This window comes from Enterobacter sp. 200527-13 (assembly GCF_027924865.1).
In the GTDB taxonomy this organism is placed as follows: domain Bacteria; phylum Pseudomonadota; class Gammaproteobacteria; order Enterobacterales; family Enterobacteriaceae; genus Enterobacter; species Enterobacter ludwigii.
In genome coordinates this window covers 977597-1091751 of sequence record NZ_BSCM01000001.1, presented here as the reverse complement: position 1 = coordinate 1091751, position 114155 = coordinate 977597, and the positions used below count along the sequence as shown (strand labels likewise).

Annotated in this window: 116 protein-coding genes (2 of these 116 running past the window's edge); 46 read left to right on the top strand and 70 right to left on the bottom strand. The window is 54.4% G+C overall.

From position 1 onward, the window contains the following. The 3 genes from QMG44_RS05155 to QMG44_RS05145 all read left to right on the top strand — a co-directional run. On the top strand, positions 1 to 704 hold the 3' portion of the coding sequence (locus QMG44_RS05155; RefSeq protein ID WP_086532659.1) for a thiamine ABC transporter permease. The gene continues 826 nt to the left of window position 1, outside the view; 704 of the gene's 1530 nt are visible here — the last part of the coding sequence; the start codon falls outside the window, past its left edge; the stop codon is at positions 702 to 704. Beyond that, positions 704 to 1324: an ATP-binding cassette domain-containing protein gene (locus tag QMG44_RS05150; protein WP_047744471.1), complete on the top strand. Its 621-nt coding sequence runs from the start codon at positions 704 to 706 to the stop codon at positions 1322 to 1324. Before QMG44_RS05155 ends, QMG44_RS05150 begins: the two co-directional genes overlap by 1 nt. Positions 1325 to 1397: 73 nt before the next feature. Continuing rightward, on the top strand, positions 1398 to 2705 hold the full coding sequence (locus QMG44_RS05145; RefSeq protein ID WP_032681220.1) for a rhodanese-like domain-containing protein: 1308 nt from the start codon (positions 1398 to 1400) through the stop codon (positions 2703 to 2705). On the opposite strand, the gene QMG44_RS05140 is transcribed toward QMG44_RS05145, so the two are convergent. Together QMG44_RS05140 and QMG44_RS05135 are read right to left on the bottom strand one after the other, a co-directional pair. Then, positions 2702 to 3319: a CDP-alcohol phosphatidyltransferase family protein gene (locus QMG44_RS05140; RefSeq protein WP_032677958.1), complete on the bottom strand. Its 618-nt coding sequence runs from the start codon at positions 3317 to 3319 to the stop codon at positions 2702 to 2704. The two genes, QMG44_RS05145 and QMG44_RS05140, sit on opposite strands and share 4 nt — an antisense overlap. Then, positions 3312 to 3881, bottom strand: a complete 570-nt coding sequence (locus QMG44_RS05135) for a carboxymuconolactone decarboxylase family protein (RefSeq protein WP_044868261.1) — start codon at positions 3879 to 3881, stop codon at positions 3312 to 3314. The genes QMG44_RS05140 and QMG44_RS05135 overlap by 8 nt, the downstream gene beginning before the upstream one ends. 75 nt (positions 3882 to 3956) lie before the next feature. Between QMG44_RS05135 and QMG44_RS05130 the strand changes: the two genes are divergently transcribed. Next, the gene (locus QMG44_RS05130) at positions 3957 to 4373 is read left to right on the top strand and encodes a pyrimidine (deoxy)nucleoside triphosphate diphosphatase (protein ID WP_025204417.1); all 417 of its coding nucleotides are present in this window, start codon (positions 3957 to 3959) and stop codon (positions 4371 to 4373) included. On the opposite strand, the gene QMG44_RS05125 is transcribed toward QMG44_RS05130, so the two are convergent. After that, positions 4333 to 4605 carry a YnjH family protein gene (locus tag QMG44_RS05125; protein WP_032677956.1) on the bottom strand — a complete coding sequence of 91 codons (273 nt, stop codon included), beginning with the start codon at positions 4603 to 4605 and terminating at the stop codon, positions 4333 to 4335. The genes QMG44_RS05130 and QMG44_RS05125 overlap by 41 nt on opposite strands. A 228-nt stretch (positions 4606 to 4833) precedes the next feature. Here QMG44_RS05125 and gdhA point away from each other — a divergent pair, with 228 nt between their 5' ends. Then, complete coding sequence (gene gdhA / locus QMG44_RS05120; protein ID WP_020884434.1) at positions 4834 to 6177, top strand: NADP-specific glutamate dehydrogenase; 1344 nt, start codon at positions 4834 to 4836, stop codon at positions 6175 to 6177. 49 nt (positions 6178 to 6226) lie between these two features. Here the strand turns inward: gdhA and QMG44_RS05115 are convergent, their stop codons facing one another. The 3 genes from QMG44_RS05115 to QMG44_RS05105 all read right to left on the bottom strand — a co-directional run bounded on the left by QMG44_RS05115 (position 6227) and on the right by QMG44_RS05105 (position 9850). Further along, positions 6227 to 8134, bottom strand: coding sequence for a DNA topoisomerase III (locus QMG44_RS05115; protein ID WP_086532660.1), 1908 nt, complete (start codon positions 8132 to 8134; stop codon positions 6227 to 6229). Between the two features lie 4 nt (positions 8135 to 8138). Then, positions 8139 to 9182, bottom strand: coding sequence for a selenide, water dikinase SelD (gene selD / locus QMG44_RS05110; protein ID WP_020884436.1), 1044 nt, complete (start codon positions 9180 to 9182; stop codon positions 8139 to 8141). A gap of 116 nt (positions 9183 to 9298) precedes the next feature. Continuing rightward, complete coding sequence (locus tag QMG44_RS05105; RefSeq protein ID WP_014169648.1) at positions 9299 to 9850, bottom strand: NAD(P)H nitroreductase; 552 nt, start codon at positions 9848 to 9850, stop codon at positions 9299 to 9301. 167 nt (positions 9851 to 10017) lie between these two features. On the opposite strand from QMG44_RS05105, the gene sppA reads away from it, so the two are divergent. The 4 genes from sppA to QMG44_RS05085 all read left to right on the top strand — a co-directional run bounded on the left by sppA (position 10018) and on the right by QMG44_RS05085 (position 15035). Then, positions 10018 to 11874 carry a signal peptide peptidase SppA gene (gene sppA, locus QMG44_RS05100; protein ID WP_281853000.1) on the top strand — a complete coding sequence of 619 codons (1857 nt, stop codon included), beginning with the start codon at positions 10018 to 10020 and terminating at the stop codon, positions 11872 to 11874. 63 nt (positions 11875 to 11937) lie between these two features. Then, a complete protein-coding gene (gene ansA / locus QMG44_RS05095) occupies positions 11938 to 12954 on the top strand; it encodes an asparaginase (RefSeq protein ID WP_020884438.1) in 1017 nt (338 codons plus the stop codon). 9 nt (positions 12955 to 12963) lie between these two features. Next, complete coding sequence (gene pncA, locus QMG44_RS05090) at positions 12964 to 13605, top strand: bifunctional nicotinamidase/pyrazinamidase (protein WP_020884439.1); 642 nt, start codon at positions 12964 to 12966, stop codon at positions 13603 to 13605. Between the two features lie 170 nt (positions 13606 to 13775). Further along, positions 13776 to 15035: a glycoside hydrolase family 18 protein gene (locus tag QMG44_RS05085; protein WP_086532661.1), complete on the top strand. Its 1260-nt coding sequence runs from the start codon at positions 13776 to 13778 to the stop codon at positions 15033 to 15035. 55 nt (positions 15036 to 15090) lie between these two features. Here the strand turns inward: QMG44_RS05085 and QMG44_RS05080 are convergent, their stop codons facing one another. Together QMG44_RS05080 and msrB are read right to left on the bottom strand one after the other, a co-directional pair. Then, complete coding sequence (locus QMG44_RS05080) at positions 15091 to 15354, bottom strand: YeaC family protein (RefSeq protein WP_153852331.1); 264 nt, start codon at positions 15352 to 15354, stop codon at positions 15091 to 15093. 56 nt (positions 15355 to 15410) lie between these two features. Then, positions 15411 to 15824: a peptide-methionine (R)-S-oxide reductase MsrB gene (gene msrB, locus QMG44_RS05075; protein ID WP_086532662.1), complete on the bottom strand. Its 414-nt coding sequence runs from the start codon at positions 15822 to 15824 to the stop codon at positions 15411 to 15413. A 341-nt stretch (positions 15825 to 16165) separates the two neighbouring features. On the opposite strand from msrB, the gene gapA reads away from it, so the two are divergent. Both gapA and QMG44_RS05065 read left to right on the top strand, forming a co-directional pair. Continuing rightward, positions 16166 to 17161, top strand: a complete 996-nt coding sequence (gapA, locus tag QMG44_RS05070) for a glyceraldehyde-3-phosphate dehydrogenase (RefSeq protein WP_020884442.1) — start codon at positions 16166 to 16168, stop codon at positions 17159 to 17161. A 74-nt stretch (positions 17162 to 17235) separates the two neighbouring features. Further along, a complete protein-coding gene (locus QMG44_RS05065; protein WP_086532663.1) occupies positions 17236 to 18120 on the top strand; it encodes a D-hexose-6-phosphate mutarotase in 885 nt (294 codons plus the stop codon). A gap of 47 nt (positions 18121 to 18167) precedes the next feature. Here the strand turns inward: QMG44_RS05065 and QMG44_RS05060 are convergent, their stop codons facing one another. Beyond that, the gene (locus QMG44_RS05060) at positions 18168 to 19022 is read right to left on the bottom strand and encodes an aldo/keto reductase (RefSeq protein WP_086532664.1); all 855 of its coding nucleotides are present in this window, start codon (positions 19020 to 19022) and stop codon (positions 18168 to 18170) included. A 90-nt stretch (positions 19023 to 19112) separates the two neighbouring features. Then, positions 19113 to 19862, bottom strand: coding sequence for a MipA/OmpV family protein (locus tag QMG44_RS05055; protein ID WP_014169638.1), 750 nt, complete (start codon positions 19860 to 19862; stop codon positions 19113 to 19115). 432 nt (positions 19863 to 20294) lie between these two features. On the opposite strand from QMG44_RS05055, the gene yeaG reads away from it, so the two are divergent. The 3 genes from yeaG (at position 20295) to QMG44_RS05040 (ending at position 24227) form a co-directional block, all read left to right on the top strand. Then, positions 20295 to 22229, top strand: coding sequence for a protein kinase YeaG (yeaG, locus tag QMG44_RS05050; protein WP_014169637.1), 1935 nt, complete (start codon positions 20295 to 20297; stop codon positions 22227 to 22229). Positions 22230 to 22328: 99 nt separating this feature from the next. Then, complete coding sequence (locus QMG44_RS05045; RefSeq protein WP_014883442.1) at positions 22329 to 23612, top strand: YeaH/YhbH family protein; 1284 nt, start codon at positions 22329 to 22331, stop codon at positions 23610 to 23612. 114 nt (positions 23613 to 23726) lie between these two features. Beyond that, positions 23727 to 24227 carry a YbaK/prolyl-tRNA synthetase associated domain-containing protein gene (locus QMG44_RS05040; protein ID WP_014169635.1) on the top strand — a complete coding sequence of 167 codons (501 nt, stop codon included), beginning with the start codon at positions 23727 to 23729 and terminating at the stop codon, positions 24225 to 24227. A 20-nt stretch (positions 24228 to 24247) separates the two neighbouring features. Here the strand turns inward: QMG44_RS05040 and yoaI are convergent, their stop codons facing one another. Continuing rightward, positions 24248 to 24352: a small membrane protein YoaI gene (gene yoaI / locus QMG44_RS05035; RefSeq protein ID WP_014169634.1), complete on the bottom strand. Its 105-nt coding sequence runs from the start codon at positions 24350 to 24352 to the stop codon at positions 24248 to 24250. 145 nt (positions 24353 to 24497) lie between these two features. Between yoaI and QMG44_RS05030 the strand changes: the two genes are divergently transcribed. Next, on the top strand, positions 24498 to 24944 hold the full coding sequence (locus QMG44_RS05030) for a DUF441 domain-containing protein (RefSeq protein WP_014169633.1): 447 nt from the start codon (positions 24498 to 24500) through the stop codon (positions 24942 to 24944). On the opposite strand, the gene QMG44_RS05025 is transcribed toward QMG44_RS05030, so the two are convergent. After that, positions 24928 to 25719 carry a helix-turn-helix transcriptional regulator gene (locus QMG44_RS05025; RefSeq protein WP_086532665.1) on the bottom strand — a complete coding sequence of 264 codons (792 nt, stop codon included), beginning with the start codon at positions 25717 to 25719 and terminating at the stop codon, positions 24928 to 24930. The two genes, QMG44_RS05030 and QMG44_RS05025, sit on opposite strands and share 17 nt — an antisense overlap. 99 nt (positions 25720 to 25818) lie before the next feature. Here QMG44_RS05025 and QMG44_RS05020 point away from each other — a divergent pair, with 99 nt between their 5' ends. Further along, positions 25819 to 27006 (top strand): CynX/NimT family MFS transporter, encoded by a 1188-nt coding sequence (locus QMG44_RS05020; RefSeq protein WP_086532666.1) that lies wholly within the window; start codon positions 25819 to 25821, stop codon positions 27004 to 27006. A gap of 30 nt (positions 27007 to 27036) precedes the next feature. Here the strand turns inward: QMG44_RS05020 and QMG44_RS05015 are convergent, their stop codons facing one another. Beyond that, the gene (locus QMG44_RS05015) at positions 27037 to 27744 is read right to left on the bottom strand and encodes a CTP synthase (protein WP_086532667.1); all 708 of its coding nucleotides are present in this window, start codon (positions 27742 to 27744) and stop codon (positions 27037 to 27039) included. A 151-nt stretch (positions 27745 to 27895) separates the two neighbouring features. On the opposite strand from QMG44_RS05015, the gene QMG44_RS05010 reads away from it, so the two are divergent. After that, the gene (locus QMG44_RS05010; RefSeq protein ID WP_086532668.1) at positions 27896 to 28240 is read left to right on the top strand and encodes a DUF488 domain-containing protein; all 345 of its coding nucleotides are present in this window, start codon (positions 27896 to 27898) and stop codon (positions 28238 to 28240) included. On the opposite strand, the gene QMG44_RS05005 is transcribed toward QMG44_RS05010, so the two are convergent. Beyond that, the gene (locus QMG44_RS05005) at positions 28241 to 28546 is read right to left on the bottom strand and encodes a hypothetical protein (protein WP_014169628.1); all 306 of its coding nucleotides are present in this window, start codon (positions 28544 to 28546) and stop codon (positions 28241 to 28243) included. A gap of 80 nt (positions 28547 to 28626) precedes the next feature. Beyond that, positions 28627 to 28881, bottom strand: coding sequence for a DUF333 domain-containing protein (locus QMG44_RS05000; RefSeq protein ID WP_086532669.1), 255 nt, complete (start codon positions 28879 to 28881; stop codon positions 28627 to 28629). Between the two features lie 304 nt (positions 28882 to 29185). On the opposite strand from QMG44_RS05000, the gene QMG44_RS04995 reads away from it, so the two are divergent. From QMG44_RS04995 to yoaJ, 3 genes are read left to right on the top strand one after another with little or no spacing between them, the layout of a single operon-like run. Then, complete coding sequence (locus tag QMG44_RS04995; protein ID WP_020884448.1) at positions 29186 to 30214, top strand: sensor domain-containing diguanylate cyclase; 1029 nt, start codon at positions 29186 to 29188, stop codon at positions 30212 to 30214. Positions 30215 to 30259: 45 nt separating this feature from the next. Beyond that, complete coding sequence (locus QMG44_RS04990; protein ID WP_014883431.1) at positions 30260 to 30358, top strand: YoaK family small membrane protein; 99 nt, start codon at positions 30260 to 30262, stop codon at positions 30356 to 30358. Beyond that, positions 30359 to 30433 (top strand): protein YoaJ, encoded by a 75-nt coding sequence (gene yoaJ, locus QMG44_RS24270; RefSeq protein WP_071605476.1) that lies wholly within the window; start codon positions 30359 to 30361, stop codon positions 30431 to 30433. A 54-nt stretch (positions 30434 to 30487) separates the two neighbouring features. On the opposite strand, the gene QMG44_RS04985 is transcribed toward yoaJ, so the two are convergent. The 3 genes from QMG44_RS04985 to QMG44_RS04975 all read right to left on the bottom strand — a co-directional run bounded on the left by QMG44_RS04985 (position 30488) and on the right by QMG44_RS04975 (position 34187). Beyond that, the gene (locus QMG44_RS04985) at positions 30488 to 30736 is read right to left on the bottom strand and encodes a GlsB/YeaQ/YmgE family stress response membrane protein (protein ID WP_006174788.1); all 249 of its coding nucleotides are present in this window, start codon (positions 30734 to 30736) and stop codon (positions 30488 to 30490) included. Positions 30737 to 31012: 276 nt separating this feature from the next. After that, positions 31013 to 32485 carry a sensor domain-containing diguanylate cyclase gene (locus tag QMG44_RS04980; protein ID WP_032679672.1) on the bottom strand — a complete coding sequence of 491 codons (1473 nt, stop codon included), beginning with the start codon at positions 32483 to 32485 and terminating at the stop codon, positions 31013 to 31015. Positions 32486 to 32666: 181 nt separating this feature from the next. After that, positions 32667 to 34187, bottom strand: coding sequence for a cyclic diguanylate phosphodiesterase (locus tag QMG44_RS04975; protein WP_086532670.1), 1521 nt, complete (start codon positions 34185 to 34187; stop codon positions 32667 to 32669). Positions 34188 to 34424: 237 nt separating this feature from the next. On the opposite strand from QMG44_RS04975, the gene QMG44_RS04970 reads away from it, so the two are divergent. Further along, complete coding sequence (locus QMG44_RS04970; protein ID WP_086532671.1) at positions 34425 to 35936, top strand: cyclic diguanylate phosphodiesterase; 1512 nt, start codon at positions 34425 to 34427, stop codon at positions 35934 to 35936. Here QMG44_RS04970 and QMG44_RS04965 read toward each other — a convergent pair. The 5 genes from QMG44_RS04965 to icd all read right to left on the bottom strand — a co-directional run bounded on the left by QMG44_RS04965 (position 35933) and on the right by icd (position 40631). Continuing rightward, positions 35933 to 36628, bottom strand: a complete 696-nt coding sequence (locus QMG44_RS04965; protein WP_086532672.1) for a hypothetical protein — start codon at positions 36626 to 36628, stop codon at positions 35933 to 35935. The genes QMG44_RS04970 and QMG44_RS04965 overlap by 4 nt on opposite strands. Before the next feature lie 243 nt (positions 36629 to 36871). After that, complete coding sequence (locus QMG44_RS04960) at positions 36872 to 37117, bottom strand: DUF2543 family protein (RefSeq protein ID WP_086532673.1); 246 nt, start codon at positions 37115 to 37117, stop codon at positions 36872 to 36874. Between the two features lie 76 nt (positions 37118 to 37193). Then, entirely contained in the window at positions 37194 to 37544 is a 351-nt protein-coding gene (locus QMG44_RS04955) for a DUF1304 domain-containing protein (RefSeq protein ID WP_020884453.1), read from the bottom strand. A gap of 199 nt (positions 37545 to 37743) precedes the next feature. Beyond that, a complete protein-coding gene (locus tag QMG44_RS04950) occupies positions 37744 to 38790 on the bottom strand; it encodes a glycosyl hydrolase (RefSeq protein ID WP_086532674.1) in 1047 nt (348 codons plus the stop codon). 590 nt (positions 38791 to 39380) lie between these two features. Beyond that, a complete protein-coding gene (gene icd, locus QMG44_RS04945) occupies positions 39381 to 40631 on the bottom strand; it encodes an NADP-dependent isocitrate dehydrogenase (protein WP_086532675.1) in 1251 nt (416 codons plus the stop codon). A 117-nt stretch (positions 40632 to 40748) separates the two neighbouring features. Here icd and rluE point away from each other — a divergent pair, with 117 nt between their 5' ends. The 8 genes from rluE (at position 40749) to QMG44_RS04905 (ending at position 48556) form a co-directional block, all read left to right on the top strand. Continuing rightward, complete coding sequence (rluE, locus tag QMG44_RS04940; protein ID WP_032681233.1) at positions 40749 to 41402, top strand: 23S rRNA pseudouridine(2457) synthase RluE; 654 nt, start codon at positions 40749 to 40751, stop codon at positions 41400 to 41402. Between the two features lie 9 nt (positions 41403 to 41411). Continuing rightward, positions 41412 to 41885 carry an NUDIX hydrolase gene (locus tag QMG44_RS04935; RefSeq protein ID WP_020884456.1) on the top strand — a complete coding sequence of 158 codons (474 nt, stop codon included), beginning with the start codon at positions 41412 to 41414 and terminating at the stop codon, positions 41883 to 41885. A gap of 40 nt (positions 41886 to 41925) precedes the next feature. Continuing rightward, positions 41926 to 43038, top strand: a complete 1113-nt coding sequence (mnmA, locus tag QMG44_RS04930; protein ID WP_032670452.1) for a tRNA 2-thiouridine(34) synthase MnmA — start codon at positions 41926 to 41928, stop codon at positions 43036 to 43038. Positions 43039 to 43065: 27 nt separating this feature from the next. Then, on the top strand, positions 43066 to 43695 hold the full coding sequence (gene hflD, locus QMG44_RS04925) for a high frequency lysogenization protein HflD (protein WP_086532676.1): 630 nt from the start codon (positions 43066 to 43068) through the stop codon (positions 43693 to 43695). Between the two features lie 19 nt (positions 43696 to 43714). Further along, on the top strand, positions 43715 to 45085 hold the full coding sequence (gene purB / locus QMG44_RS04920) for an adenylosuccinate lyase (RefSeq protein ID WP_032681234.1): 1371 nt from the start codon (positions 43715 to 43717) through the stop codon (positions 45083 to 45085). A gap of 122 nt (positions 45086 to 45207) precedes the next feature. Further along, positions 45208 to 45879 (top strand): two-component system response regulator PhoP, encoded by a 672-nt coding sequence (phoP, locus tag QMG44_RS04915; RefSeq protein ID WP_032670531.1) that lies wholly within the window; start codon positions 45208 to 45210, stop codon positions 45877 to 45879. Next, positions 45880 to 47343 (top strand): two-component system sensor histidine kinase PhoQ, encoded by a 1464-nt coding sequence (phoQ, locus tag QMG44_RS04910; RefSeq protein ID WP_086532677.1) that lies wholly within the window; start codon positions 45880 to 45882, stop codon positions 47341 to 47343. Between the two features lie 91 nt (positions 47344 to 47434). After that, the gene (locus QMG44_RS04905) at positions 47435 to 48556 is read left to right on the top strand and encodes a cupin domain-containing protein (RefSeq protein ID WP_086532678.1); all 1122 of its coding nucleotides are present in this window, start codon (positions 47435 to 47437) and stop codon (positions 48554 to 48556) included. A gap of 58 nt (positions 48557 to 48614) precedes the next feature. Here the strand turns inward: QMG44_RS04905 and pepT are convergent, their stop codons facing one another. Then, positions 48615 to 49838, bottom strand: coding sequence for a peptidase T (gene pepT / locus QMG44_RS04900; protein ID WP_086532679.1), 1224 nt, complete (start codon positions 49836 to 49838; stop codon positions 48615 to 48617). Between the two features lie 233 nt (positions 49839 to 50071). On the opposite strand from pepT, the gene potA reads away from it, so the two are divergent. The 4 genes from potA to potD are packed head-to-tail and all read left to right on the top strand — an operon-like array spanning position 50072 to position 53883. After that, positions 50072 to 51223 (top strand): spermidine/putrescine ABC transporter ATP-binding protein PotA, encoded by a 1152-nt coding sequence (gene potA / locus QMG44_RS04895; protein ID WP_182268660.1) that lies wholly within the window; start codon positions 50072 to 50074, stop codon positions 51221 to 51223. Then, positions 51207 to 52064, top strand: a complete 858-nt coding sequence (gene potB / locus QMG44_RS04890; protein ID WP_086532681.1) for a spermidine/putrescine ABC transporter permease PotB — start codon at positions 51207 to 51209, stop codon at positions 52062 to 52064. Before potA ends, potB begins: the two co-directional genes overlap by 17 nt. Further along, entirely contained in the window at positions 52061 to 52852 is a 792-nt protein-coding gene (potC, locus tag QMG44_RS04885; protein WP_281852999.1) for a spermidine/putrescine ABC transporter permease PotC, read from the top strand. Before potB ends, potC begins: the two co-directional genes overlap by 4 nt. After that, on the top strand, positions 52849 to 53883 hold the full coding sequence (potD, locus tag QMG44_RS04880) for a spermidine/putrescine ABC transporter substrate-binding protein PotD (protein WP_014169602.1): 1035 nt from the start codon (positions 52849 to 52851) through the stop codon (positions 53881 to 53883). The genes potC and potD overlap by 4 nt, the downstream gene beginning before the upstream one ends. A 47-nt stretch (positions 53884 to 53930) precedes the next feature. On the opposite strand, the gene QMG44_RS04875 is transcribed toward potD, so the two are convergent. Further along, positions 53931 to 55160, bottom strand: coding sequence for an EAL and HDOD domain-containing protein (locus tag QMG44_RS04875; protein WP_281852998.1), 1230 nt, complete (start codon positions 55158 to 55160; stop codon positions 53931 to 53933). Between the two features lie 237 nt (positions 55161 to 55397). On the opposite strand from QMG44_RS04875, the gene QMG44_RS04870 reads away from it, so the two are divergent. Continuing rightward, positions 55398 to 57329 (top strand): methyl-accepting chemotaxis protein, encoded by a 1932-nt coding sequence (locus QMG44_RS04870; protein WP_086532684.1) that lies wholly within the window; start codon positions 55398 to 55400, stop codon positions 57327 to 57329. A 46-nt stretch (positions 57330 to 57375) separates the two neighbouring features. Here the strand turns inward: QMG44_RS04870 and cobB are convergent, their stop codons facing one another. Genes cobB through lolC form a run of 5 tightly spaced genes read right to left on the bottom strand, consistent with a single transcriptional unit; the run spans position 57376 to position 62315 of the window. Continuing rightward, complete coding sequence (cobB, locus tag QMG44_RS04865; protein ID WP_014169599.1) at positions 57376 to 58197, bottom strand: Sir2 family NAD+-dependent deacetylase; 822 nt, start codon at positions 58195 to 58197, stop codon at positions 57376 to 57378. Positions 58198 to 58211: 14 nt separating this feature from the next. Next, on the bottom strand, positions 58212 to 59123 hold the full coding sequence (gene nagK, locus QMG44_RS04860) for an N-acetylglucosamine kinase (RefSeq protein ID WP_025204444.1): 912 nt from the start codon (positions 59121 to 59123) through the stop codon (positions 58212 to 58214). Positions 59124 to 59177: 54 nt separating this feature from the next. After that, positions 59178 to 60422, bottom strand: a complete 1245-nt coding sequence (lolE, locus tag QMG44_RS04855) for a lipoprotein-releasing ABC transporter permease subunit LolE (RefSeq protein ID WP_014169597.1) — start codon at positions 60420 to 60422, stop codon at positions 59178 to 59180. Beyond that, positions 60422 to 61123 carry a lipoprotein-releasing ABC transporter ATP-binding protein LolD gene (gene lolD, locus QMG44_RS04850; protein ID WP_025204445.1) on the bottom strand — a complete coding sequence of 234 codons (702 nt, stop codon included), beginning with the start codon at positions 61121 to 61123 and terminating at the stop codon, positions 60422 to 60424. Before lolD ends, lolE begins: the two co-directional genes overlap by 1 nt. Then, positions 61116 to 62315, bottom strand: a complete 1200-nt coding sequence (lolC, locus tag QMG44_RS04845; RefSeq protein ID WP_086532685.1) for a lipoprotein-releasing ABC transporter permease subunit LolC — start codon at positions 62313 to 62315, stop codon at positions 61116 to 61118. The genes lolD and lolC overlap by 8 nt, the downstream gene beginning before the upstream one ends. Positions 62316 to 62571: 256 nt before the next feature. Here lolC and QMG44_RS04840 point away from each other — a divergent pair, with 256 nt between their 5' ends. From QMG44_RS04840 to QMG44_RS04830, 3 genes are all read left to right on the top strand, one after another. Continuing rightward, positions 62572 to 63645, top strand: coding sequence for an acyltransferase family protein (locus QMG44_RS04840; protein WP_032677891.1), 1074 nt, complete (start codon positions 62572 to 62574; stop codon positions 63643 to 63645). A gap of 148 nt (positions 63646 to 63793) precedes the next feature. Continuing rightward, complete coding sequence (gene mfd / locus QMG44_RS04835) at positions 63794 to 67240, top strand: transcription-repair coupling factor (RefSeq protein WP_025204447.1); 3447 nt, start codon at positions 63794 to 63796, stop codon at positions 67238 to 67240. 150 nt (positions 67241 to 67390) lie between these two features. Then, on the top strand, positions 67391 to 68356 hold the full coding sequence (locus tag QMG44_RS04830; RefSeq protein ID WP_044858705.1) for a L,D-transpeptidase family protein: 966 nt from the start codon (positions 67391 to 67393) through the stop codon (positions 68354 to 68356). Between the two features lie 79 nt (positions 68357 to 68435). On the opposite strand, the gene bhsA is transcribed toward QMG44_RS04830, so the two are convergent. Beyond that, the gene (bhsA, locus tag QMG44_RS04825) at positions 68436 to 68693 is read right to left on the bottom strand and encodes a multiple stress resistance protein BhsA (RefSeq protein WP_013097102.1); all 258 of its coding nucleotides are present in this window, start codon (positions 68691 to 68693) and stop codon (positions 68436 to 68438) included. Between the two features lie 244 nt (positions 68694 to 68937). Here bhsA and comR point away from each other — a divergent pair, with 244 nt between their 5' ends. Beyond that, entirely contained in the window at positions 68938 to 69573 is a 636-nt protein-coding gene (gene comR, locus QMG44_RS04820) for a TetR family copper-responsive transcriptional repressor ComR (protein ID WP_014169591.1), read from the top strand. Positions 69574 to 69633: 60 nt separating this feature from the next. Here the strand turns inward: comR and QMG44_RS04815 are convergent, their stop codons facing one another. The 8 genes from QMG44_RS04815 to hinT form a co-directional block, all read right to left on the bottom strand. After that, positions 69634 to 70173 carry a glycine zipper 2TM domain-containing protein gene (locus QMG44_RS04815; RefSeq protein ID WP_008500779.1) on the bottom strand — a complete coding sequence of 180 codons (540 nt, stop codon included), beginning with the start codon at positions 70171 to 70173 and terminating at the stop codon, positions 69634 to 69636. Positions 70174 to 70365: 192 nt separating this feature from the next. Next, positions 70366 to 71670 (bottom strand): NAD(P)/FAD-dependent oxidoreductase, encoded by a 1305-nt coding sequence (locus tag QMG44_RS04810; RefSeq protein WP_025204449.1) that lies wholly within the window; start codon positions 71668 to 71670, stop codon positions 70366 to 70368. A gap of 236 nt (positions 71671 to 71906) precedes the next feature. Continuing rightward, positions 71907 to 72449: an alpha/beta hydrolase YcfP gene (gene ycfP, locus QMG44_RS04805; RefSeq protein ID WP_013097106.1), complete on the bottom strand. Its 543-nt coding sequence runs from the start codon at positions 72447 to 72449 to the stop codon at positions 71907 to 71909. Between the two features lie 34 nt (positions 72450 to 72483). Further along, positions 72484 to 73509, bottom strand: a complete 1026-nt coding sequence (nagZ, locus tag QMG44_RS04800; protein WP_020884661.1) for a beta-N-acetylhexosaminidase — start codon at positions 73507 to 73509, stop codon at positions 72484 to 72486. An 11-nt stretch (positions 73510 to 73520) separates the two neighbouring features. Continuing rightward, entirely contained in the window at positions 73521 to 74345 is an 825-nt protein-coding gene (thiK, locus tag QMG44_RS04795; RefSeq protein ID WP_032677888.1) for a thiamine kinase, read from the bottom strand. Continuing rightward, a complete protein-coding gene (gene lpoB / locus QMG44_RS04790; protein WP_032677887.1) occupies positions 74326 to 74973 on the bottom strand; it encodes a penicillin-binding protein activator LpoB in 648 nt (215 codons plus the stop codon). Before lpoB ends, thiK begins: the two co-directional genes overlap by 20 nt. Before the next feature lie 10 nt (positions 74974 to 74983). Next, positions 74984 to 75358, bottom strand: a complete 375-nt coding sequence (locus QMG44_RS04785; protein ID WP_014169585.1) for a YcfL family protein — start codon at positions 75356 to 75358, stop codon at positions 74984 to 74986. A 1-nt stretch (position 75359) separates the two neighbouring features. Further along, positions 75360 to 75719: a purine nucleoside phosphoramidase gene (gene hinT, locus QMG44_RS04780; protein WP_006809243.1), complete on the bottom strand. Its 360-nt coding sequence runs from the start codon at positions 75717 to 75719 to the stop codon at positions 75360 to 75362. 350 nt (positions 75720 to 76069) lie between these two features. Between hinT and fhuE the strand changes: the two genes are divergently transcribed. Continuing rightward, on the top strand, positions 76070 to 78259 hold the full coding sequence (gene fhuE / locus QMG44_RS04775; protein WP_086532686.1) for a ferric-rhodotorulic acid/ferric-coprogen receptor FhuE: 2190 nt from the start codon (positions 76070 to 76072) through the stop codon (positions 78257 to 78259). Positions 78260 to 78316: 57 nt separating this feature from the next. Here fhuE and ptsG read toward each other — a convergent pair whose 3' ends face one another. The 14 genes from ptsG to yceD form a co-directional block, all read right to left on the bottom strand. Next, a complete protein-coding gene (gene ptsG / locus QMG44_RS04770) occupies positions 78317 to 79750 on the bottom strand; it encodes a PTS glucose transporter subunit IIBC (protein ID WP_014169582.1) in 1434 nt (477 codons plus the stop codon). Positions 79751 to 80047: 297 nt separating this feature from the next. Then, positions 80048 to 80842, bottom strand: a complete 795-nt coding sequence (locus QMG44_RS04765) for a metal-dependent hydrolase (protein ID WP_086532687.1) — start codon at positions 80840 to 80842, stop codon at positions 80048 to 80050. Positions 80843 to 80852: 10 nt separating this feature from the next. Then, complete coding sequence (gene holB / locus QMG44_RS04760; protein WP_086532688.1) at positions 80853 to 81857, bottom strand: DNA polymerase III subunit delta'; 1005 nt, start codon at positions 81855 to 81857, stop codon at positions 80853 to 80855. Next, on the bottom strand, positions 81854 to 82495 hold the full coding sequence (gene tmk / locus QMG44_RS04755; protein ID WP_014169579.1) for a dTMP kinase: 642 nt from the start codon (positions 82493 to 82495) through the stop codon (positions 81854 to 81856). The genes holB and tmk overlap by 4 nt, the downstream gene beginning before the upstream one ends. After that, the gene (gene yceG, locus QMG44_RS04750; RefSeq protein WP_014169578.1) at positions 82485 to 83507 is read right to left on the bottom strand and encodes a cell division protein YceG; all 1023 of its coding nucleotides are present in this window, start codon (positions 83505 to 83507) and stop codon (positions 82485 to 82487) included. The genes tmk and yceG overlap by 11 nt, the downstream gene beginning before the upstream one ends. Before the next feature lie 2 nt (positions 83508 to 83509). Then, on the bottom strand, positions 83510 to 84319 hold the full coding sequence (gene pabC / locus QMG44_RS04745) for an aminodeoxychorismate lyase (RefSeq protein WP_047744338.1): 810 nt from the start codon (positions 84317 to 84319) through the stop codon (positions 83510 to 83512). A gap of 121 nt (positions 84320 to 84440) precedes the next feature. Beyond that, the gene (fabF, locus tag QMG44_RS04740) at positions 84441 to 85682 is read right to left on the bottom strand and encodes a beta-ketoacyl-ACP synthase II (protein WP_014169576.1); all 1242 of its coding nucleotides are present in this window, start codon (positions 85680 to 85682) and stop codon (positions 84441 to 84443) included. An 89-nt stretch (positions 85683 to 85771) separates the two neighbouring features. Further along, positions 85772 to 86008 (bottom strand): acyl carrier protein, encoded by a 237-nt coding sequence (acpP, locus tag QMG44_RS04735; RefSeq protein WP_003857954.1) that lies wholly within the window; start codon positions 86006 to 86008, stop codon positions 85772 to 85774. A 154-nt stretch (positions 86009 to 86162) separates the two neighbouring features. Continuing rightward, complete coding sequence (gene fabG / locus QMG44_RS04730) at positions 86163 to 86897, bottom strand: 3-oxoacyl-ACP reductase FabG (protein WP_014169575.1); 735 nt, start codon at positions 86895 to 86897, stop codon at positions 86163 to 86165. Positions 86898 to 86909: 12 nt separating this feature from the next. Continuing rightward, positions 86910 to 87839 carry an ACP S-malonyltransferase gene (fabD, locus tag QMG44_RS04725; protein WP_014169574.1) on the bottom strand — a complete coding sequence of 310 codons (930 nt, stop codon included), beginning with the start codon at positions 87837 to 87839 and terminating at the stop codon, positions 86910 to 86912. Between the two features lie 15 nt (positions 87840 to 87854). Then, complete coding sequence (locus QMG44_RS04720) at positions 87855 to 88808, bottom strand: beta-ketoacyl-ACP synthase III (protein WP_014169572.1); 954 nt, start codon at positions 88806 to 88808, stop codon at positions 87855 to 87857. 6 nt (positions 88809 to 88814) lie between these two features. Beyond that, positions 88815 to 89849, bottom strand: coding sequence for a phosphate acyltransferase PlsX (plsX, locus tag QMG44_RS04715; protein WP_014169571.1), 1035 nt, complete (start codon positions 89847 to 89849; stop codon positions 88815 to 88817). An 80-nt stretch (positions 89850 to 89929) separates the two neighbouring features. Then, the gene (rpmF, locus tag QMG44_RS04710) at positions 89930 to 90103 is read right to left on the bottom strand and encodes a 50S ribosomal protein L32 (RefSeq protein WP_003857964.1); all 174 of its coding nucleotides are present in this window, start codon (positions 90101 to 90103) and stop codon (positions 89930 to 89932) included. A 16-nt stretch (positions 90104 to 90119) separates the two neighbouring features. Next, entirely contained in the window at positions 90120 to 90641 is a 522-nt protein-coding gene (yceD, locus tag QMG44_RS04705; protein WP_014169570.1) for a 23S rRNA accumulation protein YceD, read from the bottom strand. A 140-nt stretch (positions 90642 to 90781) separates the two neighbouring features. Here yceD and QMG44_RS04700 point away from each other — a divergent pair, with 140 nt between their 5' ends. Beyond that, complete coding sequence (locus QMG44_RS04700; RefSeq protein ID WP_032677877.1) at positions 90782 to 91366, top strand: nucleoside triphosphate pyrophosphatase; 585 nt, start codon at positions 90782 to 90784, stop codon at positions 91364 to 91366. Between the two features lie 62 nt (positions 91367 to 91428). On the opposite strand, the gene rluC is transcribed toward QMG44_RS04700, so the two are convergent. After that, positions 91429 to 92376 (bottom strand): 23S rRNA pseudouridine(955/2504/2580) synthase RluC, encoded by a 948-nt coding sequence (rluC, locus tag QMG44_RS04695; protein ID WP_086532689.1) that lies wholly within the window; start codon positions 92374 to 92376, stop codon positions 91429 to 91431. A gap of 572 nt (positions 92377 to 92948) precedes the next feature. Here rluC and rne point away from each other — a divergent pair. Beyond that, positions 92949 to 96059, top strand: coding sequence for a ribonuclease E (gene rne, locus QMG44_RS04690; protein ID WP_086532690.1), 3111 nt, complete (start codon positions 92949 to 92951; stop codon positions 96057 to 96059). 40 nt (positions 96060 to 96099) lie between these two features. Here rne and QMG44_RS04685 read toward each other — a convergent pair whose 3' ends face one another. Beyond that, positions 96100 to 97035, bottom strand: a complete 936-nt coding sequence (locus QMG44_RS04685; RefSeq protein ID WP_207622573.1) for a LysR family transcriptional regulator — start codon at positions 97033 to 97035, stop codon at positions 96100 to 96102. 109 nt (positions 97036 to 97144) lie between these two features. On the opposite strand from QMG44_RS04685, the gene QMG44_RS04680 reads away from it, so the two are divergent. Continuing rightward, positions 97145 to 98359, top strand: a complete 1215-nt coding sequence (locus QMG44_RS04680; RefSeq protein ID WP_086532692.1) for an MFS transporter — start codon at positions 97145 to 97147, stop codon at positions 98357 to 98359. A 74-nt stretch (positions 98360 to 98433) separates the two neighbouring features. On the opposite strand, the gene flgL is transcribed toward QMG44_RS04680, so the two are convergent. The 11 genes from flgL to flgB form a co-directional block, all read right to left on the bottom strand. Continuing rightward, positions 98434 to 99387 carry a flagellar hook-associated protein FlgL gene (flgL, locus tag QMG44_RS04675; RefSeq protein WP_014169564.1) on the bottom strand — a complete coding sequence of 318 codons (954 nt, stop codon included), beginning with the start codon at positions 99385 to 99387 and terminating at the stop codon, positions 98434 to 98436. A gap of 14 nt (positions 99388 to 99401) precedes the next feature. Next, positions 99402 to 101042: a flagellar hook-associated protein FlgK gene (gene flgK / locus QMG44_RS04670; RefSeq protein ID WP_049022670.1), complete on the bottom strand. Its 1641-nt coding sequence runs from the start codon at positions 101040 to 101042 to the stop codon at positions 99402 to 99404. Positions 101043 to 101117: 75 nt separating this feature from the next. Then, positions 101118 to 102071, bottom strand: a complete 954-nt coding sequence (flgJ, locus tag QMG44_RS04665; RefSeq protein ID WP_086532693.1) for a flagellar assembly peptidoglycan hydrolase FlgJ — start codon at positions 102069 to 102071, stop codon at positions 101118 to 101120. Further along, on the bottom strand, positions 102071 to 103168 hold the full coding sequence (locus tag QMG44_RS04660; protein WP_014169561.1) for a flagellar basal body P-ring protein FlgI: 1098 nt from the start codon (positions 103166 to 103168) through the stop codon (positions 102071 to 102073). The genes flgJ and QMG44_RS04660 overlap by 1 nt, the downstream gene beginning before the upstream one ends. A 12-nt stretch (positions 103169 to 103180) precedes the next feature. Beyond that, complete coding sequence (gene flgH / locus QMG44_RS04655) at positions 103181 to 103879, bottom strand: flagellar basal body L-ring protein FlgH (RefSeq protein WP_023311139.1); 699 nt, start codon at positions 103877 to 103879, stop codon at positions 103181 to 103183. Between the two features lie 57 nt (positions 103880 to 103936). Further along, complete coding sequence (gene flgG, locus QMG44_RS04650) at positions 103937 to 104719, bottom strand: flagellar basal-body rod protein FlgG (RefSeq protein ID WP_008500810.1); 783 nt, start codon at positions 104717 to 104719, stop codon at positions 103937 to 103939. Between the two features lie 11 nt (positions 104720 to 104730). After that, entirely contained in the window at positions 104731 to 105486 is a 756-nt protein-coding gene (locus QMG44_RS04645; RefSeq protein WP_014169559.1) for a flagellar basal body rod protein FlgF, read from the bottom strand. Positions 105487 to 105506: 20 nt separating this feature from the next. Further along, entirely contained in the window at positions 105507 to 106715 is a 1209-nt protein-coding gene (gene flgE / locus QMG44_RS04640) for a flagellar hook protein FlgE (RefSeq protein WP_014169558.1), read from the bottom strand. A gap of 26 nt (positions 106716 to 106741) precedes the next feature. Beyond that, a complete protein-coding gene (gene flgD, locus QMG44_RS04635; RefSeq protein ID WP_020884678.1) occupies positions 106742 to 107452 on the bottom strand; it encodes a flagellar hook assembly protein FlgD in 711 nt (236 codons plus the stop codon). A gap of 11 nt (positions 107453 to 107463) precedes the next feature. After that, positions 107464 to 107868, bottom strand: coding sequence for a flagellar basal body rod protein FlgC (flgC, locus tag QMG44_RS04630; protein ID WP_013097138.1), 405 nt, complete (start codon positions 107866 to 107868; stop codon positions 107464 to 107466). Between the two features lie 3 nt (positions 107869 to 107871). Further along, positions 107872 to 108288, bottom strand: coding sequence for a flagellar basal body rod protein FlgB (flgB, locus tag QMG44_RS04625; RefSeq protein ID WP_014169556.1), 417 nt, complete (start codon positions 108286 to 108288; stop codon positions 107872 to 107874). A gap of 157 nt (positions 108289 to 108445) precedes the next feature. On the opposite strand from flgB, the gene flgA reads away from it, so the two are divergent. The 3 genes from flgA to flgN all read left to right on the top strand — a co-directional run bounded on the left by flgA (position 108446) and on the right by flgN (position 109922). Next, positions 108446 to 109105 (top strand): flagellar basal body P-ring formation chaperone FlgA, encoded by a 660-nt coding sequence (gene flgA, locus QMG44_RS04620; protein WP_047955360.1) that lies wholly within the window; start codon positions 108446 to 108448, stop codon positions 109103 to 109105. Between the two features lie 93 nt (positions 109106 to 109198). Continuing rightward, entirely contained in the window at positions 109199 to 109492 is a 294-nt protein-coding gene (gene flgM, locus QMG44_RS04615; protein ID WP_014169554.1) for a flagellar biosynthesis anti-sigma factor FlgM, read from the top strand. Between the two features lie 4 nt (positions 109493 to 109496). Next, a complete protein-coding gene (gene flgN / locus QMG44_RS04610; RefSeq protein WP_014169553.1) occupies positions 109497 to 109922 on the top strand; it encodes a flagella biosynthesis chaperone FlgN in 426 nt (141 codons plus the stop codon). Between the two features lie 59 nt (positions 109923 to 109981). Here the strand turns inward: flgN and murJ are convergent, their stop codons facing one another. The 4 genes from murJ to rimJ all read right to left on the bottom strand — a co-directional run bounded on the left by murJ (position 109982) and on the right by rimJ (position 113879). Further along, entirely contained in the window at positions 109982 to 111517 is a 1536-nt protein-coding gene (murJ, locus tag QMG44_RS04605) for a murein biosynthesis integral membrane protein MurJ (RefSeq protein ID WP_020884681.1), read from the bottom strand. Positions 111518 to 111708: 191 nt separating this feature from the next. Then, entirely contained in the window at positions 111709 to 112632 is a 924-nt protein-coding gene (locus QMG44_RS04600) for a Gfo/Idh/MocA family protein (RefSeq protein ID WP_025204464.1), read from the bottom strand. A 2-nt stretch (positions 112633 to 112634) separates the two neighbouring features. Next, positions 112635 to 113285 (bottom strand): YceH family protein, encoded by a 651-nt coding sequence (locus tag QMG44_RS04595; RefSeq protein WP_020884684.1) that lies wholly within the window; start codon positions 113283 to 113285, stop codon positions 112635 to 112637. Positions 113286 to 113294: 9 nt separating this feature from the next. Next, positions 113295 to 113879 carry a ribosomal protein S5-alanine N-acetyltransferase gene (gene rimJ / locus QMG44_RS04590; RefSeq protein WP_013097146.1) on the bottom strand — a complete coding sequence of 195 codons (585 nt, stop codon included), beginning with the start codon at positions 113877 to 113879 and terminating at the stop codon, positions 113295 to 113297. Positions 113880 to 114115: 236 nt separating this feature from the next. Here rimJ and mdtH point away from each other — a divergent pair, with 236 nt between their 5' ends. Continuing rightward, positions 114116 to 114155: the beginning of a multidrug efflux MFS transporter MdtH gene (mdtH, locus tag QMG44_RS04585; protein WP_014169547.1), read on the top strand. Its footprint extends 1169 nt past the window's final position; only the first 40 of its 1209 coding nucleotides appear in the window; the start codon lies at positions 114116 to 114118; its stop codon lies off the right edge, out of view.

The window sequence follows — 114155 nt, the reverse complement described above, 5'->3', positions numbered from 1 at the left end:
TGTCGCTTATCGCCCCACCAGCGCGTCTGCTTAGCGGATTTCTGCCCGCCTGCGGGGTGCTTTGCGCGGTCGTGCTGCTCATGCTGGCGCAGCGGGACGACATCGGTGCGGTTGGCGCCAGCCTCTCCTTTGGCCTGCTCGCCAGCCTGATTTCGCTGGGGGTAATTGTTCTCTGGCTTGAGTGGGGACCGCAGCGAGGCACGCTGTGGGTGTGGTTGCCGCTGGCGCTGCCGGCGCTGCCCCTCGTTACCGGACAATATGTTATCGCGTTGCGACTGGGTCTCGACGGACACTATGCCGCCGTGCTGTGGAGCCATCTGCTGTGGGTTTTACCGTGGATGTTGTTGGTCCTCCAGCCGGCCTGGCAGAGGATCGATCCCCGGCTGATCCTTACCGCCAGAACGCTCGGCTGGCGGCGGGGAAAAATCTTCTGCTGGCTGAAATGCCCCTTGCTGGTACGCCCGGCGCTGCTGGCTTTCGCGACCGGGTTTTCCGTCAGCATGGCGCAATACATGCCAACCCTCTGGCTGGGCGCAGGCCGTTTTGCGACGCTGACCACTGAAACCGTGGCGCTCAGCAGTGGAGGCAGCATTCCGCTTCTGGCTAACCGGGCGCTGGGGTTGCTGTTGGTCACGGGGAGCGTGTTTGGCCTTGCCGCCCTGCTATCCCGGCTCGCAAGCCGTTACCGACGAGGATTACGTTAATGCTGCAGGTCAGCAATCTCACCATTGAACCGCTTTTCCGCGAGGTCAATTTTTGTGTGCCACGCGGCGAAATAGTCACGCTGATGGGCCCTTCCGGCAGCGGAAAATCAACCCTTTTTGCCTGGATGGTGGGCGCACTGTCAGACGACTTTCAGGCTCAGGGCGAACTGTGGCTTGATGAACGTCGCTGCGACGGACTGCCCGTGGAGGCCCGCGGGTTGGGGATCCTCTTTCAGGATGCCCTGCTGTTTGACCATTTCAGCGTCGGACAAAATTTGCTGCTGGCATTACCTGAACGGATTGTCGGACGAGCACGGCGGGAAGCGGTCGAGCAGGCGCTCGGTTCTGCCGGGCTTGCCGGGCATTACGCCAGCGATCCGGCGACCCTTTCCGGCGGCGAACGTGCCCGGGTCAGTCTGCTGCGTGCCCTGCTTGCAGAGCCGCAGGCGTTACTGCTGGATGAACCGTTCAGCCGTCTCGATAATGCGTTACGCGCCTCGTTTCGGGCATGGGTATTTGACACTACCCGCGCACGCAATATTCCGGTGGTTCTGGTCACGCATGACGACGAAGACGTGCCCCCGGGCGGCGAAGTGATTGAGATTTCTCGCTGGCAATAATGTGCTAACGCAATGTTTTACCTTCCAGGAGAGACGACAATGCCCCCCTCTTTTACTGACGTCAGGTTATTCGATGAAACGTGTTTCTCAACTGACTGCGCTGGCCATGCTGTGCGGCCTCGCTTCATTTTCCTCTCTGGCTGCTGATATGCCGCACGCCATGACGCTGTCTCAACTTCAGGCACAACACGGTGCGGTGATCGACACCCGCGCCAGCGCGTTTTACAACGGCTGGCCGCAAACGCTGAGCGCGCCCTCCGGGCATGAGCCCGCCGCACTTAACCTTTCCGCCTCCTGGCTTGGCGCGATGAGCGATGACCAGATTGCCGTCTGGGCCAGACAGCACCAGCTTACGCCGGCCATGACGATCGCGCTCTACGGCCGCGACGCCGATAATCAGGCGGTCAAAGCGCGGCTGGAAAAAGCCGGTTACCACCAGATTTCCGTGCTCAACGATGCCCTGCAGGTACCTGAGCGTCTGCAGCGTTTGCCGCACTTTGAACAACTCGTCTACCCGGAGTGGATCCACCAGCTTCAGCAGGGTAAACCCGTCACTGCCGCGCCGACGGGCGACTGGAAAGTCATTGAAGCCGCATGGGGCGCGCCGAAGTTTTATCTGCTGAACCATATTCCCGGTGCCGGCTACATTGATACCAACGAAGTGGAAAGCGAACCGCTGTGGAATAAAGTTTCTGACGACACGCTAAAAGCGATGCTGGCGAAGCACGGGATCCGTCACGATACGACCGTCATTCTGTATGGCCGTGACGTATATGCCGCCGCCCGCGTGGCGCAGATCATGCTGTATGCGGGCGTGAAGGACGTCCGCATTCTTGATGGTGGCTGGAAAGCCTGGTCTGACGCGGGTCTGCCGGTTGAACGGGGAATGCCCAAAGACGTGAAGCCCGCCCCCGATTTTGGTGCACCGATCCCCGGCCAGCCGCAGTTGATGGTGGATATGGCGCAAGCACGCGGGATGCTGCATCGCCAGGACGCGTCGCTGGTCAGCATTCGTTCCTGGCCGGAGTTCATCGGCGAAACCAGCGGCTACAGCTACATTAAGCCAAAAGGTGAGATTGCCGGTGCCCGCTGGGGGCATGCCGGTAGCGACGCCACCCATATGGAAGATTTCCATAATCCGGATGGCACCATGCGCAGCGCTGACGACATCGCCGCCATGTGGAAAACCTGGAACATCCTGCCGGAACAGCACGTCGCGTTTTACTGCGGCACCGGCTGGCGTGCGTCCGAGACGTTTATGTACGCACGGGCGATGGGCTGGAAAAATGTCGCCGTCTATGACGGCGGCTGGTACGAGTGGAGCAGTCATCCACAGAACCCCGTCTCCAGCGGAAAACGTGGGCCAGAAAGTTCACGCTAACGGGTAAGTGACTTCAGCGTCACATACCCGCTCCAGATGCGCGTTGTGGTGGTCAGCCAGCACAACGCGCCAAATATCCACGCCAGCACGCTGAAGTGCGCTGGAAAGAGGCAGCACAGCACAAACAGCGCGATCGTCTCCGTCCCCTCCGTTAACCCACCAATATAGTAAAACGACTTATGCGCGTAGCCGGGGTTGTCGATGTTGTGTTTCGCTGCCAGCGCGGCAAATGCCAGAAAACTGCTCCCGGTACCGATAAAGGCAAACAACAGCCAGCCAGCGGCAAGCGCATTCTCTGCGGGGGCCGCCAGCGCGAATCCGAAGGGAACCAGCGCGTAAAACAGAAAATCGAGGGCGATATCAAGAAATCCTCCCGCATCCGTCAGCCCGCGCCGGCGCGCCAGCGCACCGTCCAGACCATCCAGCAGGCGATTCAGCACGATGGCGACGAGCGCCGCCGGATACCAGCCGAGGGCCAGAAACGGTAAGGCCAGAACGCCTATGGCAAACCCGGTCAGGGTTAATCCGTCAGGCGTGATCCCCGGCTTATCCAGTACTGACACCAGTCGGTTGAGCGTGGGTTTAATCCGCGGGTGCAGATGACGATCAAGCATGGGGATCCTCTTTAAACGTGGCACATAACCCCTGCGCCGGGATGTCCAGCGCGGCATTAAAGCGTGCAGAGAGATTCTGAAACGCAATCAGCGCCGTCATTTCGGCGATCGCGTCCTCGCTGAAATGGCGTTTGATCTCACTTTTGATTTCGTCATTCACACGGGGCGGCGTCGCGGTGACAGCCTCGGCATAGGCCAGCGCTGCACGCTCCTCTTCGCTAAAAAGAGCGGAATCACGCCACGCGTTGACGGCCTGAACCTTATCCAATGCGCCCGAGCGCTCCGCCAGGCGCAAACTGTTGGCATCGATACAAAAAGCACAGTGACAAAGCTGCGATACCCGGGTCATTAACAGCGAACGGAGCACCGGCGACAGGCGCGCGTGACGACGTTCGAGAAAACCGACGAACAATGCCACCAGCCAGAAAAGACGTGGCATCCTTCCCCACCAGCGTGTGGGGTTAAGCACGGCACCAAAGTGTTTTTTCTGCATGGCGGCAATCGGTTTTATGCTGACCGGAAGGGTGGCGATGGGATCTACCCAGGTGGACGTCTCTTTCACCTGATTCTCCTGATGGCTGGACTCTTAGAAAGGGCACGATAATATGGTGTTTTTCGCTAACAAGTATTGACGACCATGCTAAAAACAGTCGATGTCGTTGCGGCAATCATCGAAAAAGACAACAAAATTTTACTGGCCCAGCGCCCGGCTCATGCCGACCAGCCGGGCATGTGGGAATTCGCAGGCGGAAAAGTAGAAGCCGGTGAGACGCAGCCCGAGGCGCTTGTCCGCGAGCTGCACGAAGAGCTCGGCATCCACGCGCAGCCAGGTGAGTATGTGGCAAGCCATCAGCGTGAGGTGTCACAGCGGTTAATCAACCTTCACGCCTGGCACGTTCCGGCGTTCAGCGGCGCGCTGACGGCGCATTACCACAGTGCGCTGGTGTGGTGTACGCCCGAAGACGCATTTGGTTTCAACTTAGCGCCTGCGGACATCCCGCTGCTGGAGGCGTTTATTGTTTTACGCGACGCCAGACCAGCGGATTCGTGCTAATGGTGCGTTCATCACGCTGGCACTGCAACAGAATGCCGTCCGCTTTTACCACTGCCCCTTCCGAATAGTTCTGATCCTGATAGATGCAGCACTGGTTACACGGCTGCGCTCGCTGGCCGCTGGAGCTGAACACCTCCGGCGGCACATTCACGTCCACATCCGGGCGAATGCGGTCTGCCTGCGCGCCTGCGGTAAACATCAAACATAACGCGGTTATCACGTAACGGTTCATAGACTTATCTTCCTGTTGTGCCCTGATAAAGACTATAACGGTAAACCGGCGCAGAACCTTTAATTTATCTCGTCATCGCTTTTGGTTATGACGAAGCCCCGCTGATTAATTTCCTTTTCGGCATGCATTTCTGCTTGCTTCACAAAGCGGTACGGATGGTATAGTCAAAAAAACAACACAATTCGTATAAGCAATATACATAAAATAATATAAGGGGTTCTTATATCTATGGATCAGACACGCTCTCTGGAAACTTTCCTCTCTTATGTTCAACAGCGCGACCCGCATCAAAGTGAGTTTGCGCAGGCCGTACGTGAAGTCATGACCACGTTGTGGCCGTTCCTTGAAGAAAACCCGCGCTATCGCCAGATGTCACTGCTTGAGCGCCTCGTGGAGCCGGAGCGCGTGATCCAGTTTCGCGTGACCTGGGTAGATGACCGTAATCAGGTCCAGGTTAACCGCGCGTGGCGCGTGCAGTTTAATTCCGCCATCGGCCCGTTTAAGGGTGGGATGCGTTTCCACCCTTCCGTGAATCTGTCGATTTTAAAATTCCTCGGCTTTGAGCAGACGTTTAAAAATGCCCTTACAACTCTGCCCATGGGCGGCGGGAAAGGCGGCAGTGATTTCGATCCGAAAGGCAAAAGCGAAGGCGAAGTGATGCGTTTCTGTCAGGCGCTGATGACCGAACTCTATCGTCATCTTGGTCCCGATACTGACGTTCCGGCGGGCGATATCGGCGTTGGTGCGCGTGAAGTGGGCTTTATGGCCGGCATGATGAAAAAGCTCTCGAATAATAGCGCCTGTGTCTTTACGGGCAAAGGGCTCTCCTTTGGCGGCAGCCTGATCCGTCCGGAAGCCACCGGCTACGGGCTGGTCTATTTTACCGAGGCGATGCTGAAGCGCCACGGCTTAGGGTTTGAAGGTATGCGCGTGGCGGTGTCCGGCTCCGGTAACGTGGCCCAGTACGCCATTGAGAAAGCAATGCAGTTTGGTGCCCGCGTGGTTACCGCGTCAGATTCACGCGGTACCGTGGTGGATGAAGCCGGTTTTACGGCCGAGAAGCTGGCTCGCCTGTGCGACATTAAAGCCAGCCGCGACGGCCGTCTGGCGGATTATGCCCGTGAATTTGGTCTGACCTGGCTCGAAGGCAAACAGCCGTGGGGCGTGCCGGTCGATATCGCCCTGCCATGTGCGACCCAGAACGAACTGGATACCGAGGCCGCACGCACCCTGATTACCAACGGCGTGAAGGCCGTGGCCGAAGGGGCGAATATGCCAACCACCATCGAAGCGACCGATCTGTTCCTTGAGGCTGGCGTGCTGTTTGCGCCGGGCAAAGCCGCGAACGCCGGCGGCGTGGCGACCTCTGGCCTGGAGATGGCGCAAAACGCCGCGCGCCTCGGCTGGAAGGCAGAGAAAGTGGATGCGCGTCTGCACCACATTATGCTGGATATTCACCACGCCTGCGTCGAGTACGGCGGTGAGGCATCGCAAACCAACTACGTGCGTGGCGCAAATATCGCCGGGTTCGTGAAGGTCGCGGATGCGATGATTGGGCAAGGGGTTATCTAAGCACGCTGTCGCCCTTTCCCGTCGGGAGAGGGCGACAACCGAAAGCACATCAGGCTGCGCTTTTTTTCTTTTTGAACGGTTTCTTCGGCGCACCACCCGGTGCAACCATCCCCCGGAACTGCTTCACCGGCGTATTACGCGCCTGGTTAATCAGCTCGTACAAGGTCCCCACCAGCGGCTGCATAAAGTCCTGATAGCGACACTGCTTTTCACTGATTTGCGTCAGCACAGATTCCCAGTGTGCCGTCATGTCCGGCCTTGCGGCCAGCTCAGGCAGCGAGTGGATCAATGCGCGCCCCGGTTCAGTCGAGTGGATATAGCGCCCTTTTTTCTCCAGAAAACCGCGCTTAAACAGCAACTCGATAATGCCCGCACGGGTCGCTTCCGTGCCCAGTCCGTCGGTGGCACGCAAGATCTTCTTCAGATCCTTATCCTGAACAAAACGGGCGATCCCGGTCATTGCCGAGAGCAGTGTCGCATCGGTGAAGTGGCGCGGCGGTTGGGTCTGGCGTTCAACCACTTCGCCTTTCTCACACAGCAGCTCGTCATCTTTGGCAACCACCGGCAGCGGCGTGCCGTCATTCTCTTCGTCACGCTCTTTGTTGCCAAGCAGCGTGCGCCAGCCAGCCTCCGCCAGGAAACGCGCCTTGGCGATAAATTTCCCTTTGGCAATTTCCAGCTCAATCACGCATTTGCGGAACATGGCGTCCGGGCAGAACTGCATCAGATACTGACGAGCCACCAGGTTATACACCTTCGCTTCGTTTTCCGTGAGGTTAACGTTGCTGGCGCGCGCCGTCGGGATAATCGCATGGTGGGCATCCACCTTTTTATCATCCCAGCAGCGGTTATGAATGTCCGGATTCACAACCGGTTGCGGCAGCAGATCCGGCGCGTGAACGGCAATGGCGTTCATCACCGCGTGACGGCCGGCAAAGTGCTCTTCCGGCAGATACCGGCTGTCAGAACGCGGATAGGTAATGAGTTTGTGGGTTTCGTAGAGCTTCTGGCAGATATCAAGGACGTTCTGCGCGCTCAGACCGAAGCGTTTCGCCGCTTCAATCTGCAGCGCGGAAAGCGAGAACGGCAGCGGCGCGGGTTCTGATTCCCGTTTATCGTTATAGCTGGTGACAATAGCAGGCTGACCGGTAATCCGGTTGACCACGTGCTCCGCCAGCGGACGGTGCAGCAACCGCCCCTCTTCATCCTGATACGATTCGCAGGCATCGCTTGGCTGCCAGACGGCGGTAAAGCGCTCGTCTTTTGGCGTGACGATATGCGCTTTAACCTCAAAGAAATCTTTGGCGACGAAATTCTCAATCTCTTCGTCACGACGCACCACCAGCCCCAGCACCGGCGTTTGCACACGCCCGACGGAGAGGACGCCCTGATAACCGGCATTACGCCCCAGAATGGTGTAGGCGCGGGTCATATTGATCCCGTAAAGCCAGTCAGCACGAGCGCGGGCCAGCGCGGAAACGCACAGCGGAATAAACTCGCTGTTCGCGCGCAGACGTGAAATGGCCCGCTCCACGGCCTGCGGATTGAGGTCGTTAATCAGGCAGCGCTGGACCTGCTGGCGTTTTTCCGGCGCCAGCTCCAGATAGTCCAGCACCTCATCCACCAGCAGTTGCCCTTCCCTGTCCGGGTCACCCGCGTGGATGACTTCCGTCGCGTCATGCAAAAAACGTTTAATCACGTTGAGCTGTTTGGTGACGGAAGGCCGTGGCTGTAGGCGCCATTTTTCAGGGACGATGGGCAGGTCATTGAGGTTCCAGCGGGCATAGCGGCTGTCGTAGACATCCGGCTGCGCCTGCTCAAGCAGGTGACCGATACACCAGGTGACCACCTGCCCGTTACCGCATTCGATAAAGCCGTCGCCCTTGCGATGCGGCTTCGGCAGCACATCGGCAATGGCACGGGCCAGGCTCGGCTTTTCGGCAATAAACAACCGCATTGAATTAACGGATCTCAATCATCGGTCGGCCACCGCGCGCGGTCACCAGTTCACCGATCGCCGTCAGGGTAATACCAAACTCTGCGGCCGTCGCCTGGACGTCGGCTTCAGCGTCTGGCGTGACCGCCAGCAGCAAACCACCGGACGTTTGCGGATCGCACAGCAGATTGCGCCACGCTTCAGGCATTTCGCCCATCAGATGACCATAGCTGGCAAAGTTACGCTGGGTACCGCCCGGAACGGCGCCCGCTGCAATGTACTCCTCCACACCCGGCAGCTTCGGCACGTCCTGATACCAGACCTGCGCCTGTACGCCCGCGCCCTGACACACTTCGGAGAGGTGCCCGAGAAGGCCAAAACCGGTCACGTCGGTCATGGCTTTCACGCCGTCGATATTCGCGAAAGCCGCACCCGCGAGGTTCATCTGGCACATGACCTCGGTTGCCAGCCCCTGGTGTTCCGGCTTCAGCAGCGATTTTTTCTCCGCAGTAGTGAGGACACCAATGCCCAGCGGTTTGGTGAGGAACAGCTTGCAGCCCGCCTGCGCGGTGCTGTTGCGTTTCACGCGCTCGGTGGGCACCACGCCCGTGACCGCGAGACCGAAGATCGGCTCCGGCGCATCGATAGAATGACCACCGGCCAGCGCGATCCCCGCCTGCTGGCAGGCAAAACGTCCCCCTTCAATCACCTCACGGGCAATTTCAGGGGCAAGGGTGTTAATCGGCCAGCCCAGAATGGCAATCGCCATAATCGGTTTGCCCCCCATGGCGAAAATATCGCTGATGGCGTTGGTGGCCGCAATACGCCCGAAATCGAACGGGTTGTCGACAATCGGCATAAAGAAGTCGGTGGTACTGATAATGCTGGTGCCGTTACCCAGGTCATAAACTGCCGCATCGTCACGCGTTTCGTTACCGACAAGCAGGTTCGGGTCGACAAACTTCGCCTGTTCACTGTGGAGAATGGTCTCCAGCACTTTCGGGGAAATTTTACAACCGCAACCGGCTCCGTGGCTGTATTGCGTTAAACGAATGGTTTGCTCGCTCATGGACGTCTCCTGTCATCTCAATCGCGCTATGGTAGCGCTCATTCCATAAAGAGGTAAGTATGACTGTCTGAATTCTGCGGCAGATGCTCAGAATCCAGACAGTTTAGCGCGCGTTATCAGAAACGGCTGACGAAAGGCGTGGTGTCCGGCACATTAATGGTGGCGGAGGCTTTAAGCTGAGGCGTGCCGAGATAGAGGAAGCCGACAATTTTATCATGTTCGCCACAGGCGAATCCGTCGCGAACCGGCTGGCTGTTGGTCAGCGGCCCTGTGCGCCAGATACCGTTAAACCCTTGCGCCACGGCGGCCATTTGCATTGCCATGACGGCACAGCCGGCAGACATTTCCTGCTCCCAGACCGGCACTTTGTGGTCGGCCTGACATTTCGCCACGACAGCGATGATCATCGGCGCACGGAATGGCGCACTGCGGGCTTTCTCAATACCCTTCTCATCCTGACCTGCGGCAACCGCCCCCTGCTCCAGTATCTGACTGAAACGATCGCGGCCTTCACCTTCAATCACAAAGAAGTGCCATGGCTGCAGCGTACCATGATCCGGTGCACGCAGGCCGGCACGCAGAATATTCTCCAGTTGCTCCCCTGCCGGCGCCGGCTCGGTGAGACGTGAAGCGCTACGGCGGTTAACAAGCAGTTCAAGTGCGTCCATTGGTTAACTCCTTTCTTGAAATTTACTCACAAAATTAACACGGCGGCAGATTTTGTTACAGCGTAGCAGGCGATTCCTGCTGACAAGTGACGGTTGGGTCATTACGATAACCGCACATTGCCGTCCCGTGGCGACGGAAACAGTCATTTTCTGGTTAGGGAGAATACATGCGAACCCTTTGGCGAATCATTGCCGGTTTCTTTAAATGGACGTGGCGACTGCTCAACTTCGTCCGCAACCTGGTGATGAATATCTTCTTCATCCTCCTGGTTCTGGTTTGCGCAGGCGTCTGGATGCATATCAGCAACGCAAATCTGGCGCAGCATTCGACTCGCGGGGCGCTGTTACTTGATATCACGGGCGTCATCGTCGATAAGCCGTCCACCAGCAATCGTCTGGGCGTTATTGGCCGTCAGCTGTTTGGCGCGACATCAGACCGTCTTCAGGAAAACTCCCTGTTCGATATCGTCGACACCATTCGTCAGGCAAAAGATGACCGCAACATTACCGGCATCGTGCTGGATCTGAAAGATTTTGCCGGCGGCGACCAGCCTTCAATGCAATACATTGGTAAAGCGCTGCGCGAATTCCGCGACAGCGGCAAGCCGGTGATTGCGGTCGGGGACAGCTACAGCCAGGGGCAGTATTATCTGGCCAGCTTCGCCAATAAAATCTGGCTCTCCCCTCAGGGTACGGTCGATCTGCATGGCTTTGCCACTAACGGTCTGTATTACAAATCGCTGCTCGACAAACTGAAAGTCACCACCCACGTCTTCCGCGTCGGAACCTATAAATCCGCCGTGGAGCCGTTTATTCGTGATGATATGTCCCCTGCGGCCCGTGAAGCGGACAGCCGCTGGATTGGTGAGCTGTGGCAAAACTATCTGAGCACCGTGGCCGCTAACCGCCAGATAACCGCTGATCAGGTATTCCCTGGCGCGCAGGGCGTGCTGGAAGGCCTGCGCAAGGTTGATGGTGATACCGCAAAATATGCGCTGGATAACAAACTGGTCGATGCGCTGGGCACCAGCGCGGATATCGAAAAATCACTGAGCAAACAGTTTGGCTGGAGCAAAGAGGATAAAAACTTCAGCGCCATCAGCATGTACGATTATGCGACCAAAAAGCCGGATGACAGCGGTGACAGCGTCGCGGTGGTCTTTGCTAATGGTGCCATCATGGACGGCGAGGAAACGCCGGGTAACGTGGGCGGCGATACTACCGCATCGCAAATCCGTGATGCTCGCCTTGATCCGAAAGTGAAGGCGATTGTACTGCGCGTAAACAGCCCTGGCGGCAGCGTCAGCGCTTCTGAAGTGATCCGCGCTGAACTTGCCGCGGCACGTGCAGCCGGCAAGCCGGTAGTGGTGTCGATGGGTGGAATGGCGGCCTCGGGCGGTTACTGGATTTCAACCCCGGCTAACTACATCGTCGCCAACCCGAGCACGCTGACCGGCTCGATTGGCATCTTTGGGGTGATTAACACCGTGGAAAACAGCCTGGATTATCTGGGCGTCCATACCGATGGCGTTGCCACTTCACCGCTGGCGGATGTGTCGGTCACAAAATCGCTGCCACCTGAAGTCTCTGAGATGATGCAGCTCAGTATCGAGAACGGCTACAAGCGCTTTATTACGCTGGTGGCAGAGTCCCGTAAAAAGACACCGCAACAGATCGACGACATTGCGCAGGGCCACGTCTGGACTGGCCAGGATGCGAAGAATAATGGTCTGGTAGACAGCCTGGGCGACTTTGATGACGCGGTGAAGAAAGCCGCCGAACTGGCGAAGCTCAAGCAGTGGCATGTTGAGTATTATCAGGACGAGCCGTCGTTCTTTGACCTGGTGATGAACAGCATGTCCGGCTCCGTGCGTGCCATGCTGCCTGAGGCGCTGCAGGCGTATCTGCCTGCGCCAGTCGCGACGGCGGCTAAAGCGATGAAAGCGGAAAGCGACAAACTGGCGGCCTTTAACGATCCACAAAGCCGTTACGCGTTTTGTCTGACCTGTGCAAACGTCCGTTAAACACCGTCCCCTCTTCCCGTGAAGAGGGGATTTTTTTCTTTTGAAGAACAAGAACTCACTACCATGCAGAAGAAATCGATTTATGTAGCCTACACTGGCGGTACCATCGGTATGCAGCGCTCTGAAAACGGCTATATCCCGGTCTCCGGCCACCTTCAGCGCCAGCTCGCGCTGATGCCTGAATTCCACCGTCCGGAAATGCCTGACTTCACCATCCACGAATACGAGCCGCTGATGGACTCCTCCGATATGACGCCGGAAGACTGGCAGCATATCGCGGACGACATTAAAGCCCATTACGACCAGTACGACGGCTTTGTGATCCTGCATGGTACCGACACAATGGCGTTTACCGCCTCGGCACTCTCCTTCATGCTGGAGAATCTGGGCAAGCCCGTCATCGTCACCGGCTCACAAATTCCGCTGGCGGAGCTGCGTTCTGACGGGCAGATCAACCTGCTCAACTCTCTGTATGTGGCAGCAAATTACCCGATTAACGAAGTGTCGCTGTTCTTCAACAACCGACTGTATCGCGGCAACAGGACCACGAAGGCGCACGCCGATGGCTTTGACGCTTTCGCCTCACCGAACCTGCAGCCGCTGCTGGAGGCGGGCATCCATATTCGTCGTCTGGGCACCCCACCTGCGCCGAGCACGGCGGGCGAACTGATTGTTCATCCGATCACGCCGCAACCGATTGGCGTGGTAACGATTTACCCGGGTATCTCTGCAGATGTGGTGCGTAACTTCCTGCGCCAGCCGGTGAAAGCGCTGATCCTGCGCTCTTACGGCGTGGGCAATGCCCCGCAGAACGGCGAGTTCCTGAAAGAGCTGCAGGAAGCGAGCGAGCGCGGGATCGTGGTGGTTAACCTGACGCAATGCATGTCCGGTAAAGTCAACATGGGCGGTTACGCCACCGGTAACGCCCTCGCGCATGCAGGCGTTATCAGCGGATTCGATATGACCGTTGAAGCTACGCTGACTAAACTTCACTATTTACTGAGTCAGGATCTGGACATTCAGTCCATCCGCAGCGCGATGATGCAAAACCTGCGCGGCGAACTGACGCCGGACGAATAAGGAGGCACCATGACGCAACGCGCCCTGTTACTGGTCGATTTGCAAAATGATTTCTGTGCGGGCGGCGCACTGGCCGTCGCTGAAGGTGACAGCACCGTAGACGTGGCGAATACGCTGATTGAGTGGTGCAAAACGCGGGGTGAGGCAGTTGTCGCAAGCCAGGACTGGCACCCGGCTGATCACGGCAGTTTTGCCAGCCAGCACGGCGTTGAGCCCTTCACTCAGGGTGAACTTGACGGCCTGGCACAAACCTTCTGGCCGGATCACTGCGTGCAGCAGACGGAAGGTGCGCAGCTGCATCCGCTGCTGAATCAGAAGGCCATCGACGCGGTGTTTCATAAAGGGGAAAACCCGTCTATCGACAGCTACAGCGCCTTCTTTGATAACGGACATCGCCAGAAAACGGCGCTGGACGGGTGGTTACGCCATCACGAAATCACCGAACTGATTGTGCTGGGTCTGGCGACGGATTACTGCGTGAAGTTCACCGTGCTGGACGCCCTCCAGCTAGGCTATACCGTCAGCGTCATCACCGATGGCTGTCGCGGGGTGAACATTCAACCGCAGGACAGCGCACAGGCGTTTATGGATATGGCCGCGGAAGGCGCCACCCTGTATACCCTGGAAGACTGGCTGGAAACGCACGCCTGACCTTCTCGCCGGGCAAGCCCCAGTGCTGCCCGGCACGCCCCGTCTCGTTCCCCATAAAGTGAACTCCCTCGCATCACCAGCGAAGCGGCAATGCTATTCTCTTCAGGCTGTTTTTTCGCCACGCCTTTTCCGTGGCGTGGTTATTTTTGTTAAGTCAAAGAGGAACTTGTATGAAACGTTTGCCTTTGCTGGCAGCATTACCCCTGCTTTGCGCGTCAGTTGCTTCCGCCACTCCCCTGATGTCTGTGGGATATTTTAATGGCGGTGGCGATGTCACCGCCGGTCCCGGTGGCGATATCAATACGCTCGACGTTCGTCAGATTACCCACCTGAACTACTCATTTGGTCTGGTCTATAACGATGAGAAAGACGAAACCCATGCTGCGCTGAAAGATCCGGCGAAACTTCATCAGATCTGGCTGTCGCCAAAAGTCGCCGCCGATCTGGCGCTAATCCCGACGCTGCGTAAGCAAAATCCAGACCTGAAAGTGCTGCTCTCCGTGGGCGGATGGGGTGCGCGTGGCTTCTCCGGCGCAGCCGCGACCCAAGAGAGCCGTGCGGTGTTTATCCGCTCGGCTCAGGAGATTGTCGAAAAATATGCACTCGACGGCATCGATCTTGACTGGGAATACCCGGTAAATGGCGCATGGGGACTGGTGGCCAGCACGCCAGCCGATCGCGATAACTTCACCGCACTGCTGAAAGAATTGCGCACCGCCTTCGGCCATAAAAAGCTGGTCACCATCGCGGTGGGGGCAAATGCAGAAAGTCCGAAAAGCTGGGTGGATGTAAAGGCCATTGCCCCGCTGCTCGACTACATCAACCTGATGACCTACGACATGGCGTATGGCACACAGTATTTCAACGCCAATCTGTATGACTCCAGCGACTGGCCAACGGTGGCCGCCGCAGACAAATACAGCGTGGATTTTGTGGTGAACAACTATCTGGCGGCCGGGCTGAAGCCGCAGCAGATGAACCTCGGGATTGGTTTTTACGGCCGCGTGCCGAAACGCGCCGTGGAGCCCGGTATTGACTGGACAAAAGCCGATGCGCAAAACCATCCGGTGACCCAGCCCTACTTTGGGCCTCAGGAAACCGGCTTATTCGCGTCACTGGGTTACGACCTGACCAAAGATACGTATGTGAAGTACAACGATATTGTGAAAAAGCTCTTAAACGATCCGCAGAAGCGTTTTACCGAACACTGGGACGAACGGGCGCAAGTGCCGTGGCTTTCAGTGAATGCGGCGGACGGCAAGGCGCTGTTTGCCCTTTCCTATGAGAACCCGCGTTCCGTCGCCATCAAAGCGGATTACATCAAGGAGAAAGGTCTCGCCGGGGCGATGTTCTGGGAGTACGGTGCGGATGACAATAACCAGTTAGCGAAACAGCTGGCGGAGTCGCTGGGAATTAAACCCAAAGAGTAAGATAAGCACGCCCTCTCTCCAGAGAGAGGGCGCTGGCAGGACTGCCGCCCCACCGTTACTGCATTTTTATCGTCGCGATCGGCTTTGGCGTGATACCAAAGTCCTCTTTCAGCTCGCGCTTGCTCTTCATCACCATCTGGCCTTGAGTGTCGATAGTCATGTGTTGCGCGTCGGTATTGTTACGCGCCTGCCAGAGCATCACCAGTTGCAGACTGTTCTCTTTTTGCTCCGGCGTGAGCGCGACACCGTCCGGCCATTTTCCCAGTTCAACAGCAGTCACCAGGCGCTGATACACCTCCGGCGTCATACCGCTAATCATGTCATCAATATTCACGATCTCTCCCTTTCAAAGGAATAATTTGCTGAATCGTTTTTTCAACCTTTGATCTGGTCACCGTTTTCATCATCGGTGAAGCTCATCGACGCTGAATTCACACAGAAACGCTCACCCGTCGGTTGAGGGCCATCCGGGAAGACGTGTCCAAGGTGGGCGTCACAGGTTCCGCAACGAATTTCAGTACGCACCATGCCGTGCGACGTGTCGCTCAGGTAGCGGATCGCATCGTCGCTGACCGGCTCATAAAAGCTTGGCCAGCCACAGCCAGAATCGAACTTCGTTTGGGAATTGAACAACGGGGCATCACATACCAGACAGTGGTAGACACCGTCGCGCTTGTTGTGCAGTAAACGGCCGGTAAAAGGCGGTTCGGTTCCGTGATTTTGCGTCACGTAAAACTGCATTTCGGTGAGGTTTTTTTTCAAATCGTCAGAGTTACGTTGGTTCGACATATGCTTACATCTCGCTGTAGAAACAGACATCTTTTAACCCGGATTCTAACAAAACATTAACACCCTTGCGTGCACTTTTGTTCTAAACTTATGTGTCGCGAAAAGGCGGTCAGGCAATTGTGATCATGTTCACATTTTTATCCTGCGAGGACTTTAAAATGCCGCGCGCAGCCCCCATGTGGTTGCTAGCTCAAAGGGAAAGTGAGGCGAGTCAGTCGCACAAACGTTAGTCACAGGATTGATTTGTCGCAATGATTGACACGATTCCGCTTGACGCTGCGTAAGGTTTTTGTAATTTTACAGGCAACCTTTTATTCACTAACAAATAGCTGGTGGAATATATGACTATCAAAGTAGGTATCAACGGTTTTGGCCGTATCGGCCGTATTGTTTTCCGTGCTGCTCAGAAACGTTCTGACATCGAAATCGTTGGTATCAACGATCTCCTGGACGCTGAATACATGGCGTACATGCTGAAGTACGACTCAACTCACGGTCGTTTCGACGGCACCGTTGAAGTGAAAGACGGCCACCTGGTTGTTAATGGCAAAACCATCCGCGTTACTGCTGAGAAAGACCCAGCTAACCTGAAATGGAACGAAATCGGTGTTGATGTTGTAGCTGAAGCTACCGGTATCTTCCTGACCGACGAAACTGCGCGTAAACACATCACCGCGGGTGCGAAAAAAGTTGTTCTGACCGGTCCTTCTAAAGACAACACCCCAATGTTCGTTCGTGGTGCAAACTTCGAAACTTACGCTGGCCAGGACATCGTTTCTAACGCATCCTGCACCACCAACTGCCTGGCACCGCTGGCTAAAGTAATCAACGACAACTTCGGCATCGTCGAAGGTCTGATGACTACCGTTCACGCGACCACCGCGACTCAGAAAACTGTTGACGGCCCGTCTCACAAAGACTGGCGTGGCGGCCGTGGCGCGGCTCAGAACATCATCCCATCCTCTACCGGTGCAGCTAAAGCTGTAGGTAAAGTACTGCCAGAACTGAATGGCAAACTGACTGGTATGGCGTTCCGCGTTCCAACTCCTAACGTATCCGTTGTTGACCTGACCGTTCGTCTGGAAAAAGCTGCTTCTTATGAAGAAATTAAGAAAGCAATCAAAGCTGCTTCCGAAGGCGCAATGAAAGGCGTTCTGGGCTACACCGAAGACGACGTTGTATCTACCGATTTCAACGGCGAAGTGTGCACTTCCGTGTTCGATGCTAAAGCAGGTATCGCACTGAACGACAACTTCGTGAAACTGGTTTCCTGGTACGACAACGAAACCGGCTACTCTAACAAAGTACTGGACCTGATCGCTCACATCTCCAAATAAGTTGAGATGAGTTCTTGATCCAAAAAGGCGACTTCGGTCGCCTTTTTTATTGTTTTTAGACAGAGGATTGCTTAATGATTAATAAAATTTTTGCACTTCCGGTAGTCGAACAACTTACCCCCGTGCTCTCCCGCCGACAGATTGATGGTGCGGATATCATCGTCGTTGACCACCCGCGCGTAAAAGCCTCCGTGGCGCTGAACGGCGCACACCTGCTCTCCTGGAAACCTGAAGGCGAAACGGAAGCACTGTGGCTGAGCGACGCGACCTCCTTTAAAAAAGGAGATGCGATTCGCGGCGGCGTGCCTATTTGCTGGCCATGGTTTGGACCTTCCACTGAGAAAGGCCTGCCTTCTCACGGTTTTGCCCGTAACCAGCAGTGGACGCTGAAAGCGCACAATGAAGACGATAACGGTGCGGTACTGACCTTTGAGCTGCAGGCGAATGAGGAAACCCGCGCCCTGTGGCCGCACGATTTCACCCTGTACGCACGCTTCAAGCTGGGCAAAACCTGCGAAATCGAACTGGAAGCGCACGGTGAATTTGAAACCACCTCCGCCCTGCACACCTATTTCAACGTTGGTGACATCAGCGCCGTGAAGGTGAGCGGCCTTGGCGATACCTTTATCGACAAAGTGGATAACGCGAAAGAAGGAAAACTGAGCGACGGCATTCAGACGTTCCCGGACCGTACTGACCGCGTTTACCTGCATCCGGAAGCGTGTAACGTGATCCACGACAGCGCCCTGAACCGTGGTATCGAAGTGGTACACCACCATCACAGCAACGTGGTGGGCTGGAACCCAGGCCCGGCACTTTCTGTCAGTATGGCCGACGTGCCTGATGACGGTTACAAAACCTTCGTCTGTGTGGAAACGGCGTGCGTCACTGCGCCACAAAAAACCAGCGAAGAAAAACCGTCTCGCTTAGGGCAGACAATCAGTATTGTGAAGCGCTAATACGCTACCGCCCCTCTTCCTGTAAAGGAGAGGGGCATGCGTCAGGATTAAACGACATCCAGCGGGCGTTTATGGGTGGGTGGCGGGAAAGCATTATCCAGTTTGTGACGTTCTTCCGCGGTGAGGGTTATCTCCAGCGCTCCAGCGTTGGCGTTAACATGCTCAATCGAGGCCGCTTTTGGTATGGCAATAACACCCTGATGGCGGATAACCCACGCCAGCAGAACTTGGGCGGCAGTGGCGCGGTGGTTATGCGCGATGGCATTCACGACCGGATGGTTCATCAGCCCCGAACGCAGGCGCCCGGCCTGAGCCAGCGGGCAGTAAGCCATCACCGGCATCGCCTGTTGTTGACACCAGGGAAGCAGATCAAATTCAATTCCCCGTGACGCCAGATGATAAAGCACCTGATTAGTGGCACAGGCGGAACCGCCCTCTTCGCGCCACAGCGCCTGCATATCTTCATAATCCAGGTTTGAGACGCCCCAGCGGCCAATTTTTCCCTGCTGCTGGAGTGTGTCCATCAGCGTAATGGTTTCATCCAGGCCATAGTTACCGCGCCAGTGCAGAAGGTAGAGATCGATATGGTCTGTCCCGAGACGTCGCAGACTGGCATCACACGCCGCCTGGCCTTTCAGACCGCCAGCGTTCCACGGGTAGACTTTTGATACCAGAAAAACGTTGTCGCGCTGGCCCTTAATGGCCTCCCCGACCACCTCTTCCGCTCCGCCTTCGGCATACATTTCAGCGGTATCAATTAACGTTAACCCCATATCAATGCCCGCCCGCAGTGCATTCACTTCGGATTTACGCTGGCTGGCTTTTTCTCCCATATACCAGGTACCCTGTCCGATAGCCGGAAGTGGACGCCCTGCGGAAAAGGTCACGGTTTTTACGCTCATATCATCCCTCTTTTTCGTTGCACCACACCAATGCAAACGGGGCGCAAGCGCCCCGTTTTGATGCAATGATTGCACTGTTTTAATGCACAATCAGAACTTGTAGGACACACCGACTGAGAATATGCCCGCCCAGGACTTATCAACCATCGGGCTGTCTTTCACTTCATCGCTCAGACGCTCATAGCGCCCGGTACCGTAGACGTTCCAGTCACCGAGGAAGTTATAGCTCGCCGTCAGCTCAAGGTACGGATCCCAGCCGTCGTCCGCACTGTAGCTCTTCAGACCGCTACGACGGGATTCGTTCTTAGAAACACCATAGTAGTAGTCGTTGTAGTTCTCACTGTTATATTGCACACCGATACCCGGAGTTAGCGTTAACGCACCGTTGGTGTAGCGATAGAGCCAGGCCAGATCCCAGATAAAACCGTTGCTGTTATCCAGCGTATCCCCCGCAAGCGCGGTACGCAGGAAGCCATATTCGGTGTTATGCACATAAGAGAGTCCCGCCATCATGGTGCTCTTACGCTTGTCGAGCTGGCGAAGCGCATGACTGTCGCTGTCACCCGGCTTGAAGTGCGTCGGATCGTAGTAAGCCATGATGGAGAGCTTGTCGGCCGTATCATTCCAGAGATAGTAGCCACCGCCCAGACCGCGGAACCAGAAGTTATCGCCTTCATAGGTGACAACCGGAACTGGATAAACATCACGATCATACTGTTTGTATGGGCTGTTAATCACGCCAACGCCCGCGCCAACAGTCCACTGACTTTCCGCCGCCTGTGCGGTGCTAACAGCGGTTGCGGCAAGTACGCCCAATGCCAGAAGTTTGAGTTTGGTCACAATCCATTCTTTCCTGTAGTCAAATAATCAGCGAGAGAAGTTTAACCGCCATTGTCGTACATCCCAAAATTTTTTGCCTGCTAATCAGTCTGATTAACCCGTTATTTTCAACTTTTCAGGTGACAGCCTGCTTTCATTTATATGACTACTGAATGAAAAACGTGCTTTTACCCTAAAACAGCAGGGGAAATTTTTGGATGAGTTATTGATATGTCATTGAAATTAGATTTTATCGGCATGCAAGTTTTGCAAATGCCATCTACGCTTTAAATTAAGAAGAGTTTTTTCTGAACACCCTGCGGTTCATAGCGTCTGACCTGGCACACAGGTTGCTGCTCTGGCAGTGAGGTGCGAGAGATTCTCTTCCGGGAGCCTCCACTACTCATACGAACGGCTCTTATCCTGTGCTAAAAAACGAAAGGACGGCATGCCATGAATATATTCGATCACTATCGCCAGCGTTATGAAGCTGCCAAGGACGAAGAGTTCACACTGCAGGAGTTTCTTACCATTTGTCGGCAAGATCGCAGTGCCTATGCCAATGCGGCAGAACGGCTATTAATGGCTATTGGTGAGCCAAACATGGTTGATACTGCCCTGGAACCTCGGCTTTCCCGTCTCTTTTCGAATCGGGTGGTCGCCCGATACCCGGCGTTTGAAGAGTTCTATGGTATGGAAGATGCCATCGAACAGATTGTCTCCTACCTGAAGCATGCCGCCCAGGGTCTGGAAGAGAAGAAACAGATCCTTTATTTACTCGGCCCTGTGGGTGGGGGTAAATCATCACTGGCTGAACGTCTGAAATCACTGATGCAGCGCGTCCCTATCTATGTGCTGAGTGCTAACGGTGAACGCAGCCCGGTGAATGACCATCCGCTTTGCCTGTTTAATCCGCAGGAAGATGCGCAAATTCTGGATAAAGAGTTTGGTATTCCGCGGCGCTATCTTGGCACCATCATGTCGCCTTGGGCGGCAAAACGTCTGCACGAGTTTGGTGGGGATATCACCAAATTCCGCGTCGTCAAGGTGTGGCCATCCATTCTGGAACAGATTGCTATCGCCAAAACTGAACCGGGGGATGAGAACAACCAGGATATCTCCGCTCTGGTGGGTAAAGTCGATATTCGTAAGCTGGAAAACTACGCGCAAAACGACCCGGATGCCTACGGTTACTCGGGTGCGCTGTGCCGCGCCAACCAGGGGATTATGGAGTTCGTCGAGATGTTTAAAGCACCAATTAAAGTGCTGCATCCGCTGCTGACGGCCACCCAGGAAGGGAACTACAACGGTACGGAAGGTATTTCCGCTCTGCCGTTTAACGGCATTATCCTCGCGCACTCGAACGAATCTGAGTGGGTCTCCTTCCGTAATAACAAAAACAATGAGGCGTTCCTTGACCGTGTCTACATCGTCAAAGTGCCTTATTGCCTGCGGATCTCCGAAGAGATCAAAATTTACGAGAAACTGCTTAACCACAGTGAGCTGGTACACGCACCTTGCGCACCAGGCACCCTGGAAACGCTGTCACGCTTCTCCATTCTCTCGCGCCTGAAAGAGCCGGAAAACTCCAGCATCTACTCGAAAATGCGCGTGTATGACGGGGAAAGCCTGAAAGATACCGACCCGAAAGCGAAGTCTTATCAGGAGTACCGCGACTACGCCGGTGTGGACGAGGGGATGAACGGTCTGTCCACGCGTTTCGCCTTTAAGATCCTCTCCCGCGTGTTTAACTTCGATCATGCGGAAGTGGCGGCCAACCCGGTTCATCTGTTCTACGTGCTGGAGCAGCAAATTGAACGCGAGCAGTTCCCGCAGGAACAGGCTGAACGCTACCTTGAGTTCCTGAAAGGCTACCTGATCCCGAAATATGCGGAGTTCATCGGCAAAGAGATCCAGACCGCCTACCTGGAGTCTTATTCAGAGTACGGGCAGAACATTTTTGACCGTTATGTCACCTATGCTGACTTCTGGATCCAGGACCAGGAGTACCGCGACCCGGATACCGGCCAGCTGTTCGACCGGGAATCCCTGAACGCAGAGCTGGAAAAAATCGAGAAGCCGGCCGGGATCAGTAACCCGAAAGACTTCCGTAACGAGATTGTGAACTTCGTCCTGCGCGCCAGAGCGCATAACAACGGACGTAATCCAAACTGGACCAGCTACGAGAAACTGCGCACGGTAATCGAGAAGAAAATGTTCTCCAATACCGAAGAGCTGTTGCCGGTGATTTCGTTTAACACCAAAACGTCAACCGATGAGCAGAAAAAGCACGACGATTTTGTCGACCGTATGATGGAGAAAGGCTACACCCGCAAACAGGTTCGCCTGCTCTGCGAATGGTATCTGCGCGTACGTAAATCGTCTTAATACAAGTACAAGTGCCCGGTAGCGCCTACGCCTGCCGGGCTACAAAAATGTCCGGCACGTCCGGACACTGCAAGTTGGCAAATGCAGTACGGGGGATATATGACCTGGTTTATTGACCGTCGTCTTAACGGCAAAAACAAGAGCACGGTAAATCGCCAGCGCTTCTTGCGCCGTTATAAAGCGCAAATTAAACAGTCGATCTCCGAGGCCATCAATAAACGCTCGGTGACCGACGTCGACAGCGGCGAATCTGTCTCCATCCCCACCGATGACATCAGCGAACCGATGTTTCATCAGGGACGTGGCGGCCTGCGCCATCGCGTACACCCAGGTAATGACCACTTCGTGCAGAACGACAGAATCGAGCGCCCGCAAGGCGGCGGGGGCGGTTCAGGAAGCGGTCAGGGACAGGCCAGCCAGGACGGTGAAGGACAGGATGAGTTTGTCTTCCAGATTTCAAAAGATGAGTATCTCGACCTGCTGTTTGAGGATCTGGCGCTGCCGAATCTGAAAAAGAACCAGCATCGTCAGCTTAACGAGTACAAAACCCATCGCGCGGGATATACCGCAAACGGCGTGCCCGCTAACATCAGCGTGGTCCGTTCGCTGCAGAACTCTCTGGCGCGACGCACGGCCATGACGGCAGGTAAACGGCGCGAACTCCGCGAGCTGGAGAGCAGCCTGAAGGTGGTGGAAAATACTGAACCGGCGCAACTGCTGGAAGAGGAACGCCTGCGCAAAGAGATAGCCGAACTTCGGGCTAAAATAGACCGGGTACCGTTTATCGACACCTTCGACCTGCGCTACAAAAATTACGAAAAACGCCCCGAACCGTCGAGCCAGGCGGTCATGTTCTGTCTGATGGATGTCTCCGGTTCGATGGACCAGGCCACCAAGGATATGGCGAAGCGTTTTTATATCCTGCTCTATCTGTTCCTGAGCAGAACCTATAAGAACGTGGAAGTGGTCTATATTCGCCACCACACTCAGGCGAAAGAGGTGGATGAACATGAGTTCTTCTACTCGCAGGAGACCGGTGGCACCATCGTGTCGAGCGCTCTGAAACTGATGGATGAAGTGGTGAAAGAGCGTTACGACCCGGCGCAGTGGAACATCTATGCCGCGCAGGCATCAGATGGCGATAACTGGGCGGATGACTCCCCGCTGTGTCACGATATTCTGGCGAAGAAAATTCTGCCGGTGGTGCGTTACTACAGCTATATCGAAATTACCCGCCGTGCTCACCAGACGCTGTGGCGTGAGTATGAACATCTGCAATCGATGTTTGATAACTTTGCCATGCAGCATATCCGCGATCAGGATGATATCTATCCGGTGTTCAGGGAACTGTTCCATAAACAGTCAGCCAACAGCAATGCCTGACCCAACAGCCAGCGAATCCGCTGGCTGTTTTCTTTGCGTCCTGCCTATCCCAACGGCGAAATATTCTGTGCTAAGGTTAAACGCTGCGTATTGGTATTTAACAGGTAAATCGCTATGTCTGATGACGTTAAGGGAACAACAACCCACCAGCAACTCATTACGTTGTTAACCCAGCAGGGCGCGCGATTTCGCGTCATGGAGCATGACGCCGTGGGGAAATGTGAAGCGGTGAGTGAGATCCGCGGAACCGATCTGGGGCAAGGGGCAAAAGCACTGGTCTGCAAGGTGAAGGGAAACGGCGTAAAAAAACACGTTCTGGCGATCCTCGCCGCCGATCTGCAGGCCGATTTAAGCCAGCTTGCCAGCCATTTTGGGGGGATAAAAGCGTCTCTCGCAAGCCCTGCCGAAGTCGATACCCTGACCGCCTGCGTTTTTGGCGCCATTCCGCCTTTTAGCTTCCATCCCGATCTGGCACTGGTGGCCGACCCGCTCCTGTTTGAGCGTTTTGATGAAATCGCGTTTAACGCCGGTCTGCTGGAAAAATCCGTGATTATGGATACGCAGGATTATTTGCGTATCGCCCGTCCTGAGCTGGTGACGTTCCATAAAGCGTAATCGTGTAGGCTGGCATCACGTCAGCCTTTTTTTTCCAGAAAAATAACTGACGCGACCAGGATAATGGCAACAGCGAAAAACGATGAAGAGATGATCAGCGTTTCGACAAACATGTGATCGTACATTTTTGCGACCCTTTTTCGATGCCTGCCCCTGTTTTATCCCCCGTAAATGACAGGGTTATGACAGCAGTAAAATCTTTTTAAAAACTGTCTTCAGCCGTGTTTCCGCGTAAAGTAAGCAGGCTTACTCTTTTGGCAAGGATTCCTTATGTTTGACCCGACTCTGCTCATTCTTCTGGCCCTCGCTGCGCTTGGCTTTGTCAGCCATAACACCACCGTCGCTATCTCAATTCTGGTGTTGATCATTGTGCGCGTGACCCCGTTAAACACCTTTTTCCCGTGGATAGAAAAACAAGGTCTCACCATCGGGATCATCATTCTGACCATTGGGGTGATGGCACCTATCGCCAGCGGTACGCTGCCTGCCTCAACGCTGCTGCACTCGTTTGTAAACTGGAAATCGCTGATAGCGATAGCGGTAGGCGTTTTTGTCTCGTGGCTGGGCGGGCGTGGCGTAACGCTGATGAGCAGCCAGCCCTCGCTGGTGGCCGGTCTGCTGGTGGGAACCGTGCTGGGCGTGGCGCTCTTTCGTGGCGTTCCGGTGGGCCCGCTGATTGCAGCCGGGCTGGTCTCACTGTTTATCGGGAAGTCATAGTCAGGCTGGCAATATAGCGCGCTGGCGTCTGCCCCAGCCCCTTCTTAAACATCGTGATAAACGCGGTGGTGGAGTCGTACCCCAGCGACTGCGCCACCTGCTGTACCGACTTTCCCCCAATCAACAGCTGTAACGCCACAATAAGCTGCAGCTGATGCCGCCAGCGGCGAAAGCTCAGGCCCGTCTCTTTTACCACCAGGCGCGCCAGATTGCGCTCACTCATGGCGAAGTGGCTCGCCCATTGCGCCAGCGTCTGCCAGGCGGCAGGCTCTTCCGCCATTTTCTCGCTCATCAGCCGGATTTTTGGATGAGGCGAAACGGGCAGTTGCAAATGTTCCTGACGCTGCAGCGGTAGCTCGTCAAAAAGAACATCCACCAGACGCGATGTGGCAGAAAGCGAAAGCGCTTCACGTGATTTTTCCGCCAGCGATAAGATCAGTTCCCGCACCAGAGGGGAGATCTTCAGGGTGCAGCAGCGATCGGGCAAACTTACCGCTCCGGGTTCAATAAACAAAAAGCAAAGCTGGGCACCCGGCGTGGCCTTATTGCTGTGCGGCATCTGGCCAGGGATCCACACGGCATATTGGGGCGGTACCATCAGCATGGCGTTTTCCACTTCGCAGGTAATGGCTCCCCCCAGCGCCAGAATCAGCTGTCCCTTACGATGTTGGTGTCGCGGAATGTATTGTTCCTCCGCCACCACGCGGATGCGAAACGCGACAGCCGCATCATGCTGGCTATCTGGATCGTAGCCGTCCAGTCCGAGACCAATCATCAGGTTGTCCGATATTAGCGATAAACTGTCATTTTAGCCTGATTTCAACCGTGGAGAAAATCGGTATTGTGTGCGCTCGCTTGAACGTATGAGAACACAATGACTACTGCAATTCGGGTTTCAGGAAAACAGGGCGCGTTGCTGATCGCAGGTATCCTGATGATTGCCACTACGCTTCGCGTCACCTTTACCGGAGCAGCACCGCTGCTCGATACCATTCGTCTCGATTATGGCTTGAGTACGGCGCAAACCGGTCTACTGACCACCCTGCCTCTGCTGGCTTTCGCCCTTATCTCCCCGCTCGCCGCAGGTGTTGCCCGGCGTATCGGCATGGAGCGCAGCCTGTTTATCGCCCTGCTGCTGATTTGCGTCGGCATTGCTGTGCGCTCCCTGCCTTCCGCCCCCCTGCTTTTCATCGGTACGGCGGTGATTGGCTGCGGTATCGCACTGGGCAATGTGCTTTTGCCTGGGTTAATTAAACGTGACTTCCCGGGACAGGTTGCCAGACTCACCGGCGCGTATTCCCTGACGATGGGGATCTCCGCGGCGTTAGGTTCCGCACTGATTGTTCCGCTGGCGCAGGGGGAAGCCGGCTGGCATGGCGCCCTGCTAATGCTGATGGCCTTTCCGCTGGCGGCGTTACTGCTCTGGCTACCACAGTGGCGTCAGAAACACGTTGCGACGGTGACCGGTGCAGGCGCGTTACATAACCGCGCCATCTGGCGCTCTGCCCTCGCCTGGCAGGTCACCCTTTTTCTGGGGATTAACTCGCTGATTTACTATGTCATCATCGGCTGGCTACCGGCGATCCTGCTCAGCCACGGGTATAGCGAAGCCCAGGCGGGTTCTGTGCACGGACTCTTACAGCTGGCCACCGCCGTGCCGGGTCTCGCTGTGCCGCTGATTCTCCATCGTCTGAAGGATCAGCGAGCAATCGCCGGCGTCGTGGCGCTGTTGTGCGCGATAAGCGCAGCAGGATTGTGGTTTGCGCCGGGAATGGCGGTCATGTGGACGCTGGTTTTTGGTTTTGGTACCGGGGCAACGATGATCCTTGGCCTGACCTTCATCGGGCTGCGCGCCAGCTCTGCGCATCAGGCCGCGGCCTTGTCCGGCATGGCACAGTCGGTTGGCTATCTGCTGGCCGCCTGTGGCCCGCCGTTGATGGGCAAAATTCACGATGCTGCCGGTGACTGGCGGTATCCGCTTCTGGCCTGTGCACTGGCCGCCATGATCATGGCCATTTGCGGTATGCTTGCCGGGCGTGACCGGGAGGTCACGCCCCGTTAGTAGAATGGCAGACCACCAGGTCTGCCTTTTTTATCCGCGCGCCGCGCGCAGCATTGCCTGTACCAGCACCACCGGTCGACCTTCCAGCGCGGCACGTTCATGCTGGAATAAGGTGATCACGAAGAACGGATGGGTCACTAACTCCGCGGCGCGAATTTCACCCTGCTCGTCCCAGCCGGTGACGCGCATTTCGCCGCTCTCCAGCTCCCGTGCAAATTCCGGCGACACACCGTAATTGCAGTGATATCCCTCCACGATTTCCGGTTTGCCATAGGCTTTGGCGATGAGCGTATTGTTGCGCAGCTCAATTGCATCGGTTTTTTCCACCAGCGAGCAGGTTAATGGCGCAATCACCATTGTGCCTTCGGTATCCGTTTCGGCGTGAGCCGCATCGTGCCAGCCCAGCACATTACGGGCGTACTCAATCAGCGCATGCTGGAACCCGCCGCAGGTGCCGAGGAAGGGAATGCTGTTTTCGCGTGCGTAGCGTGCAGCGATAAAGGCCGCCGCCGTGTTTTTGTACGGGCTTGCGGGAACCAGCCAGATAGCGTCATAACCCACCAGATCTTCCGGGCTGGTCAGTTCCGTGGTCGCGAGCCAGTCATAATCAGCGGTGAGGTCAAGAACGGCAGCGGCGTCGTCAATTGCCAGCGGGATCGCCTGGTGCGCAATAACATCGGGATTGTAATCGCCAACCAGCACAATGCGCAGTGTGGTTTTAGCCGGGAGGTGTTCCATGAAAGGTTCCTTATGCCTGAGTATTAGCAGATAACATAAGGAACCTCAGACTACCGATCTTCTGCAATTATCACAATACCTTAAATTGGGTGGGTAAAGACAAAGTGCTAGAGTAATACGCAGAACGTTTTGTCGCAGGTGAGGAGAAAAGATGATCCAGTGTAAACGCGTATACGAACAGGCAAGCCCGGACGATGGTTATCGGGTGCTGGTAGACAGACTCTGGCCGCGTGGCGTGAAGAAAACCGATCTCGCGTATGATGAATGGTGTAAAACGCTCACCCCGTCCAACGATTTACGCAAGGCGTTTCATAGCGAAGCCCTTGATTTCAACGCCTTCAGCAAGGCGTACCGGGAAGAGCTGGCGCAGCACAAGGACGAGGGGTTGCGTCTTGCGACGCTGGCCAGCAAGCAGACCTTAACCCTTCTCTATGGCGCGAAAGATAAGGAACACAATCACGCCCTGGTGTTAGCCGACTGGCTGCGTAATGTCTAGTCAGTCGATCATCAGTTCATCAAGGATTTGCGGCGCCGTATCCGGGGTAAGCGGCATCAGATGTTCGGCGCGAATAAACGCAAAGCCGTGCTGATTGTCAAACGCGAAGACATCACCGGTCACCAGCCAAAGCGCGCGATCCGAGGTGGCGGGTAACTGCGTCATGACGCCATTGACCGGATTAACGAAACGCTGGCCGGGCTGACACAGGCCAAACAGTTCAACAGATTTACCAATATTACGACGGCCGGACGCCGTGCGGGCACCGATGATCATCGCCATGCTGCCCGGTTTAAGCTGAAACATACTTCTCTCACGATAACGGTAGCCATCGAAAGGCTAAGAATAATCCTAAAGAGAAGTGTACCGCAGCCACTGTCCCGCTGTCACCTGGCAGGTTGCGGATGATCGCGACGATAAAGCGCCCATTCATCGATCACTTCGCCGCCGGGCAACTTGCACTCCGTACGCACCCCTTGCGGGCTCTGAACCGGGACCTGTTCCCCGCCTTTATTCAGGCAGTAGACGGAGGCGGGATTAGCCATCCCGATAACATGGGGCGGTTTCGGGGCATCAGGCGAGGTTGTTTTGGAGGTACAGGCGGCCAGCGGTAACGCCAGTGCCAGAAGCAGTAATCTCATCTCATTGATCCTTTTAACTTCATCAGACCTTAAGGGTAACGGGTCACCGCCGCTTTCTCCACGATTTCTCCATCTTAACTGCACTTTTCCACACTACAGTGGCACGTGTTCTCAATGACCAGAGAACATCATTCCGTAATCAAGATGTCTTTGCCCCGGTCTCAACATCGGGGCTTTTTTTCTCCCCCGCTCCCCTGTGATGAATATTAAAATTTTTATATTCATGTTTTACTATGCCCGAAGTCGAAAAATTCAGCATAACATGCAGATGCAGACGTCTTCTGCATGGGAGTGAGCCTACGTCATGTCGGATATTATCCTTGCCCGTGTTTCAGAAACGCTCGCCACTGAGCAGTCCCTTGAAAGTCTCGTCCGCCAGCTGCTGGAGATGCTGGAGATTGTGACTGAAATGGAGTCCACCTACCTGACGAAGGTCGATATCAATGCGCGCCTGCAGCATATCCTCTACGCCCGCAACAGCAAGCAGATGCAGATCCCTGAGGGGCTGAGCGTTCCGTGGGGCGACACGTTGTGTAAGCGCGCCATCGAGAGTGGTACGTTGTTCAGTAACGAGGTGGCTGAGCGCTGGCCGGATTGCGATGCCGCGAAAGCCCTTGGCATTACAACCTACATGAGTATCCCCATTCACCTTGCGGATGGTTCACTCTATGGCACGCTCTGCGCCACCAGCACGGAAAAGAAACATCCCAGCGATCGCGGTGAACAAGTTTTGAAATTATTCGCCGGGTTGATTGCCCAGTATATTCAGAAAGAATCACTGGTGATCCAGCTTCGGGAAGCCAATGCGGCACTCATTGCGCACTCTTATACCGATGCCCTTACCGGATTACCAAACCGCCGCGCCATCTTCGAAGAGCTGACGACCCTGTTTTCACTGGCAAAGCACCTTAAACGCAACGCCATCATCGCGTTTATCGACCTTGATGATTTCAAGCTGATTAACGACCGTTACGGGCATGAATCAGGCGATCGGTTCCTGATTGAAGTGGGCAAACGTCTGACTGAAGAAAAACAGGCGGACGAAATAATTGGCAGGCTGGGCGGTGATGAGTTTCTGGTGGCCTCGCTTAGCCAAACCAACAGTACAGGTGAGAACACACAGATTAACCTGCTTAAAACGCGCCTCGACGCCCGTATTGCAGGAGAATACTGGCTGGGGAGCGTGAACATTATTTATCCTGGCGCCAGCTTCGGTGTGATTGAAGTTGACCCCACCGTGACCGATCCGGACAGTGCGTTACGCGCGGCTGATGTCGCGATGTATCAGCATAAGAAAGGAAAAAGCAAAACGCGCTTTCTCGCGATGGATTAACCCCGTACACTCTACGGCGTTATAAAAACCGAAACAGGTGATGGTATGAGAATAGGGATCCTCTTCCCGGTCGTTATTTTTATAACGGCGGTAGTGTTTTTGGCCTGGTTTTTTGTCGGTGGTTACGCTGCTCCGGGGGCATAAATGAGAAAAACAACCCTCATTATGCTGATCGTGGCAATCGTGGCTGTTGCAGGCTCGCAGCTAGGCTGGTGGTAAACCCACCACGTAAAAAGGCCGCCATATGGCAGCCTTTTTCAACATTTATCAGGCTTAGCTTTTGATTTTTCTGTAGATAAACAGAACAACCAACGCACCGATCACCGCGACAGCGAAGCTGCCGAAGTTAAAACCATCGACCTTACCAAAGCCGAACAGCGTACTGATCCAACCGCCCACCACTGCACCGATAATCCCCAGTATTACGGTGACGATAAACCCACCGCCATCTTTGCCCGGCATAATCCACTTCGCCAGAATACCTGCAATAAGCCCAAAGATAATCCAGGATAAAATTCCCATAAGTTTCCTCTCCGTATGGTTTTTGTCATTAAATCAACGACACAAGAAAGGATAGCACAGGATTTCAGAAAGGAAATTTGTGATAAGCATCACAGTGAGAGAGTGCGCGTTTATTCATCAACAGCACCACAAGAAATGTGGGGTTGCATCTTTTGTTGAGAAAGATTATCTTTCTCAACACTGAATAGTTGAGCGAAACACTCAGGTATTCAGTACGACATTGCTCACATTGCTTCCAGTATTTCTTGCCCACTCTAGAGTGGGCTTTTTTTTTGCCTACACCGCAACAAAAGCGTGCCGGTTTCGCCCTGCACGTTTTGCCTGATAGAGCGCCTGGTCGGCGGCTATAATGATGTTCTGCTGGCTGCCCGCGATATCCACGGCACGCGCAGTGGAGATCCCGACGCTAACCGTGACCCGCCCGAAGGGACTGAAAGCATGTTCAATATGCAGCGAAAAGACATTGCGGATGATCGTCTGACCGAGGCGGAGCGCCTCCTGGATATCCGTGTCAGGCAGGATCAGTGCAAACTCTTCCCCGCCATAGCGCGCCACAACCTGGTTGTCCCGGTTGAGGCTCTCCCTGAGGCTATTTCCCAGCAGGGTTAAACAGCGGTCCCCTTCGGGATGACCATAGTTATCGTTGTATTTTTTGAAATAGTCCACATCGACAATCAACACCGAAATCGGGGCGTCGCTGGCCGCACAGGCCGCAATTTCTGACAGAATTTTTTCATCAAAAATGCGTCGGTTGAAAAGCCCGGTTAGCGCATCTTCAGACGCAATAATCTTCAGCGCTCTGTTATCCCGTGTTTTTCTGGATAAATCGGAATAGAGGAAACAGGACGCCGCAATGAGTATCGCGGTAAAAACCAAAATGAGTACAGAAAGCTGGAGAGCCTGCTTGCGCCAGGGAGCGAGTGCTTCTTGCGTACTGACCGCCACGGTGGTGACGAGCCCGTAGCGCTTGTTCTTCTCGAAGGCATAAATGCGTTCGATTTTATCAAACCGTGAGACAGAGCTGGCGATACCCGCGTTTTGTACCTTGAGGTATGTCCTGAAGAGAGGCGAATCCGAAACAATCGCGCCAATGTAATTATTTTTAAACGGATGACGCACCAGCAACACGCCTGACTGGGTTGTTAAGCCGATCACGCCTGAGTGACCAATATTGATCTGCCCGTATAACGCCAGAAAATTTTCGATACCCAGCGTAACCACAACGACACCGTTAAACGCGCCGGTAGGGGTTTCCAGCCGACGACTAATGGTTATGACCCATTTACCATTCGTTCTGCTGACCACCGGCTGGCCAATAAAAATCTGCTGGCTCTTATTTTCTTTGTGGTAGATAAAAAACGACCTGTCCACCCCTTTCCGGGGTCCGGAAAAACTTTCATGCAGTGCCGTAAAAATATTCCCTTGCGCATCGTAAACAACCACATTATTTATCTGGATAAGAAGATTATCCTGATTGCTTATCATCCGCTGGATATTTTTGGCCTGTTGTGGGGTCATGCCATAAATTTTGATTATGTCGGAAACCGAAGTAATCAACATTTCACTTTGGCGCATGATCCCTTCGCTGTACACGTCTAAGGTATGGCTCAGGTTGGCAACGCTGGTGTTTATTTGCTGGATTGACTGCTGCCTGGACGTGGTAATTTGGACGGCAAGCGACAGCGAAATGATCAATGAGACAATGATGACGGTAATAGTTGTTGTGTAAAAAGTATTTTTCACATGCACGAGCTCTTCCACCTTATCACGCCTGACATCCCTGGCTGACAACTAGAGTCACTGTAACAAAGCTCAGGATAAGAGGAAAATGAATTGCACTTAAGCATACAACAGAAATCTGATGATATTTTGCTTTTCGCAAACGGGCATCAGATATTATTACTGGGCCCCTTTCACAGAAAAAAATCTCTTACAGACTGACCTTCTCCAGCGGCTTAGATAAGATGACTTTAATAAATTCTTTATACGAGACCGGTTTACCAAAATAGTATCCCTGCAACAGGGTAATCTGATTACGGTTGAGATAGTCCAGTTGCTCCTTCGTTTCTACCCCTTCAGCCACGATATGCAGTGAGAGTTTTTTCGCCAGGTCAATCACACAGTCCAGCAGGATCGTAGAGTCTTTCGCCTCTGATACCCGGTTCACGAAACTTTTATCGATTTTAATATAATCAATCGCCAGCGCGTGCAGACAGGAGAGTCCGGAATACCCGGTCCCAAAGTCATCAAGCGCAATGACGAAACCGGCGTTATGTAACGCATTGAGATTTTCCACCAGATGAGGATTATCGATCAGCGGTTCACGCTCGGTCACTTCGAGAACCAGTTTGACCTCTTTACCATAAAAGCCTTTTCCAAAGACCCGGCAGTCAGCGATAAAAGAAGGCGCATTGATGTGTCTGGCGCTGATGTTCACCCCGATGTGAAATCCGTCCGGCAACTTAGGCAAAAGCGGCTTAAGCTCGGTCACCACTTTCGCCATTAAACTTTTGGTCAGCGGAATTATCAGACCGCTGCGCTCGGCAATCGGAATAAAAACATCCGGTGGGATAAAGCCTGATTTTGGGTGCTTCCACCTTGCCAGCACTTCCACGCCATACAAACCGCCGGTATCGCCATTCACGATCGGCTGATAGTACGGAACGATCTGGCCGTGGATGATGGCTTTACGCAGATCGTCTTCAAACGAGCTGCTTTTCCCCCTGTAGCGACGGATAAGAATGCCAACAGCTACAGATAACGCAAGGATAAGCAGTATGAGGCTCCATCCCTGATGCAGTAAACGCGTCAGGCTGAAAAAGGCGGGAGGCTGCCAGGCCATGCTAAACGGAAAATGTGCCGATGCTGTTGAGGAACCCGCCCACTTCACGGGGGGCCAGCCGGTCACATCCCCCGCGCCGGCTATCGCTTTTTCGCCAACAACCAGCCTCAGTCCCATGCTGTTTGCTGCACTCGCAATAACATCCCGCAAATGCGCGTCGCTAACGCTTACGATAACGCGCCCTTTCGCGACGGGCATCTGAAAAAGTAACACCGGAATGCCGTTCACCAGGCGATTACCGGGGAGCAGCATCAATCCTTTGTTGGGCAGCGTCTGCGGGCGAACAATCAATACGCCGTTTCCTGGAAGGGAGGTACAGACGATCCTGCCTTGCTGCTCAATCATAATGGCGCGAAGATGCGGTTTCAGCGCAGCTTCCGAACCCAGTTCACGTTGTCCGGTGTCGGTACACCCTTCAGCGGCGACCCGTTTTGCGGTATTTGCAGCACTGACAGCCTCAGCAAGAATGGCCTCAATTTTACGCGTGCTTGCGGCGGCGGTTTCGGCATAATTTGACCGGGCCATATGCCACAACTGCCAGTTAATGATCAGCATGCCACTCAGAAACACAAATAAGGCACACAGAATGGGGAGCATAAGGTTGCGCACGATTTTTTCCTTAAGAGAAAAATGCTCATTTATGACCTATATAAGGCGATTGCCTGGCAAACTCTCCGCTGCTTAAAGCAATGTGAAAAGTTTAGTTAAGATTTATCTTAAAAAGCTGGTACTTCCGCATGAGTTACTCTGACTGAATAAGATAAACCCCCGTTATTATCAGGCTTGTGCCTTGCCCTGGCTGTGTTAAGATTTGTGAAATCAGGGAGCGGACGGGACCACTGGAAAATGAAAAAGATCATTGCCGTTGCTATCATTTCAACGTTGCTGGTCGCCCTCTCTCTCTACGCGGTTAATGCGGTTATCGTGGCCCAGCAAAAGAGCAAACAGCTCGAGGTTTCCCATTCCCTTTTGCAATATTCAGAAGGCCTGTCTCAAAGTGTGGCGCAGGCGCTCAAAAGCATTACTACACAGGGTTGTGATAAAACCAGTCTCGATAGTTACAGGCAGATAAAGTTAGATAGCCTCTATTTCGGGGATATCGGTTTTATTGAAAAGGGGAAAATAGCCTGTACTGCTTTTTGGGGTAAACTCGCCACTTCCGTTGCCCTTCCTGCAGAGCTGCATAAAACGCCACGGGGTTTTCTTCTGGCACAGTTTTCCAGAAAAGATTTTTTTACAGGCAATGCGGCAATTTATAATAACGTGATTATATTCACCTCCCGCTATGCTTACGATAAGTTCACGCCGATTACGGCGAACTATTCACTGAGTACGACGACTAAAGATTTCGGCAGAACATTTTTCTCAGCCTCCCCGGTGATAAAAGAACAGAGCTGGCTGCATTCAAATCTGTTTACCTTAACCCTGACGCAGTGCAGCGCCGTATGGGATTTGTGTGTGATCGTGAAGCATCACAACGCAGGGCTGGCTTCGTTGTCGCTGGTGGTGTTTACCCTTCTCACGGCAATTCTGGCTTTCATCTGGATAGCGATCACGCTGTTTTTCTTTCGCATCTATGAAGATCGGTTCTCACTGGAGCGCACGCTGGTTAACGCGGTAAAAGCCAATACCATCAGCGTTAACTACCAGCCCATTATTCGAATCCAGGATAAAAAAATGGTGGGCGTTGAAGTTCTGTCGAGATGGCGCGATAACAATCATGGAGAGGTCTCGCCTGAGCTCTTTATTCCCTTAATTAAGAAAATTGGCCTGTATCAAAAGTATTATATCAATATCATCGAAAAATCCCTGGCAGAAATCGCCTCGCTGGCGATTAAACATCAGCTGGTGATTTCATTAAATATTGGCCGAACCGAGATTGAAGACGGGCAATTCATTAAGATTCTGTGTCGTGAGTGTTTAGTGAATAGCATTCCACTCTCCTTGATAAAAGTTGAACTCTCTGAAAAGGCGGTCTCCACTGCGGATGTTCTCGAAGGGTTTTGTCAGGCATTAAAATCACTGGGTGTGAGAATATCAATTGACGATTTTGGAGTGCAAAACTCTAACCTCGCCCGCATATCGCTTCTGGAATACGATGAGATCAAAATAGATAAATCGCTGGTAGATGGTATTAATGAGCATTATAAACAGAATATATTCGTCATCTTTAGTGACGCCCTCGCCAGACTGAATAAAACGCTCGTCTTTGAAGGTGTGGAAAGCGAAACGCAATATCGCTTTATCGCAGACCGGTATCCTGATGCCCTGATTCAGGGATGGTATTTCTCTAAATCACTGACCATTGATGAACTGACGCAGCAACTTAACAACGATAAGCAAAAACCAGCGCGTTAACGTGTCAACATTGACGACGTGACGGCTCTGCATAGCGTCCAGTTATAATTCACGACGTTGAGTTTTAGCTCTCCGCAAACCTCACCGTAACGCTGCATGCGACGCTCACGGAAAAACGCCCTCAGCGATTCAGGCAGACAGTCTGCCTGGTAGCGCAACAGCGTAGTGTGCCAGAACGGCGCTGGCAAAGGGGTATTGCCATGGCGTAAGCGCAACGCCTCTTGCCAGTCCGTGGTTAACAGACGTTCACAAAACGCCTGCCGCTGCCTCAAGGCAAGTGTATCGGGTATGCCTGCAAGCAAGAGCTGGTTGGGCAATGCCACCAGCCTGAGTTCCCGAACCGTGATACCCAGACCGGCAAAAGGGGTCCATACGTCGATAAGCTGATGCGTCTTCGCCGGTAACGGTGCATTCTCGTCGTAGAGAGGGAGCGTTATGGGTACGAAGGTGAAATGGAAGCCGGATGGCGGCTGGAGGTCTACTAACGAGTCGTGGCGGGTCAACGCCCGCAGTTCCCGAAACAACATGTCGACAGACGCGGCCATTTCCGGCTGGAAACCTGTCGCCAGTGCGAGCTTTTGCGTAGCATAAAACGGCTCCCTTACCGCTCCGATACCGTCCCGCTTTTCCCAGAGCGCCAGCGTCTTAGCGTTGGTGTCGTGGTAATGTTTTTCCAGATCAGACGTTTCCATTTCTTTCCTAAAAACATATAGTCGTCACATTCAGACCGTAGATTACCCTGAAGCACACTCTCATTTGGTTAAAACGTGAAAAATTCTCTGTTGTTTCCGCTGGTACTCTTTTTCCTGATCGTTATTTTCGCCCTGCTCATCGGTAAACCCTCAACGCGCATCCCGGATAAAAAATGCATGTGGTCCGATAGCGTGATGCTGAGCTGTTTAGCAAAGCATCAGCACAACGGTTTTTGAGGCGGACTATTCATTTCCCCACTGATTGAGGAAGTTCGCAATATCATCAATGCGCGCGCTACGGATGCCGGCTTCACTGGCCATCTCTTGCTGGGCTTCCTCGCTGATCTCTTCATTGTTCGATAAACGGGTGAGCAGCAACTGGAAATAACAGGCAAGAGGATCGCGCTCTGCCTCACTTACCGGCTCCGTGGCTTCCGACGCGTATTCATCGACGATGTCATAATACTTAAGTGGAATTTCATTGGGCATAAACAGTCTCTTCTCTGACCTTTAAGGATAATGCCTGAGTATATCGGACGACACTCTTAGACCAAAGCCTTGTTAATCAACGCAACCACAGTGCAATCAATGCAGCCAGCGCCGGTAAAGCCTGAACATAGAGTATTTTTCGGCTGGCGGTCATGGCACCGTAAATGCCCGCAATCAACACGCAGGTCAAAAAGAAGAAGACCACAGGAACACCGCTTTCACCAAGCCACAGTCCCCAGAGCAGTCCCGCCGCCAGAAAACCGTTATACAACCCCTGATTTGCGGCCAGCACGCGGGTATCGCGTGCAAAATCAGGGCTGAGATTAAATGCCTTGTGGCCTGTTTTTGTGTTCCACAGGAACATTTCCAGCACAAGTATGTAGAGATGAATTAATGCAACAATAGCGACAAGGATCGTAGCTAACATCTTGCAGTCTCCCGCAGGCAGAGGAAAAAAACGGGGACCGTCTGGCCCCCGTTCACGTTTAACCCAGAATCTGGATGACATATTCGCGATGATCGCGTCACCAGACTCTGAACATTTTAGCATCTTCTATAGCGTTAACGATCGGGCTAGCGACTTCAACCATTTTATATGGTGAATCAACGTGACACCGGAACGTACATTAACTCAGAACGCTGCCGTTCCATACATCTCCGAGATTTATTACCCGGTCATTATTGTATGCACCAGAGGCATTCAGGTTTTTCAGCGGGCTCCAGTCATTGTTCCAGGGGATAAACATGGTTGCTTTAGGGTATTTCTGAAGAATAACACTCACTAAGTTTGCATAATCAAACTGGCCGTTAATTGTTGATGGCCCCACCTCAGCAAAGGCAAACGGCTTATTCAATGCCACCATTTCATCGTAACCGTTTACAGTGGCAGGATTGTCTGTATACAAGTCCAGGCCAGTAATATCAACATACTCTGCGCCAGGGTAATAAGATGTCTTATAATCCCGGTTTGCATCAGGAGAGAAGACCCAGAGTAAATTGTTTAACCCTTTCGTTTTAACGAAATAATTAAAGATATCCTGATACAGGCGTCGATACAGATCCATACGTACAGTATCGTTTGTATTCTCACCGGTTGCCCCCCACCAGAACCACTCGCCATTCATCTCATGCAAGGGTCGATAAAAGACGGTGACACCTTTCTCATTCAGTTGCTGTAGGCCCTGAGCGACCTTATCAAGCATTGCCAACCAGCGCCCACGCGACGGTGTTCCAGACTGTAAGATTGCAGAAAATTCATCATTACTCACAGGATGCTTGAGAGCCCCCTTTCCATCACCAGGATTATTCCCCGCAAAGCAAGGGCTTGGTAAATGGTGGCTGATCGCAACCAGTCCGCCTTTTTTCCAGTGGTCGATCAGATCGGCATTACAACCAAAATCGATCAAACTGGCTTCCTCTCCAGGGGGACAGGCATCCCAGCCACGGGCATAGTCAGCGCTATAAATAGCGGGGAATTTCCCGGTCAGGGCCTGCAGGTCTTTTCCTTGTTGCAGGGAAAAAGCATCGACGCCGCCGATATTGCTATAGCCACCAAAAATACCTGAAATGAGCTTTTTACCCTGTCGTTCGGACAGACCACTCAACCACTGATAAATCATTTTCGCATTATTATCTGCAGACTGATTTGCGGGTACTACAGTAAAAGTACTCATTTGTAGAATATCCTTACGTCTCGATTGGAAAATACATGGCAATGAATGACCATGCGTGTTTGCTATGTACACAATAAAACCGACATTACCCGGCTTTATTTTTTCGTACAGTTTGTCTCATTTTTCCCACTACCGCGGAAAGTGCCAGCGCAGCAATACCGTTTGATTAAATAACTTGCTGCGACAGGGATATTTATATCAGCCGCCTGCTTAAAATGATGCTAATTCACGTTGTGCTATCTCCCGTAATACGAGTGATATTCCGCACACCAGAAAGTTATGCTGACAACAGAATTAATGAGGGTTTCACCGTAATCGCGTCGTACCCGATAAGTCAGATCAGGTATTCATGAGCGCGGCACCGGGTGAGGCCGGACACCATAACAATGAATTTAGTGAGACGTGGAATTAAGATACTCAAGAAATTTTGGGGTATACATCGCCGAATCAAACGGCGAAAGCTCATGATGGCCCGGTAAAGCGTGGACGGTAAATGCTATTGAAGGGAGGGGTTTTAATAACCGTACGAAATCGAATAATAAAAAACGGGAACCCATCGGCTCCCGTTCTTGTTTAACCCAGACTCTGGATTACATGTTCGCGATAATCGCGTCGCCAAACTCTGAGCATTTCAGCAGCTTAGCGCCTTCCATCAGACGTTCGAAATCGTAAGTTACGGTTTTCGCGTTGATCGCGCCTTCCATACCTTTAACGATCAGGTCTGCGGCTTCGAACCATTCCATATGACGCAGCATCATTTCTGCAGATAGGATGATAGAACCTGGGTTCACTTTATCCTGGCCGGCATATTTTGGTGCCGTACCGTGGGTCGCTTCGAACAGTGCGCACTCGTCACCGATGTTCGCACCAGGGGCGATACCAATACCGCCAACCTGCGCCGCCAGGGCGTCGGAGATGTAGTCACCGTTCAGGTTCATACAGGCGATAACGTCATATTCGGCAGGACGCAGCAGGATCTGCTGCAGGAACGCATCGGCGATCACATCTTTAATGATGATCTCTTTGCCTGTGTTCGGGTTCTTGATCTTCCGCCATGGACCACCGTCGATCAGCTCACCACCGAACTCTTCCATCGCCAGCTGGTAGCCCCAGTCTTTGAATGCGCCTTCGGTGAACTTCATGATGTTGCCTTTGTGAACCAGCGTCACAGAGTCACGGTCGTTGGTGATCGCGTATTCAATGGCCGCACGCACCAGACGTTTAGTCCCTTCTTCGGAGCAAGGCTTGATACCGATACCGCAATGCTCAGGGAAGCGAATTTTCTTCACGCCCATCTCTTCGCGCAGGAATTTAATCACTTTCTCTGCGTCAGCAGAGTCCGCTTTCCACTCGATGCCCGCGTAGATGTCTTCTGAGTTTTCGCGGAAGATAACCATGTCGGTCAGTTCAGGGTGCTTAACCGGGCTTGGGGTGCCCTGATAGTAACGAACCGGACGCAGACACACGTACAGGTCCAGCTCCTGACGCAGCGCAACGTTCAGGGAACGAATACCGCCACCGACTGGAGTTGTCAGAGGGCCTTTAATAGCAACGCGGTAGTCGCGGATCAGGTCCAGCGTTTCAGCTGGCAGCCAAACGTCCTGGCCATAAACTTGAGTAGATTTTTCACCGGTGTAAATTTCCATCCAGGAAATTTTACGCTCGCCTTTGTAGGCTTTCTCAACAGCGGCATCAACCACTTTCAGCATTGCCGGGGTAACGTCTACACCGATACCGTCACCTTCGATGAACGGGATAATCGGATTGTGAGGAACGTTAATCTTGCCGTTTTGCAGGGTGATCTTTTTACCTTCCGCCGGAACAACTACTTTGCTTTCCATTAACCTCTCCTTCGAGCGCTTCTGGTTGTTACTGATCTTATGTTAATAAATTGTAATGAGCCCTTCGATAGTACCTGATTGTCCGACGCCATGAAAGGTCTTCGTTAATAGGCTATAATGCGGCAATTGATAACGTCTGAAAATACCATGAAGAAAACTTCTTTTACAAAACACCGGGTTGAGCGATTCAGCTCACGACAAGCCGCCAGAAGACCACAAGAATCCCAGCCAAAGCGGGTTATTTTGTTCAATAAACCCTACGATGTTTTGCCGCAGTTTACTGACGAAGCCGGACGCAGCACGCTGAAGGATTACATTCCTGTTCAGGGCGTCTACGCCGCCGGCCGTCTGGACCGGGATAGCGAAGGACTTCTGGTCTTAACCAACGATGGTGCCTTACAGGCCAGGCTCACTCAGCCGGGCAAACGCACGGGAAAGATTTACTTCGTCCAGGTTGAAGGTGAACCGGATGAAGAGACGCTGGCGACATTACGCCGCGGCGTGACGTTAAACGATGGTCCTACCTTGCCTGCAGGTATTGAGCTCGTCAGCGAGCCGGAATGGCTGTGGCCACGCACCCCGCCGATCCGCGAGCGCAAATCCATCCCGACGAGTTGGCTCAAGATCACCCTTTATGAAGGCCGTAATCGCCAGGTTCGCCGGATGACCGCACACGTGGGCTTCCCTACCCTGCGACTTATTCGCTACGCCATGGGCAACTACACCCTGGATTCACTGGCAAACGGTGAATGGCGGGACGTTACCCCTTAAGGAGTCACTATGTTTAAACCGCATGTCACGGTCGCCTGCGTGGTTCACGCGCAAGGTAAGTTTTTGGTCGTAGAAGAGAGTATTAACGGCAAGGCGCTGTGGAACCAGCCAGCCGGGCACCTTGAAGCCAATGAAACCTTACTGCAGGCCGCCAAACGCGAACTGTGGGAAGAGACCGGTATCCACGCGGAGCCGCAACACTTCATCCGTATGCACCAGTGGATTGCCCCTGATCACACTCCGTTCCTGCGCTTTTTATTTGCCGTCGAGCTTAGCGAAACGTGCGCCACAGAGCCGCAGGACGATGATATCGATCGCTGCCTGTGGGTCACTGCCGAAGAGATCCTGAACGCGCCAAACCTGCGCTCGCCGCTGGTTGCCGAGAGTATCCGCTGCTGGCAGTCTGCTGGTCGCCTGCCGCTTGAGGTGATTGGAGAATTTAACTGGCCGTTTACAGAGGGTGCCAATGGTGGGGGGGCGTGATAGAATACGCCGCCTTGAAGTTCAATGTCGTGAGTATTCCATGTCAGATAACAGCCAGAAAAAAGTGATCGTCGGCATGTCCGGCGGTGTCGATTCCTCCGTTTCCGCCTACCTGTTGCAACAACAGGGCTATAAGGTGGAGGGCCTGTTCATGAAGAACTGGGAGGAAGATGATGGCGAGGAATATTGCACTGCTGCTGCGGATCTCGCCGATGCGCAGGCGGTGTGCGATAAGCTGGGCATTGAACTGCACACCGTTAACTTTGCCGCAGAATACTGGGACAACGTCTTCGAGCTTTTCCTGGAAGAGTACAAAGCCGGTCGTACCCCGAACCCGGACATTCTGTGCAACAAAGAGATCAAATTTAAAGCCTTCCTGGAATTCGCCGCAGAAGATCTGGGCGCAGACTATATTGCGACCGGGCACTACGTGCGTCGTGCCGATGTGAATGGCAAAAGCCAGCTGCTGCGCGGTCTGGATGGCAACAAAGATCAAAGCTACTTCCTTTATACACTCAGCCACGAACAGATTGCGCAAAGCCTGTTCCCGGTAGGCGAGCTTGAAAAGCCGCAGGTGCGGAAAATCGCCGAAGAGCTGGATCTGATCACCGCGAAGAAAAAAGACTCCACCGGTATCTGTTTTATCGGCGAGCGCAAATTCCGCGACTTCCTTGGTCGTTACCTGCCGGCACAGCCGGGCAAAATCGTTACCGTCGACGGTGATGAGATTGGTCAACATCAGGGGCTGATGTACCACACGCTGGGCCAGCGTAAAGGGCTGGGTATTGGCGGCACCAAAGAAGGCAGCGAAGATCCGTGGTACGTCGTAGATAAAGATGTCGAAAACAATATTCTGGTTGTTGCTCAGGGCCACGACCATCCGCGTCTGATGTCCGTCGGCCTCATCGCACAACAGCTGCACTGGGTCGATCGTGAGCCGCTGAAGGGTACGCTGCGCTGCACGGTAAAAACACGCTATCGCCAGACCGATATCCCTTGTACCGTCACCGCGCTGGATGATGAACGCATTGATGTGCGTTTCGACGAGCCGGTTGCGGCGGTCACCCCAGGCCAGTCCGCCGTATTCTACAGCGGCGAAATCTGTCTGGGCGGCGGGATCATTGAACAGCGCCTGCCTCTGCCGGCCGTTTAACACGATTGCACACATAAAGGAGAACGTGTGGCGAAGAACTATTATGACATCACCCTGGCACTGGCTGGAATTTGCCAGTCTGCCCGTCTGGTGCAACAGCTGGCGCATCAGGGTCATTGCGATGCTGACGCGCTGCACGTTTCACTCAACAGCGTTATCGACCTCAACCCCGGTTCGACTCTGGGTGTCTTCGGTGGGAGTGAAACCAATCTTCGTCTCGGTCTTGAAACTTTGCTTGGCGTGCTTAACGCCAGTAGCCGTCAGGGGTTGAGCGCGGAGCTGACCCGCTACACGTTAAGCCTGATGGTGCTGGAGCGTAAGCTCAGCGCGGCTAAAGGCGCCCTTGATACGCTCGGTGACCGCATTGCCGGGCTGCAGCGCCAGCTCGACCATTTTGATCTGCAGTCCGAAACGCTGCTCAGTGCCATGGCCGGCATTTATGTTGACGTCATCAGCCCGCTGGGCCCACGTATTCAGGTCACCGGCTCTCCTGCCGTGCTGCAAAGCCCGCAGGTTCAGGCAAAAGTACGCGCCTCCCTGCTGGCGGGTATTCGTGCCGCCGTGCTGTGGCATCAGGTTGGCGGTGGCCGCCTGCAGTTAATGTTTTCTCGTAATCGCCTGACGACTCAGGCAAAACAAATTCTTGCTCATTGTTAACCTCCCGGAGTTGCGAATTATGGAATTATCCTCACTGACCGCCGTATCCCCTGTAGATGGACGCTACGGCGATAAAGTCAGCGCGCTGCGCGGGATCTTCAGCGAATATGGTTTGCTGAAGTTCCGTGTTCAGGTTGAAGTACGCTGGCTGCAAAAGCTGGCCGCCCAGGCAGCAATCAAGGAAGTTCCTGCTTTTGACGCCCAGGCAAACGATTACCTCGATAAAATCGTTGCTGACTTCAACGAAGAAGATGCTGCGCGCATTAAAACTATTGAGCGCACCACCAACCATGACGTAAAAGCGGTTGAGTATTTCCTGAAAGAGAAAGTGGCAAGCGTGCCTGCTCTGCATGCCGTGTCTGAATTCATTCACTTCGCCTGTACCTCAGAAGACATTAATAATCTGTCTCATGCGCTGATGCTCTCCACCGCGCGTAAAGAAGTGGTGCTGCCTTACTGGCGTAAAATCATCGACGCGGTAAAAGCACTGTCTGTCGAATATCGTGATATTCCGCTGCTGTCCCGAACCCACGGTCAGCCGGCCACTCCCTCCACGATGGGTAAAGAGATGGCAAACGTGGCGTACCGTATGGAACGTCAGTATCGTCAGCTGGAGCAGGTCGAGATTCTGGGTAAAATCAACGGTGCGGTAGGTAACTACAACGCCCACATCGCCGCCTACCCGGAAGTGGACTGGCATCAGTTCAGCGAAGCGTTCGTGACCTCTCTGGGCATTCAGTGGAACCCGTACACCACCCAGATTGAGCCGCACGACTATATCGCGGAACTGTTTGACTGTATCGCTCGCTTCAACACCATTCTGATCGATTTCGATCGTGACGTGTGGGGTTACATCGCGCTGAACCACTTCAAACAGAAGACCATCGCCGGTGAAATTGGCTCCTCAACCATGCCGCACAAAGTCAACCCAATCGACTTCGAAAACTCCGAAGGCAACCTGGGTCTGGCGAATGCGGTGCTGCAGCACATGGCGAGCAAACTGCCGGTTTCCCGCTGGCAGCGCGACCTGACTGACTCCACCGTGCTGCGTAACCTGGGCGTGGGTATCGGCTACGCGCTGATCGCGTATCAGTCCACCCTGAAAGGTGTAAGCAAACTGGAAGTGAACCGCGACCGTCTGCTGGACGAGCTGGATCACAACTGGGAAGTGCTGGCAGAGCCCATTCAGACCGTCATGCGTCGTTATGGCATTGAAAAACCGTACGAGAAACTGAAAGAGCTGACGCGCGGCAAACGCGTAGACGCCGAAGGCATGAAACAGTTTATCGACAGTCTGGAACTGCCAGAAGACGAGAAAACCCGCCTGAAAGCGATGACCCCGGCAAACTATATCGGCCGTGCCATCACCATGGTTGACGAGCTGAAGTAACCTCCCTTCCCCCTTTCCGCCTGGAAAGGGGGCTGCTTTTCCCCGGTTTACTTAATGTTTATCCCCACAACAACATAATCAGCGTTAAACTATTCATACCATTCATATAGGGAGAAAAGATGATGCGCGTACTGGTTGTTGAGGATAACGCATTGCTACGCCATCACCTGAAGGTTCAGCTTCAGGAGATGGGACATCAGGTGGACGATGCCGAAGATGCAAAAGAAGCCGATTATTATCTCAATGAGCACCTGCCGGACATCGCCATCGTCGATCTCGGATTGCCTGATGAAGACGGTTTGTCGTTGATTCGTCGCTGGCGCAGCCATGATGTCTCCCTTCCGGTTCTGGTGTTGACCGCACGTGAAGGCTGGCAGGACAAGGTTGAAGTGCTCAGCGCGGGCGCGGATGATTACGTCACCAAGCCGTTTCACATCGAAGAAGTGGCGGCACGCATGCAGGCACTGCTACGCCGCAACAGCGGCCTGGCCTCCCAGGTGATTTCGATTCCCCCTTTCCAGGTTGATCTCTCCCGTCGTGAATTCTCGATCAATAATGAAGTCATTAAGCTGACCGCGTTTGAATACACCATCATGGAAACGTTAATCCGCAACAGCGGCAAAGTGGTGAGCAAAGATTCCTTAATGCTTCAGCTTTATCCGGATGCCGAGCTGCGTGAGAGCCACACGATTGATGTGTTGATGGGACGTCTGCGCAAGAAAATTCAGGCGGAGTACCCGCAGGACGTGATCACGACCGTCCGTGGTCAGGGTTATCTGTTCGAAATACGCTAAATGAAAGGGATCTTGCGTCATATTCTGCCCCTCTCGCTGCGGGTTCGCTTTTTACTGGCAACAGCCGCCGTCGTGCTGGTGTTATCCCTCTCCTACGGCATGGTGGCTCTGGTGGGCTACAGCGTCAGTTTTGATAAAACAACTTTTCGACTGTTGCGTGGTGAAAGCAACCTGTTTTATACCCTGGCGAAATGGGAAAACAACACGATCACCGTCGAAATGCCGGAAAACCTTAACCAGCAAAGCCCGACCCTGGCCCTGATTTATAACGAAAAGGGAAAACTACTTTGGGCACAACGTGATATCCCATGGCTGGTTAAAAGTATTCGTCCGGAATGGCTTAAGACCAATGGTTTCCACGAACTTGAAGCCGATCTGAACACCACCAGCTCGCTGCTGCGCGAGGACCGCTCCCTGCAGCAAAAGCTGAATGAGATCCGCGCAGACGATGCCGAAACAGAAATGACGCACTCCGTGGCGATTAACCTCTACCCGGCCACGATGAACATGCCGCAGTTAACCATCGTGGTAGTCGATACCATCCCGGTCGAACTTAAACGTTCTTATATGGTATGGAACTGGTTCGTCTATGTTCTTGCCGCGAATCTGCTGCTGGTAATCCCGCTGCTGTGGCTCGCCGCGTGGTGGAGTTTACGCCCCATCGAATCGCTGGCGAGAGAGGTGCGCGAGCTGGAAGAACATCATCGTGAGAAGCTCAACCCGGAGACTACCCGGGAGCTGACAAGCCTGGTGCGTAACCTCAACCGTCTGCTGAAAAGCGAACGTGAGCGCTATGATAAATACCGCACCACCCTCACCGACCTCACGCATAGCCTGAAGACACCGCTGGCGGTGATGCAAAGTACTCTGCGTTCGATGCGCAGCTCAAAGCTGAGCGTTGATGACGCCGAGCCGGTGATGCTGGAACAGATCAGCCGTATTTCTCAGCAAATTGGTTACTATCTGCACCGTGCCAGCATGCGTTCCGGCAGCGCGTTATTGAGCCGCGAACTGCATCCTGTGGCACCGCTTCTGGATAACCTCACCTCCGCGCTCAACAAGGTTTACCAGCGCAAAGGGGTCAATATCAGCCTCGATATCTCTCCCGAAATCAGCTTTGTTGGTGAACAAAATGATTTCATGGAAGTGATGGGCAATCTGCTGGATAACGCCTGTAAATATTGCCTGGAATTCGTGGAAGTTTCCGCGCGTCAGACGGATAACGAATTGCATATTATCGTTGAGGATGATGGCCCGGGGATCCCGCGCAATAAACGTGATGTGGTATTCGACCGCGGTCAGCGTGCAGATACGTTGCGCCCCGGCCAGGGGGTTGGGTTAGCGGTGGCACGCGAAATCGTCGACCAGTACGACGGAAAAATTAAAACCGAAGACAGTTTACTCGGAGGCGCCAGAATGGAGGTCATTTTCGGTCGCCAGCAGCCCACATCGAACGATAGTTAGCCCGTTATGTGAAAAATGCGAGGATCTCGCACCCAGGCTCCTGTGCTTCCGTTATAATCCGAGTCAGTAAGAGCCTGCGGAATAAAAAAATATGGATTATCACTTAACACTTAACTGGCCCGAATTTATTGAACGTTACTGGCAGAAACGCCCGGTCGTTCTTAAACGCGGGTTCAGCAATTTTGTCGATCCTCTCTCCCCTGACGAACTGGCCGGCCTGGCCATGGAGAGCGAAGTCGACAGCCGCCTGGTAAGCCACCAGGACGGGAAATGGCAGGTCAGCCACGGTCCTTTCGAAAGCTACGATCACCTCGGTGAAAACAACTGGTCATTACTGGTTCAGGCGGTTAACCACTGGCATGAACCGACTGCGGCGTTAATGCGTCCGTTCCGCGCCCTGCCCGACTGGCGAATGGACGATCTGATGATCTCCTTCTCCGTGCCAGGAGGGGGCGTTGGTCCGCATCTGGACCAGTACGACGTGTTCATCATTCAGGGTACAGGCCGCCGCCGCTGGCGCGTGGGCGACAAAGTGCCGATGAAACAGCACTGCCCGCATCCGGACCTGCTTCAGGTCGATCCGTTTGAAGGGATTATCGATGAAGAGCTGGAGCCGGGTGATATTCTCTATATCCCACCAGGCTTCCCGCACGAAGGGTATTCGCTGGAAAACTCGCTGAACTACTCCGTCGGATTCCGCGCACCAAGCGGTCGCGAAATGATCAGCGGCTTTGCTGACTACGTGCTGCAGCGTGAACTGGGCAGCCATCGTTACAGCGATCCGGATGTACCTGCACGCGAGCACCCGGCTGATATTGTGCCAGCCGAACTGGACAAGCTTCGCGGCATGATGCTGGATTTGATCAATGAACCGGCGCATTTCAGCCAGTGGTTTGGTGAGTTTATCAGCCAGTCACGCCATGAGCTGGATGTGGCACCGCCAGAGCCGCCATACCAGGCCGACGAGATTTATGACGCATTGCAGCAGGGCGACAAACTGGTTCGTCTGGGCGGGTTGCGCGTACTGCGCATCGGTGAAGATGTTTTCGTTAACGGCGAGAAGCTGGACTCCCCTCACCGTCCGGCGCTGGAGGCTATTGCCAGCCACCTGACCTTAACGGCTGATGCCTTTGGCGATGCGCTGGAAGATCCCTCTTTCCTCGCGATGCTCGCCGCGCTGGTGAACAGCGGGTACTGGTTCTTTGAGGACTAAACCGTAGAGTAAAAGAGTGCCGGGGGGCGGCTTCGCCTGACCCGGCCTTTTTTTGTCATTACCGCGCCGCGGTCAGCTCCGCAATTCGCACAATCACCTTCACCGCTTTTTCCATTCCTTCCAGCGTCACGAACTCGTGCTTGCCGTGATAGTTGTAGCCACCGGTAAACAGATTCGGGCAAGGCAGCCCCATGAACGACAGCTGCGAACCGTCTGTGCCGCCACGAATCGGTTTTAACAGCGGTTCAATATCACAGTCACGCATTGCCTGCTGCGCGATATCGAGGATATGCGGATGCGCCATCACTTTCTCGCGCATATTGTAGTAGCTGTCTTCAATAATCAGCTCGATATAGCAATCCGGATGCAGGCCCTTACCGACCTTTTTGGCTATCTCCATCATCTTACGTTTACGCGCTTCAAATGCTTTACGGTCAAAGTCGCGAATGATGTAGTGCATCTGCGCACTGTCTACGGTGCCCTTAATGCTGGTCAGGTGATAAAAACCTTCATAACCGTCGGTCTGTTCCGGGCTCTCTTCTGGCGGAACTTCCGCATGAATACGCGACGCCAGCGACAACGCATTCACCATGACCCCTTTGGCGGAGCCAGGATGAACGTTGTTTCCGACGATTTTGATTGTCACGGACGCGGCGTTGAAATTCTCGAACTCCAGTTCCCCTACACCGCCACCGTCGACGGTATAGGCCCACTTCGCGTTAAAGGCCTCTACGTCGAAGTGTTTTGCCCCCTTACCGACCTCTTCATCCGGCGTAAAGGCGACACGGATATCCCCGTGCAGGATATTTTTCTCTTTCAGCACCGCCAGCGCCGTCATGATCTCGGCAATCCCCGCTTTGTCATCGGCACCCAGCAGCGTTTTGCCGTCGGTGGTGATGAGCGTCTGACCGAGCAGCTGGTGCAGCACCGGGAACATCACCGGCGACAGTACTTCGTCACCAATCCCCAGCGCAATGTCGCCGCCGCGGTAGTTTTCAACAATCTGCGGGTTCACATGTTTACCGCTAAAATCCGGAGAGGTGTCGACATGGGAGATAAAGCCAATCGCCGGGATATCACCGGAGACATTCGCAGGCAGCGTTCCCATCACAGTGCCTTTCTCGCTTAACGTGACGTTAACCAGCCCCATGGCGTCGAGCTGCTCTTTGAGCAGGTTTAATAACTTCCACTGGCCTTCGGTGCTTGGCACCTGGCGGACACCCGGTTTAGATTGGGTATCCAGCGAAACGTACTGTAAAAAACGCTCAAGTAATTTATCCATGCAGTCACCCTCACTTTTTGTGACAACATTATCAATAAGCATCAAAAGGCAAATATTGCGTCAGGTCACTTTTATCCCGCAAACGAGAATATTTTCCGTTTATATCGTATCCGTTAGTAAATGTAGCTTATGAATCAGTGACAAGGATTGGCGATTACAGTGGTTTGCCGTAGAATGTCCGCCCTCATTACGAGTCACCAAGGTGGTTACACACAAACCCCGCTTCGGTCTGCATCCCGGAGCGTCTATATGGGACAGCGCAAAAATTGAATACACAATCCCGTTCACGTTCACCGCTGGTGCAACTGGAACGAATTCGTAAAAGTTTTGATGGTAAAGATGTTATTTCCGGGCTCAACCTGACCATCAATGACGGTGAGTTCCTCACGCTGCTTGGCCCCTCTGGCTGCGGCAAGACAACCGTACTGCGCCTTATCGCCGGACTGGAAAACGTCGATAGCGGTCACATCCACCTTGAAAACCAGGATATCACCCAGGTCCCCGCCGAAGAGCGGCACGTGAATACCGTCTTTCAGAGCTATGCCCTGTTTCCGCACATGACCGTGTTCGAGAACGTCGCATTTGGCTTGCGGATGCAAAAAACGCCGGCCAGCGAGATCCCTGCTCGCGTTACCGACGCGCTGCGCATGGTGCAACTGGAAGAATTTGCCCAGCGTAAGCCACACCAGCTTTCCGGCGGCCAGCAGCAGCGCGTTGCTATCGCCCGCGCTGTGGTCAATAAACCGCGTCTGCTCCTGCTGGATGAGTCACTTTCCGCGCTGGACTATAAACTGCGCAAGCAGATGCAGAACGAGCTTAAAGCCCTGCAGCGCAAGCTCGGCATTACCTTTGTCTTCGTTACCCACGATCAGGAAGAAGCACTCACCATGTCGGACCGTATCGTGGTGATGCGTGACGGCAAAATCGAGCAGGACGGCACGCCACGTGAAATCTATGAAGAGCCGAAAAACCTGTTCGTGGCCAGCTTCATTGGGGAGATCAACATTTTCAACGCCACGGTGATTGATCGCCTGGACGAACAGCGCGTGCGGGCCAACGTAGAAGGCCGCGAGTGCAATATCACCGTGAATTTCGCCGTCGAAAAAGGGCAAAAGCTTAACGTCCTGCTGCGCCCGGAGGATCTGCGCGTTGAAGAGATCCACGGCAATACTGATGCCGAGGGACTGATTGGCTATATCCGTGAGCGCAACTATAAAGGGATGACGCTGGAGTCTGTCGTCGAACTGGAAAACGGTAAGATGGTGATGGTCAGCGAGTTCTTTAATGAGGACGACCCTGATTTCGACCACTCCCTCGACCAGAAAATGGTTATCAACTGGGTAGAAAGCTGGGAGGTTGTACTGGCTGATGAAGAACACAAATAAATTCCAGAATGTGGTGATTGCTACTATCGTCGGTTGGCTTGTGTTGTTTGTCTTCTTACCCAACCTGATGATCATCGCCACCAGCTTCCTGACCCGCGACGATACTGACTTCGTAAAGCTGGTCTTTACGCTGGACAACTACTCGCGTCTGCTCGATCCGCTCTATTTTGACGTGCTGTTGCACTCGCTTAATATGGCGCTGATCGCCACCTTTGCCTGCCTGGTGCTGGGTTATCCCTTTGCATGGTTTCTGGCGCGTCTGCCGCAAAAAGTGCGTCCACTGCTGCTCTTTTTGCTGATCGTGCCTTTCTGGACCAACTCCCTGATCCGCATCTACGGGCTGAAAATTTTCCTCAGCACCAAAGGCTATCTGAACGAGTTCCTGTTGTGGCTGGGCGTGATTGATACGCCCGTGCGCATCATGTTTACGCCGGGTGCGGTCATTGTGGGCCTGGTCTACATCCTGCTGCCCTTTATGGTGATGCCGCTCTACTCCAGCATTGAGAAGCTGGATAAACCGCTGCTGGAAGCTGCGAGAGACCTGGGCGCCAGCAAACTGCAGACCTTTATCCGGATTATCATTCCGTTGACCATGCCTGGCATCATTGCAGGTTGTCTGCTGGTAATGCTGCCGGCAATGGGCTTGTTCTACGTGTCCGACCTGATGGGCGGCGCGAAAAACCTGCTTATCGGCAACGTGATTAAGAGTCAGTTCCTGAACATTCGCGACTGGCCGTTCGGTTCCGCTACCAGCATTACGCTCACGGTGGTGATGGGTCTGATGCTGTTGATCTACTGGCGTGCTTCACGATTACTGAATAAAAAGGTGGAACTCGAATGATCGGTCGACTGCTTCGCGGCGGTTTTATGACCGCCATCTATGCGTATCTTTATATTCCGATCATTATTTTGATCGTGAACTCGTTTAACAGCTCGCGTTTCGGCATCAACTGGCAAGGTTTCACTACCACCTGGTACAGCCTGCTGATGAACAACGACAGCCTGCTGCAGGCTGCTCAGCACTCCCTGACGATGGCGATTTTCTCCGCCACCTTCGCCACGCTGATTGGTTCACTTACCGCCGTAGCGCTCTATCGCTATCGCTTCCGGGGTAAACCGTTCGTCAGCGGGATGCTGTTTGTGGTGATGATGTCGCCTGATATCGTCATGGCGATTTCGCTGCTGGTGCTGTTTATGCTGCTGGGCGTCCAGTTGGGCTTCTGGTCACTGCTGTTCTCTCACATCACTTTCTGCCTGCCGTTTGTGGTGGTCACCGTCTTCGCACGCCTGAAAGGGTTTGACGTGCGCATGCTGGAAGCCGCAAAAGATCTGGGTGCCAGTGAGATGATCATCCTGCGCAAAATCATCCTGCCGCTGGCGATGCCCGCCGTTGCTGCCGGATGGCTGCTGAGTTTTACCCTGTCGATGGACGATGTGGTGGTCTCCTCCTTCGTCACCGGCCCGAGTTATGAAATTCTGCCATTGAAGATCTATTCAATGGTGAAAGTCGGCGTCTCGCCCGAGGTGAAAGCGCTGGCGACCATACTGTTAGTGTTCTCGCTGGTGCTGGTGATTGCCAGCCAGGTTATTGCTCGTGATAAAACAAAATCTCAGGGGACAATGAAATGAAAAAAATGCTTGCCGCTGCGGCACTGGTGCTCGGAATGGGTGCCGCGCACGCTGATGACAGCAAAACGCTCTATTTCTATAACTGGACCGAGTACGTGCCACCAGGCCTGCTGGAGCAGTTCACGAAAGAGACGGGCATCAAGGTTATCTATTCTACCTATGAGTCGAATGAAACCATGTACGCCAAGCTCAAAACTTACAAAGAAGGCGCGTACGATCTGGTCGTCCCGTCGACCTATTTCGTCGATAAAATGCGCAAAGAGGGCATGATTCAGAAGATCGATAAAACGAAGCTCACTCACTTCAACAATCTCGATCCGGAGATGCTCAATAAGCCGTTTGACCCGAATAACGACTACTCCATTCCTTACATCTGGGGCGCAACCGCCATTGGTGTCAACAGCGAGGCTATCGATCCGAAAACCGTTACAAGCTGGGCCGATCTGTGGAAACCGGAATACAAAGGCAGCCTGCTGTTAACCGACGACGCGCGCGAAGTGTTCCAGGTAGCGCTGCGTAAGCTCGGCTACTCAGGCAATACGACGGACCCGAAAGAGATTGAAGCGGCCTATAACGAGCTGAAAAAGCTGATGCCTAACGTGGCGGCATTCAACTCTGATAACCCGGCAAACCCGTATATGGAAGGCGAAGTGAATCTGGGCATGGTGTGGAACGGCTCCGCGTATGTTGCCCGTCAGGCCGGTACGCCGCTGGAGGTAGTGTGGCCGAAAGAAGGCGGGATCTTCTGGATGGATAGCCTCTCTATTCCTGCAAACGCGAAGAACGTTGACGGTGCCCTGAAGCTGATTAACTTCCTGCTGCGCCCGGACGTCGCGAAACAGGTTGCGGAGACCATTGGTTATCCCACCCCGAACCTCGCCGCGCGTAAGCTGCTCAGCCCGGCCGTCGCGAACGACAAATCGCTCTATCCGGATGCGCAAACCATCAGTAAAGGCGAGTGGCAAAACGATGTCGGTGACGCAAGCCGCATCTATGAAGAGTATTACCAGAAATTAAAAGCGGGCCGGTAAGCGGCCAGGCTTTCTTCCTCACTCCGTCTTAGCGGAGTGAGGAACGATTAACTGACGGCGTTCTCCCCGGCCCAGATCGTGGCCTTCCTCATCGTCTCTACGATGTCTTCCTCTGCCAGCCCCAGCGCGTGACTTATTCTGCTTGCCTCATCCCACTGCTGCTGCTCGTAGTAATGGCAGAGGCGAACCATGTCCGCTAACTGCCCTTCCTGATGGCACAACGCATTACTCACGCTCTGCGGGACAGCAATTTGCGTCATCAGCTCTGCCATCGGCAGCTCAAGCAGGGTATCAAGCAGTGAGAACAGACCGCACATGAACGCATTCTCAGCCAGCATCGGCTCGTTCAGTTTCTCGGCAATCAGTTCACAGAATTTCCCGCGCATCATACTCATCGGGTAAAGCTCGGTGACAGTGTCGTTGGCTGCACTTGCCAGCACTACAACGGCTACAAACCTTCTGAGCTGATTTTCTCCAAGGTACCTCAGCACTTCACTCAGGGTTAACTTGCTGAAATTACAGACCCCCATGTGTTTAAAAGCGGTGTGCTTCATATAGCGCATGATTTTATAGGACAGCGTGAGGTCGCTTTTGATTAACGCCTCGATGATCCGAAAGTCAGGTTTATTGCGTCCTACTTCCATTTGCAGACGGAAAATTGCAAGCTGATTTTGCGATAGCCGTTTATATTTAATCACCTCCGGACGACAGAAAAAATATCCCTGAAAAAGAGAAAATCCGGCATCGCTGTATTGTTTGAATTCCTCTTTAGTCTCAATTTTTTCAGCCAGATATTTAATATGCCCGGTCAGGCTTTTACGCTCACTCAGGTAATTTTGAATTTGCGCTAAGGTGTAATTCTGGACATCGAATTTGATGATGGAAATATAGGGCAAGAAAACATCCCATTCCGGTGCGAGAGTGAAATCATCGAGCGCAAAGCAGTACCCGTGCTCATACATTTCTCTCACGGCCTGCAAAAGCGCCTCACCCGGGTCAGCATCTTCAAGGATCTCAATGACCACGTTGTTTTTGTCCAGCGCCTCAGCGCTGCGGTCGATGATCATCCGGGAAGGAAAATTGATAAACGACGTATGTTCTCCGGCGATGCGCTGGGACGGCACGGATAAGAACTGGTCTGATATCATTCTGGATGTGGCATATTCCGCCGACACATCCGGGAAACGGTTGGTCATTCCGTCTCTGAAAAGCAGCTCATAGGCCACGGTATTCATATCGAGGTTAAAAATGGGTTGTCTCGCGATAAATCCATACATATCCCATCCTCCTGAACGTCTTTATATTTATTAGCATCCCCTATCTGCACAACGATAACGAGCATTATCGAACACTAATTTGATTGAATGCACAAAATAAAAGCATCCACACTAATTAACGGGAATTAGCGATCAAAAATTTAAATTAAATATACCCGGTGCTCTACAGAAACATGGCGAAATATCCGATAAGTGATCTGTGCCTGCCCGACATGCACGTCATTACGGGAGTTGAGAATGAAAGACGCCATGGTCCGAAAACAAAAAATAAGAGTCAAGACGTTGATGCTATTGTCCATTTTCCTCACCGTGACGGTGGGCTTTACGGCAACGATCGGTTTTATGATGTGGCAGTGGATGGATCAGCAAGAAGTGCTGGCTAAAAAACACATCCGCCAGATTGCTGAAGTGCAGTCGTTGCAGGTCAGTAAACAGATGGATTCCGCTCTGGCGGCCGCACGGGACATGGGAAATAGCGCTCAGGCACTGCGCGACGCGGGCATCGCTGATCGACAGGGACTCAACCAGCTGCTAATCCATTATCTCTCAGCGCACCCTCAGTTTCTTTCAATGTCGATGGCCTTTGAACCTGATGCCTTCGATGGCAACGATGCCACCTTTGCCGGTCAGAGCGGTGAACATCCCGCCGGACGTTACGCCCGCTACGTTGACCGCGACGCCACAGGCAAACCGGCATTACATCTGCTGACGGACATCGAAACGCCCGGCAGCGGCGATTATTATCTGCTGCCGAAGCAACGGCAAAAAGATGTCATCATCGAACCCTATATTTATCCCTACAATGGGGTGGACGTAATGCTCACCTCGATTGCCGCCCCCATCATGCGTGAGGGTCAGTTCCTGGGGTCCGTCACGTCGGATTTCTCGCTCGCTACCCTGCAATCGATGATCGGGGCGATTAAACCGTGGAACGGTACAGGCTACGCCCTGCTTCTGTCGGCGGGCAACAGCGTGGTTTCCAGCCCGGATAAACGTGCCGTAGGCAAGCCTTACACCGGAACTGTCACAGGGGATGAAGTGATACGCACAAACGATCCTCAACTGAAGGAAGAGGCGTTTATCACCTGGCAGGCGATTACCATCGGCAACAGTCAGACGCCCTGGAAGCTGGCTATCGTCACCCCGGTCAGCGAAGTGATGGCCGAGGCAAGACAATTTTTACTGAAAGCCATCCTCCTGATGGTGTTAAGCATTGTGGTTGTCAGCCTGGTCATGGCGCAAATCTTTACCCGTAAAGTGGACCGCCCGGTGGGGGGCGAACCGTCAGATGCCGCCGGGATCGCGCTGGCCGTGGCCGGAGGCGACCTGAACAACGCTATCCCGGTGCGTCCCGGAGATACCAGCAGTATTTTTTACGCCCTGCACACCATGCAGATGCAGCTCAAGCGCATCGTGGGTAACATCAGCGAAGCCAGCCACTCCGTTCACGGTGGCACCAGTGAAATTTCGGCAGGCAATCTCGATCTGGCCTCACGCACCGAAGAACAGGCAGCGGCGATTGTCGAAACCGCGGCCAGCATGGAAGAGATTTCGGTCACGGTGAAAAATAACGCCGACAATGCGCACAAAGCTACCACCCTTACCGATCGCGCCGCGACCCTTGCCGGACATGGCGAGACGCTGGTCAACGATGTCGTGGTGGTGATCGGGGAAATTGACGAAAGCGCCCGTAAGATTGGAGAGATCAACAGCATTGTGGACGGTATCGCCTTCCAGACCAATATTCTGGCGCTGAATGCCGCCGTAGAAGCGGCGCGTGCGGGCGAACAGGGGCGCGGTTTTGCAGTGGTGGCGGGTGAAGTTCGCAACCTTGCCCAGCGAAGCGCCAACGCGGCAAAAGAGATCTCCCAGCTGATAGCCGAGTCTTCAGGTCGTGTCAGCAAAGGCGTTGAGCTGGTCAATGAAACCGGCGTCATGATGAAGCAGGTCATTGAGGCCGTGTCGCATGTGCATCTGGTGATTAACGATATTGTTCAGGCTCTGGATGAGCAGAATCGGGGAATTAGCCAGGTCAGCATTGCCGTCAATCAGATGGACAGCACGACCCAGCAGAACGCGTCCCTGGTACAACAGATCTCAGCAGCGGCCCTGTCGCTGGACGAACAGGCGAAATCGCTGGAGAAAACGCTGGCGTACTTTACGCCATAAACAAAAAAGGGACCCGCAGGACGGGTGCCTTTTCAGGCTATCGCGATTACAGCCCTTTCAGGAGCTTATCGACAAACTCCGGTACGACGGTACTGGCCAGGCCATAGTGCTTTTCTTCGAACTCGCTGCCCACCTGGCTCGGCTCAAGATTCAGCTCAACCGTATGCGCACCGTGCAGCCGCGCTTCGTGAACAAAGCCGGCCGCCGGATAGACATGGCCAGACGTGCCAATCGCGATAAAGACATCCGCCATGGCCAGCGCGCTGTAGATGTCATCCATACCAAGCGGCATTTCACCAAACCAGACCACATGCGGACGCAGGCGCGACGGAAACTGGCAGCAGTGGCACTTATCTTCAGGCAGCACGTCCTCTTTCCAGTCCAGCACCTGACCGCTCCAGGCGCAGCGAACTTTCAGCAGTTCACCGTGCATATGGATGATGTTTTTGTTACCGGCCCGTTCATGCAGATTGTCGATATTCTGCGTAACCAGCAAAAAACGATCGCCAAGCGCCTCTTCCAGCTTCGCCAGCGCCAGGTGCGCCGGATTAGGCACAACCTCTGGCTGCTGCAGCTGACGACGGCGGGCGTTATAAAACGCCTGCACAAGATCCGGATCGCGGGCAAAGCCTTCCGGCGTCGCCACATCCTCAACACGGTGCTCTTCCCATAACCCGTCCGCAGCGCGGAAAGTGCGAATACCTGACTCTGCGGAGATCCCCGCCCCGGTCAGCACCACCACTCTGGGTTTATCCATCGCTTCTGGCATCATTCTGTCTCTGAAAAAGATCCGCTGGCGCAAGCGCTCACGTAAGCGGCGTTTATTTTTGCGAAAACGGCTGAGTCGACCTAAGCGACGCGACAGCATAAAAACCTCGTAAACTAATCGGTGAGATGAAGGAATGCGGCTCCGCGCATCCCTCCTGCGTCCCCGTGTCGCGCACGTTCAATACGCGGCACGCGGGCAACCGGCAATAAATGTCGGGGCAAACGCCCGGACAGCTGTTCCGTTAACGCGCTAAAGTTTGAAAGCCCTCCCCCAATCACCAGCAGATCCGGGTCGACGATGGTGAGAATATTTCCCAGACACACCGCCAGCAGATCCAGATAGCGCTCAACGTGCTCTCGCGCCTGCGCATCCCCCTGCTCCCACAAGGTAATGATTTGAGGGGCTTCAAGTTTCTGATGATAGAAGTGTTCGTAAAGCCATGCAAACCCACGTCCGGAGAGGTAGTTCTCAATACAGCCATGCTGACCGCAACCGCAGCGGGTCAGCGGGAAGTCGCGCCCGACGACCGCCAGGGCATCAACCGGCAGGCGGATATGGCCGAACTCTCCCGTAATGTAACTGCGCCCGGTAATCGGCTTACCGTTGATGACGATCCCTCCCCCTACGCCCGTGCCGAGGATCAGCCCCATCACCAGCGGATAGCGCTGAAACTCATCGTCCCAGGCTTCGGAGAGCGCAAAACAGTTGGCATCATTATCTAAACGCACGTCGCGTTCAAGCAGAGCGGAGAGATCGGCGCGCAGCGGTTTACCGCTGGCAGCAGGAACGTTGGCCGCATACAGCGTACCATCGTCAGTTTCGGGCATTCCCGGAATACCAATGCCGACGCTGCCTTTCACGCCAAAACGTGAATCAGCTTGCGCCACCAGTGCGGCAATGGCAGTTAAAAATTCATCGTAGCTTTCGCGTGGCGTGGGAACGCGGGTTTCCCACTGCAGTTTGAGGTTTTTATCAAACACGCCCAGCGCAATTTTGGTGCCGCCAATATCAAATCCATAATACATCATGCATTCCTCTTTTTGATTTGGCGGCCTGACGACCGCTAAATCATGACGTAATTACTGGCCACTTAGTACCCTCGCCGGATCAATTCGGCTTGCGCGACGCGCCGGATACCAGCTTGCCAGCAGACTCAGTAAAAGTGCCGTTACCAGCACATAAAAAACGTCCAGCCAGTGCAATTCAGACGGCAGGAAGTCAATAAAATAGATATCACCCGACAGGAACTGGTGGCCAATAAGCGCCTCGATGCCATTGATAATTGGCGTCAGCTGCAGAGAAACCACCACGCCAATCACCACGCCGCAGAGGCTCCCGAACAGCCCAGCCAGCAGACCGTACCAGACAAAGATGGCGCGAATAAGACCGTCTTTTGCCCCCAGGGTACGCAGGACGGCGATGTCGCCGCTCTTGTCTTTGACCGCCATCACCAGCGTCGAAACGATATTAAAGCACGCGACCCCAATCACCAGCACCATCGCCAGATACATAATGGCGCGGATCATCTGGATATCACGGTACATATAACCGTAAGTGCCAATCCAGCTTTTGATGTAGACATAGTTATTGGTCACGCTGCCGGCATCACGCACTAGTTTATTGGCGTTGAAGACGTCGTTGACCTTAATGGCAATCCCCGTCACGCTGTCGGCCATGTCGAGATACTGGCGCGCATCTTCCATCGGCACCATCGCAAAGCTGTGATCGAGCTGGCCGCTTAACTGAAGAATACCGGTGACGTGCAGGCGTACACGTTTAGGCTGCTGCAGCTTGTGGTCGGCACTGGCGTTCGGGATCATGATAGAGACCCAGTCGCCCTGCTTAACCTTCAGGGCCTCGGCAACGCCTTTGCCCATAATAATTTGCTGTTCACCGGCCTTAAAGTTTGCCCACGCGCCGTTTTGCACATATTTCGGCAACGCGCTGAGGCGCTCTTCCTGCACCGGGTTCACCCCTTTTACCTGAATGGCGCGCAGGTTAACGCCGCTCTCGACCAGCCCGGTAAAGTTAATGTAAGGCGCGGCCGCCACGATGCCTGGCACTTTTTCGATTTTGCTCAGGGCATCGCTCCAGTGCGTCCACGGCTGATTCACCGGTTCGATTTCACCGTGCGGGACCACCGCCAGGATGCGGTTATTCAGTTCACGCTCAAAACCGTTCATGGCGCTAAGGCCCACGATCAGCACCGCCACCCCCAGCGCAATACCGATGGTGGAGATCACCGAGATCAGTGACACCATGCCGCCGCGACGACGTCCGCGGCTAAAACGCAACCCTATGAGTAACGATAACGGTGAAGCCATTACTCCGCCCCCATCAGGGTCAGCTCTGGGTTCAGATGACCGTCGCGCATCTCAAGCTGACGCCCCATCCGTTTTGCCAGCTGGAGATCGTGGGTTACCACCAGAAACGCGGTTCCCTGCGAGGCATTCAACTCACCCAGCAGCTGGAAAATACTGTCCGCGTTGCGGGCGTCCAGGTTACCCGTTGGCTCATCCGCCAGTACCAGGCGCGGATTGTTGACCAGCGCACGCGCAATGGCCACACGCTGGCGTTCACCGCCGGAAAGTTCAGAAGGACGATGGTTACCGCGATGCCCAAGCCCAACCGCTTTCAGCATATCGCTGGCGCGGGTAGTAATTTCTGCGGGTTTCTTTTTACCAATCAGCAGCGGCATCGCCACGTTTTCCAGCGCCGTGAAATCCGGCAGCAGGTGGTGAAACTGGTAGATAAAGCCCAGCTCGCGGTTACGCAGCTCCGCTTTTGCCGCAGATGACATTTTGCTCATCGGCTGGCCGGAGAAAATCACGTCACCGCTGGTGGGTGTATCCAGCCCACCGAGCAGGTGTAATAACGTACTTTTCCCGGAGCCGGAACTGCCCACAATCGCCATCATCTCACCTTCGCCTACGCTGAAGCTCACATTGTGCAACACGTCAGTCTGCACAGTGCCTTCCTGATAGCGTTTGGACAGGTTGTCGCATTGCAACAGGATCTTATTCATAACGTAAAGCCTCAGCGGGTTGAGTGGCGGCAGCGCGCCAGGAAGGATAAAGCGTAGAAAGCAGCGCAATGGCCATCGCAGCCAGCGCAATTCCAATCACCTGTAACGGTTCGATAGCCACGGGCAGCGCCGCACCATCAAGCAGAGCGCCGATGATCGGCATTAAATTGTTAAGCTGGCTGGCGAGCAGCGCCCCCAGCGCCGCACCGAGTAGCGCACCGATAATCCCGGCACTGGCACCCTGCACCATAAATACCGCCATGATCTGGCGCGGCGTTAGCCCCTGAGTCTGCAGAATGGCTACCTCACCCTGCTTTTCCATCACCATCAACCCCAGTGAGGTGATGATGTTGAAGGCCGCGACCGCCACGATCAGGCTCAGCAGCAGCCCCATCATATTTTTTTCCATCCGCACGGCCTGGAACAGCTCGCCCTTGCGTTCACGCCAGTCCTGCCATTTGGTCCCTTCCGGCAACGTTTGCTGGCTGAGGGTATCCACTTTTAGCGGGGCGTCGAGCCACAGGCGCCAGCCGGTGATATTCCCCGCCGGATAGCGCATCAGACGTGACGCGTCCTGAATATTCACCAGCATCTGATAACCATCGACTTCGCTGTTGGCGGCAAACGTGCCAACCACCTTAAACAAGCGCTGGCTTGGCAAACGTCCCATCGGCGTAAACTGACTGGCCGACGGTACCATTACGCGCAGCTGGTCGCCACGGTTGACGCCAAGCTGCCCGGCCAGTTGCTCGCCGAGGATCACGTTATATTTGCCGGCTTCCAGGTCGGTCTGCTTCACGTTCACGAGGAACGGCGTCAGCGGGTCGTTTTGCGCCGGGTCAATGCCCAGCATCACGCCGACCGCCACGCTACGGGCGCTTTGCAGCACCACATCGCCCGTGGTTAACGGCGCAACGCGCGTGACACCCTGTAACTTCGCCGCGCTTTCCGGGAGCTGTTGTGGGTTAACGGAACCGTTGGTTGAGGAGAGGATAGCCTGCGGCATCAGCCCCAGGATGTTGTTTTGCAGCTCGCGCTCAAAGCCGTTCATGACGGAGAGAACCGTCACCAGAGCCATTACGCCAAGCGTAATGCCAATAGTCGAAAGCCAGGAGACAAAGCGACCGAAGCGGTCCGCGGCGCGCCCACGCATGTAACGTAAGCCTATGAAGAGTGCGACAGGTTGGTACATGAAATCCGTCTGTTTGCTGATAGCAGACCCACGAGTATATAAGCGAATCCCTTAAGCGTAAATGACTGAAACCGTAAGCTTTGGTAATCATTTTTCTGAAAAATTCAGATAAATCAGGGTACTACTCTCTGAAACCCCACTGTACAGCCTCCACCTTTTCCGAAAAACCTCCTGATACAGACTGTTACCCGTTACATCACGGTTTTGTTTAACAACAATTGTTCGTTCGTTTATGGCAAAAAGGTAGTCGCGAACAATGAAGCAAAAAGCATTATGGATTAACCAGATAAAAGGGCTGTGTATCTGCCTGGTGGTTATCTACCATTCAGTCATCACCTTTTATCCCCATCTCAATGGGTTACAACATCCGTTATCCGGTCTTCTCGCCAAATGTTGGGTCTATTTTAATCTCTATCTTGCTCCCTTCCGCATGCCGGTGTTTTTCTTCATTTCCGGCTATCTGATTCGACGTTACATTGATGAGGTGGACTGGCGTACCAGTCTCGATAAACGGATCTGGAGCATTGTCTGGGTACTGGCGCTGTGGGGCGTTCTGCAATGGCAGGCGCTGAGCCACCTCAACGCCTGGCTTGCTCCCGAGCGTGAACTGGCCACTTCCTCCAATGCGGCCTATGCCGATTCCCTTTCCGGGTTTGTGAAGGGAATGCTCACCGCCAGCACCAGTCTCTGGTATCTGTATGCCCTGGTGGTCTATTTCACGCTGTGTAAACTGCTGAGCCGCTGGAAGCTGCCGGTACTGGGGCTGCTGGCACTGGCGAGCGTCGCGATAAACTTCCTGCCGCTGCCGTGGTGGGGAATGAACAGCGTGGTGCGCAACATGATCTACTACAGCCTCGGCGCGTGGTATGGCGCTGAGCTGATGGCGTGGATGAAAGGGTTCAATCTGCGTCGCGCCTGGCTGGCGTTAGCCGCGTTCGCTGCCATTTCTGTGGTGCTGTGGTTTGCTAACGTCCCGCTGCTGCTCTCCCTGCTGTCGATTGTGTTGATCATGAAGCTTTTCTACAGCATTGAGCAACGTTATGCCGTCCATCCTAATAATCTGCTTAACGTGATCGGTTCTAATACCATCGCGATTTATACCACCCATCGCATCCTGATTGAGGCCTTTAGCCTGTTCCTGATTGGTGAGATGAATGCCGCATACTGGCCGGTCTGGGCGGAGCTGACGTTGATTCTGGTCTACCCGTTTGCCAGCCTGTTGCTCTGCACCGTTGCCGGGCTTGGGGTGCGTAAGGTCTCCACCGCACTGTTTGGTGATGTGTTCTTCTCCCCGCCTTCCACGCTTTCTCCGTCATCGGCCAGCCGCTGATGCGCTTTTCGCCCCCTTTTGGGGGCGAATTTCCTCCCTGTGCGGTTCCGGTTTGATTATGTAAAACGATCGAGGATAATAAAGACATTGCGTATCAGTGATATGCCCCAATACTGTTGGTATATCCCCAAGAGACTCTGACATAGCCATGCCTGAACACTATCGATATTCCTTGCCTGTCAAAGCGGGCGATCAGCGCCAGCTGGGCGAACTTACTGGCGCGGCGTGCGCCACGCTGGTGGCAGAAATCGCTGAGCGGCACCCGGGTCCGGTGGTACTGGTTGCCCCGGATATGCAAAATGCCCTGCGTCTGCATGATGAAATCCGCCAGTTCACTGACAATCTGGTGTTCAGTCTGGCCGACTGGGAAACGCTGCCGTATGACAGTTTCTCGCCGCACCAGGAGATCATCTCCTCTCGTCTGTCGACCCTGTATCAGTTACCGACGATGCAGCGCGGCGTGCTGATCGTCCCCGTAAACACCCTGATGCAGCGCGTCTGTCCGCACAGCTATCTTCATGGCCATGCGCTGGTGATGAAAAAAGGCCAGCGCCTGTCCCGGGACGCCCTGCGCGCGCAGCTCGACAGCGCCGGTTATCGCCATGTCGATCAGGTGATGGAGCACGGGGAATATGCCACGCGTGGTGCACTGCTCGATCTTTACCCGATGGGCAGCGACCAGCCGTATCGTCTGGATTTCTTCGATGATGAAATTGACAGCCTGCGCGTATTCGACGCCGACACGCAGCGCACGCTGGAAGAAGTGGACTCCATCAATTTACTGCCCGCACATGAGTTCCCGACAGACAAAACCGCAATTGAGCTGTTCCGCAGCCAGTGGCGCGACAGATTCGACGTCAAACGCGATGCCGAACATATCTACCAGCAGGTCAGCAAAGGGACGCTGCCGGCGGGTATTGAATACTGGCAGCCGCTGTTCTTTAACGAGCCTCTGCCCGCGCTGTTCAGCTATTTCCCGGCCAATACGCTGATTGTTAACACCGGTGATATCGACGCCAGCGCCAGCCGTTTTGAGAGCGAAACTCGCGCCCGCTTTGAAAACCGGGGCGTGGACCCGATGCGTCCGCTGTTGCCACCGGAGGTGCTGTGGCTGCGCACCGACGAGCTGAACGCCGAGCTGAAACGCTGGCCGCGTATGCAGCTAAAAACCGATTCGCTCGCCGACAAGGCCGCCAATACCAACCTCGCCTTCCGCACGCTACCGGATTTATCCGTTCAGGCGCAGCAGAAGTCGCCGCTGGATAATCTGCGCAAGTTCCTCGAGTCCTTTACCGGGCCGGTCGTGTTCTCCGTTGAAAGCGAAGGCCGCCGGGAAGCGCTGGGTGAACTGCTGGGGCGGATCAAAATCGCGCCGAAACGTATTTTGCGCCTGAGTGAAGCCACCGGTAATGGCCGTTATCTGATGATTGGCTCCGCCGAGCACGGGTTTGTGGATACCCTCAACAATCTGGCGCTGATTTGCGAAAGCGACCTGCTGGGGGAACGCGTGGCGCGCCGCCGTCAGGACAGCCGTCGCACCATTAATCCGGACACGTTGATCCGTAACCTCGCCGAACTGCACCCCGGCCAGCCGATTGTTCACCTCGAGCACGGGGTGGGCCGTTATCAGGGCATGACGACGCTGGAAGCCGGTGGCATCAAGGGCGAATACCTGATGCTGACCTACGCCAATGACGCCAAACTCTATGTGCCGGTCTCCTCCCTGCATCTCATCAGCCGCTATGCCGGCGGTGCAGAAGATCATGCGCCATTACATAAACTGGGCGGCGACGCCTGGGCGCGCGCGCGGCAGAAAGCCGCGGAAAAAGTGCGTGATGTGGCGGCAGAACTGCTGGATATCTACGCCCAACGCGCGGCCAAAGAAGGCTTTGCCTTCAGGCATGATAAACAACAGTACCAGATGTTCTGCGATAGCTTCCCGTTTGAAACCACGCCGGATCAGGCCCAGGCCATTAATGCTGTGCTGAGCGACATGTGCCAGCCGCTGGCGATGGACAGGCTGGTTTGCGGCGATGTCGGCTTCGGCAAAACCGAAGTGGCGATGCGCGCCGCCTTCCTCGCGGTAGAAAACAACAAACAGGTCGCGGTGCTGGTGCCTACCACCCTGCTCGCCCAACAGCATTTTGACAACTTCCGCGACCGTTTCGCCAACTGGCCGGTTCGTATTGAGATGCTGTCGCGTTTTCGCAGTACCAAAGAGCAGACGCAGATTCTGGAACAGGCCAGCGAGGGTAAGATCGATATTCTGATCGGCACCCACAAGCTGCTGCAGAGTGATGTGAAGTGGAAAGATCTGGGGCTATTGATCGTCGATGAAGAACACCGCTTCGGGGTCCGTCATAAAGAGCGTATTAAAGCGATGCGTGCCGACGTCGATATCCTCACCCTGACCGCCACACCGATTCCGCGAACGCTGAATATGGCGATGAGCGGCATGCGCGACCTGTCGATTATCGCCACGCCGCCGGCACGTCGTCTGGCGGTAAAAACCTTTGTTCGTGAGTACGACAACCTGGTCGTCCGCGAGGCTATTCTGCGTGAAGTACTGCGCGGGGGTCAGGTCTATTATCTCTATAACGACGTGGAAAATATCCAGAAAGCGGCGGACAGGCTGGCCGAACTGGTGCCGGAAGCGCGCATCGCTATCGGTCACGGTCAAATGCGCGAGCGCGAGCTGGAGCGGGTGATGAACGATTTCCACCACCAGCGCTTTAACGTCCTGGTGTGTACCACCATCATTGAGACCGGGATCGATATTCCGACGGCCAATACCATCATTATTGAGCGCGCAGATCACTTTGGACTGGCGCAGCTTCACCAGCTGCGTGGCCGCGTTGGCCGCTCACACCATCAGGCCTACGCCTGGCTGCTGACCCCGCATCCGAAAGCGATGACCACCGATGCACAAAAACGTCTGGAGGCTATCGCGTCGCTGGAAGATCTGGGCGCGGGCTTCGCGCTGGCGACACACGACCTTGAGATCCGCGGTGCAGGTGAACTTCTGGGCGAAGACCAGAGCGGCTCGATGGAAACCATCGGCTTCTCGCTCTATATGGAGCTGCTGGAAAATGCGGTCGATGCCCTGAAGGCCGGACGTGAGCCATCGCTGGAAGATCTGACCAGCCAGCAAACTGAGGTGGAACTGCGCATGCCTTCCCTGCTACCGGATGATTTTATTCCGGATGTCAACACACGTCTGTCGTTCTACAAACGTATCGCCAGTGCGAAAAATGAGAACGAACTGGATGAAATTAAGGTAGAGCTGATCGATCGCTTTGGCCTGTTGCCGGATGCCGCGAGAAACCTGCTGGATATTGCGAGGCTGCGCCAGCAGGCACAGAAGCTGGGCATTCGTAAGCTCGAAGGCAATGAAAAAGGTGGCGTGATTGAATTTGCCGAGAAGAATCACGTTAATCCGATGTGGCTAATCGGTCTGCTCCAGAAACAGCCGCAGCATTTCCGTCTGGATGGTCCAACGCGTCTGAAATTTACGCAGGAGCTGACGGATCGTAAAAACCGGATGGAGTGGGTTCGTCACTTTATGCGTCAGCTGGAAGAGAACGCTGTTGCATAATTCCCCCTTCCCCCCGTTGGCGCAATGCTTACGGGGGGACAATTTACAAACTCTTTGCACTTCACCTGGATTTCCCGACATACCCATTCGCCATAATTATCGTTAACGCCTTATAAAACAATAACCTTATTATTTATATGGATTATGGTGATGATGACCTCTTCGCGTTTTACCCGCTGGATAACCGTGTTTGCGCTGGCAGCAACGGTAGCTGTTGCGCTTCCTGCACGCGCAAATACCTGGCCTCTTCCCCCTGCTGGCAGCAAGGTCGTGGGCGAAAACCGTTTTCATGTGGTTGAAAATAATGGGGGATCGCTCGAAGCGATTGCCAAAAAATATAACGTAGGCTTTCTGGCTCTGCTGCAGGCTAACCCTGGCGTCGACCCCTATGTGCCACGCGCTGGCAGCGTCCTGACCATCCCGTTGCAGACCCTTCTCCCGGATGTAGCGCGCGAAGGGATCGTGATAAACCTTGCCGAGCTGCGTCTTTACTATTACCCGCCGGGTAAAAATGAAGTCACCGTTTATCCAATCGGTATTGGCCAGCTGGGCGGCGACACGCTGACCCCAACAATGGTCACCACCGTATCGGATAAACGTGCCAACCCAACCTGGACGCCAACGGCTAATATTCGTGCTCGCTATAAAGCACAGGGAATTGATTTGCCGGCTGTGGTGCCAGCGGGTCCGGAGAATCCGATGGGTCACCACGCGATCCGTCTTGCGGCCTATGGTGGCGTTTACCTTCTGCATGGAACAAATGCGGATTTCGGTATCGGGATGCGCGTCAGTTCCGGCTGTATTCGTCTGCGCGATGATGATATCAAGACGCTCTATAGCGTGATCACGCCTGGTACCCGAGTGAATATTATTAATACGCCCATTAAGGTTTCTGAGGAGCCGGGTGGCGTAAGACTGGTTGAAATTCACCAGCCGTTATCGAAAAACATTGGCGACGATCCGCAGACACTGCCAATTAATCTGAATGCCGCGATGGTGAGCTTTAAAACGAATGCCCGCACGGATGGCATCGTGATGGAGCGTGCGATGGAGGCGCGTTCCGGGATGCCCACCGATGTCACCCGGCATCAGGATGTCACCCAGCAGTCAATGTGATCCCCAATAAAAAAAGCCCTGCTGAGCAGGGCTTTTTTACAGTGGCATCGCAGTGGCATAAATGAGGGTTTAGCCAGGCTTATTTGTAGATAACAGCGGTGCCGTGCAGGGTGTTAGGACCGGTCACTGAGGTGATGCGGAAAGATTTTGCACCCATCTCGTCAGCTTTCTGCGCCAGCTGATCTTCCAGTGAGCCCAGGTTAGTCCCGGCAGAAGCAGAGATAGTCCCGACTTTATGCTGGTCAGCAGGGGTTGATTGCACTTCAACAGCAGCGAAGCTTGCGAAAGAAAGTGAACTCAGAACAGCAGCAGCGATGAGGGTTTTTACGTTTTTCATGATTTTTACCTTTGGGCAGATGATTTGGAGGTCGTTAGCTATTTAGTTAACGATCGATAGGTAAATCATAAATGTGATCCAGCTCACGCGTCAACATCTTTTTATAACGAACATTAATTAAATTTTAAATCCGTTATTTTTCATACCCATATGATTAATTTATTTTTCTCTCATCAGTGCTGGTGGTCACCCGCGATTATTTTTATAATGATTATTCAACAAACCAACAGAGGACCAACGGCAAATGACAACCGACGTGACGAGTTGCGCGAAGAAAAGCCGTGGCCGACCAAAAGTGTTCGACAGGGATGCAGCGCTTGATAAGGCCATGACTCTCTTCTGGCAACATGGGTATGAAGCGACCTCGCTTTCCGATCTGGTGGAAGCTACCGGTGCCAAAGCACCCACGCTGTATGCTGAATTCACCAATAAAGAGGGGCTGTTCCGGGCGGTGCTGGACAGATACATTTCGCGCTTTGCGGCGAAACACGAAGCCCAGCTGTTTTGTGAAGAGAAAAGCGTCGAACAGGCGCTACGGGACTACTTCACCACCGTCGCGACCTGCTTCACCAGTAAAGATACCCCAGCGGGCTGCTTTATGATTAACACCTCTGCCACCCTTGCGGCCTCCTCAAAAGAGATTGCCAACACGGTGAAATCGCGCCATGCCATGCAGGAAGAGACGCTAAGCGCGTTCCTGTCTCAGCGCCAACAACGAGGTGAAATTCCTGCGCATTGCAATCCACAGATGCTGGCGCAATACCTGAACTGTATTTTGCAGGGTATGTCGATAAGCGCTCGTGAAGGGGCTACGCTGGAAAAACTGCAAACCATTACCGCGACCACGCTGAAACTGTGGCCTGAACTGCTCAAAATCTGACGCAAAAAAAAAGCTCCTCAGCCTGAGCGCTTGAGGAGCTAAGTTCAGAGAACATCTTTTTTACACTTTGTTATTCAGTACCAGCTGGCCGTTTCCATCCAGCGGAATTTGAGTACCCGGGTCTTTATCCATACGGATCTTGCCCTGCTGATCGCCAATTTTGTACGTCACGTCATAACCCAGCATTTTCTCCGACTTGTCATAGACGGTTTTGCAGCGCTGCTGAGTCGTCGTGTACGTGTCGTTATCCTGCATAGCGCCCTGCACCTGGTTACCGGCATAGCCGCCGCCCAGCGCGCCGACCACGGTCGCCACATCTTTACCACGACCACCACCAAACTGATGGCCAATCACACCACCGGCAACCGCACCCAGTACTGAACCGGCGATACGGTTTTCATCCTGTACCGGACGGCGATGGGTCACGGAGACGTTGCGGCACTCCTGACGAGGCGTTTTCACGGTTTCTTTAATCGGGGTAGCAGACACGACCTGTGCGTATTGTGGGCCGCGATCCAGTACGTTGAGACTGGCAACGGCAGCCACACCTAACGCAGCAGCGACGCCAATCCCTATACCCGCCAACATTGATTTATTCACGGGACTTCCTCCTTTGTTGCTATTGGTAACAATTTTGCAATGCAGGTCGCGCTTCGCCAATAAGACAAAGGATCAAAAAGTGGACGTGGAGGAGAGATATATCGTGTTTAGGAGAACTCTTAAGCACTCAATGTACGATGAGCAGCATGATATGCTAAAAATTCCCTCCGGAGGCCCCGGAGGGAGAGAATATTAGTGCAGCTTCAGGCGTGGTCGAATAACGCGGTTGATTCGTCCCACCAGCATCATCAGCCCGGTTTTGAAGTAACCGTGCAGGGCAATCTGGTGCATACGATAGAGCGAGATATAGACAAAGCGTGCAATACGCCCTTCCACCATCATGGAGCCGCGCATCAGGTTACCCATCAGGCTGCCGACGGTAGAGAAGTTCGAGAGCGATACCAGAGAACCATGGTCTTTATAGACATAGGCTTTCATCGGCTTACCTTTGTACTGCGCCAGAATATTGTGCAGTACCAGGCTTGCCATCTGGTGCGCTGCCTGAGCTCGCGGAGGCACAAAACCGCCCTCCGGACGCGCGCAGGAAGCACAGTCGCCGATGGCGAAAATGTCCGGATCGCGTGTGGTTTGCAGGGTCGGCTCGGTCACCAGCTGGTTAATACGGTTCGTTTCCAGCCCGCCAATCTCTTTCATAAAATCAGGCGCTTTGATGCCAGCAGCCCAGACCATCAGGTCTGCTTTGATGTACTCGCCATCTTTGGTATGCAGGCCGCCGTCGTCAGCGCTGGTCACCATGGTTTGGGTCAGAACCCGCACGCCCAGCTTGGTCAGTTCATTATGCGCCGCACCGGAAATGCGCGGAGGCAGCGCCGGCAGGATACGTTCACCTGCTTCAACCAGCGTCACGTTCAGCGCGTCATTGGTTAAGCCTTTATAACCGTAGCTGTGCAGCTGTTTCACCGCGTTGTGCAGCTCAGCAGAAAGCTCGACGCCCGTCGCCCCCCCACCAACAATCGCGATATTAACCTTCCCGTTCGCACCCATATTGCTGGTGTACTTCAGGAACAGGTTCAGCATTTCCTGGTGGAAACGACGTGCCTGATGTGGGTTATCGAGGAAGATACAGTGCTCTTTTACACCTGGTGTGTTGAAGTCATTGGAGGTACTGCCCAGCGCCATGACCAGCGTGTCATACGGCAGTTTGCGCTCAGGGACCAGCAGTTCCCCTTTTTCATCGCGCAGCTCTGCCAGGGTAATGGTTTTGCTCTCACGATTGATATCCACCACGGAGCCCAGCTGGAACTGGAAATGGTGATTGCGCGCATGTGCCAGATAGCTCAGCGCGTCCACGCCCTCATCCAGTGAACCGGTCGCCACTTCGTGCAACAACGGTTTCCACAGATGGCTATGGTTACGATCCACCAGTGTAATTTTGGCTTTTTTGCCGCGACCGAGCTTCTTGCCTAACTGTGTAGCCAGCTCCAGCCCGCCAGCACCACCGCCGACAATCACTATCTTTTTCAATGGCGTAGTCAACGTGACCCCCTCAAATTATTAACCAATTGTTAATTAAAAGTTATAAAAATAACCCTTAATTAACAACAGGTTACAGCACTGAAACCATTCAGGTGCATTGAGAATACCACGTCAGGCGCATTGGTCATACCAAAATTGATATGCATCAAGTTTTGATGGCTTAAAAGTAGACAATTCTGGACAAAAAGAAAGCCCGGCGCTTTCGCGGCCGGGCCTGGCAGGTCGTACGCAGTGGCTTAGCCCAGGGTTTTGAAGGCTTTGATCCGCTGCAAATGCGGGGAGATGTTCTTGAATTTGTGGGTCTGTTCTTCATCCCAGACAATTTCGTAGTAATGATGCAGCAGCTCAGCCGCCCGGTGGCTGTTAAGGGCTTCATCATTACGCGACAAGATCACCAGACAACGGTCGCGGTTTTTCTCCCGAAAATTACTGACGCACTTGGTGGCAATATCGACATACTCTTCAGGGCGGTCAATTTTGCCTTCCATGTTCTCATTCGGGAAAAGATTAGGATTGAACACCACCTGGCGGATATCGCACAGGAATCCAATCCGCTCTGCCCAGTAGCCACCTAATCCCACGCCACAAATCAGCGGACGGTCATCGATGTTGAGCTGCAACATCTTGTCCACCTCTTTGAGCAGGTGCTGCATATCATGCTTTGGATGGCGTGTGCTGTAACTGATCAGCCGGACATCCGGATCGATAAACTGCAGCTGCAGGACCTTCTCATGATTACCAGGACTGTTTGAGTCAAAACCGTGTAAATAGATGATCATTGTCTTCTCACCACGCTACGCCTTCCGGGAGGATTTACAGGCTGGCTTTATGTGCCTGCCAGCGTTCATTCAGGGCTTCAAGCTGCGCGTTGACCGTCTTCCAGCGCGCCGAGTCCATCAGCTCCTGACGGCTAAATGAACCTTTATGATACAATTGTGTAACACGCTGTGCATTGATCGGCGACAGGTTATCCAGCACGCTGACGGCACCTTTACGATTATTGCAGACGAGGATCATATCGCAACCTGCGTCCAGCGACGCCTGACCGCGCTCGGCGTAGCTGCCCATAATCGCCGCCCCTTCCATCGACAAATCGTCTGAGAAAATCACGCCATTAAACCCCAGCTCCTGACGCAAAACGGTTTTCAGCCAGTGCGCGGACCCGCTTGCAGGACGCGGGTCGACGTCGCTGTAAATCACGTGCGCTGGCATGATGGCGTCCAGCTTGTTATCGGTGATAAGGGAGCGGAACACCGACATATCTTTGGCACGAATGTCAGCTTCCGGACGCGGATCGCGCGGCGTCTCTTTGTGCGAGTCGGCGGTCACCGCACCGTGTCCCGGGAAATGTTTCCCGGTGGTTTTCATTCCCGCGTCGTGCATACCGTCAATGAAACAGCTCGCTATCGCCAGCGCAATACGCGGATCTTCATGGTATGAGCGTTCGCCAATGGCGGCGCTGATATGCCCCACGTCCAGAACCGGCGCAAAACTGATGTCGATATCCATGGCAATCATCTCGCTGGCCATCAGCCAGCCGGCCTCTTGCGCCAGTTTGCCCCCCTCTTCCGTGCCCAGTAATGCCGCAAAAGATTGGGCGGCAGGCAGGCGAGTAAAGCCTTCGCGGAAACGCTGTACGCGTCCGCCTTCCTGATCGACGGCCACCACCAGATGATTGCGCGATGCAGCACGGATCTGGCGCACCAGTTCTCGCAGCTGCGCCGGATCGTGATAGTTGCGGGTGAACAGGATCAAGCCTCCCACCAGCGGGTGCGCCAGTATTTCACGCTCCTCCGCATCCAGTTCAAACCCTTCTACATCCAACATGACTGGACCCACACCAACCTCTCTTATCCTTTAGTTTGTAACTGACGCCAGGCATCATCTGCCAGCGCAATAAATTGTTTGTCTCGGGATTGCTGAAAGCGCATTTCAAACCAGCCAGCCATCAGCATGACGACCCACGGTCGCCAGCGTCTCACCTGACGCCTCAGGGCGTCGGCATTCATGTGCGCTATCCGTGCGTAGTCGGTGATGAGCCGCTGCCGCGCAGCATCATCTTCCGACCAGACGGCCGCCAGCTCCAGCGCCACGTCTCCGTCACCGGCATACTCCCAGTCGATAAGCCTCGCACCGAGGGACGTATGAACAATATTTCCGGCATGAACATCCATATGCAGCGGCGAGAGCCGAAGCGGCTGCGGTTCGCCCGTTTTACGTAGCCGTTTTAGCTGTGCCAGCCAGAATGGGGTTCGCCTGTCGGCTGAAGCCTGCTGCCAGTATTGTTCAAGCAACGGCAGCAGCGTCACCCGCCACCCCAGACGCGGTTGCCGGTGCAGATGACAGAGCATAGCCGCAAGCACTGCCGTTTCCGGTAGCGTGTTGCCGATCTCCCCTGCCAGATACTCCACGGCCATCCAGCCCTGGCGGTAAAAACGGGGCTTTGGCACCAGATCCGCCGGAAGGCGTTTCAGTGCCCGAAACTGACGGCGGAAATGGGATGAAGACGCTAAGGGATCGTGATTCTGCCGCAATACCAGACGTTGCTCGCCCTGCTCTATAATGCAACTCGCGCCGCCAAGCCCGGAAGGGGCCTGCGGCGCGATAAGGCGATACTGTGGAAAATAACGCGTCAGGATCTCTTCACGCGTACAGTCAGAGTTGCGTAACGGCACCTTTACCTGACCAGATAATCTCGCCTGTCTGAACCAGCATCAGCTGCATTTGCAGGGCTGGCGTATTCACGTTACCGGTGGCACTGGAGTAAAGCACATACTGCGCACCGACGTTACGGGCAATCCCAATCGCCTTGCTGCGTGAACCGAGGCTGTCCTGCGGTGACAGGCCCAACTGCTGCTTGGCTACCGCGAGCTGCTGTGCCGAGACCAGCGTAAACTTACCGTTATTGGCCAGGGCATTGCGCAGGGTTTCTGTCGCTTCGCCCGTGTTCAGCGAACCGTTGGTACGGTTATTCACGCTATCAACCAGCAATACGCTGCCCGCGGTCACACCCTGAGCCTGCAACATTTTGCCGACCATCGGTTGCATCGCACCGTTCCAGTCATAATGACGTACGCGCGGCGCAGGCTGCGATGTCTGATCCGGATGTTCAATTGGACCAGGCTGCGACGGAATAGACGGCACAGTCGGTACGGTTGGCGGCGGCTGCGTTGGCTGTGTCGGCTGCTCGGTACCCGGTTTGGCCTCTTCCACAGGCGCAGGCTCTTCAGTTCGGGTCACACACCCTGCGAGGAACAGAGCGAAAGCAGTCACGAGCGCATAACGGCTCAAATTTTTAATCAAGGTTCACCCCTTACAAATAAAGATAAAGTCTCACCTTATGTGCACCCAGATAGTTGGCGCTGCCATAGAGCGTTACCGACGATCTTGCCGGAATAGTGACGCTGCGCGGCGCTTCCAGCGGATGCATTTCAAGACCTCGTACGTCATACCAGAAAAAACGGTAGTGCACCGTCACTGGTTCTTGTCTTTCATTAAAGAGCGTAGAGGAAGCAGAAGAGTTGATTTCACTGATCGACAACGCAGGTTGTTGCGCCGTGATGCCCGCAGCAAGTACGGAGGATTCCATCACCAGCGTCTGTTCATCGCTGACGGGGATCGCCGGACGCGTGCTGCACCCTACGATCAACATCGTCATTACCAGCGCTGCAATACGCCCTTTAAGCATGTCAAAGACCTTTATGTGCCAGCATCGGCCCCAGAGGACGTCCACCCAGCAGATGCATGTGAATATGATAAACTTCCTGACCACCGTGGCGATTACAGTTCATGATGAGACGGTAACCGTCTTCAGCAATCCCTTCCTGCTCAGCAATTTTTGCGGCCACTGTCAGCATACGACCTAACGCTACTTCATGCTCGGTTTTTACGTCGTTTACGGTCGGAATCAGAATATTAGGAATAATAAGGATATGTGTCGGAGCCTGAGGAGAAATGTCCCGGAAAGCCGTCACCAGCTCATCCTGATAAACGATATCCGAAGGGATTTCGCGGCGGATAATTTTACTAAAAATCGTTTCTTCAGCCATGACCTTTTCCTTTTTTGTTTAATCTGGCGTAGTGCGCCGCCATTAACACATTCTCAGTATTACTGTGTGACACAACACAAGAGTATGAGCGAGATTCTCCTGTCCTTTCAACCTTCTCCACCGATTTCTTTCCTGAATGTCCTCCAGCTGCCTGGAGAGTGAGCGCTGACGCGTCGCGATCGCCTGAAACATTATTTCAGTTCTCTTTGACACATCTGTTTACACCGTTAATCTCAATGCGTATATTTCGCATTTGCATTTTCATGCGCATTTTCAACATAGAAAACGACATCAGCCCGTACATGCGGGACTGATGCAGACCACCTTCACCATTCATTAAGGGTTTGATGATGTCTTTCATTACTCATACCAGGGATGGGCAACGCCAGCCTGTCGCAACACCTTCGTTGCTGACAGCCTGTATTGCTATGGCATTGATGCCAACCGTCAGTTTTGCCGCCTCCACGACCGAAGATACGGTAGTTGTGGAGGGTGGCTTTGATAACGCACAGGATCCCGCCAGCGGACAGGATCAGGACTACAGCGTAAAAACCACCACCACCGGGACCAAACTGTTACTTGTTCCCCGAGATATCCCCCAGTCCGTCAGCGTGATTAGCCAGCAGCGCATGGCAGATCAGAACCTGCAGTCAGTCGGCCAGGTATTGACCAACACCACCGGCGTAACGGCTCAGGTACAGGACAGCGACCGCACCGTATTTTACTCGCGCGGATTCTTCGTCAGTAACTATGCGTTCGATGACCTGCCGACCTCCATCAGCGAAGTATGGAACTTTGGTGACACCGCCGCCGACACCGCCATTTATGACCGTATAGAGGTGGTTCGCGGCGCTACCGGGCTGATGTCCGGCACCGGTAACCCATCCGCCTACGTCAATATGGTACGCAAGCACGCAGACAGTAACGTATTCAAAGGGAACGTCTCCGCCAGCTACGGCAGCTGGGACAAGCAGCGCTATGTGCTGGATTTACAGGCCCCGCTGGTAGAGTCTGGCAATGTGCGCGGTCGTCTGATCACCGGTTACCAGGACAACGACAGCGCTGTGGATAACTACCACTACCGTAAAAAATTCCTCTATGGCGTGGTGGATGCCGACGTCACCGACAGCACGACCCTCTCCGTAGGCTATGAATACCAGGAAAGTCACACCGCCGATCCCACCTGGGGCGGGCTGCCAACCTGGTATAGCGACGGAAGCAAAACCCATTACAACCGCAGCCAGACCGTTGCGCCTGACTGGGCTTACTCGGATAAAGACAACACCCGTATCTTTGCCAACCTGACCCAACGTTTTGACAACGGCTGGGAAGCGCACATCAACGGCATGCATGCGGAAACCCATTTCGACAGCAAACTGATGTATATGTCCGGCTATCCGGATAAAGAGACCGGGGCGGGCATGGTCGGCTACGGCGGCTGGAACCGCGGAGAACGTAAGCAGGATGCCATCGACGCCTTCCTGCGTGGCGATTTCAGCCTTTTTGGTCGTCAGCATGAGATGATGTTTGGCGGGAGCTTCAGTCGCCAGCGTAACCATTACGATAACAGCATGCCGGATGCGTTATACGGTATGGTGGATGTGGGTAATTTTAAAAACTGGAATGGCAAAATCGCCGACCCGCAGTGGACACCGTGGAAGCTCTATAGCCAGGACGACATTCGCCAGTCTTCGGCGTATACCTCGGCCCGATTCTCGCTGGCCGACCCGCTGCACCTGATCCTTGGCGCGCGTTACACCAACTATAACATTCGTTACAACCCGGCAGGCTCCCCGGATACCCGTCTGGAAAGTTCCAAAGATGACGTAACGCCTTATGCAGGACTGGTTTATGACATCAATGAAGACTGGTCGACCTATGTCAGCTACACCTCTATTTTCCAGCCACAGGACAAGCGTGACGCGAGCGGCCGTTACCTCGACCCTACGACCGGGAAAAGCTACGAAGCGGGGGTGAAAGCGGACTGGTTCAACACCCGCCTGACCACCTCACTGGCCGTTTTCCGTATTGAACAGGATAACGTGGCGCGCAATACCTACACCTATATGCCGAGCGGCGAATCTATTTATGAATCACTGGATGGCGTAGTCAGCAAAGGGATTGAATTTGAGCTAAACGGTGCACTGACCGACAACTGGCAGTTAACCTTCGGGGCGACACGGTTTATTGCAGAAGATAAGCGCGGGAATGCCATCAGTTCCGATCAGCCACGCACGACCATGAAGCTGTTTACCCGTTATCAATTGCCTATGCTGCCAGAACTGGCGGTGGGCGGCGGGGTGAACTGGCAGAATAAAGTGTGGACGGATGTGGAGGGTGGCCCGGCAGGCCAGTCCCGTGCAGAACAGGGCAGCTATGCGCTGGTGAATCTCTTCAGCCGTTATCAGGTCACCAGGGACCTGGCCTTGCAGGCCAATGTTAACAACCTGTTTGATAAAAAATACTACGACTACGTCGGGTCATACGTTGTCTATGGCGCGCCGCTGAACGTCTCCGTCAGCGCCAATTACTCTTTTTAAGTTTCTACCCATAAAAAAGGCAGCCATTCGGCTGCCTTAGTCTCCCCAGGTCACAGCTTAGCTGTTGCGGATGTACTCATCCATTTCGGTTTTCAGGTTATCGGATTTAGTCCCGAAGATTGCCTGAACGCCCGAACCAGCAACAACAACCCCTGCTGCACCCAGTTTTTTCAGACCCGGCTGGTCTACTTTCGCGACGTCGGCAACGCTAACACGCAGACGAGTAATGCACGCGTCCAGGTTAGTGATGTTTTCTTTCCCGCCGAATGCGGCAACCAGAGCCGGAGCCATTTCGCTTGTCGCGGTGGCTTTGCTGTCTTCTGACGCATCTTCACGACCTGGTGTTTTTAGGTCCAGTGCTTTGATCAGCACGCGGAAGATGGTGTAGTAAACAACGGCATAGCACGCACCAACGATTGGGAACAGCCACAGTTTGCTGCTGTTACCGGACAGAACGATGAAGTCGATCAGGCCGTGAGAGAAGGACGTACCGTCACGCATACCCAGCAGGATACAGATTGGGAACGCCAGACCCGCCAGAACCGCGTGAATGATGTACAGGATCGGCGCAACGAACATGAAGGAGAACTCGATCGGCTCGGTGATACCGGTCAGGAACGAGGTCAACGCTGCGGAGATCATGATACCGCCCACTTTTGCACGGTTCTCTGGTTTAGCAGAGTGCCAGATAGCAATTGCCGCTGCCGGCAGACCGTACATTTTGAACAGGAAGCCACCAGACAGTTTACCTGCAGTTGGGTCACCCGCCATATAACGTGGGATATCACCGTGGAATACCTGACCTGCTGCGTTGGTGAATTCACCAATCTGCATCTGGAATGGAACGTTCCAGATGTGGTGCAGACCAAATGGTACCAGGCAACGCTCGATGAAGCCGTAGATACCAAACGCCACAACCGGGTTCTGATAAGCAGCCCACTGAGAGAAGGTCTGGATAGCGGAACCGATTGGTGGCCAGATGAAGGACAGGATCACGCCAGTGAAAATCGCTGCCAGACCAGAAATAATCGGAACAAAACGCTTGCCCGCGAAGAAGCCCAGATACTCAGGCAGCTTGATGCGATAGAAGCGGTTGAACATGTACGCTGCAATCGCACCGGAGATAATACCGCCCAGAACACCGGTGTCTGCCAGGTGTTTCGCAGCGATCTCTTCTGCCGGTAAATGCAGAACCAGTGGCGCAACCACTGCCATGGTTTTCACCATGATGCCGTAGGCAACAACTGCAGCCAGCGCAGAAACGCCGTCGTTATTGGTGAAGCCCAGCGCCACACCGATAGCGAAGATCAGAGGCATGTTAGCAAAGACGGAACCGCCTGCTTCGGCCATCACGTGGGAAACTACGGCTGGCAGCCAGCTGAAGTTAGCAGAACCGACACCCAGCAGGATACCTGCGATAGGCAGTACGGATACTGGCAGCATCAGCGATTTACCGACCTTTTGCAGGTTAGCAAATGCATTCTTAAACATAATTGAGAGTGCTCCTGAGTATTTGTGCTTTTTTTACGCTTTCACGCATTGGCCCGGGGGGAGTACCGTGCCGTGGACAGGACATCTAAGCGCCCTTTATTTATTACACAGAGTAAAATAATTCCCTCTGAGTTTGTTTGACGGCTATCACGTTTCAGCTTAAGACGGTCGAAAAACTTTCAGTTATTTACAAAAAGCATTTCTGGATGTGTCTAAATACACCTTCACCGCCCCAAATGAGGCGGTGAACTTTACTCGTTTTATGTATTAATTACGAGCCTAAAAAAAACAGGCGTATCAAACAGATTGCAGGCGGGCGGGGTCGATATGGAACAGCGTAGAGAAGTTGTCCGTCGTGACGCGGGCCAGCTCTTCAATGCTGACGCCTTTAAGCACGGCCATGTACTCGGCTACGTCTCTCGTCATGGCTGGCTGATTTTCTTTACCGCGATGCGGCACCGGTGCCAGATACGGAGAGTCTGTTTCCACGAGGATGCGATCGAGCGGAACATAGCGTGCAGCCTCGCGGAGTTGCTCAGCGTTACGGAACGTCACGATCCCCGAAAACGAGATATAAAACCCTAAATCAAGCAGTTTACCCGCTGTTTCTCTGTCTTCTGTGAAACAGTGTAGTACGCCACCGCAATCCGTCACCTTTTCTTCCTTCAGGATCGCCAACGTATCGGCGCGCGCATCACGGGTATGGACAATCACCGGCTTGTTGAGCTCGCGACCAATGCGAATATGATGGCGGAAGGATGCTTGCTGGCGCGGTTTCGTTTCCGGCGTGTAGTAGTAATCCAGCCCGGTTTCCCCCATCGCCACGACGCCCTCTTCTGCGGCCAGCCGGCGCAGTTCCTCAACGTCATACTCTTCATCCTGATTGAGCGGATGCACGCCACAGGAGAAAACAACGTTCTCGCGCTCGCCCACCAGCTTACGCATGCCGCGATACCCCGGTAACGTTGTCGCCACGGCAAGGCAAAACTTCACATCACGGGCAGCGGCTTTGGCCAGCACGTCGTCCACGTTTTTATGCAGGGATTGATAATCCAGGCCATCAAGATGGCAGTGTGAGTCGACTAAAAACATAATGTCTCTCTCAGAGATGGGAAACAGGCGGTGTCACGCCTGGTTGCAGGTAATGTTCGATACGCAGCAACTGGTCGGTCAGTAAAAGCTCGCGATTAAGACCAGTCACTGTTAAAAGTTGTTCACGACTTTGACAGATATCGTGAAGGATAGCGTGTAATGATGCGCCTGACAGGCTGTTCGCCAGCGTGTTAACCAGCGGCCAGACGTCCGGGTTGGTCAGTAGCGTTGCCCCTTGCTGGAGTTTGAGCGCATCCAGAAGTAAGGAAGCCAGCCAGTGCAGACGTTCCGCGGCCTGCTCGCCGTTAAGCGCAGGCAATAAACTTAGCCAGTCGCGGCTGGTGATGGAAGACTCAACGGCCCGGCAGAGCGCGTCTCGCTGTGACCAGACCTCTGGCTGCAGTAATGCCAGCGCCGCCGCGGGTGCACCGCTGCTCAGGCGCAACGCAGAGAGTGCCCCTTCCTGTGACGTTGTCACTTCTCGCTCAAGCCAGCTCAGCGCCCATGATTCCTGAGGCACCGCGAGGTGGTGAAGACGACAACGGCTGCGCAGCGTTGCCAGCAAACGCCCCGGGTCACGACAGGAGAGAAGGAACCACGTTTTCTCCGGCGGTTCTTCCAGCGTTTTAAGCAGCGCATTCGCCGCCGCCTCGGTAAGCTGTGCTGCGTCTTTGAGCCAGACGACTTTTGCGCCGCTGAGCCGCGCATGTTCGTACAATTTTTCACTGACTTCACGCACGGCATCAATACCGAGCGCGCTTTTGCCCTTCTCGGGCTCGAGCGTGTAATAGTCAGGGTGCGTGCCCGCCTGCATTAACTGGCAGCCACGGCATTTACCACAGCTTTTATGGCCTTGCGGCTGCTGACACATCAGGAAGCGGGTGATGGCGTAAATCAATGCATCATCCCCCATTCCCGGCAGTGCCTGAATCAGTAACGCATGATGCCCCCGACCAGCCTGATAGCTTTCGATCAGCTTTTCAAAATGCGGGCGCAACCATGGGTACCATTTCATGCCTGTTGCTCCTGTAGCCACTGCGTAACCGTCTTCTGAATTGCGCGGGTGACCTCTTCCAGGGATTGCGTCGCATCAATGGTGCGAATACTGCCATCCTGATCCGCCAGTTCCAGATAGCGCGCGCGGGTACGGTTAAAGAAATCAAGAGACTCCTGCTCAATGCGGTCCAGCTCACCGCGAGCACGGGCGCGCTTGAGACCCACTTCCGGCGTCACATCCAGATAGAGCGTCAGGTCAGGGCGAAAATCACCCAGCACCGCATCGCGCAGCGTGGCCAGCATCGTCTGGTCAATACCACGTCCACCGCCCTGATAAGCCTGGGTCGACAGATCGTGACGATCGCCAATTACCCATTTGCCATTAGCCAGGGCCGGTTTAATGACCGTCTCCACCAGCTGCACGCGCGCCGCGTAGAACATCAATACTTCGGCTTTATCAGTGATGACCTCGTCACCAACGGATTTGATATCCAGCACCAGGCTTCGCAGCTTTTCGGCCAGTTGCGTACCGCCGGGCTCGCGGGTAAATACCATGTCCGCAACGCCAAGCGATTTGAGCGTATCCACCACCACGTTGCGGGCCGTGGTTTTACCCGCCCCTTCGAGTCCCTCAATGACAATGTATTTACTGCGCATTTTTTTCCTTAAGTGCCTTCAGATAGTCCTGAACGGAGCGATTATGGCTGGCAAGGTTGGTGTTAAAGGTATGCCCCCCTTTTCCATCAGCCACAAAATAGAGATACGGTGTTTTAGCAGGATGCGCAGCCGCACGCAGGGAAGCCTCGCTCGGCGTGGCAATCGGGCCCGGCGGCAGACCGCTAATCACGTAGGTATTATACGCCGTTGGCGTCTCCAGATCTTTTCTTGAAATCTTACCGGTATAACTCTCGCCCATTCCGTAGATGACGGTGGGGTCCGTTTGCAGACGCATGCCGATACGCAGGCGGTTAATGAAGACCGATGCCACCTGATCGCGTTCGGCGGCGACGGCCGTCTCTTTCTCAATAATTGAGGCCATCGTGACAAACTGGTTTTGATCTTTGTATGGCAGACCGTCCATGCGCCCTTCCCAGGCGGAATCGACGGCTGCAACCATCTTTTTATGCGCCCGCTTGAGGATAGCCACATCGGTCGTGCCTGCGGTGTACATCCAGGTGTCTGGCCAGAACCAGCCTTCCACCCATTCAGGGTGTTCAAATTTCAGTACCTCGGCCACCGTCTGATAGCGGTCATCTTTCAGGGTATGCTTAATGTACGGAGCATCGCGCAGCTGCTCGAGATAATCGCTCAGGCGCATCCCCTCAACAAAACGCAGCGGGAACTGCGCTTCTTTACCGCTTTCCAGCAGCTGAAGCATCTCTTTGACGGTCATCCCCGGCGTAAAGCGATAGGTACCGGCTTTGAAATGAGACAGTTCAGGCTCGATACGTAACAGCCACTGAAACACGCGCGGACGGTTAATGATCTTGTCGCCATAAAGCTGTTCGCCAAGCGCCAGGCGGCCCGTCCCCGCTTTCAGGGTAAAAATCGTCTCGTCTTTAATCAGGATCTTACTGTTCGCCAGCTGACGAACTTTCCACACTCCCGCTCCGCCGGCAACACCCAGCGCAACGATAAGGAGGAGGACAAAGCGCAACATTTTCTTCATGACTATCGGGTTTGCTCACATATCGGGGCTAAAAACTGAAACAGCTCGCGCGAGGACAAGCTGTATTGACCATACGCGCGGACGGGTACAACCGGCATCAGCGCATTACAGATGATAATTTCATCAGCCTGGTGCAGCGCCTCTTCTCTCGCGCTCACTTCGACAACGCGAAAGCCAGAGTGTGCCAGCTGCTGCAAACAAAACTGACGCATAATCCCGTTGACGCCGGCCTGCTCGAGCGACGGCGTATAAACATCGCTCCCCTGCCGCCAGAGTAAATTAGCCGCACAGCATTCCGTAATAAACCCTTCGCTGTCAAGAACCAGCGCCTCATCAGCGTCCGTCTGTTCAAGATGAGTGCGAATCAGTACCTGTTCAAGGCGGTTGAGGTGTTTTATACCGGCAAGCATAGGGTTTCGCCCCAGACGTACCGGGCTGAGCGTCAGCGTAACGCCCTCTTCACGCCAGCGCAGATAATGAGCAGGACAGGCAGACACCGAAAGGATCCGCGTTGGGTGCTGGCAAGCTGTACCGCTGTATCCCCGGCCACCGCTGCCGCGGCTGATAATCACCTTCAGAACACCGCTTTGTTTCCCGGCCGCCAGTTGGCACATCTCCTGACGCAATGTGTCCCAGTGCGTGAAGGGGATCATCAAGGCTTCACAACCCTGCTGAAGACGACGAAGGTGCGCCTCGAGCAGGCAGACATTGCCGTCAAGAATGCGCGCTGTCGTAAAGCAGCCATCACCAAACTGAGTTGCCCTGTCACCAGCAGGCAGCGTGTTTTGCTCAAGGCCATTGATTAAAAACATGGTGGCTCCTTATGCGTGGGCATTTAGTCTGGCAGGATGCCATGCAGCCGACAAGAAGATTAGGCTTAATAAAAAAGGCCCGACAAGCGGACCTTTTTTAATCGCCATGATGCAGTCAGGCTCAGATCTTTTTGAAGATCAGTGAACCGTTAGTACCACCAAAGCCGAAGGAGTTACACAAAGTGTACTCCATACCACTTACCTGACGCGCTTCGTGAGGAACGAAGTCCAGGTCACAACCTTCATCCGGATTATCCAGGTTGATGGTTGGCGGAACAGCCTGATCGCGCAGCGCAAGGATAGAGTAGATAGACTCTACTGCACCCGCCGCACCCAACAGGTGACCGGTCATGGATTTCGTGGAGCTCACCAGCACGCGGCTGGCGTATTCGCCGAAGATAGACTTAACAGCCTGAGCTTCTGCTTTATCGCCTGCAGGCGTAGAAGTACCGTGCGCGTTAACGTAACCGATGTGCTCCGGGGTAAGACCCGCGTCGCGAATCGCGTTGGCCATTGCCTGCGCGGCGCCCGCACCATTTTCTGGTGGTGACGTCATGTGGTATGCATCGCTGCTCATCCCGAAGCCGACAACTTCAGCATAAATCTTCGCGCCACGTTTTTTAGCATGTTCGTACTCTTCAAGTACGATCATACCCGCACCGTCACCCAGCACGAAACCATCACGGTCTTTGTCCCACGGACGGCTTGCCGCCTGCGGGTTATCGTTGCGGGTAGACAGCGCACGCGCTGCACCAAAGCCACCCACTCCCAGCGGAGTACTGGCTTTTTCCGCACCGCCCGCAACCATAGCATCTGCATCGCCGTACGCAATCATGCGCGCGGCCTGGCCGATGTTATGCACGCCAGAGGTACATGCGGTAGCGATAGAAATGCTTGGCCCACGCAGGCCGAACATGATGGTCAGATGACCTGCCACCATATTAACAATCGTGGACGGAACGAAGAACGGGCTGATTTTTCGCGGGCCGCCATTCATCAGAGATGTATGGTTTTCCTCGATCAGACCCAGACCGCCAATCCCGGAACCGATAGCGGCACCGATACGGGTTGCGTTCTCTTCCGTAATTTCAAGGCCAGAATCCTGCATGGCCTGAACGCCAGCGACAATTCCATATTGAATGAAGGCATCCATCTTGCGCTGTTCTTTGCGCGAGATGATCTCTTCACAGTTAAAATCCTTTACTAAGCCAGCAAATTTCGTTGCATAGGCGCTAGTATCGAAATGGTCGATTAGGCTGATGCCGCTCTGACCGGCAAGGAGAGCTTTCCAGGTGGACTCTACGGTATTGCCGACAGGAGACAACATGCCAAGTCCGGTCACAACTACACGACGCTTAGACACGTTTGTCCTCCAGGGAGGGATAAAAAAGAGATTCGTGGGACAAAAAAGATAAAACTCAGGCGGTCGAATGACCGCCTGGAGATGTTCACTTACGCCTGGTGACCGTTGATGTAATCAATGGCAGCCTGAACGGTGGTGATCTTCTCAGCTTCTTCGTCCGGAATCTCAGTATCAAACTCTTCTTCCAGAGCCATTACCAGCTCAACGGTGTCAAGAGAATCTGCGCCCAGGTCTTCAACGAAGGAAGCGGAGTTCACAACTTCTTCCTGCTTAACGCCCAGCTGTTCGCCGATAATTTTCTTAACGCGTTCTTCGATAGTGCTCATACTCTTAAATTTCCTATCAAAACTCGCTTTCGCGATGGTTTTCGTAGTGTATAAAATGTTGAAAAATTTGCAACTAAATCCCGGCAGTTCTTACCACGATTTTACGTTATTTTGAGGCCATTCGCCCTAATAACGCAAATATTTTTCATCGTGATTAAACCATGTACATCCCGCCGTTGACGTGGAGGGTCTCACCAGTGATGTAACCCGCTTCGTCAGAGGCTAAAAATGCAACCGCGCTGGCAATTTCTTTAGGGTCGCCTAAGCGGCCCGCTGGAACAGCTGCCAGCGTACCCGCACGCTGCTCATCAGTTAGCGCACGCGTCATGTCCGTTTCAATAAAGCCCGGAGCAACAACGTTTACAGTAATACCGCGGGACGCAACTTCACGTGCCAGCGACTTACTGAAACCGATCAGACCTGCTTTCGCCGCAGCGTAGTTAGCCTGACCAGCATTTCCCATGGTACCAACCACAGAACCGACAGTGATAATACGACCATGACGCTTTTTCATCATAGCGCGCATTACCGCTTTTGACAGACGGAATACAGATGACAGGTTGGTTTCGATGATATCGTTCCACTCGTCGTCTTTCATTCGCATTAACAGGTTATCACGAGTGATCCCGGCATTATTTACCAGAATATCCACTTCGCCAAATTCTGCGCGAATATTTTCCAGAACAGATTCGATAGATGCAGGTTCGGTCACATTCAGAACCAGACCTTTACCGTTCGCACCCAGATACTCGCTGATGGCCTTAGCGCCATTCTCGCTGGTTGCTGTACCAATCACTTTCGCGCCGCGCGCAACCAGTGTTTCAGCAATTGCACGCCCGATACCGCGGCTTGCGCCAGTGACCAGGGCAATTTTTCCTTCAAAACTCATGGTATTCCTCTTTTATTGCGAGAGTGCCGCTGACATCGCGTCCGGCTCGTTAATTGCCGAAGCAGTCAGGGTGTCAACAATACGTTTTGTCAGACCGGTGAGGACTTTACCTGGGCCGACTTCATACAGATGCTCAACGCCCTGAGAGGCCATAAACTCAACGGTTTTGGTCCACTGTACCGGGCTGTAGAGCTGGCGAACCAGCGCATCACGGATAGCGTCCGGCGAGGTTTCACATTTCACATCGACGTTGTTCACAACGGAAATTGTCGGTGTGTTAAAAGTAATTTTTTCAAGCTCAACGGCCAGTTTATCGGCAGCAGGTTTCATCAGTGCGCAGTGGGACGGTACGCTGACGGGCAGCGGCAGAGCGCGCTTCGCCCCTGCAGCTTTACAGGCTGCACCAGCACGTTCAACCGCGTCTTTATGACCGGCGATAACCACCTGGCCTGGCGAGTTGAAGTTAACGGGAGACACCACCTGACCTTCAGCGGATTCTTCACACGCTTTTGCAATCGCAGCATCATCGAGGCCGATGATAGCAGACATGCCACCGGTGCCTTCAGGTACTGCTTCCTGCATGAACTTACCGCGCAGTTCAACCAGACGCACCGCGTCAGCAAACGCGATAACACCGGCACACACCAGCGCAGAGTATTCACCCAGGCTATGGCCCGCGAGCAGCGCTGGCGCTTTACCGCCCTGCTGCTGCCAGACACGCCACAGCGCAACGGACGCCGTCAACAGCGCTGGCTGAGTCTGCCAGGTTTTGTTCAGCTCTTCGGCCGGTCCCTGTTGGGTCAGCGCCCACAAATCATAACCCAGCGCAGCGGAAGCTTCACGGAAAGTCTCTTCGATAACCGGATACTTTGCTGCCATTTCAGACAACATCCCAACGGCCTGAGAACCCTGGCCCGGGAACACAAAAGCAAATTGCGTCATTATTTAATCCTTATACTAGAAACGAACCAGCGCGGAACCCCAGGTGAACCCGCCACCAAAGGCTTCAAGCAAGACCAACTGGCCCCGTTTGATTCGTCCGTCACGTACCGCTTCATCAAATGCGCACGGTACTGACGCCGCAGAGGTGTTGCCGTGACGATCCAGCGTCACCACAACGTTATCCATCGACATGCCCAGCTTTTTAGCGGTCGCGCTGATGATGCGCAGGTTCGCCTGATGCGGCACCAGCCAGTCGAGTGCGGAGCGGTCAAGGTTATTCGCTTCCAGCGTTTCATCGACAATGTGCGCAAGCTCAGTCACCGCCACCTTGAACACCTCATTACCGGCCATCGTCAGGTAAATAGCGTTATCCGGATTAACGCGATCGGCGTTAGGCAGGGTCAGTAATTCGCCGTAGCTGCCATCGGCATGCAGATGCGTAGAGATGATGCCCGGCTCTTCGGACTGACCGAGCAGTACCGCGCCCGCACCATCACCAAAAATAATGATCGTCCCGCGATCGGTTGGATCGCAGGTACGTGCCAGCACGTCAGCACCGATGACCAGCGCATATTTCACGGCACCGGATTTAACATACTGATCGGCAACGCTCAGCGCATAGGTGAACCCTGCGCACGCTGCGGCAACGTCAAATGCCGGGCAGCCTTTAATGCCGAGCATGTTTTGCACCTGGCACGCTGCGCTTGGGAAGGCATGCGTGGCAGAGGTCGTGGCAACCACGATCAAGCCAATCTGATCTTTATCAATGCCCGCCATTTCGATAGCACGCTGCGCGGCTTCGTAACCCATGGTCGAAACGGTTTCGTCTGGCGCGGCAATACGACGTTCACGGATACCTGTGCGCGTGACAATCCACTCGTCAGACGTATCTACCATTTTTTCAAGATCGGCGTTGGTACGCACGTGTTTTGGCAGGTAGCTGCCGGTACCTAAAATCTTCGTATACATGTACGCTCAGTCACTTTTAGCTAATACAGATTCCAGGCGAGCGGCAATCCGCTGAGGGACTTGTCGCTGCACCGCCTGCACTGCCTGTTCAATGGCGACAGTAAATGCTCGCTGATTGGCGGCACCATGACTCTTAATCACGATGCCGCGCAATCCTAACAGACAGGCGCCATTATACTGGTCGGGGTTGAGGTGACTGAATCGCCGCGTCAGGCTTTTTTGTAACCAACGCTTTAATAAAATCAACCACCAGGCGCTTTTTTTGCCTTCTCCCTGCGATTTAAGCAGTGAGAGAAACATTCGCACGACCCCTTCCATGGTCTTCAACGTTACGTTCCCGGTGAAGCCATCACACACCAGAACATCCGTTTTCCCCGTCAGCAACTCATTGGCTTCGAGATAACCAATATAGTTGATGGAGGGAACCTGTTTGAGCAATTCGGCAGCTTCGCGAATACTGTCCAGGCCTTTGGTCTCTTCTTCACCGATGTTCAATAACGCAACACGGGGATTGTTTATCCCGACCACTTCTTCTGCCAGCACCGACCCCATCACGGCAAACTGAGCCAGCATTGTACTATCACAATCGACGTTAGCACCCAAATCGAGCACCACGGTCTTGCCCTTCTGCTGATGCGGTAATACCGTCACCAGCGCCGGACGCTCAATACCTTCAATAGGTTTGAGCAACAATTTCGACAGCCCCATCAGCGCGCCGGTATTTCCCGCACTGACGCAAGCCTCCGCGCGTCCTTCCTTCACCAGCTCCAGCGCCATTCGCATAGAACTGCCCCGGCTATTGCGAATCGCCTGCGATGGACGTGCATCACTGGCAATAACTGACTGCGCAGGAATAATCTGCAGACGCGAACGTTGTTCGAAGTCAGCTTTTGCAAGTAATGGCGTGATTGTGTCGGGATTGCCGACTAAAAGAAGTGTGAGTTGCGAATTAGAATTCAGTGCCTGCAAAGCTGCAGGCACTGTCACGGAAGGGCCAAAATCCCCTCCCATGACATCTAACGCCAGGGTTAGACGTGTCAAGGTATCGTCACAGCCTGGTTCGGTAAATTCCCCGTTTGCACGGGGAAATCCTCACTAAGCCTAATCACGCTGACGCGTGATTACTTAGTGATAACCTTGCGGCCGCGGTAGAAACCGTCAGCGGTGATGTGGTGACGCAGGTGTTTCTCACCAGAAGTCTTGTCTACAGACAGGCTGGTAACTGCAGTCAGCGCGTCATGGGAACGACGCATGCCACGTTTGGAACGGGTTGGTTTATTCTGTTGTACGGCCATGGACCTTACTCCTCAATTACTTACGCTTTAAGCTGGCTAATACGGCAAATGGGTTTGGTTTTTGCGCTTCATCAGGCAGTTCCCCAAAGACCATGTCCGCCTCGGACACTTCACAGTGTTCAGATTCATGCACCGGAACGACTGGCAAGGAGAGGATGATTTCATCTTCAACCAGAGCCAGAAGATCGATTTCACCGAATTCATTAACTTCAATCGGTTCATACGCTTCCGGGAGTGCTTCAGCCTGTTCGTCAGAACGGACCGGACTGAAACAATACGTTGTGTGAACATGCTGTACAAACGGTTTCCCGCAACGCTGACATTCGAGGGTTACCGTCACCTTTGCATCACCGGTTAAAACGGCGAGACGCTGGTTATCGATAGCGAACGACATGGAGCATTCTACATCACTGTCCACACTGACTACGGATTCGGCGACACGCTCAGCCTGATCGGAAGTATAAATACCTTCGTAATCGAGGCGTTTTTGAGCCGTGCGAACCGGATCAAGAGTCAGGGGTAATTTTACCTTTTGCATAGGGCGCGCATATTAACTTTGTAACGTCATATAGTCAAAGAAAAAGGCAACCACAGCTGCCTTTTGCCAATTATTCGCACACATTGCGGCCTGTAGTTTAAAATGGCTGGCATCGATACGCTATATCTGGTGATAAAAATATGCCAAATCTCGTTCTTGCCTCCACCTCACCCTACCGCCGAATGTTGCTGGAAAAGCTCGGGATCCCGTTTGAATGCGCGGCGCCGGAAGTTGACGAGACGCCGCAGCCGGGCGAATCACCGCGTCACCTGGTCACCCGTCTTGCGAAGGAGAAAGCGCAATCACTTGCCGCACGCTACCCTTCGCATTTGATTATAGGCTCCGATCAGGTTTGTGTGCTGGACGGTGTTATCACCGGAAAGCCGCACACTGAAGCGAATGCCTGCCAGCAGCTTATGCAAGCGCGGGGCAATATCGTCACCTTTTATACGGGTCTGGCACTCTACAACTCCGCCTCGGGTCACCTGCAAACCGAATGCGAACCTTTCGACGTCCATTTTCGCCATCTTAGTGAGCAGGAAATCGCCGACTATGTGCGTCGGGAGCGACCGCTCAATTGCGCCGGAAGCTTCAAAAGTGAAGGTCTGGGGATTGCCCTGTTCGACAAGCTGGACGGACGTGACCCGAACACGCTGGTCGGGTTGCCGCTGATAGCATTGTGCCAGATGCTCAGACGCGAGGAGTGTAATCCGCTGAAGATGTGAGTGTTAGGGTGATGCATCACTTACCGGCAAGGGAGACCTCAGGCCGGTAAGTGCCAGCCAAATCAGCCGCGCAGCACCTTCAGGCAGCATTTTAACTGCTCATCAAGAGGGGCTTCAATGCGAATTGTTTCGCCGGTATTCGGGTGAGTGAACGTCAGTGCCGCCGCATGCAGGAACAGGCGTGACAACCCGGTGCCCGCCAGCTGCTTATCAAACTCCCTGTCACCATAGCGGTCATCAAATGCGATCGGATGACCGGCATACTGCGTATGTACGCGGATCTGGTGGGTACGACCGGTTACCGGGCTGCAGCGCACCAGCGTGGCGAACGCATAGCGCTCTTCCACTTTGAAACGCGTCTCAGACGGCTTCCCTTCCTGATTCACACGGACAATGCGCTCACCGCTTTGCAAAATATTCTTCAGCAAAGGTGCCTGCACCGCCTTAACGTGGGACTGCCAGTGGCCGCGAACCAGCGCCAGATAATCCTTCTGCATCCCTTTTTCACGCAGCTGCTCATGCAGGGAACGCAGGGCAGAACGTTTTTTTGCGACCAGCAGCACGCCGGAGGTATCGCGATCGAGACGGTGAACCAGTTCAAGGAAACGGGCTTCAGGGCGCAGCGCACGCAGGCCTTCAATCACGCCAAAGCTGAGACCACTCCCGCCATGGACAGCGGTACCTGACGGTTTATTCAGCACCAGGATATGATCATCCTCATAAAGGATAACGTCACTCAGGGCGGCCACTTTCTGCAACCTGGGTGAAACGACCTCTTCTTCGCGTTCCGCAACACGGACCGGCGGGATACGCACTTCATCACCGGCTTCGAGTTTGTACTCAGGCTTCACGCGTTTTTTGTTAACCCGCACTTCACCCTTGCGCAGGATGCGGTAAATCATGCTCTTTGGCACGCCTTTGAGTTGGGTGCGCAAAAAGTTATCGATACGTTGCCCCGCGTCGTCTTCCGCGATGGCAACCATTTTTACGGCTGGAGTCTCTGTTTTCATGGTTGGCGATTCTAAATATCGTCAGCCATTAGCGCCACTCATTTTTCTATGCTTATATTTACTTTTATCCGGCCTGTCCCCTGTTTCACGCAATCGATTTGGTGGTTATTAAACCAATCACCGCCTTGAAGTGAAGAAACTGTGAGTAACCGGGTGATAATTGGTAAAAGTCATCTTGCTATAACCCGGCGAGCAGTGGAATAATGAACTCGTTTTCCGTGTTAAATCCTGGTTAAGTAAGGATCTCGACGGAATGACCAATTTTGTCTGACCGATCATCCACGCAGCAATGGCGTAAGACGTATTGATCTTTCAGGCAGTTAGCGGGCTGCGGGTTGCAGTACTTCCCGGTATAAGGATTGTTCTCTGGAGAGTTCTACCCAGGCAATTCCCCTGATAATTGCGCTGTGTTTCCGTATGAAATACAGGCAACCGACACTCTGCGCCTCTTAAGCGAGCGACAACCGTGAGGTTGGCGACGTGAATAGACACGAGGCCATCGGTTCATACCCCGGAAAGCGTCACCTTGCCCGCAGCTTTGTCGTCAATGTAAGAATAACGAGTAAGTTACGATGAAAAGAATGTTAATCAACGCAACTCAGCAAGAAGAGTTGCGTGTCGCCCTTGTGGATGGGCAGCGCCTGTACGATCTGGATATCGAAAGTCCTGGACACGAACAGAAAAAAGCGAACATTTACAAAGGTAAAATCACCCGCATTGAACCAAGCCTTGAAGCTGCATTTGTCGATTACGGTGCTGAGCGTCACGGTTTCCTCCCTCTGAAAGAAATCGCCCGCGAATATTTCCCTGCAAACTATAACTCCCATGGCCGCCCAAACATCAAAGATGTGCTGCGTGAAGGTCAGGAAGTCATTGTTCAGATTGATAAAGAAGAGCGTGGCAACAAAGGTGCCGCACTGACCACCTTTATCAGTCTTGCGGGAAGTTACCTGGTCCTGATGCCAAACAACCCGCGTGCCGGTGGTATCTCTCGCCGCATCGAAGGTGATGACCGTACCGAGCTGAAAGAAGCGCTGGCAAGTCTTGAGCTGCCTGACGGCATGGGGCTTATCGTGCGTACCGCAGGCGTCGGCAAATCTGCCGAAGCGCTGCAGTGGGACTTAAGCTTCCGTCTGAAGCACTGGGAAGCAATCCAGAAAGCGGCAGAAAGCCGCGCAGCGCCGTTCCTGATTCACCAAGAAAGCAACGTGATTGTGCGTGCCTTCCGTGACTACCTGCGTCAGGACATCGGTGAGATTCTGATCGATAACCCGAAAGTGCTTGAGCTGGCGCGCCAGCACATTGCTGCGCTGGGTCGACCGGATTTCACCAGCAAAATCAAACTGTACACCGGTGAAATCCCGCTGTTCAGCCATTATCAGATCGAATCGCAGATTGAATCCGCTTTCCAGCGTGAAGTGCGTCTGCCATCCGGTGGTTCTATCGTTATTGATACGACCGAAGCCCTGACCGCCATCGACATCAACTCCGCACGTGCTACGCGCGGCGGTGATATCGAAGAGACCGCCTTCAACACCAACCTTGAAGCCGCTGATGAAATCGCCCGCCAGCTCCGCCTGCGCGACCTGGGTGGTCTGATTGTTATCGACTTTATCGACATGACCCCTGTTCGCCACCAGCGTGCGGTTGAAAACCGTCTGCGCGAAGCGGTACGTCAGGATCGTGCTCGTATCCAGATTAGCCATATCTCACGCTTCGGCTTGCTGGAGATGTCCCGTCAGCGTCTGAGCCCTTCACTCGGTGAATCCAGCCATCACGTCTGTCCGCGCTGCTCCGGTACCGGTACCGTTCGTGATAACGAATCTCTGTCCCTCTCTATTCTGCGTCTGATTGAAGAAGAAGCGCTGAAAGAGAACACCAAAGAGGTTCATGCCATTGTTCCCGTGCCAATTGCGTCCTACCTGCTGAACGAAAAACGTGCAGCCGTCAGCGCAATTGAATCACGCCAGGGCGATGTTCGCTGCATCATCGTGCCTAACGATCAGATGGAAACTCCGCACTACCACGTGCTGCGTGTCCGTAAGGGTGAAGAGACCAGCACGCTCAGCTATCTGCTGCCTAAGCTGCATGAAGAAGAGATGGCGCTGCCTTCCGATGAAGAACCTGCCGAGCGCAAACTGCCGGAGCAGCCAGCCTTAGCGACCTTCATCATGCCTGAAGCTCCGCCAGAAACGGCGCTGGAAAAACCTGTGACCAAACCGGTTGCGCAAAAACCAGAAGCCGTTGCGGTCAAAGCCCAGCCAGAACAACCGGGTCTGCTGAGCCGCCTCTTCGGTGCGCTGAAGAAGATGTTTGCAGGCGAAGAAGTCCAGCAGCCTGAGCAACCGAAAGAAGCACCGAAAGAAGCGAAACCTGAACGCCAGCAGGACCGTCGTAAACGTCAGAACAACCGCCGTGACCGTAACGATCGTAATGACCGTAACGAACGCCGTGACAACCGTTCGGACAATAATGAGGGTCGTGAGCAACGCGAAGACAACCGTCGCAACCGTCGCGAGAAGCAACCGCAGAATGTTGAAGATCGTGAAATTCGCCAGCAGGCGGGCGATGAGTCAGAGAAGAGCAAACAGCGCGACGAGCAGCAGCCACGCCGTGAGCGTAGCCGTCGCCGTAACGACGAGAAGCGCCAGGCGCAGCAGGAAGTCAAAAACCTGAACCGCGAAGAGCCTGTTGAACAGCAGGATAGCGAGCAGGAAGAACGTACTCAGGTTATGCCGCGTCGTAAGCAGCGCCAGCTGTCACAGAAAGTGCGTGTAGGTGCCCTGCCGGTGGAAGAGACCGTCATCGTCCCTGCAGAAGCAAGTGAGACTGCACCAGGCACTCAACTGGCGAAAGTGGATCTGCCAGCCGTCGTCGAAAACAACGCTGAGCAAGACGATAACGGTGAAGGCCGTGATAACGCGGGTATGCCACGTCGTTCACGCCGTTCTCCGCGTCACCTGCGCGTCAGCGGTCAACGTCGTCGTCGTTATCGCGATGAGCGTTACCCGACACAGTCGCCAATGCCATTAACCGTAGCGTGCGCGTCTCCTGAAATGGCATCCGGTAAAGTCTGGATCCGCTACCCGGTTGCTCGTCAGGAGCAGGTTGTGGAAGAACAGGCTGTCACCGAAGAGGTGATTGCCCCGGTAGCCGCAACTGAAGAAGCGGTAAATGAAGCCGCTATCGTAGTTGAGCCACAGGCCGTTGAGTCAGAAGCGCCTCATGCAGTAGACGTTGAAACCACGCACCCAGAAGTGATTGCCGCGCCGGTTGACGCCGCACCGCAGCTTATTGCTGAAGAAGACACCGTGGTCGCTGAAGACGTTGTTGCTGAGGTTCAGCCAGCAGCAGCGGTAGAAGAGACCCTGGACGTGGTTGTCGAAACCGTGACTGAAGACGTGGTTCAGGACGTTGAAATTGACGTCGAACCAGTGCGTGAAGCCGCGAAAGCAGAAGAGCCAGAAGTGAAAGCCGAGCCGGTAATCACCGCTCCGGCCCCTGCTCACGTTGCGACAGCCCCGATGACTCGCGCACCAGCGCCGGAATATGTGCCGGAAGCGCCGCGTCACAGTGACTGGGTCCGCCCTGCGTTCAACTTTGACGGTAAAGGCTCTGCCGGTGGCCACAGTGCAACGCATCAGGCGACGGCACCGGCTACCCGTCCGCAGTCTGTTGAGTAACGACACATAGCGTAAAAAGCCGACCTTCGGGTCGGCTTTTTTATTGCTCGCGTGCCGGCTTTCTCATACCCGCAATGTCCGGCATCACCCTCTTCATCATCTCCAGAAAACGGCGTAAACGCGCCGGATAATAACGCGACCACGGATAAACCAGATGAACCGGGAGCGCGGCGGGCTGCCACTGTGGAAGCAAATGCACTAAGCGCCCTTCCTGGATATCCTGCTTGACCGTCCAGCTTGAAACCATCGCCACCCCTAACCCTGTCAGGGCGGTATTGCGCGCAACATGCAGACTATCCGTGCTTAACCGTGGCGCAATGGAGATACGTTTTACCTGCGAAAGATCATCCCACAACTCCACATGTCGCTGATAGAACGTGCTGATGGCAATCCAGGGAAGCGCCTGCAGATCCTCCGGTGTGTGAACCGGCGCAAACTGGTTCAGCAGCGCAGGCGAAGCCACCACACAGCGTGGCACTTCCGCCAGCAGCACGGAGACGGTTGCCGGATCCACCTCTGCGCCAACTCGAATAGCACAATCCAGATTGTCGCTCAGAAAATCCACCGACTTATCGTTGAGCATCCACTCCACCGACAGCTGAGGATAACGCTGCAAAAACTCCGTTAACGGTCTCAGGAGCTGATCCTGCCCAAAGGCGTGCGGTGCACGTACCCGTAACACCCCAACCGGCTCGTCCTCCGTCTGGCCGATTTCATCTTCCAGTGCCAGCCAGCTATCAATGACCCGCCGGGCATGTTGATAGCAGCGCTCGCCGTCATCGGTAAGTTTTGTTGCATGGGTGGTTCGCAATAAAAGCCGTACCCCCAGCAGCGTTTCCAGAGACTGAAGGCGGCGGCTCACCGTGGCCTGGCTCGTCGCAAGCAGTCTTGCCGCCCCGGATAGCGATCCGCTTTCCACAATACGAACAAATGTGCGCATGAGTTCCACCCTGTCTATACGCTCATCTCGCTTCATCATTTTCCCTGCTATACGCCAAACGTATAAGCGTTTTACCACCAGGCCCTCTACCGTCGCAAGGCGTAGTGATAAAAAATAGCGGCACACTATGAGTGAGGAACGTCTTATGAACACAACAACTGCTCCCCATGCCGCCAGTCGCTGGGTGATTTTTATGCTGGCTCTGGGGGCTGGCTTTAGCGTCGCATCCATTTACTACGCGCAACCGCTGCTGCCGCTGATAGGCGCCGACCTTCATCTTAGTATTGAAGGGATGGGGCTGGTCCCGACGCTGACCCAGGCAGGCTACGCGCTCGGTATTCTTTTTCTGTTGCCACTTGGCGATCGTCACGACCGCAGGACGTTAATCCTGATAAAAAGCGCCGCCCTGGCACTGTTTATGCTGGGCTGCAGCCTGACCGGGCAGCAGCACTCACTGCTGCTGGCAAGCCTGCTGATTGGCATGGCCGCGACCATGGCACAGGATATCGTTCCCGCAGCGGCTATCCTCGCCCCCGAAGGGAAGCAGGGGAAAACCGTGGGAACCGTGATGACAGGGTTGCTGATGGGTATCTTGCTGTCGCGAACCGTCAGCGGTGTGGTGGGGGAAGCTTTTGGCTGGCGCGTCATGTATCAGCTGGCCGCTGTAAGCATCGCATTTATTGGAGCGGTGATGTGGCGGGTACTCCCGCGTTTTGCCATTCACTCCACGCTGAGTTATCCCGCCCTGATGCGCTCAATGGAACATCTGTGGCGTCGTTATCCGGCTCTGCGTCGTGCAGCACTGGCACAGGGTTTTCTGTCGATTGCTTTTAGTGCCTTCTGGTCAACGCTGGCGGTTATGCTGCTGGAGCGCTATCACCTGGGGAGCGCCGTCGCGGGTGGTTATGGTATTGCCGGGGCCGCGGGGGCCTTAGCCGCCCCGCTGGCGGGAGGTCTGGCGGACAAGCTGGGCGCCGGAAAAGTCACGCAGCTTGGCGCGGCACTGGTTACCGTCTCGTTTGCCCTGATGTTCCTGATGCCCGCGCTGGGTCTTCATGGACAACTGATTCTGATTGCTGTCTCAGCCATCGGGTTTGATCTGGGCCTGCAGTCCAGTCTGGTGGCGCACCAGAATCTGGTCTATAGCCTTGAGCCTCAGGCCAGGGGGCGTCTTAACGCCCTGCTCTTTACGGTGGTCTTTATCGGCATGGCGTTGGGTTCGGCAGCGGGGAGTAAAATCTACACGCTGGCTGGCTGGACGGGCGTGGTTGCCCTGGCAACGGTATGCGGTGTCATTGCGCTGGCAATACGTCTGATTGAAAGTGCACGCGTCGCCTCCGCACCGGCAGAAATCGCGTAAAAAAATGCCCAATCCACACGGATTGGGCAGTAAAACATGCCCAGTTTCAAGACATGTTCCAAGAGGTCAAGATGTTATCTGTTCAGCTGGAACAGGGACATGCCCTGCATATCGCTAAACGCTTTATAAGATGCCTGCAGCGCGGCCTGCTGCATGGTGTAAGAGGAGATCGCTGCGTTCCAGTCCACATCAACCAGGTCGCTCATCTGCTTAGTCTGGCCCAGTGCACGATCGTCACCAAGGTTATCCAGCTTTTCAAGCTCGTTCATCTTGGTACCTACATCAGCAGCGACAGTAAGAATGTTGTTCTGGGTATTTGTGATGCCGGTTTGAGCATCAGAAATGATTTTCCCCTGTGCTTCAGCTGCAGCAGAGTCGGTATCGACGGGAACCTTAAGCGCGGTAATCGCCGTATCGAGGATCTTGAACATGTTCGTCTCGCCATACCCGCCACCAGGCAGTTCTTTGGCGTTACTGGTGATGCTTTCGAAGATCTGCTGACCCGTGTGGCTAATGACCATATTACGCGCGGTATCAACCTGCTGCGAAATAGCCTCAGTACCGCCTTTGTAATCACCGGTAACGGAATCAAACGGTGGCACTTCAGTCTTAAAGCCGGCAAAGATAAACCGACCATTACCATCCGCGGTGTTTGCGAGGTTCATCAATTGGTCGCGAATACCTTGCAAATCGCTCGCCAGCGACAGGCGATCGTCATCACTTAAGGTTGCGTTTCCGGCATAGACTAATTTCTCTTTAGCACTGGTGATGGCTGCAGTGACCTGGTTAAGCACATTATCTTCGAGAGAAACTTTTTGTGATGCGAACGATCTTGCCAACGCAAACTGGCTATTTTGTGACTGTGATTGTGACAGAACAATAGCCTGCGACGCCGCGATAGGATCGTCCGACGGACGATTGACACGCTTGCCGGTGGACATTTGCTCACCATAACTCAACCACTTGCTCTGGGAATCGGTGATCCCGCGCATGTTTTGGTCGTACATCATCTGGGTGCTAATACGCATGTTTCACCTCAGCCTTAGCGAATATTAATGATTGCATCAAAGAGCGAGCTGGCAGTTTGTAGAACCTGCGCATTAGCGAGGTAATACTGCTGATAGCGCTGCAAATTGCCGTACTCTTCGTCAAGGTTTACCCCTGAGATCGACTGCTGCTGTTTGGTTAACTGCGTCGCCACATTCGCTTTCGTTTCGCTGCTGGTTTTCAGTGCCGCTGTTGAGCTACCAACGGTACTGACGAGGGAAGCATAAGCATCATTGAAAGACTTATTCCCGCCGACAAGCTTGCTATTTTGCAGATCCAGCAATTTTTGACCGTTGCGGTTGTCACTTTCGCCACCGGCGCTTGTCGATGCCATCGCCAGTTTGGACTCATCATTAAACTTGAGTTCCATGTTTACGATGACATCAGAAACGGGCTTCACAACAAAACTGTCTTTGTTATTCGCGGTACCGCTCACGTTGACATTCAGGCCGTCGAAAGACAGATTGCCGCTCGCATCCGGACTCATCGTGAAACTGGTCTTATCCGACGTACGCGTAATGGTCCAGTCGGTTCCGTTGAACTGCAGCTTATAATCGGTTGCCTGGACTTTAGTACTGTCAGCCACGGAGGCTGTCAGCGCGGCGGTACCTGAATTCTTGCTGTTGGACACAACCGCAGGCGAGCCAAAGTCAAAGAGCTTGCCGCCAGCATCGCCGTTAGCATCAAAACCCGCTTCATGCTGCTTGTTCATCGCGTCAGCAAAGGCCAGCGCCATCTGGTTAAGGTTATTACGCGCTTTATCCAGATCTTCAGAGCGGAAGGTGAGTAAACCGCCAAGGGTGCCGGTGGTAATCAGCTTCTCAGGAATTTCGATATTGCCTGTAACATCATCGGTATAGGCCAGCGTTGTACGGGTTGGGTCTGCGCTGGATTTCACCGCAGCCAGCTGGTTCGCTTTGCTCCCCTGTACCAGGCTGTAACCGGTGCCAAATGAGACGTTATACGTGCCGCCATCCTGCACAGAAACTTCAACACCGACAATTTTATTCAGTTCGCTCACCAGCTGATCGCGTTGATCGAGCAGGTCATTTGGTGATGAGCCAGCACCCACGCCGGTCAGACGGGAAATCTGATCGTTCAGGTTCGCAATCTGTTTGGCGTAGTTATTAATTTGATCGACGCTGGCAGAAATCGCGGTATTCACCTGAGAATCCTGATCGCGAAGATACTGATCGTTGGTTTTAAACTGATTGACCAGGCCATCCGCTTTGCCCAGCACCGTCTGGCGCGCAGCCGGATCTTCCGCGTTACTCACCAGCGTCTGCAGACTTTTGAAGAAGTCCTGCAGCGTGGTAGAGAGCGAGTTGGTGGTATCCGAGAGCACATCGTCGATTTTTGACATCTGCTGATAGCGCGTAGTCAGGCCGCTGCTCTGGGTCTGCGCGGCGCGCAGCTGGTTGGTAATGAATGCATCATACTCACGCTGGACACCGGAGACATAAACCCCGTTACCTACCCAGCCACCGCCGGTCAGCGTGCTGTTTGACGCGCCCAGCACGGTCGTCTGGCGGGTATAACCTGCCACGTTATAGCTTGAAATATTATTACTGACGGTATTGAGTGCCGACTGCGCAGCACTGAGGCCACTCATGGCACTGTTAATCAAACTGGACATGGGGGTTCCTTTTATACGTTCAGACACGAGTCCTGATGAAGGTTATCGGCAGCCTCCACCGGGACTTGAGAACTTTCAGAACAGATTTTCGATATCTGTGCTATAGGCTTTACTGACCTTCTCGCCCATCGATTTCAGCTGCTGAATCATACTGGTGAGCTTACGCGCATAGTTCGGATCGGTGGCGTAGCCCGCGTTCTGCAGTGCCTGAGCGCCCTGCTCCGCGGTTGCCGCCTGTGTAACGGCGGTGTAACGCGGATTTCGGCTCAACAGGCCCACATAGTCGGATAAGGCTTCCAGATAGGAGCTATAGACGCGGAATTTGGCTTTAACCTTCACCGCCGCACCGTTTTCATATTCAGTGGTGGTGATCTCGGTGGTCGGCCCCTTCCAGCTCGACGTGGCCTTCACGCCGAAGATGTTAAAGCTCGGATCGCCGTTTTCTTTACGGATCTGCCGCTGACCCCAGCCGGACTCCAGCGCCGCCTGCGCGAGGATCAGGTGGTGAGGCACGCCGCTCTGTTCACTGGCAAGACGTGCCGGCAGCGAGAGCTGCGCCAGGAAGTCTTTGCTGTCGCCAGAAAGTGGCTCATCGCTGGTACTCGTGGCCTTCGGTATGGCTTTGCGCACCATCTGCGTCAGGGCCTGATTCTGATAACTGGTCACCGTTTGCAGGTCGAACTTCATCGGCACCTGCTGTGGCTTATCATCCGGCTGGATGCCCTGCGCGGCTTCGGTCTGTTTGACAATCATATCAGCCAGACCGAGGCCTTTCCCGACGGTCATCTGCTGCGCAATCTGCTGGTCATACATGCTGGTGTAAAGACGGGTTGAATCACTGCTGAACATCCCGTCTTTCGGCAGGGTTTCACGCATGCTTTTCAGCATCATCTGTACAAACATCCCTTCCACCTGGCGGGCGACCGGGCGGATATTCGCCGCCGGGTCCTTACCTGCTTTAGTTTTCAGTTCGTTGAGCGACTGGGCATCCCAGGCAGCACCGGTCAACAGCTTGCTATCGGTCAGCATCAGATAATTTCCAGTTTGGCGCGCAGACAGCCCGCGCTTTGCATGGATTGCAGAATCGACATCAGATCCATCGGCGTCGCCCCCAGGGCATTCAGGGCCCGAACCACGCTATTGAGGTTCGCGCTGGAGCGTACGCTCTGCAGCGACCCACCGCTCTGGCGCAAATCAATCTGCGTTTGTGGCGTCACCACGGTCTGGCCACCCCCGAACGGGGTATCAGGCTGACTGACGTTGGCGGAGCGGTTAACCGTCACGGAGAGGTTACCCTGCGCCACGGCACAGCTGTCGAGCGACACTTCGCGGTTCATCACGACCGAACCGGTGCGCGAGTTGATAATCACTTTGGCATCCTGAACCGGAACATTCACTTCCATATTCTGGATATCAGCCAGCATACGGACCTGGTTGCTGCTGCCGGTAGAAGTGCGGATCTGCACGGTACGGGCATCCAGCGCCGTGGCGCTGCCGTAGCCGCGGCTGCGGTTGATGGTGTCGGCAATCTGCTGCGCCATCGTGAAGTCTTCATTATTCAGCTGCAGGTTAATGGTGTTGCCTGCGCCAAACTGGGTCGGCAGTTCACGCTCAATGATTGCACCATTGGTGATACGCCCGCCGTTCAGCTGGTTCACCTGCACACTGCTGCCGCCCGCAGACGCGCCGGCACCGCCGACCAGAATGTTCCCCTGCGCCAGCGCATAAACCTGGCTGTCGACCCCTTTCAGCGGAGTCATCAGCAGCGTGCCGCCACGCAGGCTTTTGGCGTTACCCATTGACGAGACCACGACATCAATCGTCTGCCCCTGGCGCGCGAACGCAGGATAGGAGGCGGTGACCATGACCGCGGCCACGTTTTTCAGCTGCATGTTGGTTCCCGCCGGTACGGTAATACCGAGCTGGGAAAGCATGTTGTTCAAACTTTGAGTCGTGAATGGCGTCTGGGTGGTCTGGTCGCCCGTTCCGTCCAGACCCACCACCAGGCCATAGCCAATCAGCGAGTTTTCGCGTACGCCCTGAACGCTGGTGAGATCGCGAATACGGTCAGCCTGGGCAAACGTTGCCACCAGCGCCAGCGCCACGGCGAAGATCGATTTAAACATGGGTCACCTCGCTTACATCGGCGATAAGTTAAGGAAGAAACGCTGCAGCCAACCCATATTTTGCGCTTCATTGATGTAGCCGTTACCGACGTACTCGATGCGCGCATCCGCCACCTGGGTGGACGGAACGGTGTTGGTGCCGCTGATGGTGCGAGGATTAACCACGCCCGAGAAACGAATGAACTCAGTGCCCTGATTGATGGCGATCTGTTTTTCACCCACAACGTGTAAATTGCCGTTAACCAGCACCTGGTCAACCGTCACCGTCAGCGTGCCGCTAAAGGTATTGCTGGCATTCGCGCCACCTTTACCGTTAAAGGTATTGCCGCCAGAGGCCTCGACATCAGCACGCGCATTGCCGAACAGGCCCTGCAGATAGCGTGGAACGGTATCGAAACCGAAATTGGTTTTGCCATCGCGGCTGGCATTCGCCGACGAGCTCTTGCTCGCGCTGACGTTTTCCTGCAGCACAATGGTCAACGTATCGCCGACATTACGCGGGCGGCGATCTTCAAACAGCGGTTGATAGCCATAATTGATTGGCTGCGCGGTCTGGAAAATGGAGCCGTTCACCACTGGCGCCGGGCCAGGAACGGGTTGGGCGGTAGTCGCACCCTGCACTAAAGGTTTAGACGGGATCAAGGCACACCCGCTGAGGGTGACAGCCAGAACAGTCAGTATCGGATAACGAAACGCCGCGTTTTTTTGCATTGCCTTCATCTTCGAAAACAGGGAGCCGGCGCGGCGTTGACCGCACCGGGCTACACCTTAGAGTTGCGTCAGTTTCTGCAGCATCTGGTCGGTCGTCGACACTGCTTTACTGTTAATTTCATACGCGCGCTGGACCTGGATCATATTCACCAGCTCTTCCGCAACGTTCACGTTCGAGGTTTCGACATAACCCTGATACAACAGACCCGCACCGTTGAGGCCCGGGGTGCTTTCATTTGGCGTACCGGAGGATTGCGTTTCGGTGTAGAGGTTCTCACCAATGCTTTCCAGACCGGTGTCGTTCATGAAGGTGGTCAGGTTCAGCTGTCCAACCTGAACAGGTGCGGCCTGCCCCTGCTGCGTCACACTCACCACGCCGTCACGCCCGATAGTAATACTCAGGGCATTCGCCGGGATGGTAATCGCAGGCTGAACCTGGAAACCACCCGCCGTCACCAGTTGGCCATTCTGATCGACCTGGAACGATCCGTCGCGGGTATAGGCAGAAGTTCCGTCAGGCAGCTGCACCTGGAAGAACCCCTGGCCTTTGATTGCCACGTCTTTGCTGTTGTTGGTCTGAGACAGGTTGCCCTGGCTATGCAGACGCTCGGTGGCTACCGGACGAACACCGGTACCAATCTGCAGGCCGGATGGCAGCGTCGTTTGTTCAGAAGACTGCGCTCCCGGCTGGCGGATGGTTTGATAAAGCAAATCTTCGAAAACCGCACGCTGACGCTTGAAACCATTGGTGCTGACGTTTGCCAGGTTGTTGGCAATCACATCCATGTTGGTTTGCTGCGCGTCCAGGCCAGTTTTCGCGATCCATAAAGAACTGATCATAAGGAGTCCTGTTAACTCATAGCCAGAAGTTGGTTAGCCTTGCCCGCGTTTTCATCAACGCTGCTGATAATCTTCATCTGCATTTCAAAACGACGGGCACTGGCGATCATGTCGGTCATCGCTTCGACCGGCTTGACGTTACTGCCTTCCAGAACGCCGGACATCACGCGGATGCTCGGATCGGCCTGTAACGTGGCCCCCCGAGTGGCCTGGGTCGCCTGGGTCAGACGGAACATCCCGTCATCGCCACGCTGTACCTCTTTGCCTTCCGCCTTCACCAGCTTCAGACGCCCGACGGGCGCAACGGTATTGGCCGGATCGCCCGGGTTCAATGCCGAAATGGTCCCGTCGGCCGCGATAGTCAGCTCAGACCCTTCCGGCACCGTCAGCGGACCCGCTTCACCCATTACCGGATGACCCTGAATCGTCAGCTGGCCCGTGGCACTCACCTGGATGTTACCGTTACGGGTATATCCTTCACCGCCGTCAGCGGTCTGCACCGCCAGCCAGCCGTCCTGTTGCAGGGCAACGTCCAGCGGGCGTGAGGTGTAATCCATCTGGCCTGGCGTCATATCCGCACCCGGCGTAGAGGCCGTAACCAGCGTACGCGTCGGCAGGGAGAGCCCTTCCACCGGGACCGCACGCAGCGCATTAAGCTGCGCACGAAAGCCCGGTGTAGAGGCGTTTGCCAGGTTGCTGGCAGTAACAGCCTGCTGATTGAGCGTCTGGCTTGCCGCGCCCATCGCGGTATATATTGCGTGATCCATTGCGCTTTCCTGTCAGCCGCTTAACGCAGGTTAACCAGCGTGTTGAGGATCTGATCCTGGGTTTTGATGGTCTGCGCGTTCGACTGATAGTTACGTTGCGCGACAATCATGTTCACCAGTTCTTTACTCAGATCCACGTTAGACGCTTCCAGCGCACCGTTGGTCAGCGTACCGAAGTTACCGGAGCCCGCGGTACCCAGCAGCGCCACGCCGGAAGACTGGGTGGCAGACCAGACGTTATCGCCTTCAGACTTCAGACCTTCGTTGTTGGCGAAGTTAGCCAGCACGATCTGGCCCAGGGCCTGGGTCTGTTCGTTGGAGTAATTACCCACCACGGTGCCGTCGTCGTTGATCTGGTAGCTCACCAGGTCACCCGGTTTGTAACCGTTCTGGTTGGTTGCCACGATGTTATTGGCGCCGGTGTTCTGCTGCATGGAATTGGCGAAGCTCATCGCAAACGTGGCTGGCGTTGCACCTGGAACGGTGCCGGTGGTGATATTGATGCTGCCGCCGCCGGTCAGTACGCCGCTGGTGTTGAAGGTCAGCGTGGTCGCCAGGGATGGCGTGCTTCCTGCAACGCTGCCGTCCTGGGCATAGACTTTCCAGGAGTTTGCCGGAGTCGCGTCTTTAACGTAAAACAGGTTCATGTTGTGCGCATTACCCTGGCTGTCAAAGACCGTCACCGTCCCTTTTTTGTTGTAGCTGTCAGGGTTGGTCGGATCAAAGGCCGTGGTTGGCGCGGTGTCAGTAGAGTTCAGGTTGATCTGCTGGGACGCGGTGGTGGTGGATTTCGCCGCCATCAAGGTCGTTGGGATATTGATCGCCTGCGGGTTAGCGCCGGTCTGAACCGTTGGCGGGGTACCCGCAACAGGATAACCGGTTAATTGCAGACCCTGCATGTTCACCAGGTTACGGTTTTCGTCCAGTTTGAACTGACCGTTACGGCTGTAGAACACAGAGCCGTTGGAATCGACCATACGGAAGAAACCGTTCTGGCTGATGGCGACGTCCAGACCACGACCGGTGTTGGTCGTCGTACCGTCGGTAAAGTCCTGAGTGATGCCCGCAACTTTCACGCCCAGACCCACTTTGGAACCGGCAAACATATCTGCAAATGAGGCAGAACCGGATTTAAAACCATAGGTCGCGGAGTTGGCGATGTTGTTGCCAATGACATCCAGGTTGGTGGCCGCAGCATTCAGGCCGCTGACCGCTTGAGAAAAGGCCATGACTTACTCCTGATAAGTGTTAAGGCTTAGATAATCTGCCGAACTTCGTCGAGCGTGGTGGTACCTGAGGTACCCAAATCCAGTTTGTTACCGCCAGCGCCTTTAATCACGCCCTGAACCAGCGCGAACTGCAGCGGCTGTGCCACCAGTTGGGTGGTTCCGTTGCTGGCGCTGATCGCCACTTTGTAAGAACCGTTTGGTGCTTTCGTGCCGTCGGTCAGGCTGCCGTCCCAGGTAAAGGTGTGTACGCCTGCCTTCAGCTCACCAATGTCAATGGTGCGTACCACTGCCCCGCTCGCATCGCTGATCGTCGCAGTCACTTTGTCAGCCGGCTGCTGCAGCTCAACGCCAAACGGCGTGGTGGTCGTGGTTGACGTCCCCTCGGTAGTGCTGGTGCCGGCAAGGATCGTGGTCCCCGGGATCATCACCCCATGACCAATCAGATTCGCAGCCTGCAGAGACTGGCTGTTGTCAATCTGACCGGAAACGGAGCCAAGGGTGGTGTTGAGTTTTTCAATGCCGCTGACGGTACTGATCTGCGCCAGTTGCGTGGTCAGCTCGTTGTTCTGCATCGGATTGGTGGGATCCTGGTTCTTCAGCTGCGCTACCAGCAGCGTCAGAAAGCTGCTCTGCAGATCGGACGCGTTACTGCCCGTCAGGGCGTTGGAACCCGTCGAACTTTTGGCGCCATTAACACCTGAGTTCGTGGGATCATTCACATTTACGGCGATGGACATGCATGTCTCCTTTACTGGCCGAGAGTGAGTGTTTTGAGCATCATGCTCTTCACGGTATTAAGCACTTCGACGTTTGCCTGGTAACTGCGTGACGCCGACATGGAGTTCACCATCTCACCCACCACATCCACGTTAGGCATTTTTACGTAACCGTTCGCATCCGCCAGCGGGTTGCCAGGCTCATACACCAGCTTGTCCGGTGCCTGGCTCTCAACCACATCAGAGACTTTCACACCGCCGGTGGCCGCGCCTGGTGCCGCATCGACCTGAAAGACGACCTGTTTCGCACGATAAGGCTGACCGTCTGGTCCGGTCACGCTGTCGGCGTTCGCCAGGTTACTGGCGGCTACGTTCAGACGTTTGGACTGCGCGGTAAGCGCCGAGCCGGCGATATCAAAAATATTCAGCAAGGCCATTTATCAGTTGCCCCCCTGCAGGACGTTCATCATGCCTTTGATTTGTCCGCCGAGAACGGTCAGGCCTGTCTGGTATTTCAGGCTGTTATCGGCAAACTGTGTACGCTCCCGGTCCATGTCCACGGTATTACCGTCGAGTGAAGGCTGGTCGGGAATGCGATAAAGCAAATCGGTCGTTGGTGCGGTCATCGTCTGAGCGGGAATATGACGTGAGGAGGTCAGCGCGAGCGCGACACCGCTCCCTTCTGCGCGTCCACGCTCCATCACTTTTTTAAGCTCACTGGAAAAATCAATATCGCGCGCCTGATACCCTGGCGTATCGGCGTTAGCGATATTGGCGGCTAAAATTTCCTGCCGCTGGGCACGTAAATTGAGCGCTTCCTGCTGAAAACGTAACGCGGCGTCGAGTTTATCGAGCATGTCTCCTCCGCTGATGGCAAAATTTCAGTTCACAGCTTAAATCTCAACCCATCCGCCTTATCGACGGAATAAGCGCAAAATGCGTCGCTATTTATTGCGTTGATGAAAAACCACTGCAGGTAGAATTCACTCAATTCTGGAAACGGTGGAACTTGCGATGCAAACGTTAAAACGTGGCCTGATGGCAACTTTCTTGCTTTTTAGCCCCCTGGTGCAGGCGGATGGTTTACAGGATCAGCTAAACACCTTTTTTGCCCAGAAGCTGGCGGGCTTTAGCGATGAAGTTGTCGTCACGGTACGCACGCCACCGAATCTGTATCCCTCCTGTGAGCAGCCGTCATTTACCGTGACCGGCACCACCAGACTGTGGGGGAACGTGAATGTGCTGGCACGCTGCGCCAACGAAAAACGGTATTTACAGGTTGCAGTCCAGGCGACAGGCAATTATGTTGTCGCCGCTGTCCCCATTGCCCGGGGTACCGCACTGCAGGCCAACAGCGTGACGTTGAAACGTGGCCGTCTGGATCAGCTGCCGCCACGGACAATGCTTGAAATTATCCAGGCGCAGGACGCCGTCAGCCTGCGTGATGTCGCACCGGGCCAGCCGATACAGCTGTCGATGCTGCGCCAGGCGTGGCGCGTCAAGGCGGGTCAGCAGGTGATGGTGGTGGCCAATGGAGATGGCTTCAGTATCAACAGTGAAGGGAAAGCGTTAAACAATGCCGCGGTGGCGCAAAATGCCCGCGTCAGAATGTCTTCAGGGCAGGTGGTTAGCGGAACCGTCGATTCTGATGGGAATATTCTGATTAACCTATAATCTTTTTAAAGATTTCGCTGCAGCTGCCGATAAATATTCAACTATTGATGATGTCAGGCGCCAACGCCGCGAACCCTCGATGAGGACAACACTATGAGCATTGATCGTACATCAGCCCTGAAGCCGGTAAGCGCTGTACAACCTCGCGAAACGAATGACGCTACGCCGCAGAAAACGCGTCTGGAAAAACCGTCAACGTCTAACAGCACCAGCGTAACCCTGAGCGATGCCCAGGCAAAACTGATGCAGCCAGGCGGCAACGATATCAACATGGAACGCGTTGAAGCGCTGAAAACGGCTATTCGTAACGGCGAGCTGAAAATGGACACCAGCAAAATTGCTGACGCCCTGATTCAGGAAGCGCAGAGTTTCTTACAGAGTAACTAACCGTATGAGTCGACTGTCAGAAATACTGGATCAAATGACGGTTGTCCTGAACGACCTGAAAACGGTAATGGACGCTGAGCAACAGCACCTCTCTTCCGGTCACATCAACGGCAGCGCGTTGCAGCGTATTACTGAAGACAAAAGCTCGCTCCTGGCGACGCTGGATTACCTTGAGCAGCAACGTCGCGCTGAGCAGGATCCTAAGCGCAGTGCTAACGACGATATCGTTGAACGCTGGCAGACTATTACAGAAAAAACCCAGCATCTTCGCCATCTCAACCAGCATAACGGCTGGCTGCTTGAAGGTCAGATAGAGCGTAATCAGCAAGCGCTTGAGGTGTTAAAACCGCATAAAGAAACCGGGCTGTACGGTGCGGATGGGCAGACAGCGACGGCACGTATTACGGGCGGGAAAAAGATTTCGATTTGAAGCATAAGCGACAAATCAAGCAGTGGGGAGCACCATAAGGTGAACTCCCCTTTTGGCGTTTATGCCGTACGGCGGGCAAACTCTTTCACTTTGAAGCCCAACACGGCGAGGGTGGCAAAGTAAGCCACAACCCCAACACCCACCACGGCCATCAGTCGCAGCAGACGATAAGGCATGGTGCCGAGCGACCACTCCGGCATCACGTGCATCATGCCGAGCAACGCCGCTGCCATCACCAGCACCGCGATAACCAGTCGCACAAGGAAACTCGCCCAGCCCGGCTGCGGCGTGAAGATATCCTGCTTACGCAGCTGCCAGTACAACAGCCCGGCATTCAGACAGGCCGCCAGACCAATAGACAGAGCCAGCCCCGCGTGCTTCAGCGGGCCAATAAACGCCAGGTTCATCAACTGGGTCATCACCAGCGTCACCAGGGCAATCTTCACCGGCGTTTTAATGTTCTGACGGGAATAGAACCCTGGTGCCAGCACTTTAACAACAATCAGCCCCATCAATCCCACCGAGTACGCCACCAGCGCCTGCTGAGTCATGGACGCATCATGGGCTGAAAATTTACCGTACTGGAACAGCGAGACGGTCAGCGGTTTCGCGAGGATCCCCAGCGCCACCGCGCTTGGCAGTGCCAGCAGGAAACAGAGGCGTAAGCCCCAGTCCATCAGGCGGCAATACTCATCATGGTTGCCGCTGGCAAAGCTTTTAGAGAGCGACGGCAGCAGAATCGTCCCCAGCGCGACGCCCAGTACGCCAGAAGGAAACTCCATCAGACGGTCAGCGTAGTACATCCAGGAGACCGAACCGGACACCAGGAAAGAGGCAAAGATGGTATTGATGATAAGTGAGATCTGGCTGACAGAAACCCCGAGGATTGCAGGTCCCATCTGCTTCATGACGCGCATTGCGCCAGCATCACGGAAATTAATGCGCGGCAGAACCAGCATGCCAATTTTCTTCAGATGCGGCAGCTGATATGCCAGCTGCAGGACGCCGCCCACGGTCACCGCCCAGGCCAGCGCCAGTACCGGCGGGTTGAAATGCGGTGCGGCAAACAGGGCAAAACCGATCATGCTGACATTCAAAAACGTCGGCGCAAACGCCGGAACGGAGAAGCGGTTCCAGGTATTGAGGATTGCCCCCACCAGCGAGGCCAGCGAGATCAACAGGATATAAGGAAAGGTAATGCGCAGCAGCTGGGTGGTAAGCGCAAATTTATCAGCGGTGTCGGCAAACCCCGGCGCGGTCACCATAATCACCCAGGGCGCAGCCAGCATCCCCAGGACTGTCACAATAGCCAGCGCCAGCGTCAGCAGCCCGGAGACGTAGGCGACAAACACCCGCGTAGCATCTTCGCCCTGCTTGCTTTTATATTCCGCCAGAATTGGAACGAAGGCCTGCGAGAAAGCGCCCTCAGCAAAAATACGGCGCAATAAATTCGGCAGTTTGAACGCGACGAAAAAGGCGTCCGTTGCCATCCCAGCACCAAAAACCCTTGCCACAATGGCATCGCGCGCAAAACCCAGTACGCGAGAAAACATGGTCATCGAGCTGACGGCTGCCAGCGATTTTAATAAGTTCATTAATGTGAATTTCCACAACCATACGGCAAAACGCCTGCAGAGCAGGCGTAATGAATGCCCGACGGCGTTGCGCTTGCGCAGGCCTTCGGATTTGCAGGCCGGGTAGGCGAAACGCCTCCCGGCGAAACCAACAATCGGCGCTTAGTCTACCCGGATTTAAGGGAATTACTATCGGCAGATGTTACAGAGGGTTATTCACTCATGGCCTCTCGCCAGAGCCGTTCCACGATGCGTTGCGCCATGATGGCCTGTTCACCGGCGGTTTCCGGAACCGTCTGATTTTGCACGCAGCTAATGAAGTGACGGGCGCATCCCGCGAAGCCGCGTTGCTCCAGAGTGCTCTGCCAGCCCGGCGCCGGAAGCGTGACCACACCGTTGCCCTTCTCTTCACGCCACTCCCGCATGTCGGTGATGTCATACAGCGCACCGTCAGTCACGGCCTGGACAAACTCCCGCTGACTGCCCGCACGACGATGCATGCTGGTGGTCACCTGCAGATGTTCCAGCGCAAAGTGGTGCTCGGCGTAGACCATCTCGCCCAGATCGTTGGTCATCAGGGTCCCGCTTTTCAGCTGAGCCTGGCCGTTCGTCAGCCAGAGCGCTGTGTCCACCACGTGCAGATAATCATCGAGAAGCGTAAAGCGCAGATCGTTTGGCCCGACGCTGTCGGTACGGTGTTTATCCATCCTCAGGGAGGCCAGCGCGCCCGGCTGTGCCTTCAGCTGCTGATAAAGCGGAGCGAAGCGGCGGTTAAAGCCCACCATCAGCGTCAGGTTCTTGCGTGCCGCCAGCTCTATCAGTCGCTCGGCATCCTGAACGTTCTCCGCCAGGGGCTTATCCACACAGACGTGAACACCGGCATTCAGCAGTTCGCTGACCACCTGATAGTGCGTTGCCGTTGAGGTATGCACAAATACCGCATCGCACTCGCGGGCAAGATCAGACAGCGAAGCGGCGTATGGTATCCGCCAGGTTGCGCAGATGCGTTCAGCCTTCTCGCGGGTAGGTGACCACGCGCCCTGAAGCGTCCAGTCCGTTGCCGCGCCTAATACCGGTAACCAGGCTTTTTGTGCAATACCGCCAAGCCCCACCACGCCTACACGTAATTTTTTCACTGTTAATCTCCCAAATGTGCCAGCAGTGCGTCCAGGCGCTGTTTCAGCCCAGCGACCTCCTCTTCCAGCGCGTCCACGCGCGCCGTCAGGCTGCCGCTGACAACAGTGGACTCTTGTTCCGTTGCCAGCGTCGCGGTATCCACCTCGCCACTGAAGAGATGCATATAGCGGCTCTCACGCTTGCCCGGTTCGCGCGCCAGACGCACCACGTAAGGGCCATCCTCGCGGGTTGCAAGCCCTTCCAGGGTTTGTTCCACTTCCTGCATATCCGCAAACTCATGCATACGGGAAGCCCGTGTGCGCAGCTCGCCGGGAGTCTGTGCCCCGCGCAGTAAAAGGGTCGTGATCACCGCCACTTCCGCGGCGCTCAACTTCAGGTCGCCGAATTCGGAATTACAAAAACGTTGTTCGTACTTGGTGACGCGGTTTCCGAAGCCGCTGACGGTGCGCAGATAATGGCGTTTCACCAGTTCATCCAGCACATCCTGAACGTCATGCTCGCTGAGGTTCATTACCGGCTCGCGGTTGGTCTTTTGGTTGCAGGCCATCATGACGGCGTTGACAGAGAGCGGATATTGCTCCGGCGTCGTGACCTGTTTTTCCAGCAGGCATCCGACGACGCGCGCTTCTGCACCGCTTAACTGATATTTCATCTCTTCTCCTTAGCGACCCGCTGTCCAGTCCCGGGTGGTTAATGCCGTGAGGACATGGTCGCGCCATTCTCCATCTATCAGCAGATAGTCTTTGGCGTAACCCTCTTTCTCAAACCCTAAACGCGCCAGCAAATTACCGCTGCGCTGATTATGCGGCATATAGTTCGCCATAATACGATGGATATGTTGCGTGCGTTGCATATAACGGATCGCCACCGTTAATGCTTCATACATCAGCCCCTGCCCCTGCCATTTCTGACCGATGGAGTAGCCGAGGTAGCAGGCGTGAAACGATCCGCGCACGACGTTTGAAAAGTTGGCGATGCCGATAATCTCTTTTTCTTCAGGATCCAGCAGCGCAAAATAAAACGCACTTCCCTGCTTATGAAATTCCGCAATCATACTGAGGCGCGCCTGCCAGCCAGATGGGTAACAATGGCTCTCATCCCGAACGGGTTCCCAGGGTTTTAAAAACTGGCGATTCTCGGCGTAATAATCCGCCAGACGCCAGGCATCACGCTCATGCACCAGACGAACGACCAGCCTGTCCGTTGTCAGACGCACTTTTGGCACATTACTGCGATAGCCAAACATCGATACCACTCCTTCCCGTCACTTCTGCTGACCCATTAGCTTTACTATACCTGTGCCTGCGCCGTCTGTGAAAACAGTGACATACCATTTTGACCTCTTTTCACATTTTTCGATGAGAACTCTCTATCAAAGCGCTCTTTTGATAAAAAAATATTGTCACGCCCAGGGGTGGGAAAACGCGCAGTAACCCCGCAGAATGTTAGCGTGCTCACCATCCTGTTTTCCCTGGAGGGAAAATGTCCCGCGTATCACAGGCGAGGAGCCTGGGTAAATATT

Excerpts from the sequence above, each read along its gene's own strand:
- QMG44_RS05125 (WP_032677956.1), bottom strand. The coding sequence starts at position 4,605 with ATGAACCGTTACGTGATAACCGCGTTATGTTTGATGTTTACCGCAGGC.
- QMG44_RS05145 (WP_032681220.1), top strand. The coding sequence starts at position 1,398 with ATGAAACGTGTTTCTCAACTGACTGCGCTGGCCATGCTGTGCGGCCTC.
- yceG (WP_014169578.1), bottom strand. The coding sequence starts at position 83,507 with ATGAAGAAAATGTTGCGCTTTGTCCTCCTCCTTATCGTTGCGCTGGGT.
- mnmA (WP_032670452.1), top strand. The coding sequence starts at position 41,926 with ATGTCAGATAACAGCCAGAAAAAAGTGATCGTCGGCATGTCCGGCGGT.
- flgK (WP_049022670.1), bottom strand. The coding sequence starts at position 101,042 with ATGTCCAGTTTGATTAACAGTGCCATGAGTGGCCTCAGTGCTGCGCAG.
- QMG44_RS04875 (WP_281852998.1), bottom strand. The coding sequence starts at position 55,160 with ATGTATGGATTTATCGCGAGACAACCCATTTTTAACCTCGATATGAAT.
- fabG (WP_014169575.1), bottom strand. The coding sequence starts at position 86,897 with ATGAGTTTTGAAGGAAAAATTGCCCTGGTCACTGGCGCAAGCCGCGGT.
- flgL (WP_014169564.1), bottom strand. The coding sequence starts at position 99,387 with ATGCGTATTAGCACCCAGATGATGTACGACCAAAACATGCGCGGGATC.
- potD (WP_014169602.1), top strand. The coding sequence starts at position 52,849 with ATGAAAAAAATGCTTGCCGCTGCGGCACTGGTGCTCGGAATGGGTGCC.
- tmk (WP_014169579.1), bottom strand. The coding sequence starts at position 82,495 with ATGCGCAGTAAATACATTGTCATTGAGGGACTCGAAGGGGCGGGTAAA.
- pepT (WP_086532679.1), bottom strand. The coding sequence starts at position 49,838 with ATGGATAAATTACTTGAGCGTTTTTTACAGTACGTTTCGCTGGATACC.
- QMG44_RS04645 (WP_014169559.1), bottom strand. The coding sequence starts at position 105,486 with ATGGATCACGCAATATATACCGCGATGGGCGCGGCAAGCCAGACGCTC.
- QMG44_RS04870 (WP_086532684.1), top strand. The coding sequence starts at position 55,398 with ATGAAAGACGCCATGGTCCGAAAACAAAAAATAAGAGTCAAGACGTTG.
- lolD (WP_025204445.1), bottom strand. The coding sequence starts at position 61,123 with ATGAATAAGATCCTGTTGCAATGCGACAACCTGTCCAAACGCTATCAG.
- potB (WP_086532681.1), top strand. The coding sequence starts at position 51,207 with ATGAAGAACACAAATAAATTCCAGAATGTGGTGATTGCTACTATCGTC.
- rpmF (WP_003857964.1), bottom strand. The coding sequence starts at position 90,103 with ATGGCCGTACAACAGAATAAACCAACCCGTTCCAAACGTGGCATGCGT.
- lolE (WP_014169597.1), bottom strand. The coding sequence starts at position 60,422 with ATGGCTTCACCGTTATCGTTACTCATAGGGTTGCGTTTTAGCCGCGGA.
- rluC (WP_086532689.1), bottom strand. The coding sequence starts at position 92,376 with ATGAAAACAGAGACTCCAGCCGTAAAAATGGTTGCCATCGCGGAAGAC.
- ansA (WP_020884438.1), top strand. The coding sequence starts at position 11,938 with ATGCAGAAGAAATCGATTTATGTAGCCTACACTGGCGGTACCATCGGT.
- QMG44_RS05115 (WP_086532660.1), bottom strand. The coding sequence starts at position 8,134 with ATGCGGTTGTTTATTGCCGAAAAGCCGAGCCTGGCCCGTGCCATTGCC.
- rimJ (WP_013097146.1), bottom strand. The coding sequence starts at position 113,879 with ATGTTTGGCTATCGCAGTAATGTGCCAAAAGTGCGTCTGACAACGGAC.
- QMG44_RS05010 (WP_086532668.1), top strand. The coding sequence starts at position 27,896 with ATGATCCAGTGTAAACGCGTATACGAACAGGCAAGCCCGGACGATGGT.
- nagK (WP_025204444.1), bottom strand. The coding sequence starts at position 59,123 with ATGTATTATGGATTTGATATTGGCGGCACCAAAATTGCGCTGGGCGTG.
- yceD (WP_014169570.1), bottom strand. The coding sequence starts at position 90,641 with ATGCAAAAGGTAAAATTACCCCTGACTCTTGATCCGGTTCGCACGGCT.
- QMG44_RS05045 (WP_014883442.1), top strand. The coding sequence starts at position 22,329 with ATGACCTGGTTTATTGACCGTCGTCTTAACGGCAAAAACAAGAGCACG.
- QMG44_RS05085 (WP_086532661.1), top strand. The coding sequence starts at position 13,776 with ATGAAACGTTTGCCTTTGCTGGCAGCATTACCCCTGCTTTGCGCGTCA.
- flgH (WP_023311139.1), bottom strand. The coding sequence starts at position 103,879 with ATGCAAAAAAACGCGGCGTTTCGTTATCCGATACTGACTGTTCTGGCT.
- bhsA (WP_013097102.1), bottom strand. The coding sequence starts at position 68,693 with ATGAAAAACGTAAAAACCCTCATCGCTGCTGCTGTTCTGAGTTCACTT.
- rne (WP_086532690.1), top strand. The coding sequence starts at position 92,949 with ATGAAAAGAATGTTAATCAACGCAACTCAGCAAGAAGAGTTGCGTGTC.
- QMG44_RS04700 (WP_032677877.1), top strand. The coding sequence starts at position 90,782 with ATGCCAAATCTCGTTCTTGCCTCCACCTCACCCTACCGCCGAATGTTG.
- flgD (WP_020884678.1), bottom strand. The coding sequence starts at position 107,452 with ATGTCCATCGCCGTAAATGTGAATGATCCCACGAACTCAGGTGTTAAT.
- QMG44_RS05065 (WP_086532663.1), top strand. The coding sequence starts at position 17,236 with ATGATTAATAAAATTTTTGCACTTCCGGTAGTCGAACAACTTACCCCC.
- fhuE (WP_086532686.1), top strand. The coding sequence starts at position 76,070 with ATGTCTTTCATTACTCATACCAGGGATGGGCAACGCCAGCCTGTCGCA.
- flgN (WP_014169553.1), top strand. The coding sequence starts at position 109,497 with ATGAGTCGACTGTCAGAAATACTGGATCAAATGACGGTTGTCCTGAAC.
- selD (WP_020884436.1), bottom strand. The coding sequence starts at position 9,182 with ATGAGCGAGCAAACCATTCGTTTAACGCAATACAGCCACGGAGCCGGT.
- flgJ (WP_086532693.1), bottom strand. The coding sequence starts at position 102,071 with ATGCTGACCGATAGCAAGCTGTTGACCGGTGCTGCCTGGGATGCCCAG.
- QMG44_RS04985 (WP_006174788.1), bottom strand. The coding sequence starts at position 30,736 with ATGGGAATTTTATCCTGGATTATCTTTGGGCTTATTGCAGGTATTCTG.
- mfd (WP_025204447.1), top strand. The coding sequence starts at position 63,794 with ATGCCTGAACACTATCGATATTCCTTGCCTGTCAAAGCGGGCGATCAG.
- QMG44_RS04660 (WP_014169561.1), bottom strand. The coding sequence starts at position 103,168 with ATGTTTAAATCGATCTTCGCCGTGGCGCTGGCGCTGGTGGCAACGTTT.
- yoaI (WP_014169634.1), bottom strand. The coding sequence starts at position 24,352 with ATGTACGATCACATGTTTGTCGAAACGCTGATCATCTCTTCATCGTTT.
- gdhA (WP_020884434.1), top strand. The coding sequence starts at position 4,834 with ATGGATCAGACACGCTCTCTGGAAACTTTCCTCTCTTATGTTCAACAG.
- QMG44_RS04970 (WP_086532671.1), top strand. The coding sequence starts at position 34,425 with ATGAAAAAGATCATTGCCGTTGCTATCATTTCAACGTTGCTGGTCGCC.
- phoQ (WP_086532677.1), top strand. The coding sequence starts at position 45,880 with ATGAAAGGGATCTTGCGTCATATTCTGCCCCTCTCGCTGCGGGTTCGC.
- QMG44_RS05130 (WP_025204417.1), top strand. The coding sequence starts at position 3,957 with ATGCTAAAAACAGTCGATGTCGTTGCGGCAATCATCGAAAAAGACAAC.
- QMG44_RS04685 (WP_207622573.1), bottom strand. The coding sequence starts at position 97,035 with ATGAAGCGAGATGAGCGTATAGACAGGGTGGAACTCATGCGCACATTT.
- QMG44_RS04955 (WP_020884453.1), bottom strand. The coding sequence starts at position 37,544 with ATGTTAGCTACGATCCTTGTCGCTATTGTTGCATTAATTCATCTCTAC.
- QMG44_RS05105 (WP_014169648.1), bottom strand. The coding sequence starts at position 9,850 with ATGGACGCACTTGAACTGCTTGTTAACCGCCGTAGCGCTTCACGTCTC.
- QMG44_RS04595 (WP_020884684.1), bottom strand. The coding sequence starts at position 113,285 with ATGAAATATCAGTTAAGCGGTGCAGAAGCGCGCGTCGTCGGATGCCTG.
- QMG44_RS04950 (WP_086532674.1), bottom strand. The coding sequence starts at position 38,790 with ATGAGTACTTTTACTGTAGTACCCGCAAATCAGTCTGCAGATAATAAT.
- ycfP (WP_013097106.1), bottom strand. The coding sequence starts at position 72,449 with ATGATCATCTATTTACACGGTTTTGACTCAAACAGTCCTGGTAATCAT.
- flgE (WP_014169558.1), bottom strand. The coding sequence starts at position 106,715 with ATGGCCTTTTCTCAAGCGGTCAGCGGCCTGAATGCTGCGGCCACCAAC.
- flgG (WP_008500810.1), bottom strand. The coding sequence starts at position 104,719 with ATGATCAGTTCTTTATGGATCGCGAAAACTGGCCTGGACGCGCAGCAA.
- QMG44_RS04990 (WP_014883431.1), top strand. The coding sequence starts at position 30,260 with ATGAGAATAGGGATCCTCTTCCCGGTCGTTATTTTTATAACGGCGGTA.
- QMG44_RS04965 (WP_086532672.1), bottom strand. The coding sequence starts at position 36,628 with ATGGAAACGTCTGATCTGGAAAAACATTACCACGACACCAACGCTAAG.
- comR (WP_014169591.1), top strand. The coding sequence starts at position 68,938 with ATGACAACCGACGTGACGAGTTGCGCGAAGAAAAGCCGTGGCCGACCA.
- potC (WP_281852999.1), top strand. The coding sequence starts at position 52,061 with ATGATCGGTCGACTGCTTCGCGGCGGTTTTATGACCGCCATCTATGCG.
- flgB (WP_014169556.1), bottom strand. The coding sequence starts at position 108,288 with ATGCTCGATAAACTCGACGCCGCGTTACGTTTTCAGCAGGAAGCGCTC.
- flgM (WP_014169554.1), top strand. The coding sequence starts at position 109,199 with ATGAGCATTGATCGTACATCAGCCCTGAAGCCGGTAAGCGCTGTACAA.
- rluE (WP_032681233.1), top strand. The coding sequence starts at position 40,749 with ATGCGGCAATTGATAACGTCTGAAAATACCATGAAGAAAACTTCTTTT.
- purB (WP_032681234.1), top strand. The coding sequence starts at position 43,715 with ATGGAATTATCCTCACTGACCGCCGTATCCCCTGTAGATGGACGCTAC.
- pncA (WP_020884439.1), top strand. The coding sequence starts at position 12,964 with ATGACGCAACGCGCCCTGTTACTGGTCGATTTGCAAAATGATTTCTGT.
- QMG44_RS04995 (WP_020884448.1), top strand. The coding sequence starts at position 29,186 with ATGTCGGATATTATCCTTGCCCGTGTTTCAGAAACGCTCGCCACTGAG.
- QMG44_RS04840 (WP_032677891.1), top strand. The coding sequence starts at position 62,572 with ATGAAGCAAAAAGCATTATGGATTAACCAGATAAAAGGGCTGTGTATC.
- lolC (WP_086532685.1), bottom strand. The coding sequence starts at position 62,315 with ATGTACCAACCTGTCGCACTCTTCATAGGCTTACGTTACATGCGTGGG.
- acpP (WP_003857954.1), bottom strand. The coding sequence starts at position 86,008 with ATGAGCACTATCGAAGAACGCGTTAAGAAAATTATCGGCGAACAGCTG.
- QMG44_RS05150 (WP_047744471.1), top strand. The coding sequence starts at position 704 with ATGCTGCAGGTCAGCAATCTCACCATTGAACCGCTTTTCCGCGAGGTC.
- icd (WP_086532675.1), bottom strand. The coding sequence starts at position 40,631 with ATGGAAAGCAAAGTAGTTGTTCCGGCGGAAGGTAAAAAGATCACCCTG.
- yeaG (WP_014169637.1), top strand. The coding sequence starts at position 20,295 with ATGAATATATTCGATCACTATCGCCAGCGTTATGAAGCTGCCAAGGAC.
- QMG44_RS05015 (WP_086532667.1), bottom strand. The coding sequence starts at position 27,744 with ATGGAACACCTCCCGGCTAAAACCACACTGCGCATTGTGCTGGTTGGC.
- QMG44_RS05080 (WP_153852331.1), bottom strand. The coding sequence starts at position 15,354 with ATGATTAGCGGTATGACGCCGGAGGTGTATCAGCGCCTGGTGACTGCT.
- QMG44_RS04905 (WP_086532678.1), top strand. The coding sequence starts at position 47,435 with ATGGATTATCACTTAACACTTAACTGGCCCGAATTTATTGAACGTTAC.
- QMG44_RS05030 (WP_014169633.1), top strand. The coding sequence starts at position 24,498 with ATGTTTGACCCGACTCTGCTCATTCTTCTGGCCCTCGCTGCGCTTGGC.
- flgC (WP_013097138.1), bottom strand. The coding sequence starts at position 107,868 with ATGGCCTTGCTGAATATTTTTGATATCGCCGGCTCGGCGCTTACCGCG.
- ptsG (WP_014169582.1), bottom strand. The coding sequence starts at position 79,750 with ATGTTTAAGAATGCATTTGCTAACCTGCAAAAGGTCGGTAAATCGCTG.
- QMG44_RS04720 (WP_014169572.1), bottom strand. The coding sequence starts at position 88,808 with ATGTATACGAAGATTTTAGGTACCGGCAGCTACCTGCCAAAACACGTG.
- pabC (WP_047744338.1), bottom strand. The coding sequence starts at position 84,319 with ATGTTTTTAATCAATGGCCTTGAGCAAAACACGCTGCCTGCTGGTGAC.
- sppA (WP_281853000.1), top strand. The coding sequence starts at position 10,018 with ATGCGAACCCTTTGGCGAATCATTGCCGGTTTCTTTAAATGGACGTGG.
- QMG44_RS05025 (WP_086532665.1), bottom strand. The coding sequence starts at position 25,719 with ATGATTGGTCTCGGACTGGACGGCTACGATCCAGATAGCCAGCATGAT.
- QMG44_RS05140 (WP_032677958.1), bottom strand. The coding sequence starts at position 3,319 with ATGCTTGATCGTCATCTGCACCCGCGGATTAAACCCACGCTCAACCGA.
- QMG44_RS05000 (WP_086532669.1), bottom strand. The coding sequence starts at position 28,881 with ATGAGATTACTGCTTCTGGCACTGGCGTTACCGCTGGCCGCCTGTACC.
- flgA (WP_047955360.1), top strand. The coding sequence starts at position 108,446 with ATGCAAACGTTAAAACGTGGCCTGATGGCAACTTTCTTGCTTTTTAGC.
- msrB (WP_086532662.1), bottom strand. The coding sequence starts at position 15,824 with ATGTCGAACCAACGTAACTCTGACGATTTGAAAAAAAACCTCACCGAA.
- murJ (WP_020884681.1), bottom strand. The coding sequence starts at position 111,517 with ATGAACTTATTAAAATCGCTGGCAGCCGTCAGCTCGATGACCATGTTT.
- QMG44_RS04785 (WP_014169585.1), bottom strand. The coding sequence starts at position 75,358 with ATGCTTAAAGGGCGTATTGCAGCGCTGGTAATGACGATGTTGATCGTA.
- holB (WP_086532688.1), bottom strand. The coding sequence starts at position 81,857 with ATGAAATGGTACCCATGGTTGCGCCCGCATTTTGAAAAGCTGATCGAA.
- QMG44_RS05005 (WP_014169628.1), bottom strand. The coding sequence starts at position 28,546 with ATGTTTCAGCTTAAACCGGGCAGCATGGCGATGATCATCGGTGCCCGC.
- QMG44_RS05040 (WP_014169635.1), top strand. The coding sequence starts at position 23,727 with ATGTCTGATGACGTTAAGGGAACAACAACCCACCAGCAACTCATTACG.
- hinT (WP_006809243.1), bottom strand. The coding sequence starts at position 75,719 with ATGGCTGAAGAAACGATTTTTAGTAAAATTATCCGCCGCGAAATCCCT.
- QMG44_RS05020 (WP_086532666.1), top strand. The coding sequence starts at position 25,819 with ATGACTACTGCAATTCGGGTTTCAGGAAAACAGGGCGCGTTGCTGATC.
- QMG44_RS04830 (WP_044858705.1), top strand. The coding sequence starts at position 67,391 with ATGATGACCTCTTCGCGTTTTACCCGCTGGATAACCGTGTTTGCGCTG.
- QMG44_RS04765 (WP_086532687.1), bottom strand. The coding sequence starts at position 80,842 with ATGTTTTTAGTCGACTCACACTGCCATCTTGATGGCCTGGATTATCAA.
- QMG44_RS04680 (WP_086532692.1), top strand. The coding sequence starts at position 97,145 with ATGAACACAACAACTGCTCCCCATGCCGCCAGTCGCTGGGTGATTTTT.
- gapA (WP_020884442.1), top strand. The coding sequence starts at position 16,166 with ATGACTATCAAAGTAGGTATCAACGGTTTTGGCCGTATCGGCCGTATT.
- QMG44_RS05060 (WP_086532664.1), bottom strand. The coding sequence starts at position 19,022 with ATGAGCGTAAAAACCGTGACCTTTTCCGCAGGGCGTCCACTTCCGGCT.
- cobB (WP_014169599.1), bottom strand. The coding sequence starts at position 58,197 with ATGCTGTCGCGTCGCTTAGGTCGACTCAGCCGTTTTCGCAAAAATAAA.
- QMG44_RS04960 (WP_086532673.1), bottom strand. The coding sequence starts at position 37,117 with ATGCCCAATGAAATTCCACTTAAGTATTATGACATCGTCGATGAATAC.
- fabD (WP_014169574.1), bottom strand. The coding sequence starts at position 87,839 with ATGACGCAATTTGCTTTTGTGTTCCCGGGCCAGGGTTCTCAGGCCGTT.
- phoP (WP_032670531.1), top strand. The coding sequence starts at position 45,208 with ATGCGCGTACTGGTTGTTGAGGATAACGCATTGCTACGCCATCACCTG.
- QMG44_RS04935 (WP_020884456.1), top strand. The coding sequence starts at position 41,412 with ATGTTTAAACCGCATGTCACGGTCGCCTGCGTGGTTCACGCGCAAGGT.